Annotated in this window: 106 protein-coding genes (2 of these 106 cut by a window edge); 33 read left to right on the top strand and 73 right to left on the bottom strand. The window is 71.6% G+C overall.

Annotated features, from left to right (window positions below):
* Positions 1 to 371 carry the 5' portion of a 2-phosphosulfolactate phosphatase gene (locus J0I43_RS10120; RefSeq protein ID WP_292862864.1) on the bottom strand. 322 nt of this gene lie to the left of the window's left edge, so 371 of the gene's 693 nt are visible here — the first part of the coding sequence; the start codon lies at positions 369 to 371; the stop codon falls past the left edge of the window.
* A gap of 42 nt (positions 372 to 413) precedes the next feature.
* Here J0I43_RS10120 and J0I43_RS10115 point away from each other — a divergent pair, with 42 nt between their 5' ends.
* Positions 414 to 965 (top strand): hypothetical protein, encoded by a 552-nt coding sequence (locus tag J0I43_RS10115; RefSeq protein ID WP_292862861.1) that lies wholly within the window; start codon positions 414 to 416, stop codon positions 963 to 965.
* 124 nt (positions 966 to 1,089) lie between these two features.
* On the opposite strand, the gene J0I43_RS10110 is transcribed toward J0I43_RS10115, so the two are convergent.
* From J0I43_RS10110 to J0I43_RS10090, 5 genes are all read right to left on the bottom strand, one after another.
* Positions 1,090 to 2,466: an ABC transporter permease gene (locus J0I43_RS10110; RefSeq protein WP_292863259.1), complete on the bottom strand. Its 1,377-nt coding sequence runs from the start codon at positions 2,464 to 2,466 to the stop codon at positions 1,090 to 1,092.
* 113 nt (positions 2,467 to 2,579) lie between these two features.
* Positions 2,580 to 3,341: an ABC transporter ATP-binding protein gene (locus tag J0I43_RS10105; protein ID WP_292862858.1), complete on the bottom strand. Its 762-nt coding sequence runs from the start codon at positions 3,339 to 3,341 to the stop codon at positions 2,580 to 2,582.
* Positions 3,342 to 3,467: 126 nt separating this feature from the next.
* Positions 3,468 to 4,127: a response regulator transcription factor gene (locus tag J0I43_RS10100; protein ID WP_292862855.1), complete on the bottom strand. Its 660-nt coding sequence runs from the start codon at positions 4,125 to 4,127 to the stop codon at positions 3,468 to 3,470.
* On the bottom strand, positions 4,124 to 5,383 hold the full coding sequence (locus tag J0I43_RS10095) for a histidine kinase (RefSeq protein ID WP_292862853.1): 1,260 nt from the start codon (positions 5,381 to 5,383) through the stop codon (positions 4,124 to 4,126). Before J0I43_RS10095 ends, J0I43_RS10100 begins: the two co-directional genes overlap by 4 nt.
* A 73-nt stretch (positions 5,384 to 5,456) precedes the next feature.
* Positions 5,457 to 5,912 (bottom strand): Lrp/AsnC family transcriptional regulator, encoded by a 456-nt coding sequence (locus J0I43_RS10090; protein WP_292862850.1) that lies wholly within the window; start codon positions 5,910 to 5,912, stop codon positions 5,457 to 5,459.
* A 70-nt stretch (positions 5,913 to 5,982) separates the two neighbouring features.
* Between J0I43_RS10090 and J0I43_RS10085 the strand changes: the two genes are divergently transcribed.
* Both J0I43_RS10085 and J0I43_RS10080 read left to right on the top strand, forming a co-directional pair.
* On the top strand, positions 5,983 to 7,428 hold the full coding sequence (locus tag J0I43_RS10085) for a DUF6421 family protein (protein WP_292862847.1): 1,446 nt from the start codon (positions 5,983 to 5,985) through the stop codon (positions 7,426 to 7,428).
* 132 nt (positions 7,429 to 7,560) lie between these two features.
* Positions 7,561 to 8,259 carry an SDR family oxidoreductase gene (locus tag J0I43_RS10080; protein ID WP_292862844.1) on the top strand — a complete coding sequence of 233 codons (699 nt, stop codon included), beginning with the start codon at positions 7,561 to 7,563 and terminating at the stop codon, positions 8,257 to 8,259.
* A gap of 6 nt (positions 8,260 to 8,265) precedes the next feature.
* Here J0I43_RS10080 and J0I43_RS10075 read toward each other — a convergent pair whose 3' ends face one another.
* Complete coding sequence (locus J0I43_RS10075) at positions 8,266 to 9,645, bottom strand: MFS transporter (protein ID WP_292863256.1); 1,380 nt, start codon at positions 9,643 to 9,645, stop codon at positions 8,266 to 8,268.
* Between the two features lie 166 nt (positions 9,646 to 9,811).
* Positions 9,812 to 10,666, bottom strand: coding sequence for a tryptophan-rich sensory protein (locus J0I43_RS10070; protein ID WP_292862841.1), 855 nt, complete (start codon positions 10,664 to 10,666; stop codon positions 9,812 to 9,814).
* Between the two features lie 40 nt (positions 10,667 to 10,706).
* Between J0I43_RS10070 and J0I43_RS10065 the strand changes: the two genes are divergently transcribed.
* A complete protein-coding gene (locus J0I43_RS10065) occupies positions 10,707 to 11,786 on the top strand; it encodes a low specificity L-threonine aldolase (protein ID WP_292862838.1) in 1,080 nt (359 codons plus the stop codon).
* 158 nt (positions 11,787 to 11,944) lie between these two features.
* Here J0I43_RS10065 and J0I43_RS10060 read toward each other — a convergent pair whose 3' ends face one another.
* The 4 genes from J0I43_RS10060 to J0I43_RS10045 all read right to left on the bottom strand — a co-directional run bounded on the left by J0I43_RS10060 (position 11,945) and on the right by J0I43_RS10045 (position 16,861).
* Positions 11,945 to 13,264 (bottom strand): DivIVA domain-containing protein, encoded by a 1,320-nt coding sequence (locus J0I43_RS10060; RefSeq protein ID WP_292862835.1) that lies wholly within the window; start codon positions 13,262 to 13,264, stop codon positions 11,945 to 11,947.
* 110 nt (positions 13,265 to 13,374) lie between these two features.
* Complete coding sequence (locus tag J0I43_RS10055; protein ID WP_292862832.1) at positions 13,375 to 15,324, bottom strand: M3 family metallopeptidase; 1,950 nt, start codon at positions 15,322 to 15,324, stop codon at positions 13,375 to 13,377.
* An 85-nt stretch (positions 15,325 to 15,409) separates the two neighbouring features.
* The gene (locus tag J0I43_RS10050) at positions 15,410 to 16,222 is read right to left on the bottom strand and encodes a helix-turn-helix domain-containing protein (RefSeq protein WP_292862829.1); all 813 of its coding nucleotides are present in this window, start codon (positions 16,220 to 16,222) and stop codon (positions 15,410 to 15,412) included.
* Positions 16,223 to 16,231: 9 nt separating this feature from the next.
* On the bottom strand, positions 16,232 to 16,861 hold the full coding sequence (locus J0I43_RS10045) for an NUDIX hydrolase family protein (protein WP_292862826.1): 630 nt from the start codon (positions 16,859 to 16,861) through the stop codon (positions 16,232 to 16,234).
* 152 nt (positions 16,862 to 17,013) lie between these two features.
* Between J0I43_RS10045 and J0I43_RS10040 the strand changes: the two genes are divergently transcribed.
* Both J0I43_RS10040 and J0I43_RS10035 read left to right on the top strand, forming a co-directional pair.
* Positions 17,014 to 17,694 (top strand): alpha/beta fold hydrolase, encoded by a 681-nt coding sequence (locus J0I43_RS10040; RefSeq protein ID WP_292862824.1) that lies wholly within the window; start codon positions 17,014 to 17,016, stop codon positions 17,692 to 17,694.
* A gap of 291 nt (positions 17,695 to 17,985) precedes the next feature.
* On the top strand, positions 17,986 to 19,734 hold the full coding sequence (locus J0I43_RS10035) for an ATP-binding cassette domain-containing protein (RefSeq protein WP_292862821.1): 1,749 nt from the start codon (positions 17,986 to 17,988) through the stop codon (positions 19,732 to 19,734).
* A 207-nt stretch (positions 19,735 to 19,941) separates the two neighbouring features.
* Here J0I43_RS10035 and J0I43_RS10030 read toward each other — a convergent pair whose 3' ends face one another.
* A complete protein-coding gene (locus J0I43_RS10030) occupies positions 19,942 to 21,156 on the bottom strand; it encodes a serine hydrolase (protein WP_292862818.1) in 1,215 nt (404 codons plus the stop codon).
* Positions 21,157 to 21,234: 78 nt separating this feature from the next.
* On the opposite strand from J0I43_RS10030, the gene J0I43_RS10025 reads away from it, so the two are divergent.
* The 3 genes from J0I43_RS10025 (at position 21,235) to J0I43_RS10015 (ending at position 28,012) form a co-directional block, all read left to right on the top strand.
* Positions 21,235 to 22,188 carry a hypothetical protein gene (locus J0I43_RS10025; RefSeq protein ID WP_292862815.1) on the top strand — a complete coding sequence of 318 codons (954 nt, stop codon included), beginning with the start codon at positions 21,235 to 21,237 and terminating at the stop codon, positions 22,186 to 22,188.
* A gap of 103 nt (positions 22,189 to 22,291) precedes the next feature.
* Positions 22,292 to 27,106, top strand: coding sequence for an ATP-dependent helicase (locus J0I43_RS10020; RefSeq protein WP_292862812.1), 4,815 nt, complete (start codon positions 22,292 to 22,294; stop codon positions 27,104 to 27,106).
* 123 nt (positions 27,107 to 27,229) lie between these two features.
* A complete protein-coding gene (locus J0I43_RS10015) occupies positions 27,230 to 28,012 on the top strand; it encodes a DNA-formamidopyrimidine glycosylase family protein (RefSeq protein ID WP_292862809.1) in 783 nt (260 codons plus the stop codon).
* A 5-nt stretch (positions 28,013 to 28,017) separates the two neighbouring features.
* Here J0I43_RS10015 and J0I43_RS10010 read toward each other — a convergent pair whose 3' ends face one another.
* Together J0I43_RS10010 and J0I43_RS10005 are read right to left on the bottom strand one after the other, a co-directional pair.
* Positions 28,018 to 29,157, bottom strand: a complete 1,140-nt coding sequence (locus tag J0I43_RS10010; RefSeq protein WP_292862806.1) for a glycerate kinase — start codon at positions 29,155 to 29,157, stop codon at positions 28,018 to 28,020.
* Positions 29,158 to 29,225: 68 nt separating this feature from the next.
* On the bottom strand, positions 29,226 to 29,891 hold the full coding sequence (locus tag J0I43_RS10005) for a YitT family protein (protein WP_292862803.1): 666 nt from the start codon (positions 29,889 to 29,891) through the stop codon (positions 29,226 to 29,228).
* Positions 29,892 to 29,992: 101 nt separating this feature from the next.
* On the opposite strand from J0I43_RS10005, the gene J0I43_RS10000 reads away from it, so the two are divergent.
* The 3 genes from J0I43_RS10000 to J0I43_RS09990 are packed head-to-tail and all read left to right on the top strand — an operon-like array spanning position 29,993 to position 31,997.
* On the top strand, positions 29,993 to 30,400 hold the full coding sequence (locus tag J0I43_RS10000) for a transferase (protein ID WP_292862800.1): 408 nt from the start codon (positions 29,993 to 29,995) through the stop codon (positions 30,398 to 30,400).
* A gap of 60 nt (positions 30,401 to 30,460) precedes the next feature.
* Positions 30,461 to 31,219, top strand: a complete 759-nt coding sequence (locus J0I43_RS09995) for a LysR family transcriptional regulator substrate-binding protein (protein WP_292862797.1) — start codon at positions 30,461 to 30,463, stop codon at positions 31,217 to 31,219.
* Positions 31,220 to 31,271: 52 nt separating this feature from the next.
* On the top strand, positions 31,272 to 31,997 hold the full coding sequence (locus J0I43_RS09990; RefSeq protein ID WP_292862794.1) for a GMP synthase: 726 nt from the start codon (positions 31,272 to 31,274) through the stop codon (positions 31,995 to 31,997).
* A 27-nt stretch (positions 31,998 to 32,024) separates the two neighbouring features.
* Here J0I43_RS09990 and treZ read toward each other — a convergent pair whose 3' ends face one another.
* The 14 genes from treZ to J0I43_RS09920 all read right to left on the bottom strand — a co-directional run bounded on the left by treZ (position 32,025) and on the right by J0I43_RS09920 (position 49,421).
* On the bottom strand, positions 32,025 to 33,785 hold the full coding sequence (treZ, locus tag J0I43_RS09985; protein WP_292862791.1) for a malto-oligosyltrehalose trehalohydrolase: 1,761 nt from the start codon (positions 33,783 to 33,785) through the stop codon (positions 32,025 to 32,027).
* 150 nt (positions 33,786 to 33,935) lie between these two features.
* Positions 33,936 to 35,156 (bottom strand): amidohydrolase, encoded by a 1,221-nt coding sequence (locus J0I43_RS09980; protein ID WP_292862789.1) that lies wholly within the window; start codon positions 35,154 to 35,156, stop codon positions 33,936 to 33,938.
* Entirely contained in the window at positions 35,153 to 35,800 is a 648-nt protein-coding gene (locus J0I43_RS09975) for a VOC family protein (RefSeq protein WP_292862787.1), read from the bottom strand. The genes J0I43_RS09980 and J0I43_RS09975 overlap by 4 nt, the downstream gene beginning before the upstream one ends.
* Complete coding sequence (locus J0I43_RS09970) at positions 35,800 to 36,420, bottom strand: alkylhydroperoxidase domain protein (protein ID WP_292862785.1); 621 nt, start codon at positions 36,418 to 36,420, stop codon at positions 35,800 to 35,802. Before J0I43_RS09970 ends, J0I43_RS09975 begins: the two co-directional genes overlap by 1 nt.
* Positions 36,417 to 37,088, bottom strand: a complete 672-nt coding sequence (locus J0I43_RS09965; protein ID WP_292862782.1) for a CMD domain protein — start codon at positions 37,086 to 37,088, stop codon at positions 36,417 to 36,419. Before J0I43_RS09965 ends, J0I43_RS09970 begins: the two co-directional genes overlap by 4 nt.
* Entirely contained in the window at positions 37,085 to 38,161 is a 1,077-nt protein-coding gene (locus J0I43_RS09960) for a putative FMN-dependent luciferase-like monooxygenase (protein ID WP_292862779.1), read from the bottom strand. Before J0I43_RS09960 ends, J0I43_RS09965 begins: the two co-directional genes overlap by 4 nt.
* Complete coding sequence (locus tag J0I43_RS09955; RefSeq protein WP_292862776.1) at positions 38,158 to 39,891, bottom strand: ABC transporter ATP-binding protein; 1,734 nt, start codon at positions 39,889 to 39,891, stop codon at positions 38,158 to 38,160. Before J0I43_RS09955 ends, J0I43_RS09960 begins: the two co-directional genes overlap by 4 nt.
* On the bottom strand, positions 39,888 to 40,763 hold the full coding sequence (locus tag J0I43_RS09950) for an ABC transporter permease (protein ID WP_292862773.1): 876 nt from the start codon (positions 40,761 to 40,763) through the stop codon (positions 39,888 to 39,890). Before J0I43_RS09950 ends, J0I43_RS09955 begins: the two co-directional genes overlap by 4 nt.
* A complete protein-coding gene (locus tag J0I43_RS09945) occupies positions 40,760 to 41,818 on the bottom strand; it encodes an ABC transporter permease (protein ID WP_292862771.1) in 1,059 nt (352 codons plus the stop codon). The genes J0I43_RS09950 and J0I43_RS09945 overlap by 4 nt, the downstream gene beginning before the upstream one ends.
* A gap of 3 nt (positions 41,819 to 41,821) precedes the next feature.
* A complete protein-coding gene (locus J0I43_RS09940) occupies positions 41,822 to 43,477 on the bottom strand; it encodes a TIGR04028 family ABC transporter substrate-binding protein (RefSeq protein ID WP_292862769.1) in 1,656 nt (551 codons plus the stop codon).
* Between the two features lie 251 nt (positions 43,478 to 43,728).
* Positions 43,729 to 46,260: a malto-oligosyltrehalose synthase gene (gene treY / locus J0I43_RS09935; protein ID WP_292862766.1), complete on the bottom strand. Its 2,532-nt coding sequence runs from the start codon at positions 46,258 to 46,260 to the stop codon at positions 43,729 to 43,731.
* Entirely contained in the window at positions 46,260 to 48,470 is a 2,211-nt protein-coding gene (gene glgX, locus J0I43_RS09930) for a glycogen debranching protein GlgX (RefSeq protein ID WP_292862763.1), read from the bottom strand. The genes treY and glgX overlap by 1 nt, the downstream gene beginning before the upstream one ends.
* Before the next feature lie 106 nt (positions 48,471 to 48,576).
* Positions 48,577 to 48,984 carry an ImmA/IrrE family metallo-endopeptidase gene (locus J0I43_RS09925; protein ID WP_292862760.1) on the bottom strand — a complete coding sequence of 136 codons (408 nt, stop codon included), beginning with the start codon at positions 48,982 to 48,984 and terminating at the stop codon, positions 48,577 to 48,579.
* A gap of 56 nt (positions 48,985 to 49,040) precedes the next feature.
* Entirely contained in the window at positions 49,041 to 49,421 is a 381-nt protein-coding gene (locus J0I43_RS09920) for a hypothetical protein (RefSeq protein WP_292862758.1), read from the bottom strand.
* Between the two features lie 77 nt (positions 49,422 to 49,498).
* Here J0I43_RS09920 and J0I43_RS09915 point away from each other — a divergent pair, with 77 nt between their 5' ends.
* From J0I43_RS09915 to J0I43_RS09905, 3 genes are all read left to right on the top strand, one after another.
* Positions 49,499 to 49,774: a helix-turn-helix domain-containing protein gene (locus J0I43_RS09915; RefSeq protein ID WP_292862756.1), complete on the top strand. Its 276-nt coding sequence runs from the start codon at positions 49,499 to 49,501 to the stop codon at positions 49,772 to 49,774.
* A gap of 126 nt (positions 49,775 to 49,900) precedes the next feature.
* On the top strand, positions 49,901 to 50,548 hold the full coding sequence (locus J0I43_RS09910) for a hypothetical protein (protein WP_292862753.1): 648 nt from the start codon (positions 49,901 to 49,903) through the stop codon (positions 50,546 to 50,548).
* 71 nt (positions 50,549 to 50,619) lie between these two features.
* A complete protein-coding gene (locus tag J0I43_RS09905) occupies positions 50,620 to 51,336 on the top strand; it encodes a hypothetical protein (RefSeq protein WP_292862751.1) in 717 nt (238 codons plus the stop codon).
* A 69-nt stretch (positions 51,337 to 51,405) separates the two neighbouring features.
* Here J0I43_RS09905 and xylB read toward each other — a convergent pair whose 3' ends face one another.
* A complete protein-coding gene (xylB, locus tag J0I43_RS09900) occupies positions 51,406 to 52,701 on the bottom strand; it encodes a xylulokinase (RefSeq protein WP_292862748.1) in 1,296 nt (431 codons plus the stop codon).
* 191 nt (positions 52,702 to 52,892) lie between these two features.
* The gene (gene xylA / locus J0I43_RS09895; protein WP_292862745.1) at positions 52,893 to 54,086 is read right to left on the bottom strand and encodes a xylose isomerase; all 1,194 of its coding nucleotides are present in this window, start codon (positions 54,084 to 54,086) and stop codon (positions 52,893 to 52,895) included.
* Between the two features lie 123 nt (positions 54,087 to 54,209).
* On the opposite strand from xylA, the gene J0I43_RS09890 reads away from it, so the two are divergent.
* Positions 54,210 to 55,415, top strand: a complete 1,206-nt coding sequence (locus J0I43_RS09890; RefSeq protein ID WP_292862742.1) for an ROK family transcriptional regulator — start codon at positions 54,210 to 54,212, stop codon at positions 55,413 to 55,415.
* On the opposite strand, the gene J0I43_RS09885 is transcribed toward J0I43_RS09890, so the two are convergent.
* On the bottom strand, positions 55,381 to 56,382 hold the full coding sequence (locus tag J0I43_RS09885; RefSeq protein WP_292862739.1) for a LacI family DNA-binding transcriptional regulator: 1,002 nt from the start codon (positions 56,380 to 56,382) through the stop codon (positions 55,381 to 55,383). The genes J0I43_RS09890 and J0I43_RS09885 overlap by 35 nt on opposite strands.
* A gap of 169 nt (positions 56,383 to 56,551) precedes the next feature.
* On the opposite strand from J0I43_RS09885, the gene J0I43_RS09880 reads away from it, so the two are divergent.
* The 5 genes from J0I43_RS09880 (at position 56,552) to J0I43_RS09860 (ending at position 63,063) form a co-directional block, all read left to right on the top strand.
* A complete protein-coding gene (locus tag J0I43_RS09880) occupies positions 56,552 to 57,841 on the top strand; it encodes an ABC transporter substrate-binding protein (protein WP_292862736.1) in 1,290 nt (429 codons plus the stop codon).
* 8 nt (positions 57,842 to 57,849) lie between these two features.
* Positions 57,850 to 58,893: a carbohydrate ABC transporter permease gene (locus J0I43_RS09875; RefSeq protein ID WP_292862734.1), complete on the top strand. Its 1,044-nt coding sequence runs from the start codon at positions 57,850 to 57,852 to the stop codon at positions 58,891 to 58,893.
* Positions 58,890 to 59,774: a carbohydrate ABC transporter permease gene (locus J0I43_RS09870; protein WP_292862731.1), complete on the top strand. Its 885-nt coding sequence runs from the start codon at positions 58,890 to 58,892 to the stop codon at positions 59,772 to 59,774. The genes J0I43_RS09875 and J0I43_RS09870 overlap by 4 nt, the downstream gene beginning before the upstream one ends.
* An 86-nt stretch (positions 59,775 to 59,860) precedes the next feature.
* A complete protein-coding gene (locus J0I43_RS09865) occupies positions 59,861 to 62,089 on the top strand; it encodes a glycoside hydrolase family 3 N-terminal domain-containing protein (RefSeq protein WP_292863254.1) in 2,229 nt (742 codons plus the stop codon).
* An 8-nt stretch (positions 62,090 to 62,097) separates the two neighbouring features.
* On the top strand, positions 62,098 to 63,063 hold the full coding sequence (locus J0I43_RS09860) for an acetylxylan esterase (protein WP_292863251.1): 966 nt from the start codon (positions 62,098 to 62,100) through the stop codon (positions 63,061 to 63,063).
* 10 nt (positions 63,064 to 63,073) lie between these two features.
* Here J0I43_RS09860 and J0I43_RS09855 read toward each other — a convergent pair whose 3' ends face one another.
* Positions 63,074 to 63,565 carry a glutaminase gene (locus J0I43_RS09855; protein ID WP_292862728.1) on the bottom strand — a complete coding sequence of 164 codons (492 nt, stop codon included), beginning with the start codon at positions 63,563 to 63,565 and terminating at the stop codon, positions 63,074 to 63,076.
* Positions 63,566 to 63,615: 50 nt separating this feature from the next.
* Here J0I43_RS09855 and J0I43_RS09850 point away from each other — a divergent pair, with 50 nt between their 5' ends.
* Positions 63,616 to 64,221: a sugar O-acetyltransferase gene (locus J0I43_RS09850; RefSeq protein WP_292862725.1), complete on the top strand. Its 606-nt coding sequence runs from the start codon at positions 63,616 to 63,618 to the stop codon at positions 64,219 to 64,221.
* 12 nt (positions 64,222 to 64,233) lie between these two features.
* Here the strand turns inward: J0I43_RS09850 and J0I43_RS09845 are convergent, their stop codons facing one another.
* From J0I43_RS09845 to J0I43_RS09790, 12 genes are all read right to left on the bottom strand, one after another.
* Complete coding sequence (locus J0I43_RS09845; RefSeq protein WP_292862722.1) at positions 64,234 to 64,941, bottom strand: SDR family oxidoreductase; 708 nt, start codon at positions 64,939 to 64,941, stop codon at positions 64,234 to 64,236.
* Between the two features lie 85 nt (positions 64,942 to 65,026).
* A complete protein-coding gene (locus J0I43_RS09840) occupies positions 65,027 to 66,577 on the bottom strand; it encodes an APC family permease (RefSeq protein WP_292862719.1) in 1,551 nt (516 codons plus the stop codon).
* A gap of 134 nt (positions 66,578 to 66,711) precedes the next feature.
* Positions 66,712 to 67,314 carry a hypothetical protein gene (locus J0I43_RS09835; protein WP_292862716.1) on the bottom strand — a complete coding sequence of 201 codons (603 nt, stop codon included), beginning with the start codon at positions 67,312 to 67,314 and terminating at the stop codon, positions 66,712 to 66,714.
* A gap of 572 nt (positions 67,315 to 67,886) precedes the next feature.
* A complete protein-coding gene (locus J0I43_RS09830; protein WP_292862713.1) occupies positions 67,887 to 68,237 on the bottom strand; it encodes a hypothetical protein in 351 nt (116 codons plus the stop codon).
* A gap of 98 nt (positions 68,238 to 68,335) precedes the next feature.
* A complete protein-coding gene (locus J0I43_RS09825) occupies positions 68,336 to 68,998 on the bottom strand; it encodes a hypothetical protein (protein ID WP_292862710.1) in 663 nt (220 codons plus the stop codon).
* A gap of 74 nt (positions 68,999 to 69,072) precedes the next feature.
* Positions 69,073 to 69,615, bottom strand: coding sequence for a hypothetical protein (locus J0I43_RS09820; RefSeq protein WP_292862707.1), 543 nt, complete (start codon positions 69,613 to 69,615; stop codon positions 69,073 to 69,075).
* Positions 69,616 to 69,662: 47 nt separating this feature from the next.
* Positions 69,663 to 70,358 (bottom strand): hypothetical protein, encoded by a 696-nt coding sequence (locus J0I43_RS09815; protein WP_292862704.1) that lies wholly within the window; start codon positions 70,356 to 70,358, stop codon positions 69,663 to 69,665.
* Positions 70,359 to 70,381: 23 nt separating this feature from the next.
* Entirely contained in the window at positions 70,382 to 70,789 is a 408-nt protein-coding gene (locus tag J0I43_RS09810; protein ID WP_292862701.1) for a hypothetical protein, read from the bottom strand.
* A 248-nt stretch (positions 70,790 to 71,037) separates the two neighbouring features.
* Entirely contained in the window at positions 71,038 to 71,349 is a 312-nt protein-coding gene (locus J0I43_RS09805) for a hypothetical protein (RefSeq protein ID WP_292862697.1), read from the bottom strand.
* A 1,212-nt stretch (positions 71,350 to 72,561) separates the two neighbouring features.
* Positions 72,562 to 73,086, bottom strand: coding sequence for a hypothetical protein (locus tag J0I43_RS09800; RefSeq protein WP_292862695.1), 525 nt, complete (start codon positions 73,084 to 73,086; stop codon positions 72,562 to 72,564).
* Positions 73,053 to 73,394 (bottom strand): hypothetical protein, encoded by a 342-nt coding sequence (locus tag J0I43_RS09795; protein ID WP_292862692.1) that lies wholly within the window; start codon positions 73,392 to 73,394, stop codon positions 73,053 to 73,055. The genes J0I43_RS09800 and J0I43_RS09795 overlap by 34 nt, the downstream gene beginning before the upstream one ends.
* A gap of 287 nt (positions 73,395 to 73,681) precedes the next feature.
* Positions 73,682 to 74,221: a YaeQ family protein gene (locus J0I43_RS09790; RefSeq protein WP_292862689.1), complete on the bottom strand. Its 540-nt coding sequence runs from the start codon at positions 74,219 to 74,221 to the stop codon at positions 73,682 to 73,684.
* A 43-nt stretch (positions 74,222 to 74,264) separates the two neighbouring features.
* On the opposite strand from J0I43_RS09790, the gene J0I43_RS09785 reads away from it, so the two are divergent.
* Positions 74,265 to 74,879: a TetR/AcrR family transcriptional regulator gene (locus tag J0I43_RS09785; RefSeq protein ID WP_292862686.1), complete on the top strand. Its 615-nt coding sequence runs from the start codon at positions 74,265 to 74,267 to the stop codon at positions 74,877 to 74,879.
* 9 nt (positions 74,880 to 74,888) lie between these two features.
* Here J0I43_RS09785 and J0I43_RS09780 read toward each other — a convergent pair whose 3' ends face one another.
* Complete coding sequence (locus J0I43_RS09780; RefSeq protein WP_292862684.1) at positions 74,889 to 75,824, bottom strand: DnaJ domain-containing protein; 936 nt, start codon at positions 75,822 to 75,824, stop codon at positions 74,889 to 74,891.
* 3 nt (positions 75,825 to 75,827) lie between these two features.
* Positions 75,828 to 76,937 carry an enoyl-CoA hydratase/isomerase family protein gene (locus J0I43_RS09775; RefSeq protein ID WP_292862682.1) on the bottom strand — a complete coding sequence of 370 codons (1,110 nt, stop codon included), beginning with the start codon at positions 76,935 to 76,937 and terminating at the stop codon, positions 75,828 to 75,830.
* Positions 76,938 to 77,037: 100 nt separating this feature from the next.
* On the opposite strand from J0I43_RS09775, the gene J0I43_RS09770 reads away from it, so the two are divergent.
* Positions 77,038 to 78,261 (top strand): ATP-binding cassette domain-containing protein, encoded by a 1,224-nt coding sequence (locus J0I43_RS09770; protein ID WP_292862680.1) that lies wholly within the window; start codon positions 77,038 to 77,040, stop codon positions 78,259 to 78,261.
* On the top strand, positions 78,258 to 79,085 hold the full coding sequence (locus J0I43_RS09765; protein WP_292862678.1) for an ABC transporter permease: 828 nt from the start codon (positions 78,258 to 78,260) through the stop codon (positions 79,083 to 79,085). The genes J0I43_RS09770 and J0I43_RS09765 overlap by 4 nt, the downstream gene beginning before the upstream one ends.
* On the opposite strand, the gene J0I43_RS09760 is transcribed toward J0I43_RS09765, so the two are convergent.
* A complete protein-coding gene (locus J0I43_RS09760; RefSeq protein ID WP_292862676.1) occupies positions 79,078 to 79,458 on the bottom strand; it encodes a hypothetical protein in 381 nt (126 codons plus the stop codon). The two genes, J0I43_RS09765 and J0I43_RS09760, sit on opposite strands and share 8 nt — an antisense overlap.
* A gap of 108 nt (positions 79,459 to 79,566) precedes the next feature.
* Between J0I43_RS09760 and J0I43_RS09755 the strand changes: the two genes are divergently transcribed.
* On the top strand, positions 79,567 to 79,959 hold the full coding sequence (locus J0I43_RS09755) for an HsmA family protein (RefSeq protein ID WP_292862674.1): 393 nt from the start codon (positions 79,567 to 79,569) through the stop codon (positions 79,957 to 79,959).
* A gap of 16 nt (positions 79,960 to 79,975) precedes the next feature.
* Here J0I43_RS09755 and J0I43_RS09750 read toward each other — a convergent pair whose 3' ends face one another.
* The 18 genes from J0I43_RS09750 to J0I43_RS09665 all read right to left on the bottom strand — a co-directional run bounded on the left by J0I43_RS09750 (position 79,976) and on the right by J0I43_RS09665 (position 97,172).
* Entirely contained in the window at positions 79,976 to 80,779 is an 804-nt protein-coding gene (locus J0I43_RS09750; RefSeq protein WP_292862672.1) for a uroporphyrinogen-III synthase, read from the bottom strand.
* A 224-nt stretch (positions 80,780 to 81,003) separates the two neighbouring features.
* The gene (locus J0I43_RS09745) at positions 81,004 to 81,276 is read right to left on the bottom strand and encodes a hypothetical protein (protein ID WP_292862670.1); all 273 of its coding nucleotides are present in this window, start codon (positions 81,274 to 81,276) and stop codon (positions 81,004 to 81,006) included.
* Positions 81,266 to 81,676, bottom strand: coding sequence for a phage holin family protein (locus tag J0I43_RS09740; protein WP_292862668.1), 411 nt, complete (start codon positions 81,674 to 81,676; stop codon positions 81,266 to 81,268). The genes J0I43_RS09745 and J0I43_RS09740 overlap by 11 nt, the downstream gene beginning before the upstream one ends.
* A 1-nt stretch (position 81,677) precedes the next feature.
* Positions 81,678 to 82,112, bottom strand: coding sequence for a hypothetical protein (locus J0I43_RS09735; RefSeq protein WP_292862666.1), 435 nt, complete (start codon positions 82,110 to 82,112; stop codon positions 81,678 to 81,680).
* Between the two features lie 121 nt (positions 82,113 to 82,233).
* Complete coding sequence (gene eccCa, locus J0I43_RS09730; protein WP_292862664.1) at positions 82,234 to 86,244, bottom strand: type VII secretion protein EccCa; 4,011 nt, start codon at positions 86,242 to 86,244, stop codon at positions 82,234 to 82,236.
* Positions 86,241 to 87,887, bottom strand: a complete 1,647-nt coding sequence (locus J0I43_RS09725) for an FHA domain-containing protein (RefSeq protein ID WP_292862662.1) — start codon at positions 87,885 to 87,887, stop codon at positions 86,241 to 86,243. Before J0I43_RS09725 ends, eccCa begins: the two co-directional genes overlap by 4 nt.
* Positions 87,884 to 89,293: a hypothetical protein gene (locus J0I43_RS09720; RefSeq protein ID WP_292862660.1), complete on the bottom strand. Its 1,410-nt coding sequence runs from the start codon at positions 89,291 to 89,293 to the stop codon at positions 87,884 to 87,886. The genes J0I43_RS09725 and J0I43_RS09720 overlap by 4 nt, the downstream gene beginning before the upstream one ends.
* Positions 89,294 to 89,376: 83 nt before the next feature.
* Entirely contained in the window at positions 89,377 to 89,886 is a 510-nt protein-coding gene (locus tag J0I43_RS09715; RefSeq protein ID WP_292862658.1) for a hypothetical protein, read from the bottom strand.
* Positions 89,883 to 90,203 (bottom strand): hypothetical protein, encoded by a 321-nt coding sequence (locus J0I43_RS09710; protein WP_292862655.1) that lies wholly within the window; start codon positions 90,201 to 90,203, stop codon positions 89,883 to 89,885. Before J0I43_RS09710 ends, J0I43_RS09715 begins: the two co-directional genes overlap by 4 nt.
* Before the next feature lie 445 nt (positions 90,204 to 90,648).
* The gene (locus tag J0I43_RS09705) at positions 90,649 to 91,035 is read right to left on the bottom strand and encodes a hypothetical protein (protein ID WP_292862652.1); all 387 of its coding nucleotides are present in this window, start codon (positions 91,033 to 91,035) and stop codon (positions 90,649 to 90,651) included.
* Between the two features lie 15 nt (positions 91,036 to 91,050).
* Positions 91,051 to 92,226 carry a glycohydrolase toxin TNT-related protein gene (locus J0I43_RS09700; protein WP_292862649.1) on the bottom strand — a complete coding sequence of 392 codons (1,176 nt, stop codon included), beginning with the start codon at positions 92,224 to 92,226 and terminating at the stop codon, positions 91,051 to 91,053.
* 143 nt (positions 92,227 to 92,369) lie between these two features.
* Positions 92,370 to 93,815, bottom strand: coding sequence for a hypothetical protein (locus J0I43_RS09695; protein WP_292862646.1), 1,446 nt, complete (start codon positions 93,813 to 93,815; stop codon positions 92,370 to 92,372).
* On the bottom strand, positions 93,812 to 95,077 hold the full coding sequence (locus J0I43_RS09690; protein ID WP_292862643.1) for a S8/S53 family peptidase: 1,266 nt from the start codon (positions 95,075 to 95,077) through the stop codon (positions 93,812 to 93,814). The genes J0I43_RS09695 and J0I43_RS09690 overlap by 4 nt, the downstream gene beginning before the upstream one ends.
* The gene (locus J0I43_RS09685) at positions 95,074 to 95,547 is read right to left on the bottom strand and encodes a hypothetical protein (protein WP_292862640.1); all 474 of its coding nucleotides are present in this window, start codon (positions 95,545 to 95,547) and stop codon (positions 95,074 to 95,076) included. The genes J0I43_RS09690 and J0I43_RS09685 overlap by 4 nt, the downstream gene beginning before the upstream one ends.
* Before the next feature lie 109 nt (positions 95,548 to 95,656).
* Entirely contained in the window at positions 95,657 to 95,947 is a 291-nt protein-coding gene (locus J0I43_RS09680) for a WXG100 family type VII secretion target (RefSeq protein WP_292862638.1), read from the bottom strand.
* Between the two features lie 25 nt (positions 95,948 to 95,972).
* Complete coding sequence (locus J0I43_RS09675) at positions 95,973 to 96,290, bottom strand: WXG100 family type VII secretion target (RefSeq protein WP_292862637.1); 318 nt, start codon at positions 96,288 to 96,290, stop codon at positions 95,973 to 95,975.
* A 130-nt stretch (positions 96,291 to 96,420) separates the two neighbouring features.
* Positions 96,421 to 96,738: a hypothetical protein gene (locus J0I43_RS09670; RefSeq protein WP_292862635.1), complete on the bottom strand. Its 318-nt coding sequence runs from the start codon at positions 96,736 to 96,738 to the stop codon at positions 96,421 to 96,423.
* The gene (locus J0I43_RS09665) at positions 96,738 to 97,172 is read right to left on the bottom strand and encodes a YbaB/EbfC family nucleoid-associated protein (protein WP_292862632.1); all 435 of its coding nucleotides are present in this window, start codon (positions 97,170 to 97,172) and stop codon (positions 96,738 to 96,740) included. Before J0I43_RS09665 ends, J0I43_RS09670 begins: the two co-directional genes overlap by 1 nt.
* A gap of 104 nt (positions 97,173 to 97,276) precedes the next feature.
* On the opposite strand from J0I43_RS09665, the gene eccD reads away from it, so the two are divergent.
* The 3 genes from eccD to J0I43_RS09650 are packed head-to-tail and all read left to right on the top strand — an operon-like array spanning position 97,277 to position 101,287.
* Entirely contained in the window at positions 97,277 to 98,617 is a 1,341-nt protein-coding gene (gene eccD, locus J0I43_RS09660; protein WP_292862629.1) for a type VII secretion integral membrane protein EccD, read from the top strand.
* Between the two features lie 4 nt (positions 98,618 to 98,621).
* Positions 98,622 to 99,947 (top strand): type VII secretion protein EccB, encoded by a 1,326-nt coding sequence (gene eccB / locus J0I43_RS09655; RefSeq protein ID WP_292862626.1) that lies wholly within the window; start codon positions 98,622 to 98,624, stop codon positions 99,945 to 99,947.
* Positions 99,944 to 101,287 (top strand): S8 family serine peptidase, encoded by a 1,344-nt coding sequence (locus tag J0I43_RS09650; protein WP_292862622.1) that lies wholly within the window; start codon positions 99,944 to 99,946, stop codon positions 101,285 to 101,287. Before eccB ends, J0I43_RS09650 begins: the two co-directional genes overlap by 4 nt.
* A gap of 5 nt (positions 101,288 to 101,292) precedes the next feature.
* On the opposite strand, the gene J0I43_RS09645 is transcribed toward J0I43_RS09650, so the two are convergent.
* Positions 101,293 to 102,915, bottom strand: coding sequence for an NAD(P)/FAD-dependent oxidoreductase (locus tag J0I43_RS09645; protein ID WP_367267550.1), 1,623 nt, complete (start codon positions 102,913 to 102,915; stop codon positions 101,293 to 101,295).
* On the opposite strand from J0I43_RS09645, the gene J0I43_RS09640 reads away from it, so the two are divergent.
* Complete coding sequence (locus J0I43_RS09640; protein WP_292862616.1) at positions 102,880 to 105,789, top strand: AAA family ATPase; 2,910 nt, start codon at positions 102,880 to 102,882, stop codon at positions 105,787 to 105,789. The genes J0I43_RS09645 and J0I43_RS09640 overlap by 36 nt on opposite strands.
* A gap of 52 nt (positions 105,790 to 105,841) precedes the next feature.
* Here J0I43_RS09640 and J0I43_RS09635 read toward each other — a convergent pair whose 3' ends face one another.
* Together J0I43_RS09635 and J0I43_RS09630 are read right to left on the bottom strand one after the other, a co-directional pair.
* Entirely contained in the window at positions 105,842 to 106,666 is an 825-nt protein-coding gene (locus J0I43_RS09635; protein ID WP_292863248.1) for an ABC transporter permease, read from the bottom strand.
* Positions 106,667 to 106,668: 2 nt separating this feature from the next.
* On the bottom strand, positions 106,669 to 107,670 hold the full coding sequence (locus J0I43_RS09630) for an ATP-binding cassette domain-containing protein (protein ID WP_292862614.1): 1,002 nt from the start codon (positions 107,668 to 107,670) through the stop codon (positions 106,669 to 106,671).
* 134 nt (positions 107,671 to 107,804) lie between these two features.
* Between J0I43_RS09630 and J0I43_RS09625 the strand changes: the two genes are divergently transcribed.
* Positions 107,805 to 108,389 (top strand): HhH-GPD-type base excision DNA repair protein, encoded by a 585-nt coding sequence (locus tag J0I43_RS09625; protein WP_292862611.1) that lies wholly within the window; start codon positions 107,805 to 107,807, stop codon positions 108,387 to 108,389.
* 217 nt (positions 108,390 to 108,606) lie between these two features.
* Here J0I43_RS09625 and J0I43_RS09620 read toward each other — a convergent pair whose 3' ends face one another.
* Positions 108,607 to 109,995, bottom strand: a complete 1,389-nt coding sequence (locus tag J0I43_RS09620) for a glycine--tRNA ligase (RefSeq protein WP_292862608.1) — start codon at positions 109,993 to 109,995, stop codon at positions 108,607 to 108,609.
* A 174-nt stretch (positions 109,996 to 110,169) separates the two neighbouring features.
* Here J0I43_RS09620 and J0I43_RS09615 point away from each other — a divergent pair, with 174 nt between their 5' ends.
* Positions 110,170 to 111,075, top strand: a complete 906-nt coding sequence (locus J0I43_RS09615; RefSeq protein ID WP_292862604.1) for a DUF5996 family protein — start codon at positions 110,170 to 110,172, stop codon at positions 111,073 to 111,075.
* On the opposite strand, the gene J0I43_RS09610 is transcribed toward J0I43_RS09615, so the two are convergent.
* Positions 111,068 to 111,439, bottom strand: coding sequence for a DUF4870 domain-containing protein (locus J0I43_RS09610; protein ID WP_292862601.1), 372 nt, complete (start codon positions 111,437 to 111,439; stop codon positions 111,068 to 111,070). The genes J0I43_RS09615 and J0I43_RS09610 overlap by 8 nt on opposite strands.
* 110 nt (positions 111,440 to 111,549) lie before the next feature.
* On the opposite strand from J0I43_RS09610, the gene J0I43_RS09605 reads away from it, so the two are divergent.
* Positions 111,550 to 112,953, top strand: a complete 1,404-nt coding sequence (locus J0I43_RS09605) for a flotillin family protein (protein ID WP_292862597.1) — start codon at positions 111,550 to 111,552, stop codon at positions 112,951 to 112,953.
* A gap of 3 nt (positions 112,954 to 112,956) precedes the next feature.
* Here the strand turns inward: J0I43_RS09605 and J0I43_RS09600 are convergent, their stop codons facing one another.
* Both J0I43_RS09600 and menC read right to left on the bottom strand, forming a co-directional pair.
* A complete protein-coding gene (locus J0I43_RS09600) occupies positions 112,957 to 113,820 on the bottom strand; it encodes a hypothetical protein (RefSeq protein ID WP_292862594.1) in 864 nt (287 codons plus the stop codon).
* Positions 113,821 to 113,935: 115 nt separating this feature from the next.
* Positions 113,936 to 114,031, bottom strand: partial view of an o-succinylbenzoate synthase gene (menC, locus tag J0I43_RS09595; protein WP_292862591.1) — the 3' portion only. Its footprint extends 1,038 nt past the window's final position; only the last 96 of its 1,134 coding nucleotides appear in the window; its start codon lies beyond the right edge, outside the window — the gene reads right to left on this strand; it ends in the stop codon at positions 113,936 to 113,938.

Below are 114,031 nucleotides of genomic sequence, written 5' to 3'. Positions count from 1 at the left end.
GGCACGGCCGGCTCCGCGGGGGCGAGCTCGCCCGCGGCGACCACCGCGATGCTCGTGCGTGCACCACGCCGGGTCTGCTCGGCGAGCGCGGCGCGGGCGACGGCCCCCGCGTTGCGGAGCGATCCGAGGAGGACGAGCGGTGCGGGCTCGAGCCGCGCGGCGTGCGCCGCGACGGCGGCACCGTTCCGCGAGAGCGCGTGCGCCGCGGCATCCAGCGGCACCTCCTCGCCCGCCTCGACGCGGTCGGTGACGCGTGATGAGAAGCGCAGCACGTCCACGACGATCACGACATCGGAGGGCGCGAGCATGCCCAGACCCGCGACGCCCCACTCGACGCGCACCTGATAGCGGGACTGGTCGAACGGCGTCATCACCCCTCCAGGCTAGAGCGCGTGCGGTGCCAGACTGGGCGCATGCGGATCCTGCTGAAGCTCGTCCTCGACTGCGACGCGGATGCCGCGTGGCGCGCCCTGCACTCCCCGCGCGCGATCGCGGACCTCTACGGCCCGCTCGTCGAGCTCTCGCCGATGGACGCGGCCGGCCTGCCGACCCGGCTCGATCCGGGCGCCGATGTGCCGGTGCGCCTGCGCCTGGCGGGCGCTCCACTCGGAGACCAGCTGATCCACGTGAGCGAGCGCTTCACCCACGACACGGGCGGCCCCGTGCGGATCCTGCGCGACAGCGGCATCCCGCTCACGGGGCCCCTCGCGAGCCTCGATGTCTGGGACCACCAGATGGCGGTCTCGCCCGCCCCCGGGGATGCCGCCCGCACCCTCTGGCGCGACCGCCTCGTGATCGGCGGAGGCGCTGCGCCGGCCCTCTGGCCCGTGCTCTGGGCGACGTGGCAGTGGCGCGCGGCGCGTCTGCGGGCCCTCGCCCCGACGTGGGCGCACGACCCGGAGACGGCGGACGGCGCGGCTCTCATCGACGACGCGCGCGCCGACACGACTCCCGCCGAAACCTGAGAGGGATGCCGCGGCCGAAGCCTGACCGCGGCATCCCTCGTGCGAAGCGCGCCCGACGCGCCTCGCCGTCTCGCCCGGACGCCCACCCGAGGGCGTCGGAGCGAGAACTCTCATCGGTCGGGGCTCACTCGGCGAGCGCCTCGACCGCCGTCACACGCGTCGCGAGCCGTGTCGGGACGACCGCTGCGACGAGGGTGAGAACCGCCGTCGCCCCGACGACGACCGCCACCGGGCCCCACGGGATCGCGGGCGCGACGACCGTCGGCGACAGCCACGCGGGCGGCATCGTGACCGAGCCGAGCAGCGACTGCGCCGCGACCCAGCCGTACGCGACGCCGAGGACGAGCCCGAATGCCAGGGCCGTGATCGTGACGTGGACGGCTTCGAGCAGGACCACGCGACGCACCTGAGCGGACGTGAGGCCGAGGGCGCGCAGCAGGCCCAGCTCGCGGCGGCGCTGCACGACGCCGATCGACAGGAGGTTGACGAGTCCGACCGCGGCGATGACGGCCGAGACGGCGACGAGACCCATCATGATCGCGGCGAAGGTGTCCATGATCTGGTTCATCTGGACGAGCACCTCGCCCCCCGCGGATGCCGTCAGCACCGCCTTGACCGACTCGTTCGCGACCGCGAACATGACGACCAGCGTGACGCCCATGACGACCCCGATCGCCATGCGACTCGTCCGCTCGGGGTAGCGCAGCGCGTTCTCGGCCGCGAGACGCGACGTCGCCGAGCGTCCGAAGAGGCGACCGGTCAGGCGCAGCAGCGGCGGCATGATGACGACCGCTCCCAGTGAGAGGCCGGTGAACGACAGGATGCCGCCGAAGAACGCGATCACGACGCCGAGCGGCGTGACGAGTCCGACCGCGACGCCGCCCGCGAGGAGCGCCGCGCCGACGACCGACAGCGCGAGCGCCGTGACGTTGCGACCGCGCGAGCGCGACGCCTCATCGTGGGTACGGGGCGCGGCGCCGGCGATCGCCTCGAGCGGTGTGACGGACAGGACCCGACGCGACCCGTTCCACGCGCCGGCCCACGTCGTGAGGCAGACGACGGCCGCCGGGAGGAGGAGCACCGGCTGGAGCACGGCGTACCCGGTCGAGATGTCGAGAGCGGCGTCCGCCCAGCGCAGCAGCAGCGCGGCGGCGATGGTGCCCGCGATCAGGCCCACGACCGCGCCGATCCCTCCGACGGCCGCCCCCTGGGCGGCGACGTCACGACGTTGCGACCGGGCCGACGCACCGATGAGGCGCAGGAGCGCGATCTGCCGGGTGCGGCCGGCGACGATCGTCGCGAACGTGTTCGCCGTCACGATCGCCGCGACGTAGACCGCGACCCCGATGAGGAGCACGCTCACGACGCCGATGACGAGCGTCGCGGTCGCGCCCCCGAGCGCCGGCTCGCTGCGCGCCCACGCGCCAATGTAGCCGGTCGCGCTCAGAAGGAGCACGCCGAACGCGGTCGAGATCGCGGCGACGAGGATCGTCGCGCCCATCCCGCGTTCGCGCAGGCGCGCGAGTGCGCCGGCCCCGGTCCGCGCCGTCCGCGGCGTCCGCGGGATCCGTCCGCTGTTCGGAACGGGGCCGCTGTCGACGACGGCCGCGGCGCTCACGCCGCCACCTCGGCGGCGAGCATGAAGGCGGAGATCTGCTCGGCGCTCTGACGCGGCTTGTCGGCGATGATGTGACCGTCGCCGAGGAACAGCACGCGGTCGGCATGTGCCGCGGCGACCGGGTCGTGCGTGACCATCGCGATCGACTGGCCGTGCTCGCGGCTGGCTGCTCCCAGCAGGCTCAGCACTTCGCGACCCGCGCGCGAGTCGAGGTTGCCCGTCGGCTCGTCGGCGAAGACGAGATCGGGAGCGGTCGCCAGTGCACGAGCGATCGCGACGCGCTGCTGCTGTCCGCCGGAGAGCTGGTGCGGGCGGTGTCCGATCCGTGCGCCGAGGCCGAGGGTGTCGACGAGTCCGTCGATGCGGGCGCGTTCGAGCGCGCTCGGGCGCCGGCCGTCGAGGTCGAACGGCAGCAGGATGTTGCCGAGTGCATCGAGAGTCGGAACGAGGTTGAACGCCTGGAAGACGAAACCGACGCGACGGCGGCGCAGCAGGGTCAGCTCGAGGTCGCCGAGCCCGGTGATCTCGGTGTCTCCGATCCAGGCGCGGCCGCCGGTGGGGGCATCGAGGCCGGCCATGATGTGCATGAGGGTGGACTTGCCCGAGCCCGACGGCCCCATGATGGCGGTGAACTCGCCGCGGCGGATGCCGACCGTGACGTCGTCGAGCGCGCGCACGCCCGACTCGCCGGCGCCGTAGGTCTTCGTGAGGTTCTGCACGCGGGCGGCGAGGCCCAGCTGCGTCGTCGTGATCTCCATGCCTTCGACGCTACGGAGGGCTGCCCGGCCCCCGCGTCGGCCGCGGGTCGCGACCCGCGTACATCGCAAGGATGACCCTCGCCGCCCGCAGCGTGACGCGGAACGGCGCGCCGTCCGCGCGCCGGGTCAGGCGAGGCCGTGCTCGAACGCGAAGACGACGAGCTGGACGCGGTCGCGGAGGCTCAGCTTGGCCAGGATGCGGCTGATGTGGGTCTTGACCGTCGCCTCCGAGAGGAACTCGCGCTCCGCGATCTCCGCGTTCGACAGCCCGCGCGCGGCGAGCGCGAAGATCTCGCGCTCGCGCTCGGTCAGCTCGTCGTACGAGGCCGGGACGGGCTCCGTCGCGGGCGCCGCGAAGTGCGCGAACAGGTCCCGCGTCGCGGATGCCGCGATGACGGCCGACCCGGCGTGGACCGACCGGATCGCAGCGAGGAGGAACTCGGGGTCGGCATCTTTCAGCAGGAACCCGCTCGCGCCCTGCCGGATCGCGCGTGCCGCCGCCTCGTCGAGATCGAAGGTCGTCAGCATGACGACGCGCGGCGGCGGGTCGCCGAGGGTCGGATCGGAGAGCAGCTCCGCCGTCGCGGTGAGCCCGTCCACGACGGGCATGCGGATGTCCATCAGCACGACGTCGGGTCGGGTCGCACGGACGACGCGCACGCCCTCCGCCCCATCGCCGGCCTCTCCGACGACCTCGAGGTCGGGCTGCGAATCGATCACCATGCGGATGCCGGCACGGAAGAGCGCCTGGTCATCCACCAGGGCCACGCGGATCGGATTGGTCATGCGGCACCGTCCCGCGGGAGTACGGCCCGCACGACGAAGCGGCCCGGCTCGTCCGACCCGCTCTCGAGCGTGCCCCCGACGAGCTGTGCGCGCTCGCGCATGCCGATGAGGCCGTGTCCGCGCACCGCGTCGGCGGCGGGCTGGCCAGCGGTCGGCGCGACGGCGTTCGTGACCTCGAGCTGCACCCGATCATCGTGCCACGCCAGGCGCACGGCAACCTCGCCCCCCGCGCCGTGAACCCCAGCGCCGTGACCCCCAGCGCCGTGAACCCCAGCGCCGTGACGGAGCGCATTGGTGAGCGCCTCCTGCAGGATCCGAAAGACGGCCAGCTGCAAGGATGCCGCGATGTCGCCCCGCGGCGCGGGGTCGACGTCGACCGTGAGATCCACGCCCGCCGCGCGGACGTGGGCGTAGAGCTGCTCGAGATCGGCGAGCGTCGGCTGCGGGCCATCCGCCTGCGTGTGCCGCAGCTGGGTCAGCAGCATGCGGACGTCGGCGAGGGCCGCGCGCGCCGTCGACGAGATCGTGGCGAGGGCGGTCGCCGCCGCCTGCGGATCGGATGCCGCCGCGTAGCGCGCGCCGTCGGCCTGGGCGATCACGACCGCGAGGGAGTGCGCGACGACGTCGTGCATGTCGCGCGCGACGCGTGTGCGCTGCGCCTCCGCGACGGCTTCCGCCTCCGCGAGCTGCTGCGCGTGCCGGTTCTCTCGAGCACGGATGCCGGTGCGCACGAGGGCACCGATCGTCCAGGCGAGAAGGAGCGCGAGCACGGACGCCACGAAGGTCATCACGAGGGCGAAGACGTACGAGGCGATCGACGACGTATCGCCGCGCCCCGCGAAGTGCATGAGGCTCGGCACGATGAGATAGAGGCTGATCGCCGCCGCGCCGACGAGCGCCGAGGCGAACCCCGCCCAGAACAGCCGGCGCGTGCCGTACGCCGCCGTCGTGTAGAGCACGGCGAAGATCGCGAGGTTCGCGGGGAGCGGCGGGAGTCCCGCCGCCATCTGGGCGATCGCGGCGGCCCACGAGATGCCGAGCGCGAGGGCGGGCGTGCGGCGGCGTAGCGCGAGCGCGACCGAGAACGCCGCGGTGACGACGATCGCGACGACCCACGCGACACGTTCGCCGACGACGCCCGAGCCGATCGACGAGGCCGCCCAGGGGATGAGCGTCGCGACGAAGGCGAACGCCGCGAACAGCGACGCGGCGACGATGTCGAACGTCAGCTGGGGGCGGGTCACCGTGCGGGGCACACGTCGACGCTACGCGAGCGGGCGGCGCGCGGCATCCGCCGGGGGATGTATTCGCGACGCCACGCGCTCCGGGTCAGCGACCGACGAGGGGAACGACCGGGCGGTGCTCATAGAACGTCTGCAGCACGACCGTCGTACGTGTGCGGACGTTCGCCGCGACGCGGATGTCGCGGACGAGGTCCTCGAGCGCGCGCGGGGAGGCGACGCGCACGAACAGCATGTACGCCGCGTCGCCCGCGATCGAATGACATGCCTCGATCGCGTCCAGGTGCTCGAGGAGCTCCGGCGCGTTGTCGGGCTGCGCAGGGTCGAGCGGCGTGATCTCGATGAACGCGGCGAGCGGGCGCCCCGCGGCTTCGGCATCGATCGTCGCCCGATAGCCGGTGATCACGCCCCGCGCCTCGAGCCGCTTGAGCCGCGCCTGCACGGCGGAGACCGAGAGGCCGGTCGCGGTGGACAGATCGGCCAGGGTCGCGCGCCCGTCGCGGGAGACCCCGGCCACGATCGCGAGGTCGACAGCGTCATCCATGCGTGAAACAATATCGGAGTCAAGGCGCGATTGCCGGAAATATTCCTGAATCGAACGATCGGAGGTTCGCATGTCCCTTCTCACCCCCACCGTGAAGACCGTCGTCGGAGAACCCGAGGTCGTCGAAGACGACCGAGCGAACCAGAAGGTCGTCGAAGACGACCGAGCGAACCAGAAGCTCGTCGAAGACGGACGGCCCGTCGAGCAGCAGCCCGCATGGATCGCCCTGAAGGATGCCGCGACCGCGCTGCAGCTCCTGCAGGCACAGGACGGCTCCGTCCCCGACCCGGCCGACCACGCCGAGGCGGGTGCCCTCGCCGGCGTGATCGCCGCGGCGATCGGCACGCTCGCACCGCTGTTCCCGCACGATGCGGCCTATCTCGCGGCATCCGTCGTCGACATCGAACGCTGGGTGGCCGGCGGCTTCGCCGTGCCCGACTTCCTCGACTCGCTCGTCGCCTTCCACCCGCAGGAGCACCGCGTCGACGGCCTGCAGCACCTCGTCGTGTTCCCGATGTACACGCAGAACGGGTCGCGCAACCGCTTCGTCGAGGCGCTCCTGTGCGAGGTCATCTGGCCGGAGTTCGTCGCCGAGCTCGAGGAGACCTACACCAATCGCCTCTTCGTGAGCCTGCGTCTCATCGATTTCACGCCCGGGTACGACACGAACTCCGCCGTGCTCTTCCCCGAGACCGTCGCGATGCGCGAGATCCCGACGTTCACGTGGGGCGCGATCTTCCAGGACCGCGAGGCGGCGCGCTTCCGCCGTGTGGTGGCCGCGGCATCCGAGGTCACGAAGCTCGACGTGCCCGAGGGGACGGCGCGGATGCTCGCCGACCAGCGGCTCACGGAGGAGGTCTTCGTGACGTGGGACCTGATCCACGACCGATCGCACATGCGCGGCGACCTGCCCTTCGACCCGTTCATGATCAAGCAGCGGATGCCGTTCTTCCTGTACTCCCTCGAAGAGCTGCGCTGCGATCTGACGGCGTTCCGCGAGTGCGTCGCGCTCGGCGCGGGAGAGGGCGAGATCGCCGACCATGCCCGCCTCGTGCAGCAGGCGGTGATCTTCGACCGGATCTTCCGCTTCGCGATCACGGGCTCGCGCGTGCGCAACTACGACGGCCTCGGCGGGCAGCTGCTGTTCGCCTGGCTGCACCAGCACGGCGTGCTGCATTGGACGGACACCCAGCTCGCGTTCGACTGGGACGGCGTGCCCGCCATCGTGATCGCGCTGTCGGACGCCATCGACCGGCTCTACTGGGAGTCGATCGACCGCCCGAAGGTCGCGCACTGGCTCGCGGCGTACGACCTCGTGCGCGCGGTGGTCACTCCGCACCCCGCCTCGCAATGGGCGCGCGGGCTGCCGCAGGACGTGCTCGCCGGGGCGCCGAAGGGCTACACCGACGCCGTGCTGGACGACGAGTTCCCGCTGTCGATGTTCTTCGAAGCGCTCGAAAAGAAGCTGCGGGACGTCATCGCCTCCACGTCGGGCATCACGGGGCGCGATGCCTGACGGGGCCGGGGGCGCGCGCCGAGGGCGCCGCGTGTTGACGAGTGCGCCGGTCGTCGACCGTGAACACGCGGCGGTCTCGGCGGCAACGGGCCCTCTCGGCGCCGAGACGGCGGGGAACGCCGGGCGCGCGCGATGAGCGGGGGCGCGCGCGGGCGCACCGTGCTCATCGCGGGCGCGACGAGCGCGAGCGGGCTGGCAGCGGCGCGCGCGCTGGTGGATGCCGGCGCACGCGTCGTCGCGGTGGGGCGGGATGCGGCCAAGCTCGACGCGCTCGCGAGGGCGGTTGTGGCGGAGCCAGGAGCGGGGCCCGCGATCCGCACCGCGGAATGCGATCTCGGCGTCGAGGGCGACGTCCGCGCCCTGGCCGAGGCCCTGCGCGCGGACCGCGTGCGCGTCGACGGCATCCTGCACCTCGTCGGAGGGTGGCGGGGCGGCGGCGGACTCGCCGGCCAGAGCGACGCGGACTATCGCGCGCTCGAGGTCGGGCTCACCGCGCTCCGGCACGTGACGCGGGCGTTCTGGGAGGATCTCGCCGCCTCGGATGCCGCGCGCTGCGCGATCGTCTCCTCGACGGCGGTCGCGCGACCGCTCGCGGGGGGCGCCAACTACGCCGCGGTCAAAGCCGCGGAGGAGGCCTGGGCGCGCGCGATGGCGCAGGGGTTCGCGAAGGACGCGCGCGACGGCGCACGCGAGCTGCGCGCGGCATCCGTCGTCTTCCGCGTGCGCGCTCTGGCGGGGCTCGAAGACACGCTCGCGGCGCGATTCGCCGGGTTGTGGGATGCCGAGGCCTCCGCGATCAACGACGCCGTCGTCGAACTCGACGCCGGCTGATCGCCGTCACCCCCGCCCCGCGTCGCCTCCTCGGGCCTGCGCGGCCGAGGCGGGGCCGGCAACGGGATCGTCGGCCGCGGACAGGCCCTCCGCCGCGGGAACCTCCGCGTACTCGCGCGAGAGGATGCGGTACGAGCGCGTCGTGAACGCGAGGGCCGCCAGCACCACCATGACGAGGCCCGACACCAGGAACACGAGCGCGATCCCGCGCGCCTGCCCGTCGCCCAAGAGCCACCCCCACGCGTCACGCCCCGCGTCGGTCTCCAGGTACGGGATGATCCAGAACTGGGCGATCGGCGCGATGAGGAACGCCGTGATCGGCGCGGCCCCCGCCTCGAAGGTCGCCGCCGCGCCGAAGACGCGCCCCTGCGTCTGGAACGGCACGACCTTCTGGATCACGGTCTGCTCGGCCGATTCGATGATCGGCACGAGCGCCATGTAGAGCCAGATGCCGAGGACGTACAGCCACCACCAGTCACGGATCGTGAAGACCGCGCCGAGCACGCCCATCACGATGACGGCGAGGAGCATCGTGCGGATGGGGTTCCGCCCGAGCCCCCGCTTCGCGACGATCGCGCCGCCGATGATGAACCCCGTCGAGGTGACGCCGAGGACGATCCCCCACACCGTCACGTCGAAGAGCGTGAGGCCGTACGGGTCCATGAGGGCCATGTAGACCCCGCCGACGAGGTTGTTGAAGGTCGAGAAGAGGATGAGGGCGAACAGCCCCGGGACGGCGCGGATCGCGGACGCGGCGCCCCGGATATCGATCGCCTTCGCTCCGGGGGTGCGCTCGGGTGGGCTCTCGGGAATGCGCAGCGTCACGAGGTGTGCGAGCGCGACCGCCGTGAACACGAGGGCGATGACGAGCGTCCAGCCCATGCCGACGAGACCGATCGCGAGCCCCGAGAAAACGCTCGTCACGAGGAAGGCGAGCCCCTGCACCGTGCCGACGAGACCGTTCGCGTTCGCGTGCCGCTCGGTCGGCACGAGCAGCGTGACGGTCGTCGACAGGGCGATGTTCCGGAGGTTCTCGACGACGGCGCCCGCGAGGATGATGCCGGAGAAGAGCCAGAACCACGGCCCGCCCAGGTCGAGGATGGCGCGCTGCGGCAGCAGCAGGAAGATGACGCCGGCGACGCCGAACAGGACCAGCGTGAAGAGGGCGGAGACGACCATCACGCGATGCTTGCGATGCCGATCGACGAACGTGCCGAACACCATGCCGAACAGCGCCAGCAGCAGCATGTAGGCACCGCCGATGATGCCCGTCGCGAGCACGGACCGCGTCTCGAGGTAGACCCAGAAGGTCAGCGCGAACCACAGGAAGCTCGTCGTGACGTTCGCGACCGCCGTGTTGACGAGCACCCCGAGGAACGTGCGCATGCCCCCCGCTGGAGCGCCGGGTGGAGCGCCGGGTGGAGCGCCGGATGGAGCACCGGGCGGGCCGCCGGGCGCGGCATCCGCGGCGTCCGCGGCATCCGTCGAGGTCATGCCGCGAGAGTAGCCGTCCCCTCCGACACGCAGAAGGCCACCGTCTCCGCCGCCCCGTTCAGTCGACGGGACGGAACTGCCGCAGCACGCGGATGCCGACCGGCACCACGACGACGATCACGGCGGCGACGATCGCGGAGACCCCGATCGGCGTGCTGTGGAGGTCGCCGCCCAGGCGGGCCGCGGCGAGCCACACGAGCCCCCACGCGATCGCGAGGCCGGGCGCGACGCTCCACCGCGACCAGGCGGCGAGGGCCAGCGCGATCACGACCACGACGGCGATCACGACGACGCCCACCGGGTCTGCCGCCGCGGCCCACGACTCGACGCCCGTCGAGGTGAGCGCCGCGGCGACGTTCGCGACGGTCGCGAGCGTGGCCCACCCCAGGTGCAGCCCGGTCGCACCGTCGAGCAGAGCCGTCGCGACCACTCCGTCGTGCGGCTGGCGCGTGCGGACGATCATCGCGTACGCGACGCAGAGCGACGCGAGGAGGAGCGCGAGCACGACGACCGTCGCCCACACGGCGCCCGACCCGTCACCGGCGAACTGCACCGTGACGAGCCACGCGCCGTTGAGGACCATCGTCAGAGCGACCCACCACCCCACGACGCGCTGGCGCTCGCTCGTCCGCTGCGACGGCAGCGCCTGCCACACGGTGTAGCCGAGGAGTCCGAGATAGATGACGCTCCAGATGCTGAACGCGGTCGTCGCGGGAGTGAGGTACGAGGCATCGGGATCGAAGGCGCCGCCGATGGCATCCTGGATCGGCGTGCCGCCGAACGCGCCGATCCCCACCATGTCGCCGACGATCATGAAGCAGAACGCGCTGATGACGACGATCTGCCGCACGAGGTCGCCGGACCGCGAGGATGCAGATGAGGATGCAGATGTGGATGCCGCTGCGGAGGCCATGCCGCGAGCATAGGCGCCCGCGGGAATCTAGGCTGGAGCGGTGACAACGCTCCACGATCGTGATATCCGCGGCTTCGCCAGCGACAACTACTCCGGGGTGCACCCCGAGATCCTCCAGGCGATCGCCGCCGCCAACGACGGCCACCAGGTCGCCTACGGCGAGGACGCCTACACCGCGCGCCTGCAGGAGGTCTTCGCTCTGCACTTCGGTGAGGGCGTGCAAGCGTTCCCCGTCTTCAACGGGACGGGCGCCAACGTGACGGGGCTGCAGTCGATGCTGCCGCGCTGGGGCGCCGTCATCGCGGCATCCACCGCCCACATCAACGTCGACGAGGGCGGCGCGCCCGAGCGCGTCGCGGGCATCAAGATCCTGAACGTGCCGTCGGAGGACGGCAAGCTGACCCCTGAGCTCGTCGACCGCGAGGCGTGGGGCTGGGGCGACGAGCACCGCGCGCAGCCGCTCGTCGTGTCGATCACGCAGTCGACCGAGCTCGGCACCCTGTACACGCCCGGCGAGATCCGCGCTCTCGCCGACCACGCGCACGAGCGCGGCATGCGCCTGCACCTCGACGGCGCGCGCCTCTCGAACGCCGCCGCCGCCCTCGATCTGCCGCTGCGGGCCTTCACGACGGATGCCGGGGTGGACGTCCTGAGCTTCGGCGGCACGAAGAACGGCGCCCTCGGCGGGGAGGCGGTCGTCGTGCTCGACCCCGCGGCATCCGACGGGCTCCTCTTCCTCCGGAAGCTCAACATGCAGCTCGCGTCGAAGATGCGGTTCATCTCGGCGCAGCTGATCGCGCTGCTGGAGCCTTCAGCCCATCCGGAGGGCGACCTGTACCTGCGGAACGCGCGGCACGCCAACGCGATGGCGGCGCGGCTGCGAGCGGGCGTCGAAGCCGGCCTTCGGGACGGCTCGATCACGGGAGTCGGGTTCACCCAGCCGACGCAGTCGAACGGGGTCTTCGCGACCCTGCCGGACGGGGTCGCCGACCAGCTGCGCGCGGCGTTCCGCTTCTACGACTGGGACGCGGCGAAGAACGAGGTGCGCTGGATGTGCTCGTTCGACACCACCGAGGACGACGTCGACGCGTTCGTCGCCGAGCTCGCCCGCCTGACCTGACCCACGCCGCACTCGTTCCGCGCGAGGGTGCACTCGTTCCGCGCGAGGGTGCACTCGTTCCGCGCGAGGAGTGCACCCCCGGGGCGAACGAATGCACCCCCGGGGGCGAACGAATGCACCCCCGGGGGCGAACGAACGCACCCCGGGGTAGGAGGGGTTCAGCCCTCGGCGGTCTCGTCGAAGCCCGAATCGAGGACGACAGGGGCGGACAGCTCAGGGGATGCCGCGGCATCCGTCGCCCCACCGTTCGTCGCCCCGGCACCCTCGGTGCGCATGAGCTCCTTGACCTCGGACATGAAGCTCGTGAGCTGTTGCTGCTGCCAGCGCAGCGCCCGCGTGCGGTCCTCGGCGTCGCGCAGGACCGACTGCGAGTGCTGCGTGACCGTGTCGATGATCTTCTGCGCCTTGACGCTCGCGCGGTCCATCGTCTCCCGCGCGCGGAGCTTGGCGTCGGCGTCGATCTGCTGCGCCTGCGCCCGCATGAGCTTGTCGAAGTCCTCGGCCTTCGCGCTGATGCGCTGCGCGTGCTCGATCGAGGCCGTGACCTGATCGTTGGCATCCTGGGTGATGCGCTCGGCGTGGGCGACCGCCTGGTTGTGCAGCATCAGGAACTCCTGCTGCGCGTCGTCCTGGCGGCGCGTCAGCGACTCCTCGAACTCGAGGGCGCGCATGCGCTGCTCGCGCACGGCCTCCTCGGCCTCGGCACGCGCCTGCTCGCTCTCCCGGGCGACGAGCGCGCGCAGGGCTGCCGCGCCCTTCTCCGCCTCGGTGCGGATCGCCGCGGCCTCCTGGTCGGCCTGTGCGACCTTCTCGGCGGCGTGCGCGGCCTCGCGCTCGAGCTGCGCGCCGTGCGCGGTCAGCTCGGTGTCGATGCGCAGGCGCGCCTGCGCGGCATCCGTGTCGGCCTGCTGACGCACGGCGTCGGCGTCGGCGTGCGCCGCGACGCGCTGCGCGGCGATCTCGTCGCGCGCGGCCTCCATCAGCCGGTCGGCCTGCACGCTCGCGTTCTTGATGATGACGGATGCCTGCTCCTCGGCCACCCGGAGGACCTCTTCGAACCGTTCACGCCCCTTGGACGACTCGTCGGCGGCGTTCACCAGCTCGTCGGAGAGCGTCTGCACCTTGTCCTCGGCGTTCGCGGCGCGCGCCTGCTCGACGGCGAGATCGGCTTCGAGGCCCGTGATGCGGCGCTCGAGGTCCCGGATCGTCGCGGTGTGCTCGGCGATCGTCGCCTGCGCGCGGTGCGCGTCGTCCTTCGCCTGCGCGAGCTGCTCGGAGTGCGCACCCCGCTGCGCCGTGAGGGCGGCGATCGCGGCGTCGACCTCGGCTTTGTCGTACCCGCGGAACGTCGTGGTGAACTCGCCGGATGCCGCAGACGGGGCCGAGCCCGGGCCGGATGCGGAGGCCGACGCTCCGGCCATCAGTTCGTCGAAGGGCGAGGTGAGATCGTCGTCGTGGCGCTCGGGCTGGTCGGACACGGGGGACTCCGCTTCGAAGCGGGCGACGGGGGCATCGCCGGGTGGGGGTGCGACCTCGGGCGGGCCGACACGAGCATCGTACCTCCCGCGCGCCCCGCGGCCACCCCCGATCAGGAGCCGGAGAGCCACTCCCGATACGCGTCGAAACCGTACGGACGGCCGAGGAAGGACTCGACGAGATCGGCGGCGTCGCGGCTGCCGCCGGGCTCGAGGATGTCGCGCCGATAGCGCGTCGCGACCTCGGCATCCATGGGGTCACCGCCGAAGGCGGAGAGCAGGTCGCGGGCGATCACGAGGCTCCACTGGTACGTGTAGTAGCACGAGCCGTACCCGGTCAGGTGACCGAACCCCGCGTACGAGTGGAGCCCGCGCAGCGGCGCGACGGGGCTCGTCACGGCGTACCAGTGCTCGCTCGCGGCCTGCAGGTCCGCCGGCCGGTCGACGTGCAGGTGGTACGACACGTTCGCGTGTCCGAGCTGGCGGCGCACCTCGAGCGCGCGGCCGAAGCCGTCCGCGACGGCCATCTTCGCGACGAGGTCCGCGGGGATCGGCTCTCCGTCCGGGCCGTGCGTGAAGGATGCCAGGACCTCGGCATCCCACGCCCACTCCTCCAGCAGCTGGCTCGGCGCCTCGACGAAGTCCCACTCGGTCGCGACGCCGGTGAACCGCGCGAAGCGCTGCGCGCCGCCGAGGATGTCGTGCACCAGATGGCCGAACTCGTGGAAGAAGGTCACGACCTCGTCGTGCGTCAGGTAGCCCCGGGCGAAGTTGCACAGGAGTACGGCCTCCGGCAGCACCCGATCCGTGATGCCCGGCGCGAGCCCGAAGCACGCGGCATGCGTGTACTTGCCCTCGCGCGGGTGCAGGTCGAGGTGGATGCGGCCGAGCCGCTCGGCGCCGTCACCCGAGGTGCGCACGACGTCGTAGGAGTGGACGTCCGGATGCCACGTCGCCACCTCGACCGGGACGTACTCGACATCGAGCAGTCGGCCGGTGGTCTCGAGCAGCCCCGGCAGCACGCGGTCGAACGTGAAGTACGACCGGACGAGCTGCGCGTCGACATCGTGGCGCTCCTTGCGGAGGGTGCTGAGGACGTGGAAGAAGTCCGCGATCGTGACCTCGGTGGCGGTCGGGTCGTCCTGTTGCAGCCGTTCGAGCAGGAGCGGGTACTCCGCCTCGGCGGCGGCGAGCGAGGCCTCGTCGACACGGGTGAGGAAATCGGCGATCGCCGACCCCGAGCCGATCATGCGGGTCTCGGTCTCGTAATCGGCCCAGTCGCCGTAGCCGAGCAGTGCCGCACGCTCGGCGCGGACGGCGAGGAGCTCGGCGAGCACCGCGTCGTTCTCGGGCCAGGCGAGGTCGTTGGAGGCGGCGACGAGCGCCGTGCGCGTCGCACGATCGGTCGCGTACTCGCGCACCGGCATGAGGTCGGGGTAGTCCGTCGTGAGGACGACGAGCCCGTCGTCCTGGGGCGGGTGCTCGTCGATGAAGTCCTGGGGAAGGCCCGCGAGAGCCTCCGGAGCGACGCGGATCTCGCGACGTCCGTCGCGGATGTTGCGCGAGAACTCGAGGCTCAGCTCGGTGTCGCGGTCGGTGAGCTCCCGCACGCGCTCCCGCTCGGCATCCGGCAGATCGACGCCCCCGCGCCGGAAATCGCGGAGCACGTGGCTCAGCAGACGTCGGGCGTCGTCGTCGAGACCCGCGGATGCCGCGGCCGCATCCGCCGCGCGGACGGCCGCGAACAGCTCCGGCCGCTGCAGGCGCTCCGCGCCGAGGGCTTCGAGGCGCTGCACTTCGGCCTCGGCGGCGGCGCGGACGGCCTCGTCCGGGTGCGACTCACTGAGGAGGTACACCTCGCTCGTCGCCCGGTGCAGCGCGATGTCGGCGTCGTTCCAGAGGTCCACGACCTCCGCGGCATCCACCGTCTGCGCCTCACCCGCGGCGTGCAGCCGCGCATCGACCTCCGCGATGAGGGCGACGGCGGCGGACGGCCGCTCGGTGACGAACGCGAGCCACCCCTCGTGGTCGGTCGGGAAGACGAGGGCGTCGGGAGAACTCATGATCCGAGCCTACGGGGCGGCTCCGACACGCACACCGTGCGCGGCGCGCAGGCGCGCGGGGGCGCGGCGCGCGGGGGCTCGGCGCTCAGCGCCGACCGAGCACGACGTCGGCGAACGACGGGCTGAACCGCCGCGCGACGTAGGTCACGGCCTCGTCGACGCCGAGCGCGCGCGTCGAGTTGCCCACGCGCACCCACAGATCCGTCGATCCGCCCTGAGTGAGGAAGACGGGCTCAGCGGAGCGCGGGCACCGGACGGCGCACACCGTGGCGCCGTCGAGCTCGGCGAAGCGGATCTTGGGGAGCGCCGCGGCGTTCTTGCCGAACGAGGTCGCGAGGAGGTCCCGCAGCCACAGCTCGAAGCGGTCCGCGTCGGGTGTGCGGAGCGTCGAGAAATCGCGATCGAGCCCGATCGGGCGCCCTGCATCGTCGACGCCGACGACGAGTGTGCCGCCGCCGCTGTTGAGGAACGCGGCGACGGTCTTCGCGACGACCTGCTCCATGCGCGCGTCCTTCTTCTCCTCACGCACGTTCCAGCGCGCCGTCTCCTTGAACTCGACGCGATCGCTCTCCCCCGCGGCGACGAGGGCCGCGACGTCGATCGCCGCATCGCGCCGAACGAGGGCGTAGACGGATGCCACGAGGAACGACAGCGCGATGCTGGTGCCCGCCGCGATCAGGAGCGACACCGGCATCCACAGCCGCAGGCCGAAGATGAACCAGCCCGCGACGAAGAGCCCGACGCTGATCCCGAGCATCGAGACGATCGTCATGACGGCGAAGGGCAGAGACAGCCGCGCGCCGAAGATGCGCCGCACGATCCAGGCGATCGCGGCCGCCACGAGGAGGGCGAGGGGAAGGGCGAGGGCGAGGTCGACGAGGACCGTGCTGCGCGGCATCCGCGCGCCTCAGCGCAGGGCGCCGACGGAGGCGAGCGCCTGGCGCACGAGCGTCGAGCGGCCGCCCTCCATCTCCGCGGCGAGGGAGTCGGAGGCCGCCTCCTCGGGGCTCATCCAGGTGACCTCGAGCGCGTCCTGGCGCGGTTCGCACGTGCCCGTCACGGGGACGACGAACGCGAGGGAGACGGCGTGCTGGCGGTCGTCGTGGAAGGCGCTCACGCCCGGCAGCGGGAAGTACTCGGCGACCGTGAAGGGCACCGGCTGCGGCGGGAGCAGCGGGAACGCCATCGGACCCAGGTCATTCTCGAGGTGGCGGAAGAGCGCGTCGCGGACGGTCTCGCCGTATCGAACCCGACCCGACACGATCGACCGGGTGATCTCGCCGAGCGGCGTCGCGCGCAGGAGCACGCCGATCTGCGTCACCTGTCCCATGCCGTCGGTGCGGACGGGGATCGCCTCGACGTAGAGGATCGGCAGGCGGCGGCGCGCCTCGGCGAGCTCGACGTCGGTGAGCCATCCGGGATTCGCGGCGTTCCCGGGCGCGGGCGACCCGAACGAGCCGTCGCCGAGCGGGTGCCCGCGTCGCGCGCCGTCGTCGTCGCGGTCGGCGGGATCGGGGTCGGGGGTGCGGACGGCCATGCCTCATGTATACCCCGTCGATTGCACGCGCGCCGATGGCGGTCGGCGGCGGCGAAGATGTCGGCGGCGTCACGCCGGGGGGTGGATGCCGGTACCGGGGGTGCCGGTGTCGGGGGGTGCCGGTGTCGGGGGTGGATGCCAGGATGAAGCGCATGAGCGAGATCCCCGCCCTCGACGACGACGCCGTGCTCTGGTCGGTGCCGCCCGACGAGCGCACCGCCGCGCTGCGCGACCGGCCGCTGCTCGTGCTGCTGCACGGGTACGGGTCGCACGAGGGCGATCTCTTCGGCCTCGTGCCGTACCTGCCGCCGGAGTTCGTCGTCGCCGCGGTGCGCGCACCGCTCTCGCCGCCGTTCCCGGCGCCCGGCTGGTCGTGGTTCCCGATCGAGGGGCTGCACGCGGCGGATCGGAATGCCGCAGCCGCCGTCACCGCGGCATCCGAACGCGTTCTGGAGTGGCTGGGGCGGGTCGCCCCCGACGCCGCGCCGGTCGGGCTCCTGGGGTTCTCGCAGGGCGGCGTGATCGCGCTGCAGACGCTGCGGCTCGCGCCGGAGCGCATCGCGTTCGCGGTCGTGCTCGCCGGGTTCGTCGCGGACGGCGAGCTGCCGAGGGATGCCGCACTCGCCGCTGCACGACCGCCCGTGTTCTGGGGCCGCGGCGCGCGCGACGAGGTCATCCCGGCCGATCGCATCGCGCGTACGACCGAGTGGCTGCCCGGGTTCGTCGAGCTGAGCGGGCGGGTGTATCCGGGGCTCACGCACAGCGTGTCGGAGGAGGAGCTCGCCGACGTCCGCACGTTCCTGCAGAAGCGGCTCGACGCGCCAGCGCAATGAGGACCACGGGGATGAGCGGACCGGCTCCCTGGCATCCCTCAGCCCGCACGGCTACAGTGGGGTCGTCCCCGTCCCGAGTGTGAGGAAGAGCCGTTGAAGCGTATCGACGCCGCGCAGTGACCCCGCGCTGATCGTCGAACCTCCGCTCTTCCGGGCCGGATCACCGACGCGTCCGCGCATCCCTTCCGCGCCGACCGTCGACCTTCCGCCTCCTCCGCGGCCGTGCTCCGGCACGCCGCCGCCGATGAACCGGTGTCCGCCGCGTCTGCGCATCCGCGACCCGGAGGACCCATGCCCACCACCCATTCCCCCACCCCCGCGGTCATCCTCGACCGCGTCACCTTCACCTGGCCCGACGGCACGACGGCACTGCACGACGTGTCGGGTGCCTTCGGTGCGGGCCGCACCGGCCTCGTCGGGCGCAACGGCACCGGCAAGTCGACGCTGCTCGCGCTCATCGCGAGCGCTCTCGAGCCGGCATCCGGAACGATCTCGACGACCGGAGCCGTCGACCTCCTGCCCCAGCGGCTGACGCTCACGACGGGCCGCCGTGTCGCGGACGTCCTCGGCGTGGCCGCACCGCTCGACGCGGTGCGCGCGATCGCCGCGGGCGACCCCTCGCCCGCCCACTTCGACGCCGTCGGCGACGACTGGGACGTCGAGGCGCGCGCCGGCGCGGCGCTCGCGGAGGCGGGGCTGCCCCTGGACGCGCTCGATCGCCGCATCGGCCAGCTCTCCGGCGGCGAGGCCGTGCTCGCCGCGCTCGTCGGCGTGCGTCTGCGCGGTGCGCCGATCGCGCTGCTCGACGAACCGACCAACAACCTCGACCGCGACGCGCGCGCCCGCGTCTACGAGCTCGTGCGGCGCTGGCGCGGCGCCCTCATCGTGGTCAGCCACGACACCGCTCTGCTCGAGCTCATGGACGACACGGCAGAGCTGTACGGCAGCGCGCTGTCGATCTTCGGCGGCCCGTACTCGCTGTGGCGCGAGGCGCTGGATGCCGAGCAGGCCGCCGCCCGTCACGCGGAGGCGGCGGCACGGCAGGTCGTGCGACGCGAGAGGCGCGACCGCATCCATCAGGAGCAGGTGCTGTCGACGCGTGCGGCGAACGGCCGACGGGCGTTCGTGGAGAAGCGGGTACCCGGCATCGTCGCGGGCGTGCGCAAGCGCGCGGCGCAGGAATCGGCCGGGCGCCTGCGGGTCGAGGCTGCCGGGAAGGAGTCGCAGGCGCGGACGGCGCTGGATGCGGCAGAGCGCCGGGTTCGTGACGACGACAGCGTGCGCATCGACCTCCCCGACCCCGGCGTCGGAGCCGGGCGGCGACTCGCGACCCTCAGATCGGTCACCGACGGCGCGGGCGGCGACGGCCGGTCGTGGGTGATCCAGGGGCCTGAGCGGGTGGCGCTGGTCGGACCGAACGGCGCCGGGAAGACGACGGTGCTGCAGCGGCTTGCCGGTGCCGCGGCGGGGGGCGAGGGGCAGGCGCGGGCCGAGGTCTCCGGCGTTCCACAAGCAGGCTGGATCGACGGCTTCGAGCCTGAAGACAGTCGGAAGAGCCGGTTCAGCCTGCGTTCGGTACAGGCGAGCGCGCACACCGACCGCGTGGGATACCTCTCGCAGCGCGTCGACGGACTCGACGACGTCGCCTCGCCGCTCGAGAACCTGCGCCGCGCGGCACCGGGCGTGGGAGATGTCGAGCTGCGGAACCGGCTCGCCCGCTTCCTGCTGCGCGGCGACACCGTGTTGCGCCCCGTCGCGGCGCTGTCGGGGGGTGAGCGGTTCCGTCTGGCGCTCGCGTGCGTCCTGATGGCCGATCCGCCGCCGCAGCTGCTGGTGCTCGACGAGCCGACGAACAACCTCGACCTTGACACGGTGGATCAGCTCGTCGAGGCCCTCGCCGCCTACCGCGGGGGCGTCCTGGTGGTGAGCCACGACGACGCGTTCCTCGCGCGCCTCGGCCTGGGCCTCGTGCTCGAGCTGCGCGATGGCCGGCTGACCGAGGCTCACATCGCCGCCCGGGCCGACCCCCCGGCGGGGTGAGGCCGCCCCCGCACGTTCCGTATTCAGTCCGCCCGCACCCCGCCCGCCGCGCGACCCGCGGGATTCCGCGCGGCGGCCTCGTGCGGCTTGGTGTCCAGACTGAATACGGAACGCGGGACGGGATGAAGACGGAACGCCGGGCGGACTGAACACGGCGCACCGGAGAGCCGAAGACGGGATGCCGGAGAGGCTGAGCCGGTACGGCCGTCACTCGCCGCGGGCGCCCACGGCCCACAGGGCGCCACCCGTCAGGGGCGTGAGGCCGGGGTAGCCGGGGGTGAGCCCCGCGGGCTCGATGGCGTTCAGGATCACGATCGCGAGCTGGGTGTCGGGGCAGTACGCCGCGATGCCGTTCGACCCGGGAATGGCTCCCGCGTGACCGTGGCAGGTGCCGACCCCGGGCACCATCCAGGTCGCAAGGCCCGCCCCCTCCCCCAGTTGCACGTGCGGCACTCCGGAGGCGTCGTACGCGGCCGAATAGTACTCCGACGACAGCGGCGTGATCGTCAGCATCTCGTCGAGGTGCGCCGCGTCGACGACGTCGCCGCCGACGAGCGCGCGGATCCAGATCGCCTGATCGGCGGCCGAGCTCACCATGCTGCCGGCCGACCACGCACCCGGCCACTGCGGCGAAGGCTGCTGTGGCTCGACGGCGCCGTTCTTCCCGGCGCAGTCGGCGCCTTCACCCCCCGCGCACGTGAGCACGAAGCCGTTCACCGCGTCCGGGCCGGACCCCTCCCCGTCGAGGTAGGTGTGCGTCAGGCCGAGCGGCTCGATGAAACGGGTGCGGACGAGCTCCTCGTAGGGAGTGCCGGCGGCCAGCTCGGCGATGCGGCCGAGCATGATGTAGCCGGCGTTCAGATAGGCGTACTCGGTGCCGGGTGCGAAGACAGGCGGCCGGGTGAAGACGTCGTCGATGAGTTCTTGCGGGCTCACATGGCCGACGAGATCGAAGTCGAGCTCGCTGAGTCCGCTCTCGTGCTGCAGCAGCAGTCGCACCGTGATCTGCCCGCCGCCCGGGGCGTCCGGGAACCAGCGGTCGATCGTGTCGTCCAGCGCCAGGACGCCCTCCTGGTCGAGCTGCATGACGAGCGCCGCCGTGAAGAGCTTCGTCATGCTCCCGATGTGGAACGTGGATGCCGCCTCCAGCGGCACACCCGGAGCGCCGTCGCCGCTCGCGGTCGCCACGACGTCGCCGTCACCGATCGCGGCGGCGAGCGCCGTGCCCGGGATCGTATAGGCGAACGGTCCCGTAGACGGCGACACGCGCCACTGCAGCAGCGCCGCCGACATCCGGTCGGCGAAAGCGGCGTCGGCATCCGGAGCCTGCGCCGCCGGCGCACAGCCGGCGAGCACGCCGGCGAGGGCGACGACGAGAGCGCTCGCAACGGCGATCCGCCGACTCCGTCCACGCAGGTTCATGACCTCAGTGTCCTGAACCGTCCACGCTGGTGACAAGAACCTCTTGCGGACGCGTCCGCAAGAGGACACTCTGGGTCGATGGACGACGCCTCCTTCCTGGCCCTGGCCTACCGCGGCCGCCCCGCGACGATCACGGAGCTGGCGGCCCTGGCGCAGCTCCCGATCGACGACGTGCACGCGGCGGTGACGCGCCTGCGCGCACGCGGCCGGGTCGGCGGGGTCGACGGACAGGGTGAGGACATCCGCTACCCGAACCCCGCGGACTGGGCGGCGGAGTCGGTCGCGGCGCACGCGGCGGAGCTCCGCACGACCGCGCGGGACCTCCTCGGCGAGATCGAGCGGGTCGTGACGGAGCTCCCCGGCATGATCGGGCACTGGTCGATCGGCCAGACCTCGGCCGAGCCGATGCCGGTCGTCACGCGCCACGGACCGCGCGCCTCGGAAGACGTGTGGTTCGAGTTCGGCCGACGCGACACCGGGACGCTGGATGCCGTGCTCCCCGACATCCAGCGATTCCTGACGAGCCCCGACGAGCGCGTGGTCCGCTTCTCCGAGGCGTTCCGCAGTAAGGACGCCGTCCGCGTGATCCTCCCGACGGCGGTCGCCGACGACCCGGCGATGGCCGAGTTGCTCGGCGCCTTCACCGCCGCGGGCATGGACTACCGGTTCCTCGACGACCCTCCGAGCTGGTTCTGGGTCGACGGCGACCAGATCGCCATTCCGTACGAATGGGGCGAGCATCGGCCGACGAGCGTCGTGAGTGTGCGCAGCGGCGCGCTGGCGGGGCTGCTCTCCGCGTACTTCGCCTCGCTCTGGCGGATCGCAACCCCGATGACGACACCCGCGGAGCCGTGGACGGGGCTCCTCCTGCTCATGCGGAGGGGGCTGACGCTCGACGCGGCATCCCGTCGGATCGGCGTCCACCCGCGAACGGGGCGTCGGCGCATCGCCGCGGCCATGAGCCACTACGGGGTGTCGACCCTCTTCGCGCTGGGAGCGGCGTGGGCCGCGGATGCCGCTCCGCCGCGATGACCGGCCTGACCGGGCCGATCGGCCCGGCGCGGGCCGAACCCGCGCCCGGGCGCTGTCGGCGAACACCCGCACCGATGTCGGGGGTGCGCGCGAAGATGGACGGATGAGCGACGTGCTCGAGCGATTCGGTCCTGCGACCCAGGACTGGTTCCGCGGCGCCTTCGCGAAGCCGACACCGGCGCAGATCGGCGCGTGGGAGGCGATCTCGCACGGCAAGCACGCGCTGGTCGTCGCGCCGACCGGCTCTGGCAAGACGCTGTCGGCGTTCCTGTGGGCGATCGACCGGGTCTTCCGCGAGCGCCCGGCACCTCCCGTCGCGTCCGACGCGGAATCGGCGCGTACGGCGACTGCGAAGAGGAAGAAACCGAAGACGGATGCCGCGACGACCCGCATCCTCTACGTGTCGCCCCTCAAGGCCCTCGGCGTCGACGTCGAGCGCAATCTCCGCTCGCCACTCGTGGGCATCGGGCAGTCGGCGCGCCGCCTCGGCATCCCGGTACCGGACGTCACCGTCGGGGTGCGCTCGGGCGACACGACCTCCGCGGACCGGCGCAAGCTCGTCGCCGAACCGCCCGACATCCTCATCACGACCCCTGAGTCGCTGTATCTCATGCTCACGTCGCAGGCATCCGAGACGCTCCGCGGCGTGCACACGGTCATCGTCGACGAGGTGCACGCGGTCGCGGCGACCAAGCGCGGCGCGCACCTCGCGGTGAGTCTCGAGCGCCTCGACGCTCTGCTCGAGACACCCGCGCAGCGCATCGGGCTGTCGGCGACGGTGCGTCCGATCGACGAGGTGGCGCGCTTCCTCGGCGGCTCGGCTCCCGTCGAGGTCGTCGCGCCCCGCGCGTCGAAGACCTTCGAGCTGCGCGTCGTCGTGCCGATGGACGACATGCTGAACCCGCCCCCGCCGCCCGGGTCCGCCCCCGCCGAGCGCGCGGATGCCGCCGACGCCGCGGAGAACGCGCAGGATGCCGGCGACGGCGACTGGTTCGCGACCCCCTCGCAGCCTTCCGAGGTCACCGGGTCGGTGTGGCCGCATGTCGAAGAGGCGATCGTCGACCGTGTGCTCGCGCATCGCTCCACGATCGTCTTCGCCAACTCGCGGCGGCTCGCCGAGCGGCTGACCGGGCGGCTGAACGAGATCTACGCCGAGCGGCTGGATGGTCTCGATACGCCGGCTGCGCCGGCTACTCGGCCACCGGATAAGGCTGCGACGAAGCCGCCGGCCGAGATGATGGCGCAGGCGGGCAGTTCGGCGGGCGTGGAGCCGATCCTGGCGAAGGCGCACCACGGCTCCGTGTCCAAGGAGCAGCGCGCCCAGGTGGAGGACGAGCTGAAGAGCGGCGTGCTGCGCTGCGTCGTCGCGACGAGCTCGCTCGAGCTCGGCATCGACATGGGCGCCGTCGACCTCGTCATCCAGGTCGAGGCGCCGCCGTCCGCGGCATCCGGCCTGCAGCGCGTCGGCCGCGCCGGGCATCAGGTCGGCGAGATCAGCCGCGCCGCGCTCTTCCCGAAGCACCGCGGCGACGTGCTGCACACGGCGGTCGTGACCGAGCGCATGCTCGCGGGGCAGATCGAGGCGATCTCGGTGCCGGCGAATCCACTCGACATCCTCGCGCAGCAGACGATCGCCGCCTGCGCGACGGGCTCGATCGAGGTGGAGGACTGGTTCGAGACGGTCAAGCGGTCCGCGCCGTTCCGCACCCTCCCGCGTTCGGCGTACGAGGCGACACTCGACCTCCTCGCGGGCAAGTACCCCTCCGACGAGTTCGCCGGACTGCGCCCGCGTGTCGTCTGGGATCGCGATCACGGCACGCTCACGGGCCGCCCCGGCGCGCAGCGCGTCGCCGTCACGAGCGGCGGCACGATCCCCGACCGGGGGCTGTTCGGCGTCTTCGTCGCGGGCGAGACGCGCAATGCCCGGGTCGGCGAGCTCGACGAAGAGATGGTCTACGAGTCGCGCGTGAACGACGTGTTCACGCTCGGCACGACGAGCTGGCGCATCGTCGAGATCACGCACGATCGCGTGAACGTCCTCCCCGCCTTCGGTCAGCCGGGCAAGCTGCCGTTCTGGCACGGCGACGGCCTGGGCCGGCCGGCGGAGCTGGGCGAGGCGCTCGGCGCGTTCTCGCGCGAAGTCGCGGCATCCCCCGTGGAGAAGGTGACCGAGCGCCTGCGCGAGTCGGGACTCGACGACAACGCGATCGGCAATCTGCTCGCCTACCTCGCCGAGCAGAAGGAGGCGACGGGAACGCTGCCGACCGACCGCACGCTGACGGTCGAGCGGTCGCGTGACGAGGTCGGCGACTGGCGCATCATCCTGCATTCCCCGTACGGCATGCATGTGCACGGGCCGTGGGCGCTCGCGGTGAACGCCCGCATCCGCGAGCGGCTCGGCGTCGACGGGTCGGCGGTCGCGAGCGACGACGGCATCATCGTGCGGGTGCCGGATGCCGAGAGCGAACCGCCCGGCGCCGAGCTTTTCGTCTTCGACGCCGACGAGCTCGAACAGATCGTCACGGACGAGGTCGGCGGCTCCGCCCTGTTCGCCTCCCGCTTCCGCGAATGCGCCGCTCGCGCGCTGCTGCTGCCGCGCCTGAACCCCCACAAGCGGTCGCCGCTGTGGCAGCAGCGCCAGAAGTCCGCGCAGCTACTGGAGGTCGCGAAGAACCACCCGACGTTCCCGATCATCCTCGAGACACTGCGCGAAGTCCTGCAGGACGTCTACGACGTGCCCGCGCTGCTGCGCATCGCGCGGTCGATCGCCGATCGGCGCATCCGCCTCGTCGAGACGACGACGAGCCAGCCGTCGCCGTTCGCCCGCGACCTGCTGTTCGGATATGTCGGCGCGTTCATGTACGAGGGCGACTCGCCGCTGGCCGAGCGGCGGGCCGCCGCGCTGTCGGTCGACCCGGCGCTGCTGTCCGAGCTCCTCGGCAAGGTCGAGATGCGCGAGCTCCTCGATCCCGCCGTCATCGCGCAGTTCGCAGCCGAGGCGCAGCGCCTGGCACCGGATCGGCGCGTCCACGGGGTCGAGGGCGTCGCGGACCTCCTCCGGCTGCTGGGGCCGCTGAGCGCCGACGAGGTCGCGCTGCGCCTCGCAGACGGACCCGAGGCACCCGCCGACCGCGCCACGGCGGCAGCACTCCTTGACGAGCTCGTGACGGCGCGGCGCGCGATCGCTGTGACGATCGCGGGCGAGGCCCGCGTCGCGCAGATCGAGGATGCCGGGCGTCTGCGCGACGCCCTCGGGGTGGCGCTGCCCGTCGGCATCCCGGTCGCCTTCCTCGAGCCGGTCGCCGATCCGCTCGCCGACCTCGTCGCCCGCCACGCCCGCACGCACGGGCCGTTCCGCACATCGGAGGTCGCGACGCGGCTCGGGATCGGCGCCGCGGTCGCGCGCCAGACGCTGCAGCGCTTGGAGTCGCAGGGGCGCATCGCGAGCGGGTTCTTCCTCCCCGCCGAGACCTCGCGGGGTGCGAGGCCCGGCGCCTCACCCGATGGCATGGGCGGTTCCGACGCCGGCGATCTGGAGTGGTGCGACAGCGAGGTGCTCCGGCGCCTGCGGCTGCGCTCGCTCGCGGCGATCCGCGGGACGGTCGAGCCGGTCGCCCCCGAGGCCTTCGCCCGGTTCCTGCCGTCCTGGCAGCACGTCGCGGGGTCGGTCGGCGGGCGGCCGCTCGAAGGCATCGATGGTGTGCTGGCGACGATCGAGCAGCTCGCCGGGGTGCCGCTGCCGGCGAGCGCGTGGGAATCCCTCATCCTGCCGTCGCGCGTCTCCGACTACGCACCGACGATGCTCGACGAGCTCACCGCGACCGGTGAGGTGGTCTGGTCGGGGCATGGATCGCTGCCCGGCCGGGACGGGTGGATCGCCCTGCATCCCGCCGATGCCGCCGCGCTGACTCTCGCCCCTCACGACGACGGCGCGGAACCCGACGCCGCCCGAGACGCTCTCGAACAGCAGCTCCTCACGGCGCTGGGTTCGGGCGGGGCGTATTTCGCCGCGCAGCTCGTCGCGATGACGGGGGCCCCGAGCGAGCAGGCGGTCATCGACGCGCTCTGGAACCTCACTTGGACGGGACGCGTCACGAACGACACGTTCGCGCCCGTGCGCGCGCTCCTGGGCGGAGGATCGCAGGCGCACCGCGCGGTGCGGCGCACACCGCGGGCGCGGATGTTCCGCGGCGTCCCGCTCGCGGCGGTGCGCGGGGCGACGGCGGGAGCCCCGGCGCCCGCACGACCTCCGCTGGTGGGTGGGCGCTGGTCCCTGCTGCCCGAGCCGAGCACCGACGACGCGCTCCGCGCGACGGCCGCGGCGAGCATGCTGCTCGAGCGCTACGGGGTCGTGACGCGCGGCAGCGTGCAGTCCGAAGGGCTGCCGGGCGGCTTCGCCCAGGCCTATCGGATCCTGGCCGGGTTCGAGGACGCCGGGCACACCCGTCGCGGGTACTTCATCGAGCGCCTCGGCGCGGCGCAGTTCGCGGCATCCGCCACCGTCGACCGACTGCGGACTTTCGCCGCACTCCCCGATCCGGCGCCGCTGCACGCGCTCACCCTCGCCGCGACCGATCCCGCCAACCCGTACGGCGCTGCTCTCGGCTGGCCCGCGCTCGAGGGCGTCGCCCACCGCCCGGGCCGCAAGGCGGGGGGTCTCGTCGTGCTCGTCGACGGCGCGCTCGTGCTGTACCTCGAGCGCGGCGGCCGTTCGGCGCTCGCGTTCTCGGATGACGACGCGGTGCTCGCCGCAGCGGCGCGGAGCCTCGTCGACGCCGCGCGCGCGCGGCGACTCGACACCCTCACGGTCGAGCAGGTGTCGGGAGCGTTCGTCTACGGCACGCCGGTCGGGCGCGCCCTTCTCGCCGCGGGCTTCGTCGAGTCGAGCCGCGGCCTGACGCTCCGGCGGCAGCGGTGAGGCTGTCGCCGGCTCCGACGGTGATCGAGTGCCGCGGCGCATGCGCGGCGACTCCGACGGTGATCGAGTGCCGCGGTGCAGCCGCGGTGTATCGAGATCACCGCACCACGGCCGGGCCCTCCCATGCCTGAAGGCGACACCGTCTTCCGCACCGCGCGGCGTCTCCACGACGCGCTCGCCGGCCAGGAGGTGACGCGCTTCGACCTGCGCGTTCCTCGCTATGCGACCGCCGATCTCACCGGTGAGGTCGTCCGCGACGTGACGCCCCGGGGCAAGCACCTCCTCATGCGCATCGGCGAGCTGACCCTCCATTCCCATCTGAAGATGGAGGGGCGCTGGCTCGTCTTCCGCCCCGGCGAGCGCTGGCGTGCCCCCGAGTACCAGGCGCGCGCGATCGTCGGCACCGCGCGGGCGACCGCCGTCGGCTTCGAGATCGCGATGGTCGACCTCGTGCCCACCGCCGACGAGGACGACCTCGTCGGGCACCTCGGACCCGACCTGCTCGGGCCGGACTGGGACCCGGATACCGCGGCCCGGAACCTCGCGGCCGACGCGCGCGCGGTCCACGTGGCGCTGCTCGATCAGCGCAATCTCGCCGGGCTCGGCAACGAGTACGCGAACGAGCTGCTCTTCGTCCGCGGCATCCTGCCCACCCGCCCCTCGTCTGCGCTCGATGCCCCGGCCGTCACGGGACTCGTCGACACGGCTGCGCGGATGATCCGCGCGAACCGCGACCGGTCCGGCCGCACCTTCACGGGCGACACCCGCCCCGGTCAGCAGGACTGGGTCTATCGCCGCGGCGGCAAGCCGTGCCGGCGGTGCGGCACACTCATCCGCCGCGCCGATCTCGGTGCCACCACGACGAGCGAGCGGATCGTCTTCTGGTGCCCGGTCTGCCAGACGTGACCGGCTCAGCCGTCGACCAGCCCGTCGGTCAGCCTCGCGAGCTGTGATCCGGCCGCCTTCAACCAGCGCTCCGGATCCGCCACGGCCGCGGCCGCGGAACCCGCGACGTCCGTGAGCGCGACCACCGCCCGGAACGGAGCGAGATCGGCGTCGTCGGCGATCCTGCCCGCGACGAGCGCAACGGGGACACCCGCGGCATCCGCCGCATCTGCGACGAAAGCCGGCACCTTGCCCGCGCGGGACTGGGCATCGTAGGAGCCTTCGCCCGTCACCACGAGCACGGTGTCCGGGGCCGAGACGGCCTCCGCGAGGCCACTGCGACGAGCGATCTCCGCCGCCCCCGGCACGAGTCGGGCACCCCACGCGAGGAGCGCGTAGCCGGTGCCCCCGGCGGCTCCGGCGCCGGGGGTCTCCGCGTGCGCGAGCCCGCCGAGGAGCTCGGCGAACCGCGTGAGCCGATCGTCGGCGAATCGGATGCCATCGGCATCCAGCCCCTTCTGCGGACCGAACACCGCCGCCGCGCCGCGCGGGCCGGTGAGCGGGCTCGTCACGTCGCACAGCACGGTCACACCGCCCTCGGGCAGCCGCCGGATCCCCGAGAGGTCGACGTCGGCGAGCTGGCCGAGGCCGCGAAGCCCCGGCGCGATCGGCGCGCCGGTCGCGTCGGTGAGTCGCGCGCCGAGCGCCGTCAGCACACCCGCGCCGCCGTCGGTCGACGCACTGGAGCCGATGCCCAGGATCAGTCGGCGAGCGCCGCTGTCGAGCGCGTCCGCGATGGCCTGGCCGAATCCGGACGTGTCGGCATCCCACGGGCTGGGCTGGTCGAGCAGCTCGAAACCGCTCGTGGAGGCGAGCTCGACGACGGCCGTGACGCCGACATCGCCCGCTGCCGCAGGGAGCATCAACCACGACGCGGCGACGTCCGCGCCGTGGGGTCCGCGGACCACCACGGGCACCCGGCGCGCCGAGGGCACGGCGGCGGCGAAGGCCTCGAGAGTGCCTTCGCCGCCGTCCGCCATCGGTCGTGGAATCAGCTCGTCGCCCGGCCTCGCCGCACGCCAGCCGGCGGCGAAGGCGTGGACGGCGACGGATGCCGCGATCGAGCCCTTGAAGCTGTCGAACGCGATGACGACGCGAGCGGTCATGATCTCAGTATCGCCCGCTGATGCGGCGCGCGTCCGGCGCTCACCGCGCCGCCCCAGCGGAGCTCCCCTCAGTGGCCGAGGTACCGACCGGGTCGGTGATTGAGCGCGAGCACGAGGTTCAGCAGCACCGCGCCGACCGCGCTCATGAGCACGTTCGTCCAGGGGACGACGAGGAGCGCCGAGAGGACGATCAGGACGTCGAAGATCATCATCGTCCAGCCGGCGCGGAAGCCCGTGCGGTCCTGGATCTCGAGCCCGATGATGTTGATGCCGCCGACGCTCGCCCGATGGCGGAACAGGATCAGCACGCCCACCCCCGCGAGGAGGTTGCCCGCAAGCGTGCCGTACCAGGGCTCGATCCATCCCACGGGGAACAGCGCGTCGTGCACGAGGGCCCACCCGGACACCGCGCCGATGCAGATGAGCGTGCGCACCGTGAAGTCCCAGCCGCGTCGCCACACCGCGAGGAGGGCGAACGGCGCGTTGATGACGAGGAACAGCAGCCAGAACGGCCAGGCCGTCGCGTAGCCGAGGAGGAGCGACAGACCTGCCGTGCCGCCCGTGACCGCGTGCGCCGCGTGCAGCAGATGCAGTCCGAGGGAGACCAGGAACGTCCCGGTCGCCAGCCCCAGCAGATCCTCGGCGACTCCGTGCTCGTTGTTCTTCTCGTCGAAGACGAGAGAGGGCCCGGTCGTCGGGTCGGGCTCGGGGGCGGGCGCGGTCACGGCATCCATTCTCGCAACCCGATGCGCCTCGGCTGACCCCGGCATCCGTCCGGCCCCATCCGCGGGAATGAATCCCCGCGCCCTCCGGTTGCATTCCGCGAGGAGGACTCGTGGGCAAGAACTACGTCGACATCGAAGACGATCAGGGGAAGACGCTGCGCTACCGCAAGCACGTCAACGGTCGCGGCCTCATCGCGAACGGCGCCAAGGTGCACGCGAGCGCGCTCGTCGAGGCGGGCGCGTACGTCGAACCGGGCGTGCAGATCGCGGAGGGCGCGCACATCGGCCGGGGAGCGTGGATCGAACCGGATGCCGTCATCGGCCGCGGCGCCGAGATCGCACCGCACGCCCACATCGGCTCCGGTGCGGCGATCGGCTCGAAGGCCAAGATCGGCGTGCGCACCGTCGTCGGGGCGCACGCGCGCGTCGCGGGTGGATCGCTCATCGGCGACGATGAGCAGATCGCCGACGGCGAGACCGTCGCGACCGACCGCCGCGGGCTGCGTCTGGCGGCCTGAGCCCTCGAGGAGCGAAGATCGGCGCGCAGCGCGCCCGATGGCCCGCGCTACGCTGGCGGGATGGCAGGGCGGAGTGCGGCGGGGCGGCCCGGTCCCGGGCGCCCGCGACGGCAGAGCGGAGCGGGCGCGGCATCGCGCGCGCGGACGTCGAAGCCCGCGCCGTCCGCGAAGAAGCCCGCACCCCCGCGATCACAACAACAACCCGCCCCGCAATCCGCCCTCCCGCCCGGACCGTTCCGGCTCGGCGCCATCGAGGGCGCGACGCCGGGAAAGTGGATCGACGTCTGGAAGACGCGGTACAGCGGCGTCCCGCTGGAGCTCGTCCCGCTCGGAATGGACGATCAGCGCGCGGCGGTGGCCTCGGCATCCGTCGACGCCGCGCTCGTACGGCTGCCGATCGACCGTGCGGGGCTGCACGCGATCACCCTCTACGACGAGGTCCCGGTCGTCGTGTGCGGCGCCGATTCGCACCTCACCGCGGCTGACGAGCTGACGCTCGCCGATCTCGCGGGCGAGGTCGTGATCACGCCCGCGCATCCGCCGCTCACGGTCGACGTGCCCGGCGCGGTCGCCCCGCGGTTCGCGCCGCCCGCGACCGTCGAAGAGGCCGTCGCGACGGCGGCGACGGGGGTCGGCGTCGTCATCGTGCCGATGTCGCTCGCGCGCCTGCACCATCGGAAGGATGCCGCGCACCGCCCGCTCACCGACGGGCCGCTGTCGACCGTCGCCCTCGTCTGGCCGGGCGACGGCCCGACGCCGCCGCTCGTAGACGCGTTCATCGGCATCGTGCGCGGACGCACGGCCAACTCATCGCGCTGACGGAACTCGTCGCACTGACGGAACGGGTCGCGCAGGCGCTTAGACTCGCCCCATGACGTCGCTCGTGTATCTGTGCGCGCGCCCACAGGAGGGTGCCGCGGCCGCCGAGTACGAGTCGTTCCGCAGCGCGATGCGCCTGAGCGAGGACGAGCTGGAGCGCTGGGATCTCGTGCGCGACCCCCTCCCCGCGGACGCGTCGTCGCGGTGGCGCGGCGCGGTCGTCGGCGGCAGCCCGTTCAACGTGACCGACCCCGAAGAGACCAAGACCGACGCGCAGCGCCGGCTCGAGGCGTCCCTCGCACGCCTCGCCGACGATGCGGCGGCCGGCCGCATCGCGGCACTGTTCACGTGCTACGGCATCGGCGTCGCGACCCGAGCGCTCGGCGGCGAGGTGACGCGCGCCTACCCCGAAGACACCGGCCCGACCCCCGTCGCACTGACGGCCGACGGCCGCGCAGACCCGCTCTTCGGCGCCCTCGCGCACCGCTTCACGGCGCTCACCGCTCACAAGGAGGGCACGGCGACGCTGCCTCCCGGCGCGGTGCTGCTCGCCGAGAACGATGGATGCCCCGTGCAGGCGTACCGCGTCGGCGACCGGCTGTACGCGACGCAGTTCCACCCCGAACCGACCGGTCACGCGTTCACGGAGCGCATGGCCGTCTACCGCGACGGCGGCTACTTCGCGGCGCCCGACTACGACCGCATCGCCGCGAAGGTCCTCGCCGCGTCGCTGTCCGAGCCCCCGCGGATCCTCCGCGCCTTCGCCACCGCGTTCTGACCCCGCCAGGGCTGCAGGGCGCGCAGGCTACGCGCGCGGGCCGACGACGACGGCCGCGTCCGGCGGCAGCACGAGGCCATCGGATGTCGCGGCATCCGCCGTCGCGAGCCACACCGCGTCGCCCGGTGCGAGATCCGGGCGCCACGGCTCCGGCGAGAGGTTGACCCAGACGGTCGCCGCGCCCCGGCGCAGGATCCACCGGCCGGGGCCCACCGCCTCGGCGCGCTGCCCCGCGCGGTCGGGATCGGTCAGCTCGGGATGCGTCCGCCGCAGCCGCGCGAGCGTGCGGTACAGCGCGAGCAGGCGCGCGTGGTCACCCTCGGCGGCCTCGGCCCAGTCGAGCTTCGACCGCGCGAAGGTCGCCGGGTCGTTCGGGTCGGGCACGAGCGACTCGTCCCAGCCCATCGCGGCGAACTCGGCCGTCCGCCCCGCGCGCACCGCCTCGGCGAGCTCGGGCTCGGGGTGCGACGTGAAGAACTGCCACGGCGTGGAGGCGCCCCACTCCTCCCCCATGAAGAGCATGGGAGTGCCGGGCGCGGTCATCGTGAGGACGGCGGCGACCGCGAGGCGGTCGTACGACAGCGACTGGCTGAGCCGATCACCGGCGGCGCGATTGCCGATCTGGTCGTGGTCCTGCGCGAACTCGACGAACCGCCACGACGGCACCTCCGGGGGGACGGGCGCCCCCCAGTCGCGCCCGCGGAACGACGAGTACGTGCCGTCGTGGAAGAACCCGCCCGCCCACGTCTTCGGCAGTGCCCCCGGGTCGGCGAAGTCGGCGTAGTACCCCGCCGTCTCGCCCGTGAGGGCGACGTGGATGGCGTGGTGCCAGTCGTCGACCCACTGCGCGTGGATGCCGTAGCCGCCGGCATCCCGCGCCGTGATCATGATCGGATCGTTGAGGTCGCTCTCCGCGATGAGGGTGAGCGGCCGCCCGAGGTCGGCGGAGAGCGCATCGACGCGGGCCGACAGCTCCGCGAGGACGTGCACGGGCTGCGCGCCCGACTCGTGCAGCGCGTGCACGGCATCGAGGCGCAGGCCGTCGACGTGGTACTCGCGCAGCCACATCACGGCGTTGTCCGTGATGTGGTCGCGGACGGCGCGCTCGTCGAGGTCGACGCTGTCTCCCCACGTGTTGGCGTGACCGTCCCGCAGGTACGGCCCGAACTCGGGCAGGTAGTTGCCGGCGGGTCCGAGGTGGTTGTACACGACGTCCTGGATCACCGCGAGACCGGCCGCGTGCGCGGCATCCACGAAGCGCCGGTAGGCCTCGGGCCCGCCGTAGTCCTCCTGCACGGTGTACCAGAGCACCCCGTCGTAGCCCCAGTTGTGCGTGCCGTTGAAGCCGTTGACCGGCAGCAGCTCGACGTGAGTGACGCCGAGATCGGCGAGGTAGGCGAGCTTCGCGGCGGCCGCATCGAGCGTGCCCTCGGGGGTGAACGTGCCGAGGTGCAGTTCGTAGATGAGACCTCCGGCGAGCGCGCGGCCCGGCCACGCGGCATCCGTCCAGGGGAAGGATGCCGCGTCGTCCCACGCCGACAGCTCGTGCACGCCGCGAGGCTGGCGTCGCGACCGCGGGTCGGGCCGGGCCGGCAGGTCGTCACCGTCGCCTTCGGCCCCGACCTCGCCTTCGGCCCCGCCGAGCACGAATCCGTACTCGTCACCCGCGGCGAGGCTGACGTCCGTGCGCCACCAGCCCGCATCCGCCGCATCGAGGTCGACGTCGCCCTGCCCCGGTCGCCGCAGCCGCACCCGCGCCGCGCGCGGCGCCCACACCTCGATCGTCATGGGACCATCCTGCCCGCCCGCACACGGTGCCCTGCTCCCCTTGACGTACTCCGCAGATCGTCGCGTACTCCGCACCCGGATGCCGTCATGCCTGCGGAGAACGCGACATCCTGCGGAGGACGTGCGGGCGCGGCGCGCGCCCGGGCGAGGTCAGCCCTCCCAGCGCGACGGGCCGCCGGATGCCGCGAACTCGGCCGCCGCGGCGGCGCGCAGCTCGGGGTCGGCGACGTACGCGACGGCCGTGGCCGCGAGGGCGACCGCGGCATCCACGAGTGCATCGAGAGCCGCCGGGAGCACCGTCAGGTCGGCGAACGCGGCGTTGTGCGGGAAGACGTCGTCCGGTCCCCCGAGCCCGAGGGAGGGGTGGATGGAGGGGACGAGCCGGCTGACGTTGCCCATGTCGGTCGAGGGTCCGCCCTGCGGGGGCTCGGCGGGCGGCGGGATCTCGTGGCCGCGGGCGGCGAACGCCTCCGTCCAGCGCGAGGTCAGGGCCGTGTTGGTCTGCAGCGGCAGATACGGCGGCACCGGGTCGACGTCGATCTCGGCGCGGGTCCCCGTGGCGAGAGCCGCGCCCTCGAGCACCGCGACGACGCGATCGGTCAGCTCCCGGAGGGCGCCGACCTCCGCCGAGCGCACATAGAACAGGGCCGACGCCCGCTCGGGCACGATGTTGGGCGCCGCGCCGCCATCGGTGATGATCCCGTGCAGCCGGTCGGTCGGGAGGATGTGCTGCCGTAGCTGCGCGACGCTCTGGTAGGCCGTGACGACGGCGTCGAGCGCGTTGCGGCCGAGCCACGGAGCGCCCGCCGCGTGCGCGGCGCGGCCGTGGAACGTCACGGCAACGCGCCGCACGCCCGTCGTGCGCTGGCCGAGCACCGAGCTGGTCCCCGATCCGCTCGAGGGATGCACCATGCCCGCGGCATCCACGTCGTCGAAGCCACCGGCACGGATGATGAGCTCCTTGCCGCCGCCGTTCTCCTCGGCCGGCGTGCCGATGAGCGAGAGGCGCCCGCCGAGCCGCGCGACGATCGGCGCCGCCGCGAGGAACGCGCCGACCGCGACCCCCGCGATGATGTTGTGCCCGCACGCGTGCCCGATGCCCGGCAGCGCGTCGTATTCCGCGATGATCGCGAAATGGGGGGCGGATGCCGCACCGGCACCGCCCCCGGCCGACGCGCGCAGCGCGGTGTCGAGACCGAAGGCCCCGACCTCGGCATCCACGCCGTGCGCGGCGAGGAGCGCCGCGATGCGCGCGGCCGACGCGTGCTCCTCGAAGCCGATCTCGGGCTCGTCGTACAGCTCGCGGGCGAGCCGGGCGAGGTCGGGGCGCAGGCCCTCGACGGCCGCGGCGATCTCGTCGGCGGCGGTCACAGCTCGACGATCTCCCCGGCGGCCGTGCGCAGCGTCAGCCGGAAGCCCGGCGCGTCGCCCGCGACGACCTCGGCGAGTCCATCGCCGAGCCCGAATGCACCGAGGACCTCGCGCAGCGGCGCCGGGTCGGGCTCGGTGCGCACGAGCGAGACGAGCTCGATCGCGGGGATGTCGCTGAGCCCCGGCTGCGGCGTCGTGCCCCAGTCGATCAGGAACGGCACGTCGATGCGACGGTCCTCGCCGCGGGTGAGGCGCCATTCGAGCAGCGTGCCGTCGGGGGTGCGACGCGACAGATCGCTGACGTCGCCCGGGTCGTAGCCGCCCGCGCGTGCCGCGGCGACCGTCGCCTCGATGTCGGCCGGGTGCACGGCGTAGGCCTGCACCGCGGGGGCGGCGAGCGACGAGATCCCGAAGGTCGCGGGGAGCTCGGGCTCGGCGCGATCGGGGTTCGGGCCGATGAGCTCGATGTACTGCGGTCCGCGCGCACCGTCGACCGTGAGGGCGACGAGCGCGTTCGCGGTGCCGGTCGGGTGCGCGCCGCCGGGGGCCGCGACGACGCCGGTGCGCTCGGCGAACCAGTCGATGAGGGCGCCGAGGTCGGGGCCGGCGATGACGACGTGGTCGAGAAGGGTGGGGATGCTCATCAGTTGCCTCGCTGTCGGGTGGGAACTTCGGGTTCGCCGAGCGACAGCATGAGCCGGTTCGCCCAGTTGAAGAAGGCGGCGCCGCCGATGACGTCGACGATCTCGGCGTCGTCGAGGCCCGCGGCGCGCAGGCGCGCGATGTCGGCTTCGCCGAACGCGAGCGGCGTCTCGGCGAGGGCGACGGATGCCGCGACGACCGCGTTCCACGTCTCGTCGCCGAGATCGGCGTCCACGCCCTCGTCGAGCAGGCGCTGCACGTCGGCTTCACGGCCCGACTCGCGCGTCGCTGCGGCGGCGTGCACCGACGCGCAGAAGACGCATCCGTTCCGGCGCGAGGTGGCCGCGGCGGCGAGCTCCCGCTCGGCTCGGCCGATGCCGCCCGAGACGTTGAAGAAGATGTCGAGATCGGTGAGGGTGCGCGCGTGCAGGGCGGCGGGGTCGCGGGCGAGCAGCCGGAAGTACGGCATCTTCGCGCGCGCGGGCTCGATGAGGGCCTCGCGCTGGACGTCGGTGAGGGCGTCCTCGGCGACGGGCTCGAGCCACGGCACCCAGCCGAGACCCTGCTGGGTGAACGCCTCGGGCCGGGCGAGGTCGGGGTAGTCGGTCACGAGCGCGGTCATCGGAGGGCTCCTTCGGTCGAGGCGGCGGAAGCGGTCGAGGCGGCCACGGCGCCGTCGGATGCGGCGGCGAGCACGCGCAGCCCCCATGCGAGCCGCAGCTGGAAGGAGAGGAACGCGACGAGCTGCGACAGCGAGACGATGTCGTCGGCGCTCCACGACGCGTCCGCGAGCGCGCGGAGCGCATCGGCACGCGCCTCGCGCGGGCGGAAGACGAGCAGGTGCGTGTGCGCGAAGGCCGCTGCGAGGCGCGCGCCGAGCGCTCCGGATGCCGCGGCATCCGCCGCCTCCGCCGACCACCGCAGGCCGGGCGTCGACTCGGCCGCGAGCTTCGGCTCCCGGTACTCGCCGTAGGGGCCGTCGCTCGCTGCGACTGCAGCGGCGGCCGCGACCGGCGCGACGAGCTCCGGCGCTTCATCGCCGAGCAGGTCTCCGTAGAACGCCGTCGCCGCGCCGAAGCCGTGCAGCTGCGCGACGAAGGCGGCGACGGCGTAGCGCTCGGCGAGCGGGAACGTGCCGGGCTCGGCGGGTTCGAGCAGCGCCGCGAAGCTGCGCTGGGCGTTCTCGCGCGCCTGCGCGCGCTGATCCCGCACGGCGGCGAGCGGGGCGCCGGGGGCGATGCCGGCGAGCAGATCGATGATGTCGGCCGCGGTCGCGGTGGGGGTGGTCATCGGGTTCCTTCCTGAGCGGGGGCGGCGGCCACGAGGGCACGGTGTGCGGCGTGGAGATCGGCGGCGGCATCCGGCCCGGTCGCGAACCCGAGGCGGGGGGCGACCTCGTCGGCGAGGAGCTCGAGCGAGCGCAGGGTCAACTCGTGGGTCGCGGCGACCGAGTGCACCTGGAACGACACGTCGGTCACCTCCGCGAGCGACGCGTCGGCCTGGAGCGAGGCGACGACCTCGTCGACGGTGCCGATGTGCGTGTCGGTGAGGCGCGCGAGGTCGTCGATGGAGAGGCCGGCCGGGTCGAAGCCCAGGAGGGACGTCGCGAGCTGACGGAGCCCGACCTCGGCGAGCTCGAAAGCGCGGGTGCGGTTCTCCGGGTCGACGACGACGGCCGTCCGCGACGCGAGGATGCGCACGGGCGCCCCTTCGGGGAGCGCGTCGCGGTACGCCGCAATGATCGGCAGCTGCAGCGTGTGCAGCGGCGCATCCGGACCCGCCTCGCCGCGCGGCTGCGTGCGCGAGAGCAGCAGCCCGTCGCCGCGTTCGCCGGCGCGGCGTCCGCCGTCCACCGAGAACGTCGCCTGCCAGATGCGTTCGCCGAGGTCGCCGGCGGCAGGATAGATGTGCGAATCGGTGCCGCGGATGCCGCGACCGCCGAGCGCGTCGAGCAGCACCTCGAAGTGCTCCGCGAAGATCTCGCGCCGACGGTCGGACTCGCGTCCGAACGCCGCGAACGACGACGGTGTGCCTCCCGTCGCGAGCCCCAGCTGGACGCGTCCGCCGCTCAGCTGATCGAGGACGACGGCATCCTCCGCGACGCGGAGCGGGTCGTCGATCGGGAGCGTGATGACGCCCGTCGCGAGCGCGATGCGCGACGTTCGCGCGGCCGCGGCCGCCAGCAGCACGAAGGGCGACGGCAGGCCGCCCTCGTCCGCGCCGAAGTGGTGCTGCGCGATCCACGCCGAGGCGAAGCCGCTCCGCTCGGCCTGATCGATCTGCTCGAGCGCGAACCGGTAGCGGTCCGCAGCGGGTGCGTCCTCGAGCAGGCGGGTGAAGAACCCGAGTCTGGGGCCGGTCATACGGACACCTCTTCTTTGTAGGGATCGGCCTTATGGGGATCGGCCTCGTGGGGGTCGGGCGCGCGCAGGGACGCGCCGGGGATCGCCGCGAGCAGCTCCTTCGTGTACGGATGCTGCGGGTCGTCGAAGACCGACTGCGCCGAGCCGTATTCGACCTGACGACCGCGCTGCAGCACCGACACCGTGTCGGAGATCTGCCGCACGACGGCGAGGTCGTGCGAGATGAACACGTAGGTGAGGCCCAGCTCCTCCTGCAGCCGCGCGAGCAGCCGCAGGATCTGCGCCTGCACCGTGACGTCGAGCGCTGACACGGCCTCATCGAGCACGACGAGCTCGGGCTCGACGATCAGCGCGCGGGCGATCGCGACGCGCTGGCGCTGACCGCCGGAGAGCTCACGAGGATGCCGCGCCGCGATCTCGGGCGCGAGCGACACGAGCTCGAGATGATGCGCGACGCGATCGGCGCGTTCCGCACGCGTGCCGATGTCGAAGTTGCGCAGCGGCTCGGTCAGGATGTCGGCGATGCTCTGCCGCGGGTCGAGCGACGCGTACGGGTTCTGGTAGACGAGCTGGGTGCTCCGGTGGAACGCACGTCGCGCCCGCCCGGACCCCAGCGCGGTCACGTCGGTGTCGCCGACCCGGACGAGACCCGTCGTCGGCGCGCGGAAGCCCGCGACCGCGCGCCCCGTCGTCGTCTTGCCCGATCCCGACTCACCGACGAGCGCGTGCGTCGTCCCGCGCGCCACCGAGAAGGACACGTCGTCCACGGCGAGGAAGGGCGCGCGCCCCGGGCGGCGGAACTCCTGCGTCAGGTGGGCGACCTCGACCAGGGCGCGGGGCTCGGCGGCACCGGCGCCATCCGCGGCATCCGCACCTGTGTCGACCGCCCGCGCGGCGACCGGCGCCGTGCGTTCGACGACGCGGGCGAGCGAGGGGGCGTCGGCGAGGAGCGTCCGCGTGTACGGAGACGCGGGCGCCGTCAGGACCGCCGCGGTCTCCCCCGCCTCCTGCACGGTGCCGCCGCGCATGACGACGATCCGGTCGGAGCGGTCGGCGGCGACGGCGAGGTCGTGCGTGATGAAGAGGATGCCGGTGCCCGTCTCCGCGCGAAGCTCGTCGAGAAGGTCCAGCACCGTCCGCTGCACCGTGACATCGAGCGCGCTCGTCGGCTCGTCGGCGATGATCAGCTCGGGCTCGAGGGCGAGCGCGGCGGCGATCAGGACGCGCTGACGCATGCCGCCCGAGAGCTCATGCGGGTACTGGCGCGCACGGGCTTCGGGATCGTCGAGTCCGACGCGCTCGAGGAGGTCCAGGACGCGTGCGCGGATCTTCGCGGCATCCTTCCAGCCGTGGATGCGGAGGGCCTCGCCGACCGACCAGCCGATCGTCGCGACCGGGTTGAGCGAGTTGCCCGGGTCCTGCGGGATGAGGGCGATGCAGCGCCCGCGCAGGTGCCGCCAGCGGCGCTCGGACAGGCCGACGAGGTCGGTGAGCCCGTCGGTGCGCTCCGCGAGGCGGATGCTGCCGGCGGTGACCGCGCCGTTCGAGGCGAGCAGGCCGATGACAGTCTGGGCGACCGTCGTCTTCCCCGATCCCGACTCGCCGACGAGCGCCGTGACCGACCCCGCCTCGACGTCGAAGGAGACCCCGCGGACGGCATCGACCGGTCCTCGCCTCGTGCGGTACTGCACGGCAAGGTCGCGGATGGACAGCAGCGGCTGCACGCTCATGCGGCATCCCCTCCTCGGAGTGCCTGGCTGAGGCGATTGGTCGCGAGGACGACGAGGACGACGACGACACCCGGGAGGACCGTCAGCCACCACGCCGTCGCGACGTAGTTGCGGCCCTCCGCGATGAGCAGGCCCCATTCGGGCGTCGGCGGCGGAGCCCCGTAGCCCAGGAACCCGAGCGTCGAGATCTGCAGGATCGCGGACCCGAACTGAAGGGCGGCGAGCGCGATGACGGGCGTGAGCGAGTTCGGCAGCACGTGCCGCCACAGCACGCCGAAGAAGGTGCCGCCCGAGCCGTAGGCGGCCTCGACGTAGTCGGTGACCCGCACGCTCACGACGCGCGAGCGCGCCAGTCGCGCGAAGACCGCGATGGAAGTGACTCCGACCGCGACGGCGGCGCTCGCCGTGCCGAACCCGAGCAGGATCACGACGCTGAGCGACAGGAGGAGCCCGGGGATCGCGAGGAGGACGTCGACGACGCGCATGAGCACCTCATCGACCGCTCCGCCGACCGCTCCGCCCGTGACACCGATCGCGGTGCCCACGAGGAGACCGACGAGGACGGCGACGAGCGCGCCGAGGATCGAGTTGGATGCCCCGTAGACGACCCGCGCGTAGAGGTCGCGGCCCGTGGCATCCGTGCCGAACCAGTGCTCCGCGGTCGGCGCCTGCAGCGCCGGGGCGACGGTCTCCGTCGGGCTCTGCGACGTGAACAGCGCGGGGAACAGCGCCCACAGGAGAGCGAGGAGGATGACGAGCGCCGGGACGACGAAGCCGGCGCGGGAGAGGAGGCTCCGCCACGCGATGCGGCGGTCGGGGGATGTCCCGATCGGGTCCTCGGTGAGGCCGGCGGTCGTGGCGAGAGCGGTCATCGGGCTCCTCCTGCCGAGACGGGGATGCGCTCCGGCTCCGTGCCCGAGGGCGCAGTGCCGGAGGGGGTGCGCGAGCGGCCGCGGGGGCGCGCACCGGCCGCCGTGCCGCCGGTCGACCTGGTGCCGGTCGAGGCTGTGCGCAGGCGCGCATCGAGAACGGGGTAGAGCAGGTCGACGATGAGGTTGATGACGACGAAGGCGACGGTCGAGATCACGACGACGGCGAGGAGGACGGGAGTGTCGCGGTTCGCGACCGCCTGCGCGGTGAGCTGGCCGATGCCGGCGCGGGCGAAGACGGTCTCGGTGACGACGGCGCCGCCGACGAGCTCACCGAAGAGGAGCCCGGCCATCGTGAGGGTCGGGAGGAGGGCGTTCCGGGCGACGTTGCGCCACAGCAGCCACGAGGTGGAGGCGCCGCGCGCGCGGACGACCGTGACGAACGGCTGTTCGCGTACTTCGTCGATCGAGCGGATGAGCACCTGCGCGAGGGGCGCCGCGATGGGGATCGCGAGGGTCGCCACGGGGAGGATGAGCGCCTGCACGGGGTCCGCGCCGATGACGGGCACGAGCCCCAGTCGGAACGAGAAGATCTGGATGAGGATGATGCCGATCCAGAACACCGGAAGCGACACGAAGAACGGCGGGAGGCTGCGGAACACCCGGCGGAGCGCCCCGCCCGCGCCGTACGTCGCGGTGAACGCGATCGTCACGGCGAGGAAGACCGCGACGACGAGGCCGAGCACGGCGAGCACGAGCGTCTGCGGCAGGGCCGTCGCGATGAGGTCGGAGACCGCCGCGCCGCTCGCCACCGAGTACCCGAAATCGCCCGTGAGGAACCCGGCGATCGACTTCACGTACTGGACGATGAGCGGCTGATCGGCGCCGTAGGCCTCGCGGATCGCCTGGATCTGGTCCGGAGTGAGCCCCAGTTCCGGCGCCGCGTACCGGGCGATGATGGCATCGCCCGGCAGCGCCGCGAGGAGAAGATAGGCCGCCGTGTAGGCCAGGGCGAGGACGATGACCGCCTGGCCTACACGACGAAGGACATACGACATGGATCAGCCGGCGAGCCAGGTGGAGTAGAACGACGGGCGGCCGACCGACTCGGTGTCGAAGCCGTGGACCTTGGCGGTGAGGCCGAAGACCTGGGGCTCCTCGAAGATCGGCAGGATGTAGGCGTTCTCGGCCAGGTACTTCTGCGCGGCCTCCGACGCGGCCTGACGCTCGGGGGTCGTCGGCTCGGAGGCGATCGCGAGCAGCAGCGTGTCGAGCTCGGGGTCGCCGACCGTCTGATCGGCCGGGTTGAGGTTCAGCAGCGTGTTGCGGTTCTTCGAGAAGTACTGCGACTTCAGGACGTCGAAGTCGGCGCGTCCGACCATCGAGTGGTACACCTGGATCGTCGACTGGTCGGTCGACGCCTTGGTCTGCGCGGCCATGTCGCCGGCGAACAGCGACACCTCGATGCCGATCTCCTTCAGCTGCTCCTGGATGAGGGTAACGACGTCCTTCGAGCGCGGCTGCGGCAGCGCCTCGTTGAAGGTGAGCGAGAGCTTCTCGCCGTCCTTCTCACGGATGCCGTCGGCGCCGAGCGTCCACCCGGCCTCGTCGAGCAGCTTCGCCGCCTTGTCCGGGTCGTACGTGTAGTAGCTCGACGTGTCGACGTAGCCGAGCGCCGTCTTCGCGAGTGCGCCGGTCGCGAGCGGGTAGTTCGCAGTGAAGAGCGTGTCGACGATCTTCTGCCGGTCGATGCCCGCGATGATCGCCTGGCGCACGCGCACGTCTTCGAGCCGCGGCTCGCGGAAGCGGAAGCTCAGGCCGTTGTTGACGCCGTTCGTGGCGGCCGCGTGCAGCGAGAGCCCGCCAGCGGCGAACTGCGCCTCATCGGGAGCGGGGATGTTGCGGGCGATGTCGGCCTGCCCCGCGACGACGGTGCCGACGCGCACGCTGTTCTCGGCGGCCACGATGTAGTCGATGCCGTCGAGGTACGCGGCACCCTGGTGCTCGAGCGAGGGCGGCGCCCAGTTGTAGTCCGCACGCGCCGTGACGCTCGTCTTGGTGCCGATTTCCTCGCCGGAGACGACGAACGGGCCGCTGCCGATGATGTCCTTCGCCTTGCCGGGACCGAAGCCTTCGCTCGCGAGATCGAGAGTGGCATCCGACAGCAGACCGGAGTTGATCGTGGACACCGCCTGGGCGAAGCCCGGGGAGGGCGCGGTGAAGTGGAAGACGACCGTGTCGTCGTCGACGACCTCGCCGTGGTCGTAGTTGTTGATCGCCTCGGAGACGGGGAGCGCACGGGCCGTGTCGCCCTTGCCGTAGAGGTCGATGTTCTTCACCACGTTCGCGGCGGTGAGCTTCGAGCCGTCGGAGTAGGTGACATCGGTGCGGAGGTCGAACGTGTACTCGGTGGCATCGTCGTTGACCGTGTAGTCGGTCGCGATCCAGGGCTCGAGCTCGAGCGTGTCGGGGTTCTGGTACAGCAGGCGGTCGGTGATGTTGTTCACGATGCCGCCGTTCGGGTAGAAGCCGGCCGACGGCGGGTACAGCGTCGACCACGCCTGCGGCTCGAGGTAGCTGAGCGTGCCGCCGGACTGCGGCGCGGCGGCGGTGTCGGACGCGGCGGGCGCCCCCGCACCGGACGCGCAGCCGGCGATGAGGGCCGCCACCGCGACGGCGGATGCCGCGACGAGGGTCGAGCGGGTGAAGCGGGACATGGGAGTCTCCTGGAAATCTGGTGAGGCTGTGAACGGGATGCCTCAGCCCACCACCCGCCCCCGGTGCGCCACCAATCCGCGGTCACGGAACGTAAGGGTCTGTCATGAAACGTAAGAAAGCGTGCGCTCGGGGAATAGGGGGCGCGAAGGCTGCCCTCGCCGCCCCGGAGGTGGGACTTCGGGCCACCTCTTTCGCGGCGCGCGCCGCTCGCGAGCTCAGACCGGCTCGCGGAGCGCGGACCGGCATCCCCTCAGCTGCGCGTGAGGAGCGCCACGGGGTAGTCCCCGAGCAGGTCGACGAGCGGCGCGGCCCCACCCGCGACCACGCGGCCGGTGAGCTCGTCGCGCCAACGCGCGGCCGCCCCACCGGGGAGCATGACCGCGGCATCCCCCCACCCGCCGCGCGCGGCGAGTCCGACGGGCAGGCGCGTCGCGACGGCGATCGCCCCGCCGCGGTCGAACGCGAGCGCGTGGGCGGCCGCGGCGCCGACGATCTCGAGCGGGGTGTAGCGCGTGAAGAGCTCGGGCCGGTCGCGGCGCAGCCGCAGCGCGCGGGAGACGAGGAGAAGTTTGGCGGCGCCCGCGTCGGCTCCGGTGGCCTCGACCTGCGGCATCCAGCCGTCGTCGATGCGGCGTAGGAGCGCGCGGCGCGCGTCGTAATCGACCGGGCGGCGGTTGTCGGGGTCGACGAGCGAAAGATCCCACAGCTCTGTGCCCTGATAGACGTCCGGAACGCCCGGGCCCGCGAGCTGCAGCAGCTTCGCGGAGAGGGCGTTCACCCGGCCAGGGGCGCCGATCTCCGCGACGACGCGTTCGACGACCTCGCGCGCGGGGCCGAATGCAGCGTCGACGAGGGTGCGCACGCGCGCCTCGAAGGCGGGCTCGGGCTCCTCCCAGCTCGTGCCGACCGCACTCTCGCGCGCCGCCTTCTCGGCGTACGCGTGCAGGCGCTCGGAGAGGGCCGGGTCATCCGACCAGGCGCCCACGACGGCCTGCCAGAGCACGTTGTCGAGCGCGCCGTCGCCCGTCGCCGCGATCGCGCGGAGCTCGCGGAGCGCATGCCACCAGAGATCACCGGTCTCGGCGAGCACGGCGAGGCGGGCGCGCACGTCTTCGGAGCGTTTCGTGTCATGCGTCGTGAGCGTGGTCATGGCGTGCGGCCACGACGCCTGCCGACGCACGAAAGACTCGTGGAACTCTCGCGGCGCGAGCGAGAACTGCGACGGATCGCCGCCGACCTCGGTCAGCGAGGTGAGCCGACCGAAGCGATAGAACGCGCGGTCCTCGACGCCTTTCGCCATGATCGGCCCGGTCGTCTGCATGAAGCGCCGCGCGAAATCGCCCGACGGTTCGCTGCGGATGAGACGCGCGGCCGCTGCGAGGGGTCCCTCCAGGTCGGGGCGGCGGGCGGATGCCTCGGCGACGGCGACCCGCACGTGCTCGGCCCCCGTGGGGAGGTACGCCCGGTACACGCCGAACGCGGCGAGGAGCTCCGCGATCGCCTCGCGCGCCTCCTCGTCGTCGTCGAAGGCGCTGCCCTGGCCGTCCGGGATCTCGCGGATGATCCGGCCGACTTCCGCCGCCTGCGACGTGTCGGCGACCGTGCGCTTCGTGTCGGCGATGAGCGCGTGCCAGTCGACGGCGGCGCCGCGGGCGAAGGCGTCGGCGACGGTCAGCGGTCGCTCACCGCCCGGGTCGGTGAGCACCCGATCGATCTCGCCGAGCGCGTCGTAGCCCGTCGTGCCGTCGGTGCGCCACCACCCCGGCAGCTCCTCGCCCGGCTCCAGAATCTTCTCGACGACGACGTACCCCGTCCCGACTGCCGAGGGTGCATTCATTCCACCCGAGGGTGCACTCGTTTCCGCCGAGGGTGCATCGAAAAGGCTGCGCAGCCGGTCCAGATAGCTGCCGGGGTCAGCGAGACCGTCGGGATGGTCGATGCGCAGTCCGTCGACGAGCCCTTCGCGAATCCAGCGCGTCACTTCGACGTGCGATGCATCGAAAACGGCGGGATCCTCCACCCGCACGCCGGCGAGGGACGTCACCGTGAAGAAGCGCCGATAGTTCAGCAGCTGCGCCTCGCGCCGCCAGAAACCGAGCTCCCAGTGCTGCCGAGCGAGCACGTCGCGCACGATGGCGGCATCCGTCGTCGCCTGCTGTGGAGCCGTGCCCGGTGCGAGCGGCAGCGTGAGATCGAAGTACGTGGCGGTCCCGAACGGGGCGAGTGCACCCTCGGGCGAAACGAATACACCCTCGGGCGAGACGAATACACCCTCGGGCGAGACGAATGCACCCCCGGCGGGAGGAGCGACCGTGATCTCGCCGCGCGTGATCACGTCGTCGAGCTCTCCGCCGAGCACCGGCAGCCGCACCCGTCCGCCGCCGTACAGCCAGTCGATGTCGAACGCACGCGCGTGGCGCGACGCCTCGCCGTACGTCAGCACGTCCCACCACCACGGGTTCTCGGCGGGGGTGGCGACGCCCTGGTGGTTGGGGACGATGTCGACCAGGATGCCGAGGCCGGCCGTCCGCGCCGCCGCCGAGAACCGCGCGAGTCCGTCCGCGCCGCCGCGCGCCTCGTCGACGCGGGTGGGGTCGACGACGTCGTACCCGTGCGGCGAACCCTCCGCCGCCTGGAGGATCGGCGACAGGTACGCCCAGCCGACCCCGAGGTCTCGCAGGTAGGGGACCACCGCCGCCGCGGCATCCAGGTCGAACTCCGCGCGCACCTGCAGGCGGTAGGTCGACGTCGGCGCGTCTCCTGCGTGGTGGCGCACGGACATCAGTGCGGGAGTTCGGTCTGCGGCGCGGGCGCCGGGACGATGTCGATCGGGGTCGTCAGCGCCGCGAGCGACGCGGCGACGGAGTGATCCACTTCGGGCACATCGGTCTCGTGCTGGCACAGCACCATGAGCGATCGAGCCGGGACGTCGACGGTGTCGCCGCCGCGCAGCGACACCTCATCGGCGCGCTGCCCGGCAGTGTCGACGAGCACCTCCCACTCCGGGCTGAACTCCGCCCGGGGGATCGTGAACTGCACGTCGTCGTCGCCGGCATTGAACAGCACGAAGAAGTGCTGATCGTGGATCTCCTGACCGCGCCGGTCCCGCTCACGGATGCCGTCGCCGTTGAGGAACACGCCGATCGCGCGCCCGAAGCCGGAATCCCAGTCGTCCGGCTGCATCTCGGTGCCGTCCGGTCGCAGCCACGCGATGTCGGGAACGGGGGCACCCTCCTCGCGGCGCACCGGGCGACCGTTGAAGAACCGGCTGCGGCGGAAGGTCGGATGCTCGCGCCGCAGGCGGGTGAGCGCGGCGGTGAACTCGACGAGCGGCTGATCGACGTGCTCCCAGTCGACCCACGTGATGTCGTTGTCCTGCGCGTAGCCGTTGTTGTTGCCGCCCTGCGTACGGCCGAGCTCGTCGCCGTGCAGGATCATCGGCACGCCCTGACTCAGCAGCAGCGTCGCGAGGAAGTTGCGCTGCTGCCGCGCCCGCAGTGTCAGCACCACCGGGTCGTCGGTGGGGCCCTCGACACCGCAGTTCCACGAGCGGTTGTGCGACTCGCCGTCGTTGCCGTCTTCGCCGTTGGCGTCGTTGTGCTTCTCGTTGTAGGAGACGAGGTCGCGGAGCGTGAAACCGTCATGGGCCGTGACGAAGTTGATGGATGCCACGGGGCGTCGCCCGTCGTGCTCGTAGAGATCGGCCGATCCGGTCAGTCGCGAGGCGAACTCGCCGAGGGTCGACGGCTCGCCGCGCCAGAAGTCGCGGACCGTGTCGCGGTACTTGCCGTTCCACTCCGTCCACTGCGGCGGGAAGTTGCCGACCTGGTAGCCGCCGGGGCCGATGTCCCAGGGCTCGGCGATGAGCTTGACCTGGCTGATCACCGGGTCCTGCTGCACGATCTCGAAGAAGGCGGCGAGCTTGTCGACCTCGTAGAACTCGCGCGCGAGGGTCGCCGCGAGATCGAATCGGAAGCCGTCGACGTGCATCTCGAGCACCCAGTACCGCAGTGAGTCCATGATGAGCTGCAGCGTGTGCGGGTTGCCGACGTTCATGCTGTTGCCGGTGCCGGTGTAGTCGGTGTAATATCGTTTGTCCGCCTCCTCGAGGCGGTAATACGCCTCGTTGTCGATGCCGCGCATCGACAGGGTCGGGCCCAGATGGTTGCCCTCGGCGGTGTGGTTGTAGACGACGTCGAGGATGACCTCGATGCCCGCCGCGTGGAGGGCACGCACCATCCCCTTGAACTCCTGGACCTGCTGACCGCGCTGGCCGGCGGAGGAGTAGGTGTTCTGCGGCGCGAGGAAGGCGATCGTGTTGTAGCCCCAGTAGTTCGACAGCCCCTTCTCCTCGAGGGTCGAGTCGTTGACGAACTGGTGCACGGGCATGAGCTCGATCGCGGTCACACCGATGCGCTTGAGGTGCTCGATGATCACCGGGTGCCCGATCGCGCTGTACGTGCCGCGGATCTCGTCGGGGATGTCGGGATGCCGCTCCGTCAGCCCCTTCACGTGAGCCTCGTAGATGACCGTCTCGGCGTAGGGGGTCTTCGGCTGCCGGTCGCCCGCCCAGTCGAAGTACGGGTTGATGACGACACCCTTCATCATGGAGCTCGAAGAGTCGTCATCGTTGCGCGAATCGGGGTCGCCGAAGGTGTACCCGAAGACCGACTGGTTCCAGTCGATCTGCCCCTCGACGGCCTTCGCGTAGGGGTCGAGCAGAAGCTTGTTCGGGTTGAAGCGCAGCCCCTGAGCGGGGTCGTTGGGGCCGTAGACGCGGTAGCCGTAGCGCGTGCCGGGCTGGACCGTCGGCAGGTACGCGTGCCAGACGTGCGCGTCGACGTCGCGCAGTTCGACGCGCGTCTCCTTGCCGCGGTCGCCGAACAGGCACAGCTCGACCTTTTCGGCGCCCTCGCTGAAGAGAGCGAAGTTCGTGCCGCTGCCGTCGAAGGTCGCCCCCAGCGGGTACGCGGATCCGGGCCATACCTGCATATGCAACTCCCCCTGCTCGGTGAGATCAGCCTACGGGGCCCGACGTTTCCGGCAGGTGTCGGTTCGGGGCCCTGGACGCCCGCGCGCACACTTGCTATGCGGGCGGTCATGTCGACGCGCGGATTCGCGCCGCCGCTCGTGCCACCGCGCTGTCGCGGCGCAGCTGGGCCACGAAAGCCGCGAGGATCGGCATCGTCACGCCGAGTTCCTCGGCGATGTCGTGGGCGCACAGCTCCATGCGCTCCAGCCGCTCATACGCGATCGGATCGATCAGGACCATCGCCGCGAAGGCATCGGCATCCGCCTCCAGCACCGGGTCGTCGAGAGCACGATGGCCCAGGACGACGTGGCCGATCTCGTGCGCGAGCGTCTCGACCTCTTCTTCGGGGGTCAGCCGCCGGTCGATGAGGATCCTTCTGCTGGCGGCGTAATAGGCGCCCAGGGTGCCCTCCGGGAGCGTCGCGGACGAGACGGACACCCCCAGCCGTTCCGCGGCGGCGAACAGTGGATGCACGCTGCACCTCCCTTCGCCCCAGCTCGCTCGGACGAGACGGAGGGGCCGCTCAGACTTCAGGGGCGGAGCCCTTGACCGCCTCCCCGCCGCGCTGCCGTCGGCAGGTCCTCTCCATGATGCGCAGGGGCACCGACATCCGTGGCACCGCTGCGCGCCGAGAGGTCGCGGATCGCCACCTCGTGCGCACGCGCCGCGAGCTCGGCCGCGGACACGCTCATCGCCTGCGACATGGCGGCGAGGTCCCACACGGAGAGCACGACGCGTCTCCCCGTCTTCGAGCTGCCGCCGTCCAGGCGATCGGACATGTACTGCGAGGACTTGCCGATGCGCCGTCCGAGCCCGCGAGAGGAGAGGTCGCGGCGGCCCATCTCGCCCTTGATCTCGAGGACCAGGGCGTCCCAGAAGAAGTCGGCGTAGCCCCGGATCATGTCGCTCATTCTGTCAGTTGCATGGAATCGGAGCCATCTGGGTGGCCGAATTGACAGTGTATCGATATCCATGCGATATTGCGTGCATGGAATCGCGGGCACCCAGCGCAGTGAGCGCGGCGCTCGCGGACGAGATCCGCGCCGAGATGGCGCGTCAGCGCTGCACACGACGTGACGTCGCGGCGGCGTTGGAGGCCACCCCGCACACGACCGAGCGGCGGCTGTCGGGGGACGTGCCGTTCGACGTCGTCCAGCTCGCTCGCATCGGACAGCTGCTCGGCGTCGATCCGGCGACCTTCCTCCGGCGCGCGGACGAACGCGCGCTCAGCCACGGCGACACCTCGACGCAGCCCGCCGCTTGACTGCTTCCGCCCGAGGCATCCCCTCGGGCGGAGGGGCGCCGCGACAGCGGGGCCGCATCCCAGACCACCGCACCACACCGCATCACACCGCATCACACCGCATCACACCGCACAGAAGGAGAAGTCATGACGATCAGGACCCGGACCCGGAGGCTCGCCGCCTTCTCGATCTCGGCCGCTCTCGCCGCCGGCCTCGTCGCCATCGCGACACCGGCTCTGGCGGCGCCGCCCGAGGGCTGGGAAGGCACCGTCGAGCCCTGGATCGGTGAGCCGTACTGCACCGACGACGGAGCGATGGTCGACGTGGGCATCCAGGCGACGCCGGCCGTGGCGGGCGTCGAGGCCAGCCTGACGGCGAGCTACCTTCAAGGGCGCAACTACTTCGAGGATGCGCAGACCGGCGATGACGGCCGCTTCACCCAGACGGTGGCGCTCCAGAACGGGGAGACCGAGGACGGCGCGCCCAACACTCTCACGAGCGTGGAGGTGTTCTGGGTGCTCGCCGGCGGCAACGCCGGCGATTCCGCGACCTTCACTCCCGCGATCATCGACTGCTCGACGACGACGCCCACGCTGCCCCCCAGCGAGCCCGGCGTTCCGTCCGTTCCGACGACCAACACCGTGAAGGCCGGCGCGACCGGGGACGTCGCCGACCCGTTCGGCGGCGCGGTGCTGCCGGGCCTGCTCGTTCTGACCGCAGCGGCGGGCGCGGGCGCGCTGGCGATGCGGCACCGCGCCGCTCGGGCGCGGATGGAGCAGCGGTCCGGCCGTTGACCTCGCGCGCGCGGGCGCGTCGACTCCGGCGGTGGCACCGCACGGAGCGACGCGCCCGCGTCGGTTTCTGGGTGCTCGCGTCGGCCATGGTGCTCTTCGCGGGCATCGCGGCGGTCACGCTCACCTCGACCACCGGGGGAGGCCCGGCCTCCCCCGCGCCGAGCACGACGTCCGCGGCGGCGGCTCTCGGAGCCACGCCGACCCCGCAGCCCTCACCGACCTCCCGCGCGACCCCGCCCGCCTGGGTCGACTGGCAGTTCGCCGGCGCGACCCTGACCGCGCCGGAGGCCGGCATCGATCATGCCGAGATCCACGAGCTGCGCCCGAACGAGATCGTCACGAAGACGTCGACGGATGCCTCCGGAACGACCGTGACCTACTCGGCGATCGAGCCCGACGACAAGCACACGATCGCTTGGGACAGCCAGGTCGTCGACGGCGTCCGCCAGCCGGTGGGGAGCGTGCTCTCGGCATCCGCCGCGAACACCGTCTACCTGTACTGCCACGACTATCGCGACGGAACGGCCCTGTGCTCGACCATCTCGGACGTCACCGCGCCGGGCGATGAGATCACACTCGAGACGCCCACCGAAGTGCTCACGTACGCGGCCGTCGAGACGTTCGAGGAGCGCAAGAACGAGATCTCCAGCGACCCTCGCGTCACCATGGCGGCCCCCGGCCGGCTGCTCATCATCACCTGCAACAGCGCCGGAGAGCGCGATACCGCCGGCGAGCCGACCGTGAACACGGTGCTCGTCTTCCAATTGGTCGCGTCGCGCGCGCCGTGACGTGCGGCGTCGCGTGCGGCGTCGGCATTCCTCCGGCATCCGTCGCGACGAGCGGAGCGGCCCCGCGGGTCAGGCGATACGGGCCGCCTGCCGGGCGGCGCCGAGCGCGACGTACTCGCCCGCGGCGGGCACCTCCACCGGAACCCCGAGCACCTCGGGCGCGATCCGGCGGACGGCCTCGGACTGCGCCCCGCCCCCGACGAGGAGGGCGCGGTCGATCGGCACGCCGAGCCCGCGAATGGCGTCCAGTCCCGCAGCGAGCCCCCGCAGCATCCCTTCGACGGCGGCGCGCGCGAGGTTCTCGCGAGTCGTGGATGCCAGGGTCATGCCCGTCAGCTCCGCCGTCGCGTCGGGCAGGTTCGGAGTGCGCTCGCCCTCGAAGTAGGGCAGCAGCCTGAGCCCACCCGCCCCCGGCTCCGCGGCGAGTGCGAGCGCGCTCAGCGCCGAGTGGTCGACCCCGAGAAGACGCCCGACCACGTCCAGCACGCGCGCCGCGTTGAGCGTCGCGACGAGCGGGAGGAAGTGCCCGTCGGCATCCGCGAAGCCCGCGACGGTGCCCGTGGGGTCGACCGTCCGCTCCGCGCTGACCGCGAAGACCGTACCGCTCGTGCCGATCGACACCACCACGTCGCCGACCTCGGCGCCGACTCCGAGCGCCGCCGCGGCGTTGTCGCCCGCGCCCGCGCCGACGCGACGCCCGGCGGCATCCGTCACCCACTCGTCGGGGCCGAGCACACGCGGCAGGGCCACGTCATGACCGAGCGCGGCCACGAGCAGCGCACGGTCGTAGTCGCCGCCGGCGGGGTTCCAGTAGCCCGTGCCGGAGGCGTCCGAGCGGTCGGTGACGAGCTCGTCGAACGCGGGCTTCGCGTCGCCGACGGCCGCACCGAATCCGCGCAGCCGCCACGTGAGCCAGTCGTGTGGCAGGGCGACGGCGGCGACCCGAGCGGCGTTGTCGGGCTCGGAGTCGCGGAGCCAGCGGAGCTTCGTGATCGTGAAGGATGCCACGGGCACGAGGCCCGTGCGGCGGGCGAGCTCGGCGGCGCCGAACTCGCCGGTCAGATCCGCCGCAGCCTGCGCGGAGCGCGTGTCGTTCCACAGCAGGGCGTCACGCACGACGTCACCGCGTTCGTCCAGGGCGACCATGCCGTGCTGCTGGCCGCCGATCGCCCACGCGGCGACGTCGTCCATGCCACCGGCATCCGCGATCGCCTCCTGCAGCGCCGACCACCACGCGCCCGGGTCGACGCTCGTGCCGTCGGGGTGGCTCGCGCGCCCCTGCCGCACGACGGCCCCCGTCGCGGCATCCACGATGACGACCTTGCACGACTGCGTCGACGAGTCGACCCCCATCACCAGCGCCATTCCGGCATCCTTTCCGCGTTCCTGTTCACACCGTGTCCCACTTTGGGTCGTTTTTCCGCCTGCGAAACAGCCAGAAGTGGGACATGCTGCGCCGCAAGTGGGACGACGCCCGCCCAGAGTGGGACAACGGCGACAACCGCGGCGGGGCGGGGCGCGCCACTGCAGTCTCGCGGTCAGCGGGGGGGGTGGCGTCAGCGCGCGCCGAGCAGGTGCTCGGTCGCGAACTGCTGCAGGCGCACGAAGCCGAAGCCCTTGCCGCCGAGGTACGCGCCGGCGTCGAAGTCCTCGTAGGCCGAGCGGTCGGCGACGAAGTCTTCGTACGACTCGCCGTCGGCGAACGTCGGCTCGGCCAGCTCGGTGACACGAGCCGCGGTGAGCGCCTCCTGCACCTCGGGGTCGGCGCGGAAGGCCGCAGCGCGCTCCTTCAGCAGCAGGTAGGTGCGCATGTTGGCGGCCGCGGAGTCCCAGACGCCCGTCTCGTCCTCGGTGCGCGAGGGCTTGTAGTCGAAGTGACGCGGGCCCGTGTACGCCTGGCCGCCCCCCACACCGCCGTTCTCGAGCAGGTCGACGAGCGCGAACGCGTTGTGCAGGTCGCCATGACCGAACACGAGGTCCTGGTCGTACTTGATGCCGCGCTGGCCGTTGAGGTCGATGTGGAAGAGCTTGCCGTGGTACAGCGCCTGGGCGATGCCGGCGGCGAAGTTCAGGCCCGCCATCTGCTCGTGGCCGACCTCCGGGTTGAGGCCCACGAGCTCGGGACGCTCGAGCGAGTCGATGAAGGCGAGCGCGTGCCCGACGGTCGGCAGCAGGATGTCGCCGCGCGGCTCGTTCGGCTTCGGCTCGATCGCGAAGCGCAGGTCGTAGCCCTTCGAGACGACATAGTCGCCGAGGAAGTTGACGGCCTCGCGGTAGCGCTCGAGCGCCTGGCGGACGTCCTTCGCGGAGTCGTACTCGGCGCCCTCACGGCCGCCCCACATGACGAAGGTCTCGGCGCCGAGCTCGGCGCCGAGGTCGATCTGGCGCAGCACCTTGCGGATCGCGAAACGGCGCACGTCGCGGTCGTTCGACGTGAAGCCGCCGTCCTTGAAGACGGGGGCCGAGAACAGGTTGGTGGTCACCATCGGGATCTTCAGGCCCGTGGCATCCAGCGCGCCCTTCAGACGATCGATCTGGTTCTGCCGCTCCGCGTCGCTCGAGCCGAACGCGAACAGATCGTCGTCGTGGAAGGTGAGGCCGTACGCGCCGAGCTCGGCGAGCTTCTCGACCGCGTGCACGACATCGAGCGGATGCCGCGTGGGGCCGCCGAACGGGTCGGTGCCGTTGTACCCCACCGTCCAGAGGCCGAACGTGAACTTGTCTGCAGGGGTGGGAGTCGGGGTGGTCATGGCGCTCCTTCGCGAGAACTCCGGATCGAAGATTTGTTGTTGTCAACAACCTATATCACGATCCGCCCGTCGTCCACTCCCCTCCTCCCCGGCCAGGCAGCGCGGATCTCATATGGTGGACGGATGGCAGGCGCGGACGGAACCGTTGAAGGAGTACGGCGTGCGAACCTGTCGCGCGTCCTGCGGCTGGTGCACGAGAACGGCCCGCTCTCGCGCGCTCAGCTGACCGACGCCACCGGCCTCAACCGCTCGACGGTCGGCGCGCTGGTCGGCGACCTCGCCTCGTCCGGGCTCGTGGCCGAGACCGCACCCGACGTGCACCACCGGGTGGGACGACCGTCGCCCAACGTCGCGGCGGCGCCCGAGATCGTCGCGATCGCAGTGAACCCCGAGGTCGACGCGCTCACCATCGCCGCCATCGGCCTCGACCGGCGCATCGTGCGTCGAGACCGCACCGAGCTGCCGAATCTGACGACGGCGGAGCAGGTCGTGTCGATGACGGCCGAGCGGATCGCGCGCTGGCGCGACGACGAGCTGGCGGGATGCCGGATCATCGGCGTCGGCATCGCCGTGCCCGGCCTGGTGCGCAGCGCCGACGGACTCGTCCGGCGGGCGCCGCATCTGGACTGGACCGACGAGCCGCTGCGCGATCGCATGATGGCGGCCACGCAGCTCCCCACCGCGATCGACAACGATGCGACCCTCGGCGCCCTCGCCGAGCATCTCTACGGCGCCGCCCGGGGTGTCGACGACGTGATCTACCTCAACGGCGGTGCGAGCGGCATCGGCGGCGGTCTCGTCATCGATGGACGGCTCGTCCGCGGCTCGGGCGGTTACGCGGGTGAGATCGGCCAGAACCGTCCCGGCATCGCCCTGCCCGCCGATCGTCGGTCCGGCGCGCAGGGCACGGTCGAGGACGAGGTCAGCCGAGCGCGCCTGCTCGCGGCGATCGGCCTCCACGGCGCCGACGAGCCCGCGCTCGCGGGGGCGATCGCCGCATCCCTCGGCACCGACAGCGCGGCCGACGTCGCGGCCGAAGTCGAGCGGCAGCGCCGCATCCTCGCGACGACCCTCGCGAATGCCGTCAACGTGCTCAACCCCTCGGTCGTCGTGCTCGGCGGCTTCCTGGCGACGCTCTTCGAACAGGATGCCGAGGGCCTCCTGACGGCCGTCGCCGCGCAGACGATGCCGGCGAACGCCGAGGACCTCGTGCTGCGCTCGGCCGCCCTCGGCGAGGACCGGCTTCTCGTGGGCGCCGCCGAGATCGCGTTCGCGCAGCTGCTCGACGATCCGGTCAGCGGCGCGGCGGTGCCGTCGTCGATCGCGTGATCAGCCGGGTCGGCAGGATGAGCTGCGTCACCTCGGGGGTCGTCCCGCCCAGCAACGCCACCACCAGTCGGGCCGCCTCGGCTCCGAGGCGCATCATCGGCTGTCGCACGGTGCTCAACGGTCGGGCGCTCAGAAACGCCTCGGGGATGTCGTCGAAGCCCACGACGGACAGGTCTCCCGGCACGTCGAGGCCGAGGTCCGTCGCGACCTCGATGAGCCCGAGCGCCGAGCGGTCGTTGGCGGCGAACACCGCGGTGGGCCGATCGGCCTGTTGCAGGAGGGGGCGGGAGACCGACCGCACCGTGTCGGGATCGTACATGCCCACCGCGACGAGCCGCGGGTCGAACGCGATGCCGGCCTGGCTGAGCGCACGGCGATAGCCCGCCTCGCGCAGCTCGGACGAGCGCAGCTCGGGGCGCCCGGCGAGAAAGCCGATGCGGCGATGGCCGAGCTCGATGAGGTAGGACGTCGCCTCGAACGCGCCCGCGAGGCTGTCGGACTCCACGGACGGGATGCCGACGCGTCCCGCGTGCGGGTCGACCGCGACGATCGGGATGTCTGTCGGCACGCCCACGATCGTGGGCGTGACCATGATGGCCGCGTCGATGAGCGTGCCGCTCAGCCTGCTCAGGGAGCGACGCTCCCACCCGGCGGGGTCGCGATCGCGCGACCCGCTGTAGGCGAGCAGGTCGTACCGGTGATCGCGCAGCGCCGCGCCCACGCCCTTGAGGACCTCGGCGGAGAAGGGCTCGAAGTCGGACACGAGCACCCCGATGACGCCGGTCCGCCGCGAGCGCATGCTGCTGGCGACGAGACTCGACTCGTAGCCGAGCTCGGCGACGGCATCCAGCACCCGCGTCACGGTGGTGCTCGCGACGCCGTATCTTCCGTTGACGGCCTTCGAGACCGTCGCAACGGACACGCCGGCGGCCGCCGCGACGTCGTGGATGGTGGCTCGCCGACTCATGGTGTGCCGATCGTACTGCCGTGCTAAACGTTTTGGAAAAGGTTTTTGAAAACGTTTGACGCGATTGACAACAAATGGCGACACTGGGCGCATTCCGGATCCCGAAGGCCCGGAATGCTCCGTGCCTCGGATGATCGAGGTGAGGCTCAATGAGGAGGACAGGAATCACATGAAGACGAACAAGATCCTGACCGGGGCAGCGCTCCTGGTCGCGGGCGCTCTCGGTCTGAGCGCCTGCAGCGGCGGCGGGTCCGGCGACAGCACCGGCGGCGCCGTCGAGATGACGCTCTGGCAGAACTCCACGACCGGTCCGGGCCAGCAGTTCTGGAAGGACGCCGTCGCGGCGTTCGAGAAGGAGAACCCGAACGTCACCATCAAGATGCAGTCGATCCAGAACGAAGACCTGGACGGCAAGCTGCAGACCGCCCTGAACGCCGGCGACGCGCCCGACATCTTCCTGCAGCGCGGCGGCGGCAAGATGACGGCCATGGTCCAGGCCGGGCAGCTGATGGACCTGACCGACAAGATCAGCGACAGCGTGAAGTCGGAGATCTCGGAGGGGTCGTTCAAGGCCGAGACGTACCAGGACAAGGTGTGGGCCATGCCGCTGGCGGTGCTGCCGAGCGGCTTCTGGTACAGCTCCGACCTGTTCACCCAGGCCGGCGTGACGGCGACCCCCACGACGATCGACGACCTCGAGACGGTCGTCGGCGAGCTCAAGGGCGCCGGCATCGCGCCCATCGCGCTCGGCGCGAAGGACGCGTGGCCCGCGGCGCACTGGTACTACAACTTCGCGCTCCGCGAGTGCTCGCCGAAGACGATCGAGGCGACCGGCGACTCGAAGGACTTCAGCGACGACTGCTGGCTCAAGGCAGCCGAGGACCTCGAGGACTTCGCCGCGCTGAAGCCGTTCAACGAGGGCTTCCTCACCACCGCCGCCCAGCAGGGCGCGGGCAGCTCGGCCGGCCTCGTCGCCAACCACCAGGCGGCGATGGAGCTCATGGGCGCCTGGGACCCGGGCGTGATCGCGTCGCTGACCCCGGACGAGAAGCCCCTCCCCGACCTCGCCTGGTTCCCCTTCCCGGAGATCTCCGGCGGTCAGGGCGAGCCCGGCTCGATGATGGGCGGCGTCGACGGCTACTCGTGCTCGGCGAAGGCCCCGAAGGAGTGCGCCGACTTCCTCAACTTCATCGCGTCGGCCGACCAGCAGAAGGCGTACTACGCCGCCTTCAGCGCTCCGCCGGTCAACACCGTCGCGCAGGAGGCCGTCCAGGAGGACTACCTGAAGGCCGTCCTCGCCGCGTACAACAAGGCGCCGTTCGTGTCGCAGTGGCTCGACACGGTGCTCGGCCAGAACGTCGGCAACGCGCTGAACGTGGCCGTGGTCGACCTGCTGGCGGGCAAGAGCACGCCGCAGCAGATGATCGAGTCCGTCGCGACCGCTGCGAAGAAGGGCTGATCACTCTCATGTCCCTTCGCGAGACCCCCGTGGCGGTCAGCTCTCCCGACGCGGATCTCGCGCAGCACGGCGGGGGCGGCGTCACGTCGCCCCCGCCCTCGCGGCGCCGACGTCCCCGCGGTTCCGGATGGGCCGACCGACTCGAGATCGCGGTCCTGGTGGGCCCCGCGCTCATCATGTTCCTCGGCTTCGTCATCTTCCCCGTCGTCATGGCGGCGTACTACGGCTTCTTCCGCTGGCAGGGATACGGCCCGCCGACCGAGTTCGTCGGGCTCCAGAACTACCTGACGATCCTCACGGACCCCACCTTCCTCGAAGCCCTCGGCCACAACGGCTTCATCGTCATCGCGTCGATCGTCCTGCAGGGCCCGGTCGCGGTCCTGCTGGCCCTGCTGCTGAACCGCCGCATGCGCGGACAGTCGCTCATCCGGGTCCTGATCTTCGTTCCCTACGTCATCGCCGAGGTCGTCGTCGGCACCGGCTTCGGTCTCATGCTGCAGACGCAGGGCGCCCTCAACGGCCTGCTCCAGAGCCTCGGGCTCGGCGCCCTCGCCAACGACTGGATCGCCAACCCCGACATCGCCATCTGGACCCTGATGGCGATCCTCACCTGGAAGTACGTGGGCTTCGCCGTCATCCTCTTCCTGGCGGGCCTGCAGGGCATCCCGGAAGAGCTCTACGAGGCGGCCGCCCTCGACGGCGCCGGCTACTGGCAGATGCACTGGCGGATCACCCTGCCGCTGCTCGCGCCCACGCTGCGCATCTGGGCCTTCCTGTCGATCATCGGCGCACTGCAGCTGTTCGACCTCGTCTACATCATCTGGGGCCAGTATGTGGCCTCCACCGCAGGCACCTCCACGATGGCGACCTACATGGTCGTCAACGGTCGGAACGCCGGCAACTACGGGTACGGGAACGCCGTGGCCGTCGTCATCTTCGTGATCTCGCTCGCCGTGGCTCTCGTCTATCAGCGGTTCGTGCTGAGGCGAGACACGGCCGGCGCGATCACCACTGCGAAGACCGCAAAGCACGAAGGGAAGAAGGCACGATGAGCGCCCTCACCGCCACCTCCGGGTTCTCTGCCGCACGGCAGCGCCGCCGCCGCGCGAAGGAGCCGCTGCCCTGGGGCCACCCGTTCGTGTACTTCATCGCGCTCGTGGTCATCGCGCTCATGCTCGCGCCGGTGCTGTACATCATCATCGGCGGCTTCCGGAGCAACTCGCAGATCACCGTCGACCCCGCCGGGTGGCCCGACCCGTGGAACGTGCAGAACTACCTCGCCGTCCTCACCGGTCCGCAGTTCTGGCAGCAGGTGCTCAACTCGGTCATCGCGGCGACCGGCACGACGGCCGGCGTCGTCGCGCTCGGCCTGATGGCCAGCTACGTCATCGCGCGGTACACCTTCCGCGGTCGCGGAGCGCTGTACGCCCTGTTCGCCGCGGGATTGATGTTCCCGATCACGGTGGCCATCACACCGCTGTACATCGTGATCCGCGACCTGGGGCTCATGAACTCGCTGGCCGGCATCATCCTGCCGCAGATCGCGTTCGCCCTGCCGACGACGATCATCATCCTGGTGCCGTTCCTGCGGGCCATCCCCGATGAGATCCAGGAGGCGGCCTTCATCGACGGGTGCTCGCGCCTGGGCTTTTTCTGGCGCATGGTGCTGCCGCTGTCCGGACCGGGCGTCATCACCGTCGGCATCCTCGCGTTCATCGGCAGCTGGAACAGCTACCTGCTGCCGCTGTTCATCCTCAACAACGAGGCGACGTTCACTCTGCCGCTGGGGGTGCAGGCGTTCTCGTCGCAGTACTCCGTCGACACCGCCAAGGTGCTCGCGTTCACGTCTCTGTCCATGCTTCCCGCACTGGTGTTCTTCAGCCTGTTCGAGCGGCGCATCGTGGGCGGCCTGACCGGCGCGGTGAAGGGCTGATGCACGTGACCATCTCAGAGAACCCCGTCCACCCCCCGACCCTCCTCCCTGCCGCCTCGCCGCGCGTGTACGCGCTCGTGAACGCGATGACGCTCGAGCAGAAGGTCGCGCAGCTCGTCGGGTTCTGGGTCGACCAGGGCGACGACGTCGTCGCGCCCCTCGCCGGAGAGATGGCGACGTCGGCGAGGTACGAGGAGGCGACCGTCGACGGGCTCGGCCATCTCACCCGCGTCTATGGCACGCGACCCGTCGACGCGGTCGAGCGCGCCGCGTGGCTGTGGGCCGAGCAGCGGCGCCTGCGCGCGGCATCCGGTCACGGCATCGGCGCGATCGTGCATGAGGAGGCGCTGACGGGCCTCGCCGCCTGGCGGGCGGCGACGTTCCCGACGCCGCTCGCGTGGGGCGCGACGTTCGACCCCGACCTCGTCGAGCGCATGGGCCGCGCGATCGGCGCGTCGATGCGCTCTCTCGGCATCCATCAGGCGCTCGCACCCGTCCTCGACGTCGTGCGCGACCCGCGCTGGGGTCGGGTCGACGAGTGCATCGCCGAAGACCCGTACGTCGTCGCCACGATCGCCACGGCCTACGTGAGAGGCCTGCAGGATGCCGGGGTGCATGCGACGCTGAAGCACTTCGTCGGCTATTCCGCGTCGCAGGCGGGGCGCAACCACGCCCCGGTGCACGCGGGGCTGCGCGAGCTCTCCGACGTGTTCCTCCCGCCGTTCGAGATGGCCGTGCGCGACGGTGGCGTGAGGTGTGTCATGAACTCGTACACCGACATCGACGGTGTGCCTGTGGCATCCGACGAGCACCTGCTGACGGACCTCCTGCGCGGCGAGTGGGGCTTCGACGGCGTCGTCGTGTCGGACTACTTCGCCGTCGCGTTCCTCGAGACGATGCACGCCGTCGCCGCCGATCGCATCGAGGCGGCCCGCCTCGCGTTGACCGCCGGGATCGATGTCGAGCTGCCGAGCGGCGACGCGTACGCGCAGCCGCTGCGCGACGGCATCCGCTCCGGTCGCATCGATGAGACGCTCGTCGACCGGGCCCTTCTGCGCGTGCTCGCGCAGAAGGAGGAGCTCGGCCTGCTCGACCCGGACGACAGCGAGCCGCCCACCGAGGTGGATCTCGACACGGCCGAGCACCGCGCCCTCGCCCGAGAGCTGGCCGAGCGCTCCCTCGTCCTGCTGTCCAACGACGGCACTCTTCCCCTGGCCGCGCCCCGGCGCATCGCCGTCATCGGCCCGAACGGCGATGACGCTTCGGCGCTCATGGGCTGCTACTCGTTCGCCAACCATGTGCTCGCGCACCACCCGGGCACACCGCTCGGCTTCGCGATCCCCACCGTGGTCGAGGCCCTGCGGGCGGAGCTGCCGGATGCCGAGATCACCGCCGTCTCCGGGTGCACCGTGGAAGGCGACGACCGCTCCGGCTTCCGCGCAGCGGTGGATGCCGCGGTGGACGCCGATGTCGCCGTCGTCGTGGTCGGCGACCGCGCCGGCCTCTTCGGGCGCGGCACGGTCGGCGAGGGCAACGATACCGAGAGCCTCGAGCTGCCCGGGGTGCAGCGGCAGCTCGTCGAGGCGGTCGTGGCGACCGGGACGCCCGTCGTCGTCGTGCTGCTCACCGGCCGTCCGTACGCACTGTCGTGGGCGCTCGACGGCGCCGGCGCCCCCGCCGCCGTCGTGCAGGCGTTCTTCCCCGGGGAGGAGGGCGGCACGGCGATCGCGCGCCTGCTGGCCGGGGCCGCCTCACCGTCGGGACGCCTTCCGGTGTCGCTTCCGCGATCGGCCGGCGCTCAGCCGTACTCCTATCTGCAGCCGCCGCTGGGCGGCCCGAGCGAGGTGACGAGCGCCGACAGCACTCCGGTGCGACCGTTCGGCTTCGGCCTCGGCTACACGACGTTCCGCCGCACGGATCTGTGGGCACCGGCCAGCACGGCGACGTCCGGCTCGTTCCCCGTCGAGGTGACCGTCGCCAACACCGGCGCACGATCGGGCGTGGAGATCGTGCAGCTCTATGCGCACGACGTGCACGCGAGCGTCGTGCGTCCCGTCGCACAGCTGCTCGGCTATGCCCGCGTGGAGCTCGCTCCGGGCGAGAGCGCGCGCGTGCGGTTCGAGGTGCCGACGGCTCGGCTCGCCTTCACCGACCGGGCCGGACGGCGCGTCGTGGAACCGGGGCGGGTGGACCTGTGGGTCGGCGCGTCGGTGGCCGACCGCGAGACTCAGGGTGCCATCGAGCTGACCGGCGAGATCCACCCGGTCTCGGCCGCCGACGCCCGCAGTGTCGGTGTCATCGTCGGCAAGGGCTGACCGTGGCCCTGCAGTACACCGATCTGCCGTTGGAGGAGCTGCGCGCATACGCCCCGGCACTTGTCGAACCGGACGACCTGGACGACTTCTGGGCCGCGACGATCGACCGGGCGCGGGCTGCGTCGACCTCCGAGGCTGCCCGCGTGCCGGTCGAAGGACCTGTCCGCACCGTCATCGTGGAGGACCTGACCTTCCCCGGCTTCGGCGGCGAACCGGTGCGCGGCTGGGTGCTGCGGCCCCGTGACGGGCTCCCCGCACCCGCCGTCGTCGAGTTCGTCGGCTACGGCGGCGGGCGCGGGCTCCCCGGTGAGCGGCTCGGCTGGGCGTCGGCGGGTTACGTCCATGTCGTCATGGACACGCGCGGGCAGGGCAGCGGCTGGAGCCTCGGCGACACTCCCGACCCGCACGGGTCGGGGCCCGCGATCCCGGGCGTGATGACCCGCGGCATCCGCGACCCGCACGAGTACTACTACCGGCGCGTGTTCACCGATGCCGTGCGCCTCGTGGATGCCGTGGCGGCGATGCCGTTCGTCGACCCCGATCGCATCGCCGTCACGGGCGGCAGCCAGGGGGGTGGCATCGCGCTCGCCGCCGCAGCGCTGTCGGGCCGCGTCGGGGCCGTCATGCCCGATGTGCCCTTCCTCTGCGACTTCCCGCGAGCGATCACCCGCAGCCTGCACGATCCGTTCACCGAGATCACCCGCTACCTCGCCATGCATCGCGAGGCCGCGGATGCCACGCGCCGCACCCTCTCGTACTTCGACGGCGCCGTGCTCGCGCGTCGCATCACCGCCCCCGCACTCGTCTCGGTCGCCCTCATGGACGAGATCGTGCTGCCGTCGACGGTGTTCGCCGCGTTCCACGCCCTCGCCTCGACCGACAAGACCCTCGCGGTCTACGAGTTCAACGGACACGAAGGCGGCGGCATCCACCACTGGATGCGGCAGACCGCCTGGCTCGCCGCTCTCTGGTGATGCGCCCCGTTCAGCGCCCCAGCAGCTCGAGCTGCTCGTCGAGGTAGTCCGCCAGGGGGCGTGTGGCGCCACCGGTGCTCCACCGCACCAGGACGACCCCGTCGCTGCACGACAGGCGGCCGGATGCCTCGCCGCGTGCCACGGCGTCGAGATCGATCGGGACCGCCCCCAGGTGCACGATCTCACCGTCGGCGAAGCCGCCGCGGGCGGCGGCGGCGGCGCGCTCCGACCGCTCTCGCTGAGCCTGTGCCGTGAAGCCGCGGGGCGCCTCGGTGCGGGCGCGGAGCACGTCGCCGGTCGCGTAGACCTCGGCGTCCGCGATGAGGAGCACGCCGACGTGCCACGCCTCGCCGACCGGCACGATCCGCGGCGCGCGCCCGAAGCCCAGGAGCTTGCGCGCGTGCGCCCAGTCGCCCAGCCGCTCGCGCGGAGACCCCGCCAGGCGCCGCCGGGCGTCGGTGAGAACATCGTCGAGTTCGACGCCGTTGTCGCTGCCGTCCACACAGCCAGCCTACCGACGCGCGGTGGGGCGGCTCCGCTAATATGTTTTCTATGCCAACAAACTCACGGGATCTGGATGCCGCGCTCGAGAACGACGAGGACGTCCGCGCCCTGTTCGCGGGCGAGTGGATCCGCTACCGCACCTCCGACACCCTGCCCGGCCTCACCTGGAAGGCCCAGTCGACGTGCGCGCGCATCAACCGGATCTTCTTCGACGACCCCGAGGAGGCGCAGCTCCTGTTCGCCGAGCTCGTCCCGGGCGCCGGGACCGGGGTCGACTTCCGCCCCCCGATCAACCTCGACTACGGCATCGGGCTGACGATCGGCGACCGGACGTTCCTCAACAAGGACTTCCTCGTGGTGGGCGGCGGCTACGTCACGATCGGTGCCGACTGCCTCATCGGTCCCCGGTGCAGCATCTACACCCCCAACCACGCCGAAGAGCCCGGCCGTCGCCGCGAGGGATGGGAGCGCGCCTCCGCCGTCACGATCGGCGACAACGTGTGGCTCGGCGGATCGGTGACGATCCTCCCCGGAGTGACGATCGGGGACGACAGCGTCATCGGCGCCGGGTCGGTCGTCACCCACGACATCCCCTCCGGCGTGGTCGCCGCGGGCAACCCGTGCCGCGTGATCCGACCGCTGCGCACCGCCTGACCGGAGTGTCGGTCAGCGCGGTCCCGGCCGCACCGTGAGGTCGCTGATCACGGCATCCCGCGGCAGATCGATCGCCGTCAGCACCGCCGTCGCGACGGACGCGGGGTCGATCCACCGGTCGGCGTCGTAGGCGGCACCCTCCTGCGCGTGCACCTTCTCCTGCATCGGCGTCGCCGTGCGGCCGGGGTACACCGTCGTGACGCGGACGCCGTGCTCCGCCTCCTCGCCGCGCAGGGCGTCGGCGAGCGCTTTGAGGCCGTGCTTGGATGCCGCGTACGCCGCCCAGTCCGGATGCGCGGTCAGCCCCGCACCCGAGTTGACGAACACCACCTGCCCGCGCGCGGCGCGCAGCCGCGGCAGCAGAAGGCGCGTGAGCTCGGCGGGCGCGACCAGGTTGACCGCGAGCTGCTCGGTCCACGCGGCGACGGGGAGATCGGCGACATGGCCGAGATCGACGATGCCGGCGGCATGGATGAGGGTGTCGATCGCGTCCGGGAGGTCAGCGACGTCCGCGGCATCCTGCACCGCCGCCGCAAGCGCGTCGGGCCGAGCGAGGTCGGCGACGATCGAGGTACTCCCGGGGAGGACGCTCGCGAGGTCGTCGGCGCGCGCCTCGTCGCGCACGACGAGGACGAGCCGGTCGCCGCGTGCGGCGAGACGTTCGGCGATGAGGCGCCCGATGCCGGATCCGGCGCCCGTGATCACGTGGGTGGCGGTCATCCGTCCATCCTCGCACCGTGGCACCCGGACGGGGGCTCGCCCGCCCGCGCCGCCGCCTATGCCGACGGAGACCGGCGACCCCGAGTCAGACGCCGCCGTCGATCGACCGGATGAACTCCCCCGGTTCGTCCGGCACCATGACCGGGGTGTCGCGGTTGAGGCTCTTGCCGCCGAAGAAGGGCTTCGACCGCGGGAAGAGGTACCAGACCAGCATCAGCACCACACCGACCAGCAGCGCGCCGATGCCGACGACGAACGTGCCGCCGATGCCCAGGAGCACGGTGTTGCCGTAGTCGACGTCCCACATGTCGATCGCCGACTGCACGAACGCGAAGGTGAGCATGAGCGCGCCGAGGAGGGGGAAGATCCCCTTCACCCACAACTCGCGCGCCGAGTTCTTGAGGTCGCGACGGTAGTACCAGACGCACGCGTAGCCGGTGATGCCGTAGTAGAAGGCGATCGCGAGGCCGAGCGAGGCGATCGAATCCTGCAGGATGTTGTCGCTGATCAGGGTCATGCCCACGTAGTAGCAGATCGCGACGACGCCGCCCACGATGGTGGAGAACGACGGCGTCTTGTAGACCGGGTGCACGTCCTTGAACTTCGCCGGCAGCGCCCGGTACACGCCCATCGCGAGCGTCCCACGCGCGGTCGGCAGGATCGTCGTCTGGGTCGAGGAGACCGCCGAGATGAGCACGGCGACGACGAGCAGCCAGCCGAACGGTCCGAGCAGGCCGTCTTTGATCGCGAGGAAGAAGTCGTCGGCATTCGCCTCGTTGCCGAGGCCGGTGCCGTCTTCGCCGAGACCCGCGTACATCATCGCCGCGATCGTGACCGAGACGTACGTGAACAGCAGGATGATCGTGGTCAGCAGCGCGGCGCGACCCGGGATGCGCTTCGGGTCCTTGGTCTCCTCATTGAGGGCGAGGCACGTGTCCCAGCCCCAGTAGATGAACAGGGCGAGCAGGATCGCCTCGGTGAAGCCGTGGAAGTCGGTGAACGCGAGCGGGTTGAGCCAGTTCCAATCGAACGCGGTGGCTCCCGGGGCCGAGCCGTCGAAGAACTGCCACAGCGCCGCGACCACGAAGATGCCGAGGGCCAGGTACTGCACGCCGAGCAGGATGTTCTGGATGCGCTCGCCGATCTCGACTCCGCGCCAGCTCACCCACGTCATCGCGGCGATGAAGGCGACCGCGACGAGGATGATGCGCCAGTCGTTGTTCTCGAGGTCGAGGCCGAACAGGTCCCAGAAGTAGACCGACGCGATCTGGGCGAGGTTCGCGAGCACGACCATGCCCGCGACCGCGACCCCCCAGCCGCCCATCCAGCCGACCCACGGGCCGAACGCCTTCGTGCCCCACGTGAAGGTCGTGCCGCAGTCGGGCATCTCGTTGTTGAGCTCGCGGTAGGCGAACGCGATGAAGAGCATCGGCACGAACGCGATGATGAAAGCGATCGGGGCCTGCGCCCCCACGGCGAGCACGACGAAGCCGAGCGTCGCGACGAGGGAGTAGACGGGCGCCGTGGATGCCAGGCCGATGACGGTCGAGCCCCACAGGCCGAGCGTGCCCGCCGCGAGGCCCTTGCCGTCGCTGCGCTCCAGGTGGATCGGGGTGGTGCTGCCGAAATCGCTCATCCGCTGCCCTCCAGGCGTCTTCGTCGGGTTGCCGAGAAGAGTAGCGGGGATGCCGGGTCACCAGAAGCTGGCCGCGCGGGCGATTCTCCCGCTGAGGCTGGACATCGCGTACATCCCTCGACGACGTGCGACCGTCACAGCTCCTCGGAGGCACGGAGCCTGTCGACGATCACGGCGAGCTCGTCCGCGTCGAGGAGCTTCGGAACGATCCGCCGGCTGACGTCATTCAACGTCAGTGGAACGACTGTGCGAACGCCGCCCTTCCTCATATCGACGACCAGAGCGGGGTACGACCTGCCAAACGTCGTGTACTCCCCCACAGAGAAAAGTGCAGAGTCCACGTCGACTCGGACCAGAACACGTGATCCTCGCGCGTTCCACACCTCGATGAACGTCGGCGCGAGCGCAACCGCCGCCCCGCGCGGGGTTGAGAATGGTCGGTCGATCGAAGCGATCGAGCGGAGTGCCGCTGCTTGTTCAGACCCGATCCCGGCAGCAACGACGACGTTGTGCGGATAGCGCTTCAGGAGGCGCGCTGTCCCGCGTCGACCGTCAATTCCGGACATCGCAAAAGCGCCAACCACGGCAATCGGCAATAAGACGACGCCCACGGCGATGCCGGCCAGGACTACATCAGCGCGGGAAGATTCTGAATCAGACGACACCGCGATCACGCGCCTCAGCGTGCTGACGCAGAGGATGCCCAGCGCCACGACGACCGAGAGCCAGCGGATCACACGGCGCCGCGCTCTTCTGCGTTCTACTCCCATATAGCGACGGCAAACTTCCTACGGAGCTTGGCCCGGTTTTCCGGACGGTTGGTGTGCGTTGATCATGCCGCGATCTCGGTGTCGGTGTCGGTGTGAAGTGTTTCGTCTTCGGCGGGACTGAGGTAATCGAGAGCGGACGAGCACCGATCTGGCGCGCGACAAGCTACGCGAACTGCAGAACTGCAGAACTGCAGAACTGCAGCTCCAATCGTCATCGCTAGCCCCATCAGCATCCCGCCGACCCCGACCATCCCAATCCAGAACGGACTGGACAGTCTCTCGACCGCACGCGCCTGACGTTTCCCGACTATGCGCTGTGCACGAACGGCAGACCTGAACAGTGATCGTCGGTAGACAACGATCAACCCGCCACGGGGATTAGTATCACGCCCACGACAAAGTTGATCAGCGACATCGATGCTGACATCTCATGACCACCCCCAGCCCGCCGTCGCGCTTGCAACCAGCACCAAACGCCAGCCCTCCGCCCCGCGCCCATCTGGAAGCGTCAGCACCGGGAAGCCGGTCAGGCGTCTCATTCAGGGTTCCGTGCACGGCTCCGAGGAAGCCGCAGCTTTGGAATGCACCCACGGGCGGGCTTCGGTGGCGTCAGCGAAGTCGAACCACGCTCTTTCTGACTGTTCATTGTCAACGTAGGCGAATACCAGGATGACGCTGCGCTCGTCGACCACATTCTGGTCGATTCGCTCATACGTCACACCCAGTCCCGATTGGCCCAGTGTGAGTGAGTCTCCTGTTCTTGCCTGGATGTCGCCCGTCGCTTTCCAGAACTCTCGCCAGCGCGGTCCTGAGGTCTGTTCGACATCCGCGCCGAGCTCGTCGGCGGCAAAGGGCTCGCAAAAGGAGAGTTCGATGGCACCATCAACCACACGCGCAGCCCAATTCGGAGGTTCCACCGCTGGATCGCATGCTGAGAGACCGAGCATGGCAAGCGTCGCAGCGGAAGCAACGAGTGCGCGCCGACCCCTCAAGGCTCCGCCAAGCGTTTGAGGGGATTCGAACACTGAGCACCGCCGCCTAGTAGACCGTGACGTTTCCATGCATTGAGCCCCGCTACCAGGGAATCCACCTCCAGCTCCGTAATCGACCCAAGAGATACTCCCGACTGCGAGGGGAGGGCGAGATCAATACTCCCGCTCTCCCACTCGACCGAGAGAGTGGGCACCGCCGCACGGAGCGCGCGATCGATTCGACGAATCTGCACGAGCGATGCCTTGGGAATGGGACGTATCAGCTGGTTGGTACCGGTGCCGTCCAGAAGGAGAAGCTCCTGGGGCGTGAGCGCAATAATTCCTGCACGGTGCTTGGAAGCTGTGGCGCCCGACGTGATCAAGACCTCAGTGAACAGGATCGTCGATAGGTATCCTTCCCGCACCTGTACCCGGTCCGCCCTTCTGCGCAGACCACGCCACCGCAGCACCGTTGCGCGCACGAAAACTGCGATGGCAAACGTTCCGAAGACAGCAAATAGCAGAGCAGGAAGCTCCAATCGTCCCATCGGCAGGAGCATTCCGAGCACGAACGCCATACCCGTCAATGCCACGACGGAAGTGATCGAGGCCACCACCGACACACCACGAAACTCGATCGCCAGGAATGGAACACGAGGATCATTCTTCGTCGCCGTCATGGCAGTATTGCCCTTCCCGACGAGGTTGCAAGTAGCCAAACTCCGCCCGCCAGTGCACCAAAGATACCGCCGCCTCATGCCGGTAGCGCGCGCCGCATTGCCTCCGCGATGGCCTCGACATCACGGTCGCTGGGTGGGGTGATCCACAGCGGTCTCTTGCCCAGCAGGTAGACGTCGATCATCCCTCGCTCCGGCGTCACTATCCTCACGACCTTGCTGAACCCGGGAAAGGGAACAGCTCGAGTCACCTTTATCGTCATCGCGTCTTCGACCGCAAGCATCTCACCGACCGCGGGGAGCGGAGGCTCGAAGCGGACTCCTCGCGCCCCCACGTACAGAAGCAGCGGACCCTCCACTTCCGTCGGCGCAGCCACGGCCTCTGGAGGCGCATACGCCAAGCCCTCTGCAGCTACGGGGAGTTCGCCTGAGTGAGGCCTCTGGCGCAAGTGGGAGACGACCGCGAGATGCGCGCGAATCCAGAGGAGGTAGACAAGTAACCCGATTACCACAGCCAGCCCGAGCGACAAACCCAGCAATGTGATCGAACCGGTCGTGATTCCGAGAACCACCCCCGTCACCCACACCAGAGCCAACACGAAACCCAGCACGACAGTCATCCCCGCCGCCGGGCGCAAGGTAGACCGAATCAGGACAGACGGGACCTTCATTTCAACTCCCGAGCCGGCGTCGGTGAATCTGGCTTCTGCGCGGATGCCCCGGAGAGGGTTTCCGTGGCAGTAGCGCAGAGGTCGCGCAGCTCCTGACCGCGCATCCGTCGGGGGAAGAGGATTCCGCGCTCGTCCACGGGGAACATCGCGATCGGCGGAAGCGGCCGGTCATGGTGAGCCATGGCCAGGTGTTCGAAGTCGCCGTAGATGGTCGTGGTGGAGCCGATCTCGAAGAAGATTCCCTCCCCTGCGCACCGGATCACCAGCCGTGGACGCCGGCCGCAATAGAGCGCGGCCATCTTCTCGGTCACGACGAGCTGTGCGACCAAACCGCTCCCTGCCGGAATCCTTGCGTGAGGACTAACGCCCCATGCCCGCACGGTGTCGAGCTGATCGGCCCGTACGGTCACGGGCTGCACGAGCGCCGCCGGAAACTCCCTGCGCAGTGGCCCGAGGCCACGCTTCACCTTCGCCGTCGAGAGGAGCAGCACAAGAAGCACCACAACGAAGGCGAAGAGCAGCGCAACGATGAAAAGCCACAGGGTGGCATCCGTGCCCAGTGAGCCACTCAGGTCTCCGGCTGACGAAAGCAGTGCGACAAGCCTCAGGTAGGCGGCGATGAATAACGCTATCCCGCCACCGACAACCGCGACCGATGCCTTCACCTTCGACGGTCGCTTCTTCGGGTTCATGCGCTGCCTCGTTCCCATGGGTCTCACAGGCCGCCAATGAGAGTCGCTCGTCCGGTGGGAAGCCGACCGACGGTGACCGTGTTCTGTGATCCGATCGCTGAGCAGCGCACGATATCGACGATCAGCGCCGGGTATGACCTGCCAAGGGTGGTGTACTCCCCGACCTCGTATCGCGCGCGATCGGTTTCGATATGGATCAGGAGACGCGTTCCTCGCGAGTTCCACACGTCGATGCACGTTGAAGCAAGCACGACGAGAAGTCCTTGCGGGGTCCGGAAGAGCTTGCGTTTCGCAGCGACGGCTCGGAGCGCGTTCGCTTGCTCGGTTCCCACGCTGGCGAACACGATGACATCGTGCGGGTACGTGATTCGTAGACGTGTCGACCCCCTGCGGCTGAAGATCCCCGGCAAGGCGAAGGCGACAAGAATCATGATCGGGAGCACGACTGTACCCAGTGCGACTCCGGTCAGGATGATGTCTCCGCGGGTATGCCCTGAACCAGGCGACAGAGCTATCACCAATCGCACCGAACTCAAGAGCAGCACTCCCAGAATCACGACGGCGAGGACCCAACGGCGCGCTCGCGGACGTGACCACTTACGTTCTCCTGCCATCTGCACCTCTCGCGTATCTGAACACGATCGTTCTTTGCGCGGCTGCAGAAGAACGTGCTCCTGGCCTACAGCGATGCTGGCGAACGGAAGGCTCGCACCATGAAGCTCACCAGGACCCACAGTATTGCCACGAACAGGAGAAAGATGCCGACGAAGAAGTAGATCACGAGAGGTAAGGGCGTGCTGTTGAGCGAGCAGTTTCGCGAGTTCTCCGATATCGCGAACCCCAGGAAGCCAGCCGGCATCACCACCGCAGCAGCGCCGCATCCGGCGGCGAGCGTGCCGACGATCACACGCCACCACCCCTTGCCCTTGAGACGGCCCAACACGTGGACGACCAAAGCCGTTACGCCGAACGAGACCGTGAGCACGACCACCCAACTGAGGATGGTCGCCGGTCGAGCACTGGATGACGCGAGTTCAGCAGATAGGGCGCAGCCCGGTAGCGCGGCGAAGGTCCACGCGACCCCAGCGGCGGCACCGCCGACCCATGCCCACCATCGTGTGCCGCCCTGTGCCTCTCTTGCGCCATGATCTCCGGTTGCAGACACCGCCCACACCTCCGTTCGAGGGGAGGGGCTGCTGCACTGGCGGCGTGTTTGGAAGCTGTCGCCTATCTGTGCAGCAGTCCGTCTCGTTTCGGGTCGCTTTACTCCGCACGTACTCGATGCGCCCATGAAACAGCAACCACGACGACGGACGCAAGACAGAGGACCGCGCCCGCGATGAAGTGAACCGCGAGCCACGCTGGCGCCTGCCCGATATCGCATGATGGGGCGTTCTGATGCACGGCCTCACCGAGGAGGACAGCCGGAACCATCGTCGAGGCAGCGGCGCAGCCGACCGATAGAAGGTAGACCAAGAGCCGAACAGGAGCGCGACCGCGAACTAGGGCGACCATTCCCCACGTAAGCAGCAACGGTGGTCCAACAGAGAGCACGATCACCACAGCCCACGAGAAGACGTTCGCGGGGCGCGAAATAGTCTCCACGAGAGACGGGGACCATCCACAGACAGGGACAACGAGCAGGACCCCCGCCCCAGTGATGGACAAGCCAAGCAGCCAGGCGACAACCACACCGCCTATAGCCGGGGACCGACTACTCATGGTGGGGCCGGTTGCATGCGTTTCTACCAGTTGCATACGCCTCCGATTCCACCATTTCGCCCGATATTGGAGATCGCTTCGTGTGGACTACCCCAACCTGGATTAGAGGACCTCCCAGCCTCCAGATCCCAGGTTTCATTGCCCACCAACCCGTTAAGTTAGGGGCGCCGAGGCATGACAGTCATACTGCTGGGTCATCGCAGGGGTGTCGAACTCTGCACCGACGATGGGGACTATTTGTGGGTACGGAGGCAGTACCTGGAGTCGACGCCGAGGAATCGGCCGAGGGACCCGATGTAGACGCGGGCTCCCATTTCGGTGGCCGCGGGGCCTCCGGCGGTGTCGACGAGTTTCAGGGCGGCTTGGTACCAACCGCCGCGTTCCCCGTTGAGACCTCCGTTGTCGGATGTGGACGTGCCGATTCTCCCCGTGGCGGGGTCGGTGGGTTGTCCGAACGGGTCCTACGGGAGTGCTGCGATCTCTACATGAGGACAAACGCCACCACCGCGAATCCGCCCGCCACCACAGAAGTGACGGCGTACTCAATGACGACGGACCCGCGCGCCCGCCATTGCGCGCGATGGTCCTGTCGGACCGTTTCGGCCGGGTCCTCCCACTTGGGCGATGGAGGATACTTTTGGTCTGTCCGACGACGGCCAGCGATCAGGCGGCCGATCGAGACGAGAAACACGGCGCCGCCTATGGCCACGAGAAGGATCGACCAGACTCCGGGCGAAACTGCTGCAGCGCACCGGTCGAACCACCTTGCAAAGATGTATGCCGCCGCAATGGGTGAGGTGATCGCCAGCGCGGTCCCAGACCAGTACGGCACCATCCGTGCGTAGGTAGCTCTCCAGCCTCCTTGCTCAGCATTGGCCTTCTTGACGTAGTCGATACTCCATCGCGCAACAACCATCGCGGAACCGGCGAGAATGATCGCGACCCAGACGGAGGCGAGCTGCCCTACGCAACTCACCGCTCGAGCGTCGTCGACGTCGGCTCCCACTTCCCCTCGACCTCCACGTTCACCGGTTCCGTGAACGTCTGCCGGATCCGGGAACCATCCGCGCGACCGAATGTGTTCGAGTACTCATCCCGGTCCACCACCGGGAGATCAGCGACCTCCGCCGCCAGATCCTCGCTTCCCTGCCCCAACGGCATCGGCGCGAGCGTCACCGGCTGCGGAGCTGACGCCACCGCCTCCGCCTGAGCCGAGAAATCCCCCACCGGATACTCCACACCCTTCACGGGCGCGAGATCGATATCCGGAGCGACCCGCTCCACATGCTCCGCCGTGAGCTCACCCGGCGGCACCGGCGAAGGCTCCCTCGCCGCCGCGGGCTCAGGGCCTCGCACGGAAGCGATCGCCCCATCAACGGGCAGCGCAGCCAGGACGCAGGCCATGGCCAGAGCAGCAAAAGACACACGAAAACGACGCAACACCGCTGATCCTCCGAGGTGACGAGGAGACAAACGAAGACACATCCACGCCGCTCATGACAGCGTTTCTTTATAGCTTGCTGTGAATCTACAAGGAAGCAGCTATCCCAGCGCAAGTATCAATTCCCACGCGGCTGATAGGTGACGCCACGAACCAGCGATCAGACGATGCCGTGGCGATGGACGCCGGATGCCAGGGAGCGCCCGTTGACGTCGAGGTACAGCTGGCTCTCGGTCACCGAGATGGTCAGCGTGTTGCGGCGCTCCACGGCATCCGCGACGTCGTCGACGAAACCGGGGTCGAAGGTCGTGAGCACGATGTCCTCCGCGCGGTGGACCTTCTTGCCCGCCCAGAGCGGCAGCACCTTCGCGGGGTCACGATGCGTGTAGACCCGCACGCGGCCGGTCAGCTTGCTGCCGTGGTGCAGCCGTTCGGCATCCGGTGCGCCGACCTCGATCCATGCGGTCTGGCGGCCCGTGGCATCCCGCACGAGCACCGCCGGCTCGTTCGTCGCCGACACCCCTTCGCTGAACACGATGCCGTCCTCGTATTCGAGGCAGTACGCGAGCAGGCGCGTGACGAGGAAGGCCGTCGTCTCCGACGGGTGCTGCCCGAGTCGCAGCGTCAGATCCTCGTAGACCCCGCGGTCGAGGTCCGCCACCTGCACGTCGAAGGTATGCATCACCACGCCGATCGCCATGCTCCGAGCCTAGGCGAGCGGATGCCGCGGTTAGGATCGGCGCATGCCCGACGACGACGCCCGCCCCCGCGGCAGCTACGCGAAGGGCGTCGCGCGCCGGCAGGAGATCCTCGATCGGGCGATCGAGGTGTTCGCGCAGCGCGGCGGCAGCCGCACGAGCCTCCGCGCGATCGCGCAGGAGGTCGGCGTCACGCACGCGGCCCTCACGCACTACTTCGGTTCGCTCGACGAGCTGCTCGTCGCGGTCTACCGCGAGGCGGCGGCACGTGGCGATGAGGCGGCGGCGCGCGGCGACGAGACGGACGAGCGGGATGCCACGCCGGCCGAGTCGATGCGCCGTGCCGCCGCTGAGAACCGCGAGATCCCGGGGATGGTCGAGCTCTACTCGACGCTCGTCGCCTCGGCGCTCGGCGCGGCGCATCCGGCGGCGCACGCATACGTGACCGAGCGCTTCAGCGCCCTGCGCACCGGTCTCACCGCCGAGGTGACCGAGCTGCAGGCATCCGGCCGGATCCGTGACGACGTCGACCCGAAGCTCGCGGCGGCGCTCATCATCGCGGCATCCGACGGTCTGCAGACCCAGTGGCTGCTCGACCCGTCGGTCGACCACGAAGCCGCTCTCGCGCTCCTCGATCGCCTCCTCGCGCCGCCGTCCTGAGCGGCCCGGTCAGACGAAGCGCACGACCTGCTGCAGACGCGTGCGGATGTCGAACAGCTCGTTGCCGCCGATGTCGCGCGCGCCCGTCAGGCCGCGGCGCAGCACGGTCTGCAGCGCCGAGCGCGCGACGACCGCGACGGGCGTGCCGCGTACTTTGCCGATCTCATCGATCGCCTGCGCGACGTCGTCGTCGGGCAGCACGACGATCACGCCGCTGAAGCGCACGCGGGCTGCGCGTGCGATCGCGCGGGCCCCTGCGACGGTGTCCGCGATCGGCGCGCCGTCGACGCCGTCGCCGATCAGCTCGCCGCGACGCAGCCGCACGGGCGCGCCGAAGTCCTCGCTGAGGATCGCGTAGAGCCCGCTCGGCCCGAGCACGATGTGGTCGAGCTTGCGCCCGCTCTCGTGCGCGTCGACGGCGACGTCGTGCCAGACGGTGTACCCCATTCCGAGCTCCCCCACGGCACGCGCGGTCGCCTCCTCGGCGAGCGCATCGGCCAGGAGGCGCTTGAGCTCGCGCGGAGCCGTCCGCACGAGCGCCGGGTCGTAGGGATCCGGCAGCTCCGCCCCGCGCCCGACCCATTCCCGCATGAGCGTGAGGTAGCGCTCTCGTCGCCAGCCGCCGGGCTGGCCGAACGAGCGCGCTCGAGGCCGCGTGTCGTGCGCCGCGCGCGGTGGGCGCCAGCCACCCCCCTCGTCGGCGGGACCGTACGCGGGGGCGGAGGCGCCGAAGCCGTGGCCGCGGTCATACGCCGCGCGGGCGGATTCCGTCCCGACGAGCTCCCACGCGCGCTGCACCTGCACGAACTGCGCCGCATCGCCGCCGGTGTCGGGGTGGGTCTGACGCAGACGCAGCCGGTAGGCCTTTCGGAGGTCGTCGTCGGGGGCATCGGGCGCGACACCGAGGACCTCGTACGCCGACGCGGACAGCGGCGAGTCGAACACGGTTCAGCCCCAGAGCGGTGTCGGGGGAACGAACGCGAGGGCGTCCGCGCCGATGTCGCCGCCCTCGCCCTGCGCGACGCGGAGCGCCTCGCGAGTGGCCGGACGCCAGGCCGGCGTGCGGTCTTTGTCGACGACCTGCGCGCGGATGCCCTCGGGCAGATCGGGCTGCGTCTGGGCGAACCACAGCACGAGGCCGTACTCCTGGGCGAGCGCGGCGCGCAGATCCGGCAGCGCCCGTGCCGAGCGGACGGCCGCGAGGGTCACCGCGAGCGCTGTCGGCGAGAGCTCATCGAGCGTGTCGGCGGCGGTGGATGCCTCCGGCTCGCTGCGCGCGCGCAGACGCCCGACGATCTCCTCCACGGTGTCGGCGGCGAACGCGTCATCGATCCAGACGCGTGCCGCGGCGAGCCCTGCGGGCGCGGGCGTCTCGTCGAAGAGGAGGACGAGCTCGGCCGGCGTCGCGGGGTCGGCGCGCGTGCGCAGCGCCTCGACGAGGTCGCCGATCCGCTCGCTCGGGACGAGGGCGTCGGCGAAGCCGGCGTAGATCGCGTCCGCGGCATCCATCGTGGCGCCGGTCAGCGCGAGGTACTCGCCGAGCCGACCGGGCGCACGGGCGAGGAGCCACGAACCGCCGACGTCGGGCGTGAACCCGATGCGTGTCTCGGGCATCGCGAGGCGCGAGCGCTCCGTCACGATCCGGACGGCCGCGTGCCCGGCGAGCCCGATCCCGCCGCCCATCGTGACGCCGTCGGCGAGGGCGACGATCGGCTTCGGGTACTCCGCGATGCGGGCGTTCAGGGCGTACTCGGCGCGGAAGAAGTCGGCGGTGAGATCGACGCGCCCCGCGAGGATCTGATCGCGGAGTCCCCGCACATCACCGCCCGCGCACAAACCCCGCTCGCCGGCGCCGTCGAGAAGCACGACGGAGACCTCGGTGTCGCGCTCCCAAGCGTCCAGCGCGTCGGCGAGGAGACCGATCATCGGCGCGTCGAGCGCGTTGATCGCTCGGGGCCGATTCAGCGTCAGGTGCCCGACCCCGTCACCCGTGCGCGCGAGGACGGTCGGTTCGGAGTCGCTTCCCGCGGGGGCGGCAGGGGCGGATGCAGTGCTCACCCGGGCAACGTTACCCGCGCTTTTCCCGGGCGCGGGACGCGCGCACGGCGACGGTTTCCGCCAGGATGGGGAGAACGTTACCGCCGACGAGAGGTCCCCCATGCCCGACGGACACGTCCTCGAATTCACCGACGTGACGAAGCGCTTCGGAGCGGTGCCGGCGGTCGACGCTCTCACCGCACGCGTCGAGCCGGGCACGGTGACGGGATTCCTCGGCCCGAACGGCGCCGGCAAGACGACGAGCCTGCGCATTCTGCTGGGGCTCGTGCGCGCCACATCGGGCGCCGCGACGATCGGCGGCAAGCGCTACGCCGACCTCGCCCATCCCCTGCAGACCGTGGGCGCCGCGCTCGAGGCGTCGAGCTTCCATCCGGGGCGCTCCGCCGTGAACCACCTTCGGGTGTACGCGCGCGCCGCGGGCATCGGGGATCGGCGCGTCGACGACGTGCTCGGTCTCGTCGGCCTCGCCGACGTCGCGGGACGGAAGGTCGGGGGCTTCTCCCTCGGCATGCGCCAGCGGCTCGGGCTCGCGTACACGCTGCTCGGCGACCCGGGCGTGCTGGTCCTGGACGAACCGGCGAACGGGCTGGACCCCGAAGGCATCCGCTGGCTGCGCGGGTTCCTGCGCTCTCTCGCGCAGGAGGGACGGACGGTCCTCGTCTCGTCGCACATGCTCGCCGAGGTGCAGCAGACCGTGTCGGCGCTGCTCATCATCTCCCGCGGCCGCCTCGTCTACCAGGGCGATATGTCGGGACTCACGCAGCCCGGCGACTACACGACCGTGATCGACTCCCCCGACCGGAGCGCGCTCGCGGCAGCGCTCGACGCGGAGGGCGTCGACTACGAACGGGTGCGCACCGGTTTCACGGTCCGCAGCGCCGAGCCCGCACGCCTCGGCGCGATCGCGGCGGACGCCGGCGTCGCGCTGTCGAACCTGCAGCGCAAGGGCCCCGCGCTCGAGGAGGTCTTCCTCGACCTCGTCAACGGCACGCGCGTGCACGCGTCGGTGGCGGAACCCGCACCCGTACCCGAGCCCGCGCCCGCGACCGCGGGCGCGCCCGTATCCGAGCCCACGCCCGAACCCGAGACCGCGCCGGACCCGGCCGCTCCTTCCCCACCCGGGAACGCCACCGCGAGCGATCCGGACGCCGACCTCGACGAGCCGGTGATCGCCCCCGCCGAGGACACCGTCCGCTGGGATGCCGGGCACCCGCGCACCGAGTCCGACGATCACGCCGACGCCTTCTTCGCCCGCTACGACCACACTGCCGACGACACGGCATCCGCCGACACGGCCACCGACGATGCGGAGGAGGGCCGATGAGCCTCGCGCGCGCCACCCGCTCCGAGCTGACGAAGCAGTTCACCACCTCGATCTGGTGGATCCTCGCGCTCATCCTCTTCCTCTACGTCGGCGTGACCGCGGGTGGTCTCGCCGCGACCTTCGGCGCGGTGGCCTCCGGTGTCATCGGCCCCGAGGCGACGAACGGACCGACGCCCACGGGCGACATGCTCGCTCCGATCATCTACAGCCTCGCGACGTCGGTCGGGTACGTCTTTCCGCTCCTCATCGGCACGCTGCTGGTCACAGGAGAGTTCCGGCACAAGACGCTCACGCCCACCTTCCTCGCGACGCCCCGCCGCGGCGTCGCGCTCGGCGGCAAGGTCGTCGCGGGCGTCGTCATGGGGGCGCTCTACGCCGTGCTCGCGATCGTCGCGGCCGTCGCTCCGGGGGCGGGCCTGCTCGCCGCCTTCGGCCTCGGCACACGGCTCGGCGAGGCCGACACGTGGTCGCTCATCGGTCGCATGGTGATCGCACTCGTCCTGTGGGTGCTGATCGGCATCGGCGCGGGGACGCTCATCCGCAACCAGGTCGCCGCGATCGTCGGCGTGCTCGCGTTCACGCAGTTCATCGAACCGATCCTGCGCACCGTCGCGAGCTTCGTCGACGGCCTCGGAGACGTCACGGCCTACCTGCCGGGCGCCGCATCGGACGCGCTCGTCGGGGCGAGCATCTTCACCACCCTGGGTGGGGCGGGCAGCGGCCCGACCCTCGCATGGTGGGGCGGCGGTCTCCTGCTCCTCGCCTACGCGGTCGTCTTCCTCGCGCTCGGCTGGATCTTCAGCTGGCGTCGCGACGTCAGCTGATCGCGGTCGGGCCGTCGCCCGGCACGTCCAGCCGCAGCGCATGCACGAGCGCGAGACCGTGCCTGGTCGTGAGGACCAGGCGGGAGAACGCGGCGTCGTCTTCCAGATCGACGACGACGGCGGGATGCCGACGGCGCACCACGACGAAGTCATCGCCACTCGCCGAGGTCCACGTGCCCATCGCGACGGTGCCGCGCACGAGCGTGCCGGGGCTCGGCACTCCGCGCAGCCACGTCCACGCATCGTCGGTCAGCTGCACCTTGCGGATGTGGGTGCGCTCGACGCGCACGGCGTCGCGGCGGCGGGCGAGCGCACGCTCCACGGGCGAGAGCGCGACTTCCAGCTGGGTCGAATCCAGAAGCAGCGTCACCATCACCTCAGTCTGCCAGCGCCCGCATGCCGCGAAGAGGATGGACCGGCAACGATCCGGTCTCGAGATCTTCCTTCAGCAATACTGAAGGTTTTCCGCTAGAGTGACGACATGCTCCCCGCCGCCATCGTGATCATCACCGCCGCACTCGTCTTCTACAGCATCGGCGTGTGGGCCGAGCGCATCCAGCGCACCCTGCGCTGGTGGCACGCGGGGATGTTCGCGCTCGGGCTCGCGGCCGACACGACCGGCACACTCCTCATGACGCAGATCGCCGCAGACCGGCGAGCAGAGGGCATCGCGGAGAACGCCGCCGGCACGCTCATGGCCTGGAGCGGCACGGCCGCGATCGCCCTGATGGCGGTGCACCTCATCTGGGCGGTGGTGGTCCTGGTCAGGAACCGCGAGAGCGAGAAGCGCGTCTTCCATCGCTTCAGCATCGCCGTGTGGGCGATCTGGCTGATCCCCTACGTCGCGGGCGCCGTCAGCGCGATGGCGAAGTAGCGGACCACGCCGCGGATCAGACCGCGAACTCGTCCGTCGCGTGCGGCAGCGGGAACGTCTGCACGGCCGCGATGAGGCCGTCGACGGTCTGCTCGCGGGCGACGGCGTTGACGCCGAGGCCCGCCCTGCGGGCATCCTTCGCGGTCCGCGGTCCGATGGCCGCGACGATCGTGGATGTCGGGATGTCGGGGAACTGCAGGCGCACCTGCTCGGCGACCGAACCGCTCGTCACGAGGATCGCGTTGATCCGGCCGGTCTCCACATCGTGCGCGATGCGCTCGGTGACGGGCACGCCGACGGTGCGGTACGCGACGACGCTGCGCACGTCGTGCCCCGCATCGGTGAGCCGACGGGTGAGGACGGGCTTCGCGATCTCGCTGCGGAGGGTCAGGATGCGGCGCGGAGCGGGCTCGAGCGCGATGAGCTGGGCGGCCATGCCCGCGGCGGAGTTGTCCTCGTCGGGCACGAGATCGACGCGGTAGCCGACGGCGCTCAGCGCCGCCGCGGTCGTCTCGCCCACGGCGGCGACGCGCGTCCCAGAGGGGATCTGCGCCCGGTAGGCGTACAGCACGTCGACCGTCGTGGCGCTCGTGAGGGTCACCCAGTCGAAGGCGCCGGCGGCGAGGTCGGCGAGCGCGGTCTCGAGCGTCGCCTGGTCGGTCGACGGCGCGAAGTTGATGAGCGGTGCGATCACCGGCACCGCGCCCTGTGCACGCAGGGTCGCCGCCACCGAGTCGCCCCACGGGCCGCCGCGCGGCACGAGCACGCGCCACCCCTTGAGGGGCTTCGCGGCCGCAGCGGCCTGGTGGTGGTGATTCATGCTCGACTTTCGTGGTGCATGGTCGGGCGTACGGAAACGCACGTCCGACCGTGTCGGGCCCGGGACATCGGCGGCTGCGCTGTTCGGGACGGCAGGGTCGGCAGCCTCTGCATCATCGCCACTGCCTGGTACACGAGCATACCCCGCGCACGTCCGCGGCGTCCGGCGTGCACGATGCACGCCAAATGCTCTCGGCGCGACAGCCTGCGATCACCTCGTGCCGATCACCTCGTATAGAGGCGCACGAGCCCCCACACGGCCACCCCGACCGCCACCGCGACACCGGCAACGGCGAGAGCCCCTTCGACGGGCTTGCTCTGCACGAACCCGCGCGCGGTCGACACGGCGCGATCGGTCGCCCGAGTGACGCGCTTGGGAACGTTCGACTTCTCCTCGATCGCGGCGAGCGCCGCCTTGAGCTCCGCGCGCGCCTTCTCGACCGGATCGGTGATCCCGAGGGCGACGGCCGTGCGGGGGACCGGAACCTCAATACTCATCTGCCACGTCCTTCACGATGCGCGCGTCCACGGTGATCGCCTGGACCGGGTTCTCTTTCTTACCGAGCTTCTTGAACCGCTGGATGCCGAGGAGCGCGGTGACCACGATGACCAGGAGGAACACCCCCACCACGATGAGCGCAGCGGCCCAGGCCGGCATCCACGAGGAGAGACCGATGATCGCGAAGGCGCCGAGCGCCGGGATCAGCCAGAACAGGAAGAACAGCGCGACGATGAACCAGACGCCGCCGAGGCCCGCCTGCTTGCCCGCGCTCTTGGCCCACGCCTTCGCCGAGTCGATCTCGGCCATGACGAGGTTCTTGACGAGCTCCGGGATCTCGCCGAGCAGCGTGAACAGACTGTCGTCGGCCCGATCGCGGAATCCGCGGGGCGTGCTCATCTCAGGAGCCCGTCGTCTTGCGCGTCGTCGTCGTCTTCTTCGCCGCCGTCGTGGCCTTCCCCGCACTCGACTTCGCGTCGGCGACGGCCTTGTCAGCGGCCTTCTCCACCGCCGCAGCGGTCTCCTCCGCGCCGCGGACGACACCCGGCTGCGCGTCTTTGCCTGCCTTGATCGCGGCATCCAGCTTCTGCCCCGGCGTGCCGTTCTTGGTGGCGGCCTTCGTGATCTTCACGGCGCCGTCCCACAGTGCGCTCGGGAGGGCGAGAGCCGCGGTCTTGCCTGCCTCGGTGACCTTCCCGACCTGCTTCTGCACGGGTGCCGTGTTCCAGACCTTGAGGAACCCCGATTTGATCTGTTCGTAGCGCTCCCGGCCGGCGCGGGTGCCCAGCACATATCCCGCAGCGAGCCCGACGACGATGCCGATCTTGCCTCTCATGGTGCTCCTCACGGTGGAAATACAGTGGCGTCCGTCCCAGGGTAACGCTGTATGCCGATTCCGGCATCCACGGTTGCCCCCCGCGACGACGTCTGGTAGCCGACCACCGCGACGGACGGCGTCAGTCGTGCTCGGGCGGCGCCGACACGAGCTGGGCGGTGACGAGTCCGCGCTCGCGACTGACGATCTGCGCGCGCCCCGGCACCGAAGGGACGGGCTTGAGGCGGCCGATCAGTGCACCCTCCTCGGGATTGCCGCCGAGCAGGATGCCGGTGGCGCCCAGGTCGGTGAACCGCTGGATGATCGGGTCGTACGCCGCACGACTCGCGCCGCCGGTGCGGCGGGTGAGGATCACGTGCAGGCCGAGGTCAGCGGCTTGCGCGAGCAGGGGCTGCAGCGGCACCAGGGGGTTTCCCTGGCTCGTCGCGACGAGGTCGTAGTCGTCGACGAGGATGAAGCCCTCCGCGCCCTTCCACCAACTGCGGTCGCGCAGCTGCGCCGGGGTGACGTCGGGCCCCGGGATGCGGCCCGCGAAGAATCCGGCGAGGTCGTTCATGCCGCCCGTCGCGAGCTCGTGCGAGGTGAGGTAGGCGCCGAGGTACTCCTGGGGGATGTCTCCGAGGAGAGACCGCCGATAGTCCACGACGAAGATCTTGGCCTCGTTGGGCGCGTAGAGACGGGTGATCTCTCGCACGATCCCGCGGAGGAACGACGATTTGCCCATGCCCGCGTCGCCGTAGAGGTAGAGGTGCGACTCCTGGCGGGGATCGATGCCGAACGGCGCGAGGGCCGCCTCGTCGACGCCCAGCAGGATCCGCCCACGGAGCTCTCCGTCCCCCGCGTCGGCGACGGTGCGCACCTCGTCCAGGCTGATGAGCTCCGGCAGGAGGCGCAGCTTGGGGCCGGTCGGGCCCGTCCAGGCCTCCGCGACGCGCGCGACCATGTCGTCGATGCCGTCGACCAGGTGCGCGGCATCCCGCGTCCCGTCGATGCGCGGCACGGCCGCCAGCATGTGGAGCTTGCTGCTCGACAGACCGCGCCCGGGCGCACCGGCCGGCACGTTCGCCGCCTGCTTGCGGTCGATCTCGGAGTCGCTCGGATCTCCCAGGCGCAGCTCGATGCGGGTCTGGATGAGGTCCTTGAGACCCGCGCGGATCTCGAGCCACCGGTTCGCGGTGACGACGACGTGGATGCCGAAGCTCAGGCCCCGCGCGGCGAGCGTCTGCACGCGCGGCTCGAGCGCGTCGTACTCCGTGCGCAGCGTCGCCATGCCGTCCACGATGAGGAAGACGTCGCCGTACCCGTCGTCGACGAGTCCCTGCGCACGGCGCGTGCGGTACGTGTCGATCGAGTCGATGCCGTGGGCACGGAAGTACTGCTCGCGCGCATCGAGCACGGCCTCGACCTGGGCGACGGTGCGGCGGACGGCCTCGGCCTCGGTGCGCATCGCGACACCGGCGATGTGCGGGTGGCTCTGCATGCCGGCGAAGCTGCCGCCGCCGAAGTCGAGCACGAAGAACTGCACCTCGAGCGGGGTCGCGGTGAGCGCGAGCGCCGACACGAGCGTCCGCGCGAGCGTGGACTTGCCGCTGAGCGGCCCCCCGACGATGGCGACGTGGCCCGCCGCGCCTCCGAGGGAGACGGTCAGCCGCTCGCGACGCTGCTCGAGCGGCACGTCGACGATCCCGAGCGGCACGGTGAGCGCGCCCGCCGCCCGCCACGCCTCGGAGACGAGCCCGAGTTCGGGCACGACGGCGAGGTCGGGCATGAGGGCGTCGAGCGACGCCGGGTCGGAGAGCGGCGGCAGCCAGACCTGGTGCGCGGCGGGACCGTGGCCCGACATCCGGTCGACGGCGATCTGGAACGTGGTCGCGTCGTCGGGCTCGGCCGCAGGCACCGTCTCAGCCGGTGCGGAGTCGGCCAGTGGCGCGGCATCCCCCTCGTCGAGGGGCTGGAAGCGGGCCGTGAACAGCTCGACGTCGGAGGCCCGCCCGGCACCGCCCTGCCCGGCGGAGGCGCCGATAGCGCGCCGCCGCGTCTTCGGCGCGCCCGAGACGTACGCTGCGCGGAACTGGACCAGGTTGTCGGTGTCGGCCTTGAGGAAGCCGACACCGGGCTCCTGCGGCAGGGTGTACGCGTCGGGCACGCCGAGCACCGTCCGCGATTCGGCCGCCGAGAACGTGCGCAGGCCGATCCGGTAGGAGAGGTACGTGTCGAGGCCGCGGAGCTTCCCCTCCTCGAGACGCTGGGATGCCAGCAGCAGGTGCACCTGGAGCGAGCGCCCCACGCGGCCGATGTTGATGAAGCTGTCGACGAACTCGGGCTTGGCGGCGAGGAGCTCGGAGAACTCGTCCGCGACGATCAGGAGCGCGGGCAGCGGCTCGAGGTCGGTGCGGCCGCCCTTGCGCGCCTTCTCGTAGTCGGAGACGCTGGCGAAGTTGCCCGCGGAGCGCAGCAGCTCCTGACGGCGCACGACCTCGCCCTGCAGCGCGTCCTGGAACCGGTCGACGAGCGCGAGCTCGCTGCCGAGGTTCGTGATGATCGCCGACACGTGCGGCATCCCGGCCATGCCGGCGAACGTCGCGCCGCCCTTGAAGTCGACGAGCACGAAGTTGAGCTGCTCGGGCGAGTGGGTGAGGGCGAGCGCGAGGACGAGGGTGCGCAGCACCTCTGACTTGCCCGAGCCGGTCGCGCCGATGAGCACGCCGTGGGGGCCCATGCCCTGCTGCGCCGACTCCTTGAGGTCGAGGACGAGGGGGGCGCCCGCGGTGTCCTGCCCGATCGGCACGCGCAGGCGATCGCGTTCGAGGCGACCGGCCCACGAGCGCGCGAAGTCGATCTCGCGGATGTCCGGCAGCCCGAGCAGATCGACGAGCTCGCGTTGGGTCTGGGCGCCGGATGCCGCGCCCGTGTCGGCCACGGCGGGGCCCGAGCGCAGCGGCAGCAGACGGCGGGCGGTCGCCTCCGCTTCGGCGATCGACATCGTGTCGGGGGTGAAGATCTGCACCTGCTCGGCGAGGTCGATGATCTCCGCCTTCGCGGCATCCGCCCCTGCCGCACCTGCGCTCGGCAGCGCGATGCGCAGCGTGCCGTAGTCGCTGAGCTCGCCCCAGCGATCGGGGAGGTCGATGAGGGTGACGCCGAGCATGCCGTCGGCTCCGACGAGCGGATGGCCGGCCGGCAGCGTCACGCCGTCGGCGACGATCACGATGTGCGGGGTCGGCGCCGTGCCGCGTCCGAACCGGGGGCGCTCGCGCAGCTCGGCCGGCAGGAGGTCTTCGAGGCGGTCGAGCGACGAGCCGATCATCCGCACCGCGCCGAGGCGATCGTCCGCTCGCGGGGACTGGGTGTGCGGCAGCCACTTCGCCCACTCCCAGTACGCGAGCCGATCCTCCGCGGCGAGCACCGCGATCTGCACGCTGTCGGGGTCGTGCAGGGTCGCGACACCGGCGAGGATCGCGCGAGCGAGGGCGCGCACCGACTCCTCCTCGCCGCCCGTGATCTCGATGCGCCCGTAGTCGTCGAGACGCACCGACGCCGGCAGCGCGGGTTGGATCTCGTGCGTCAGCATGAACCGGTGCGCGGCGGACGCCGCGACGGGGTCGAGCTGGGCGAGGGGCGGCAGCTCGGGTGCCTCGAGCGTGACGCACAGCGGCTGGTCGGAGACGCCGACGCGCGCGAGGAGGTAGGTGTCCTCCCCCGGCGCGCGCTCCCACACTCGGGTGCGCTCCTCGGCGAGGAAGGCCAGCGTGCTAGGCGAGGGGCTCACCCAGTTGCCGTGGCGGCGCTGTTGCCGAGCCGCCGTACGCACGGTCTTGCGCAGGTCGGAGAGGTACGCGAGGTACTCGCGGCGGTTGCCGAGCACCTGGGCGTTGCGCTGCGAGCGCTGCCGCCAGCCGTTGACCGCCACGAAGCCGAGCGAGGAGAGCAGGAACATGCCGCCGGTGATGTAGCCGGCGGGCCCGGTGTTGGTCAACGAGATCATGACGATCGAGCCCACCGAGCCGATCATCGGCAGCAGGGAGGTGAGGATGCCGCCGGCGCCGTCGTTCGGCACGAGCTCGGGCGGCGGCTGCACCATCAGCTTTCCGCTCGGCACGCGCGGCGGCGCCAGCCGGGGTCCCTTCGTCACGACGTCCCTCCCACGAGCCTGCTGATGCTGAAGACGCGGTCTCCGATGCGCACGCGACTGCCGTCCTCCACCTCGGTGCGCACGCCCGCCGCGAGCGGCGTCGCGCGCCCGGCCTCGTCGAGCAGGTCGGTGCCGTTGGTCGAGCCGTTGTCGGTCACCCAGACACCGCTCTCGAGGTGCTCGAGCCGCGCGTGTGTGCGGGACAGGCTCAGATCCTTCCCGCGCACGCGCACGAGGATGTCGCCGGGCTCGAAGGCCTCGGGGTTGCGGCCGAGGTTGACCGCGGCCGCAAGCGGCACGGTCTCCTGCTGGCCCGTGTCGAACGTCAGCACGAGGATCGCCGCGCCGTCCTCCGCGGGACGGGGTGCCGCGCGCCGGATCGCGCCTCGGCTCTCGGGCGCGGCGCTCGGCCCGCCCGGCGCGTCGCCGGCGGCGAGCCCGCGCCGGCGGGGGCCGGGGGCGTCGAGAGGCGCAGCGTCGGCGGAGGCATCCGTCGACGGAGTCGAGCGGCGGCGCAGACGCGGTGGCTCTGCAGCGTCGCCGTCGATCGGGAGGACGGCGGGAGCGGGCGGGAGCACGGGCGCTGCCGGGTTGACGGCGCCGGCGGCGGCCGGTGACGAACCCGGCTCGTCGGGCTCCGTCGCGTCCGGGGACGTCTGCGGCGCCGTGATCTCCGACGGAGAGGTGATCTCGGTCGGGATCGCGGTGTCGGCGACGGCGATGTCGGCGTCCACCGTCGACGTGTGCGCAGGCGGCGCGTCCTCGCTGACGCGCTCGACGCGGCGGCGCCCTCCGGCGGCGGCGCCCGATGTCGGGCCGGCCGAGGCCGCCGGTGCGACGGGCGGCGCGGCGGGCGCGGTCTCCTCTCCGACGACGACCGGTGCGGCGAGGAGTGCGGGGGCCGGGGCGGCGGTCTTCTCGCGCCTGTCGCGCGGCACCGAGACGACGACGGTGCCGGCGGCACGGTCCGCGATGGATTGCCGTCCCGCCGTGTCCCACGCGGACGATGCCGCGACGGCCCAGGCGCCTGCGCCGACGACGAGGCCGCCCGCAGCGGTCACGGCGCCGCGGATCAGCGCGGGGACGGCTCCCGGCGAGAATGGCGCCTCCACGCGTGACACGCGGAGGCTCATCAGCCATGCTCCGAGGCTCGTGCCCGCACGCGCCTGCAGGATCCACAGGATGCCGAGCACCTGCACCGCAGCGACGATGCCGAGGAGCAGCGAGTGCGCGAGCAGCCCGGTGGCCGCGGCGACGACGGCCACGACCGCCATGTCGATCGAGAAGGAGGCGACGCGGCGACCCGCGGGAGCGAGCGTGCCCACGAACTCGGGGCCGAGGCCCGGTGCGGACCGTTCGGGCGCGATCCCGGTGAGGGGGGATGCCTCGGCATCCGCCGTTCGAGTCCCACCGGGCGCAGGCAGGGCATCGACGAGGGCAGCTGTGGCGAGCGGCCGATCGCGGCGCAGACCCTCGGGCACCTCGGCGATGACGCTGCCGGCGCTCGCGACGCCGCGCGGGTTGAACCTGCCCATCTGCGGGTTCTGCGCGAGTCCGCAATAGAGGCACGTCGACGCCCCGGCCACGAGGGCCTGGCCGCAGTTCCAGCAGCGCACCGCACCGCCTGTCGCCTGCACCGTCATCCGCCCATCATCCCTCGCAGCACACCGATCGTATCGGCGGCGAGAAGGCCTGCTGGGAGCGCCAGCACGACGGCGAGCCACTCGAACACGTCGCCGACCCTCGACCAGACGAGGGATCGCGCTCCCCGGCCCACCGGCACAATGGCTGCGGCGATCGCGATCCCGAGCAGCAGGGCGGCGCCCGCGAGCATCGTGAGGAAGAAGGGGCCGGCCGCGCGCAGGGCCGCGGCGAGGGCGACGGCCACGACGACGAGGGCCGCGGCGCGCGGCATCCAGTGCAGCGCCGGCGCCGACGAACGGCGGGCGCCCAGGAGGAGCGCGAGCACGACGCAGACGGCGAGCGCGATCCGCCCGGCGAAGACGAGCGGCGACGACGGGTCCAAGCTCGGCAGTGCGAACGCAGCCGTCACGGCGGCGACGATGCTGAGCAGTGCGGTGCCGCCGCGCAGGCGCGCTGACGCGCGGCCGACGAGCTCGTGGGCGGCAGCGCTCTCGATCGGCCCGACCTCGGCGGGGAGCTGCTGGCGCACCGCCCAGCGCGACGTCTGGAACCGGCGGTACTCGATGAACGTCCCCGGCGCGACATCGATCAGCGTCGTCGGGAGAGCGCGCAGCGCGACCGGGACGGCGCCGAGGGCGAGGGATGCCGGGGCGGCGGACGGCAGATCGAGGGCCAAGGCGAGCCCCCACACCGCGGCGAGCGCCAGAAGGATGAGTGTGATCGTGCCGAGCTCGGCGCGCACGACCCCGACGCGGGCGACGACGGCGAGGAGGCCCGCCAGCACCGCGGCCGTGCAGAGGCCCGTGAAGACGGCGAGCAGTCCCGTCGCGGCGGGCAGAGGAGGAACGGCGACGGCGCCGGCGCCGAAGGCGAGTGCGAGGGGGCCGGATGCCGCGGCGGCGCCGAGGTTCCTGTGCGCGCCGGTCCGCCCGGGTGAACCTGCGGGAGTGCCCGCTCGGCGCGACCACACGGTGGCGCTCGCGACGGCGCCGCCCGCCGCGATGAGAGTCAGCACGAGCCGCAGCGCCGCGTCGATGGCCGTCGGGGCGAGGAGGGCGATCGTCGCGAGGAGGCCGCCCGCGCCCGCGAGGATCCACCAGACGGATGCCGCGGGCGCGGCATCCCCGCGTGTCGGCTCCGCGCCGTCGGGGACCGTGCGCTCGAGGCGCTCCGTCAGGTCGACGAGGGCGAGCACCGCCCCGTCGGTGAGCTCAGCGGCGCGCCGATCGGCCGGGACCTCGATACCTCCGGGCCCGACGAGGAGCCGACGACCCGGCTCCAGTTCCACGCCGATCGCGCGGAGCGCGTCGGCGAGCGTGGTGCCGGGCGCGAGCGCCAATTCGTGCCGCCCGTCACCGTCGAGCACGGCGACGCGCCGACGCGTCGTCACCTCGCTCGTAGCCACCCGTCGATCCTCGCATGCGCACACGCCGAACGCCGAGTGCTCCCGCCTCGGCATCCGTTGCACGCCAGCCCTCGTCGCTCCGATCAGAGGAAGAAGAGCGCGTCGGTGAACTTGCCTGGCGTCGTGACCTCGACAGCCGGCTCGGCCATGGCCGCGGCGATCCGATCACGCACCAGCTCCACGAGTCCGTCGATCGTCGACGGTATCCACGGTTCACGCGGAGACTCGGCGAGTTGCTCGATCACCACGAGCGGCGTCACGCCGTCCGGAGCAGTCGACACGCTCAGCGTCCGCACCAAGATCTGCGGAGGCAACACCACCTCACGCTCCCCCGGGTGCGCAGAGAACGCAGCGATGTCCCGCCCCGTCTTGCTCAAGAACGCGGCGATCACCGGCGCCGAGAAGTTCTCGGTCGCGACGCGGGGGTCGACGCTCGTCGCGATGACGCCGTTCGTCATGCGCGCACGACTGATCTCGGGCACCTCGGCAAGCCCGTGAAACACGACCCCGCTGAACGCGGGCAACTTCTCCAACGCACGGAGAAAGCCTGCCGCCGCCTCCGCTGGGTCACGCATGGAATCGGATGCCGTCATCGCCCCTCATTCTCCCTACTGCCCGCTCGACGCGCCTCGAACTCCCGCCACCAGAGGACCTGACCCCAGATCCACGCGCACGCAGCCTCCTCGGACGGAAACGCCAGTGGCGTCTTGCCGTCATCCGCCTTCGCGATCGACACCCCACCGCGCTCATCTCCCTGGTACACCTCGAACGCTCCGGTGCCGCGGCGGACCAGGCTGTAGCTGGTCGGCAGCGGCCTCCCGTCATCCGGGTGGGAGAGCGTGTACGCGAGCCAATCGGCGGTGGCCCCCGGGAGACCGAGCAGACACTCCTGCAGCTGTGAGTAGTTCATGACGATCGCGGCCCATCCGCCGGCGTCTCACCCTCTGGGCCTCCCGAGGGTCGGAGCTGCCACTGGCGAACGCGTTCCTCCCACCGTGCCGTGACATCAGCAGAAGCCAGACGATCACGCTCGGCCTGCTCAGCACTGACCTCGGGCGCCGGAGTTCGGGCAGCGCGGATGATCTGCCACGCCCACTCGCACGCCGCAGACTCGTCGGCGAAGACACGCCGATGTCCCGGCGCATCCTCCACCGGGACGATCCGGTCACGCATATCACCCTCTGTCGCCGTGAACGTGCCATCGGGGCCCGGAATCAGGCTCACCATCGCCGCGGAGGGCTCACCCCACGAAAGGTAATACCCGACCCCGACCCCATCGGGCGGGATGACGGAGCGGATTCGTTCAACAAGCTCCGCGCGATTCAACATCCACCTCCCCGTCACGACCATCGCGACTAAGTCCCGTTAGCTTCGCCCTGCCGACCGGTCAGGTACTCCTCGAGTCGACGCCGTTGATCCTCAGCGCTGCGCAGAGCCCGCCCATCGTACGCTTCGGTACGCGGCGACGTCGGCGCGCGCGCGTCGAGAATGACGGACCATGCCCAGTCGCATGCGGCAGCTTCGTCCGCGAACACCAGCAGGCGCCCGCCAGGGCCGGGGAAGGGCTCGATCTTCTCCCGATTGTCGCCGCGCGTCGCCGTCACGGTGCCGTCCCGGCGCGGGACGAGGGTGAGAAACGCCGTCGTCGGCACGCCATCGGCAGCCCACTGAAAGAGGTACTGCCACGAGTTCGCGAGGCCCGGAAGCGCCGCCACCCGAGTGGTCAATTCGTTGTGATCCACGTTCCCGCTTTCCCGTTAGGTGGCCTTGATGTATCCGTCGGAGATCCACCGGTTGATTCCTCCGGGGAAGTAATACTGCACGCCACCGCCAGACTGCTGGAAATCAGGGGCGATCCATCCCGCCTGGACCTCGGGCGGGAGCGGCTTGACGATCTCGAGCTGGTGGTGGCCAAAGGCCGGCGACAGCCGGTCGGGCGGCAGACTCTGGGTCGGAAATGCAGTGCCGATCGGGGAGGTGAACTCACCTGGGTCGAGGTGCGGCGGCACAGGGGATAGTCGATCGATGACATCGCCAGGTTGGAGTACGACGTCGGCAGGAATGATCGGCCGCGTGGTGTCAAACCCGTTGGCGCCAGGCCAGTGCCATTCCGCGTAGCCGGTGGGAGAAAACTGCTTCAAATGCGTGTCGATGAACTCCGTCCCCGACAGATCGCCGAACGGCTTGTAGCCGGGGATCGCGGCGTCGTCCGCCCATTGCTGCATGTCGCGGATCAGTTGGTTCCTCCGCGGGTCCAGGCGGCGAACGCCCGGCAGCCCGGCAACCGTCTCGATGTGCGGATGCGCCGCGGACCGCGCGCCCTTCAGCGTCTTCTCCAGCAGGTCGCTCAGCTTCGAGAAGAGTGCCTTGAGCGAGTCGAGGTGCTTCGCGAGGTTGCGGATCGCGTCGATGACCTTCGTCACGTATTTGCCGACGCGCGCCGACAACGAAGCGACGCGAGTGGTCACCTGCCCGACGATCACGGGTGTCGCAAGACCGAGGGTGAACACAGCCTCCGCGGCCCAGGAGATCACCGAACCGACCAGCTGGGCGATCGTGTCCCGCACCAGATCGTGGATGATCTGCACGATCGTCGACGCGATCTGCAGGCCCACGCCCATCGCCTCGGCCCACTGGCCCGCCGCGTGCAGGTGCGCCGCGGCATCCGTCTGGAACCGGCGATACGCGTCCATCGCCTCGCCGGCGAGCTCGTCCACATCACCCAGGATGCGGACGAGCTCGTCACCCGTGCCGTGCATCTGGACCGCGATGTTGCTCCAGGTCTGCGCGAAGCCCGCCACCTCGCCTGCGTCCCCGGCGAAATCGTTCAACCAGCCCTTGAGCGGATCGAAGTGGTCCATCAACCATCCCAGGCCCGCCCCGATCAGCGACCCCAGGGGATCCACGACGGCTGCCGCCGTGTCGAGGGCCACCGAGACCCCGGCGATGCCACCCTCGATCCAGTTGCCCGAGCTGATGGCATCCGCCAGCTGCGCGCCCGAATCCAACAGACCGGCACCCGAGAACGGGGTCGCCGTGTCGACGGGACCCGCGACGAGGGGATTGCCCACCGGCGTCAGTCCGCGTCGGAGGCGAGCGGCACGATCTCGTCGACGGTCTGATCGCGCTCGCCGGCGAGCGCCGCCTCCGAGCGAGGACCGTACTCGATCTCATCCTCGATCGACGGCGCGATCGCACCGGCAAGTCCACGCCCGCGGCGTCGCTTCTCGGCACTCCCGCGACCGGATGCCGCGCCGCCGGCACGCACACCCGCGGCACCCTGCGCGCCCGCCCGGCCCGCCGACTCCGCACCGACACCACCCGGACGACCGGCGCCGCGGCCCGCAGAACCGGCGGCGTCCGCCGGCCCGCGCGTGACGCCGTCGGCGTCGACGAGCCCGGCCTTCCCGCCCGCGACGCGACCCGTGCCCCGCCCGCGGCCGCCGGCACGCGTGCCCGACCGCTCCGACGCGGCACCCGCACCGGCGCGACCGCCTCCGCCGAGAAGGCCTCCCGAGCCGGCGCGCGGCCCCGAGGCCGCCGCACCGCGGCCCGCGCCCGCAGCCGCGTTCGCTCCCGGCGTGCCGGTCAGGCCTCCCGCAGCGACACCCTTGCCGGCGCCGCCGCTAAGGGCTCCGAACGACCCCAGCGCACCCTTCGCACCGAGCCCGAGAACGGCAGCGGCCCCCGCGCCCGCAGCGAGCGTGTTCGACCCACCCAGCAGGCCGCCCGAGCCGCCGAGACCGCCCACCGACGCACCGCCCGCACCCACCAGGCCCGACGAGCCGTGATCCGTCGGGCCCTGCGGCCACGGTCCGGGCTCAGTCGGGATGATCGTGCTCCCTGGAGGCGGCACCGTGCCGGGCGTCACGATCGACACTCCGGGACGCTGACCGGCGGACGAGATCGGGTCGACGTCGTAGTCGGGGTAGCTCGAGAATCCGCCGTCGGGGGATCCCTGCCGCGGGCCACCTCCGCCAGAGTCACGGTTGAACACGGTCGATGAACCGTCGACCTCGACCTCGGTGGGGAGGTCGATCTGTGCGAGGTCGGCGCTGGCCTCGCGCACGGCTTTCTTCGCGGCCGCTTCGCGCATGGCCGCCTTCGCGGCATCCCCGTTGTTCATAGCCGCAACACCGGCGACGAGCGAGAAGGGGCCCAGGAAGATGGTCGACCCCGCCGCCGCGGCACCGATGAGGGCGCGCTCGCCCCAGCTCAGCTCACCGTCGGGCAGCTCCGCGAGGGCGCCCTGGGCTCGCGTGCGGACGACATTCGCCTTCTCCGTCGCTTTGTGCACGGCATCGGCAGTGGCGATGATCGCATCGGCGCGCTTCGCGGCCTCGTCGAGGCTCGCCGTGGCGGCCGTGCCGGAGTCTCCCACGAGGCCGGGGTCAGAAGCGGCGCGCGACAACGATCCGCGCAACGCGTCCAGATTCGAGGTGAGCTCCTCATGCGAAGGCAGGGCCCAATCGCGCCCCCCGTGGGCCAGATTGTCCAGCCGACTCTCCCATGCACCGCTCATCGCGCGCCCCCCTTCGTTTCTGCACCGCTCGCCTGTGCACCCTGCTTGCGGCGGGTCACGGCGATGACGGTGATGATCGCGCCGGCGAGCACCACCGCGCCCACGCCGCCGAGGATCCAACCCAACGGGGATGCCGCGCCCGCCTGATCCGGTGCCGAGGCTTCGCCGCCCGGAGCGGGTGCCGGTGAAGAGGCACCCGCAGACGGGGTCGGCGTCGAGACCTGCGCGACCGTGGGCTGACCGTAGGTCTTGTCCATCAGCGGATTCTCGTCCGGGTACTGCGTCGGATCGACCGCGAGGATGTGCCGCAGGGATGCCGGGCCGTACCCGTAGCCGCCCGTGGTGTCACGCTCGAGAGGATGGTCCTCCGTGCGCGTGTTGTGGATCAGCGACTGGATGAGCTGGTTCGCCGTGGCATCCGGGTACTTCTGTTTGGCGGCCGCGAGGATGCCGGCGACCATCGGAGTCGCGGACGAGGACCCCCACGCGATCCGCCACTCGTCCCACGCGACGATCGAGATCTCGGCGCCGGGCGCGACGACGGTCACTTCGGGTTGGACGTTGGTGTTCCCGGCATTGGTGGTGAGGAGATCGCCGTTCCTATCGAACCCGTTGACGGAAACTACCCCGTTCATGCCCGCGGGAAAATCGCCCTGGCCGGGCTCATTAGGCACGCCGGCGACGAAGATGACTCCGGCCTTGAGGGCGCGCGCCACCGCCGCGGCGTCGTCGTCGGTGGCACTCTTATTGACCACCGACATCGTGACGATGTCTGCGCCGGCCGCGACCGCGGCATCCAGAGCGAGCGCCCAGCCCGAGCGGTCATCCTCGAGGTTGCGGCAGAGCGCGTAGTCGTCGCCGAGCGCGTAGAACGTCACATCGGCCGCGGGAACGATCCCCTTCACGGCGCCGTTGCCTTCGCCGTTGCCCACGAGGAGCGCCGTCACGCTGCTCCCATGGACCGACGCATCGGTGACCTCCGTCGTGGTGGCCTCCTGGTCGCACACGGGAGGTGCGACAGTCACCGACGCGCTGGAGAACACCGGCAGCTGATCGTTGATCTTCTGATCGATCACCGCGATCTTCACGCCAGCGCCGTTCCAGCCCTCCGCCTGTACCTCGGCGACGCCGTACTTCTGATACCACCAGTTGCCGTCGACCTCCGCGGTCGCGGCGACAGCAGCGGGCGCCAGCGCGATCGAGGCGACGAGGGAGAGAGCGAGCGCGGGAACACCGCGACGCAACGAGCGCGGAAGCGTCACAGGGCGTCCCCGCCCGAGGCCTTCCGCCCGGCCCCGCCGTCACTCACCGAGGTCGGCGACGGCTGCTGGCTCTCCGCGGCCGCCGGCTGCGCGTCGGCCTGGGCGGAGAGGAAGGTCTGGCTGGCCTGCACGTCCTGATGCGTCGTGTCGGCGGCGGTGTTGTCGATCACCGCGGTCACGGAGGAGAGCACCGAGGCGGAGGCGTCATCCGCCTCGCGGAGATCCTGCGCGGCCTGGCGCAGGGCGTCGGCGTTCTGCTTCACGACGGCGCGCACCGCATCCGTGTGCTGCCCGATCATCGTCGCGGCATCCTTCAGGCGCTGCAGGAACTCGTTCGACGCGGGCTCGGCGCCGTCGCCGTGGACGAGCGCGATCACGTCGCCGGCCGGCACGAGGTCGCCGCCCTCGGTCAGGCGGGCGTGGTGGCTCTCGGCGACGTCCTCTTCGATCGCGATGCGGTACGCGGGCATGGTCGTTCTCCTGAGGGGAATGCGGGTGAGCCGGGGATGACCCCGATCCGAATGATGGTGGGCCGGCCGGCGGGACACCCCGCGCGCCGGCCCACTATCGAGTCGATCGTCAGGCGAAGCGTCCGGCGGAGGCCTTGTCGCGGTCGACGTAGCCGTTCGAGAGCTCGACGGTCGTCGTCGCGATCTTCGCGAGCAGCGTGTTCATGTCGTTCAGCTGCTTCGTCCACTTCAGCTGCGCCTGGTCGTAGGCCTCCTGCGCGGCACCGTCCCACGACGCCCGCAGCGTGTTCACCTTCGCGTCGAGGTCGTCCAGCTTCTGCTGGATGCCCTTCGCGCCGTTCGAGATCTGCTCGGCCAGGGCGACCACCTGAGCGGGAGTGATTGATGTCGTTGCATCCATGATCTGTATTCCTCGTCTCGGTCGGTCAGGAGTTCATCATCGAGCCGAGGCCCGTGATCGTGGACACGGTCGACTCTTCGAGCGCGCTCTTGTCGGCCTGCGTGCCGCGCAGCGCGTCCTCGAGGTCGATGAGCACCTTGTTGAGCTTCGTGGTCTCGTCGTCCCAGCGCCGCATGAGCCCGTCGAACGCGCTCCCCGCCGGGCCCGTCCAGAACTGACGCGCCTGCTCGAGCTCGCCCCGCACGAAGGAGATCCGGCCGTCGATGCCGGCCTTCGCCTCGTTCACCGCATCCGCGCCCTTGAGCAGGGCTCCCTCGAGTGCGCCGATCTTCTGAGTCGTCACAACATCCTCCAACGTGTCCAGAGACGTGGTCGTGGGATGCAGCAGACGCCGCTCCCCGACATCCCACGCTAAAGGACGAGAATCCCCAGATCAACCGGAGAGCCCGCCCCGGCCGCAGATGAGAGATCTCTCACGAAAGGTTCGCGTCGAGGGCCTTGATCGCCGCGAGCGCCGCGTCCTCGAACGCCGCCATGTCGGTGGCGACGCCGCGCACCTCGGTGGCGCTCCGGCGCACCATCCCCTCCGCGGACGAGATCGCATTCCCCGCCATCGCGGCGGCCACGGTCGCGGGAGCGACGAGGAACGAACACAGCACGCCGAACGCACCGCCGCCCATGTTCGTCGACGAGGCGGCATCGCGTGCGACCTTGATGTCGGATGCCACCTGCTCCACGCGCGCGGCATGCGAGACGATCAGGTCGCGGTCGATGGCGATGCGGTCGGCCATCAGCGCGGCCCTCCCCGATCGCCGAAGCGGTCGCCGGAGCGCTCATCGGTGTCGCTGGGGGGCACGCGGTCGACCTCGGCACGCAGGTGCGCCACGACGGAGGATTCCTCACCGAACGCGTCGGCGGCGATCTGGAGGGCCTGCTCTCCCGCTCGCCGCTGCGCGGCGTTCGCCGTCGCCACGATCAGCGCGCCGAGCTCACGCGGCTCGAGGTCGTAGGCCGCGTCGGCGATCTCGACGGCGGCCAGACGCCCCGCGGCATCCACCGTGACCGAGAGTTCACGCCGCGGCGCCGTCGCGGTGCCGCGGATGGCCTGGATGTCCGCCTGCATCGACTGGGCCTTCGCGGCCGCCGCCTGCGCGTCCGCGATCTGCTGCTGCACGCGGGCGATCGCGAGGTCGGCATCCATGTCGGCGGAGAAGAAGTCGGTCACGGCCCGTAGCGTAGCAAGGGCGACCGCGGATGCCCACGGCTACACTGAGACGGTCCTGCGAGGACGCCGGCCGATCGACGAGCCACGAGGGGAATGCGCACACCGTGAGCCAGACCGTCAGCGCCTCCCGCGCCCTCCTGCGGGTCTCGGTGCAGTCCGAAGGCAGACGCCTGGACATCGGCATCCCCGGGCAGCTCCCCCTCGTGGAGCTCATGCCGGGCTTCGCGCGCAGCCTCGGCGTGCTCGACGCGACCATGACGCACGCGGGCTACACGCTCGAACGCGCCGACGGCACCGCCCTCGACGCGTCGCGCGGAGCGATCGAGCAGGGCGTCCGCGAAGGCGACCTGCTGACGCTCGCCCGCGGAGGCCTGCTCGCGCAGCCGCGCGTGTACGACGACATCGTCGAAGCCGTGCTGGATGCCACGGCAGAGCAGCATCGCCCGTGGACCCCGCAGGACAACGCCCGCACGGCGCTCGCCGCGAGCCTCACCCTGCTCGGGATCTGCGCCGTCCTCCTCCTCGCCGCAGGCCCCTCGCTCGGCGTCGGCGCGTTCGTCGCGGGAGGCGGAGCGATCGTGCTCCTCGCCGTCGCGGCTGCGGTCGGTCGCCTCGGCCAGTCGGAGGCGGGGCAGGGCCTGGCCCTCGCCGCCGCCGTGTTCGGCGGAGTCGCGGGGTATCTGGCCGTGCCCGCCGGACCCGCCGTCTGGGGGTGGCCGCTCGCCGCTGCCGGACTCGGCGCCGCCGTCGTGGGCGCCGTCGCCCTCGCGCTCACGCCCCAGCGGCCCGAGTACCAGCTGATCCCGATCGCCGCGGGCGCGGCCGTCGCGGTCATGGCCCTGTTCGCCGCGCTCTTCCCCGGCGCCGCCGTCGCCTCCTATGCGCTCGGCATCGCGATCGTCGTGACGGTCGGCAACGGCCTCCCCTGGCTCGCGATGAGCTCGACCCGGATCCGGGTGATCTCGCCGCAGAGCGACGCGGATGTGTTCGCCGCCCCGACGCCGATCGATGCGGGCGACGTCCGCGCGCGCGCGGCGGCGGGCCACCGCATCCTGCTGTCGGTACGCATCGCGACCGGCCTCACCGCGCTCGCGGCGACCCCGCTCGTGGCAGGAGCGAACGCGGCGGGAGCGGCTCTCTGCGCACTCGCGTTCGTCGGGATGATGTTCCCGTCGCGCCAGAGCTTCGCCCGGAGCAACGTGCTGGCCCTCCTCTCCCTCGGCACCCTCGGACTCGCGGCGACCGGCGTGACCGTCTCCCTCGCGCAGCCGGGGCTGCGGGTGCCGCTGCTGATCGTCCTCATCGCCGTCACCGCGATCGTGGTCACCGTGACGCTGCTCGCCCCGAAGGCACGGGCCCGCCTCGGGCGCCTCGCCGATACGGCGGAGGTCGTGATCATCGCGCTGCTGCTGCCCCTGGGCGTCATCGCGGCCGGCTGGGCCTGAATCCATGGCGACCAAGAACGACCTCATCGAGGCGCAGAGCTTCTCGCGCCGTCGCCTGCTGACCGCGTTCGTCAGCGGCGCCCCGGGCGGCAAGGAGCTCGAGCCCGCCGCTCCCCTGCGCGCGGTGTTCACGGCGATCGCGCTCGCGGCCGCGGTGATCCTCGTCGGAGTGTTCTGGGGCATCATCAGCCCCGGGCTGCCGAAGGGGTGGGACAACGGGCGCCTCGTGCTGGTGTCGGACACCGGCGCCCGCTATGTCACGATCGACGGCAAGCTGCACCCCGTCATCAACACCGCGAGCGCACGCCTGCTGATCCCGTCGAGCGACTTCACCATCATCACGACCGACCAGCAGACGCTGTCGGGCATCTCGCTCGCCTCCCCGCTCGGCATCGTCGGTGCTCCCGATGCGCTGCCGGCGCCGAGTGCGCTCATCGACGACGGCTGGACCGCGTGCGTCGCGGGCTCCGGCGTCGACGTGCGGATCGGCCCGGATGCCGCGGCCACGGCATCCACCGGTGCCGCCGTCGTCTCGTCGGAGGGACGCCTCTTCGTCGTCGCGGACGGCTGGCGCTTCGAGGTGACCGCGACGCAGAGCGACGCCGTGCTGCGGGCCGTCGGCCTCGGTGCCGTCGATCCCGTCGCGGTCTCGGCGCCGTGGCTGAACCTGTTCACACCCGGCACGACGCTCGCGCCGCTCTCGATCCCCGGCACGGGCACGCCCCTGGACGGCACCGACCTCACGGCGGGGCAGGTCGTGCACATCGACGGCAACGCCGCCGATGAGCTGTTCGTCGTGCGTGAGGGTCGGACCCTGTCGCCCCTCACGCCGCTCGCGTGGCAGCTCTACCAGCTCGGCAGCGGGCTCGGCGCCGACGCGGTCCTCGACGTCACCGCGGCGCAGGTCGCGGGCCTGCCAACCGGAGACCCCGTCGGCAGCGCGGACTGGCCGAAGGACGCGTTCGCCCCGCAGAGCGACGGCACCCGCCCGTGCGCGCTCCTCGTGCGCGACGGGGACGGCGCCCGCACGACGCTCGCCGAGCAGCCGGCGGATGCCGAGGCATCCGCCGGTGTGCGCGTCGAGGCGGGGCACGGCGCGCTCGTCCGCGCCGGCGGCCGCGGGACGCAGGCCGCATCGCTGCTGACCCTCATCGACGCCACCGGCACCGCGTACGCCCTGCCGGGCGCGACCGCCGAGACCGTCAAGCGTCTCGGTTACTCGACCGATGACGTCGGCACGGCGGATCAGGCCTGGATCGCGCTGCTGCGCACCGGGCCCGCGCTCACCGAGGAGGCCGCGGGGCAGACCCCGTCCGGCGGCGGCGGATGATCCGCACGGGCGTCGCGGCGCTCGTCCTGTCCGCCGCACTGTCCGTCTCCCCGGGAGCGGCGGCGGCGCTCGTACCGAGTGGAGCCACGACCGGTGCAGGGTCCGCCTCGGCCGCCCTCTCCTCCGACGAATGCACCGCATCGACCTGGATCTCCGACGTGCCGACGGCGTTGAGCCTGCTGCAGAGCGAGGACGCGTGGACCCGCTCGCACGGATCGGGCGTCGTCGTCGCGGTCGTGGACTCGGGGGTCGCGGCATCCAATCCGCACTTCGTGGATGCCCTCGTCGGTGGAGCGGATCTCGTCGGAGACGGCGTCGGCGCGACGGCCGACCTCGACGGTCACGGCACGGCGCTCGCCGGCCAGATCGCGGCGCGCAGCGTGCCCAAGTCGGGCGTCGTGGGCCTCGCGCCACGCGCGCAGATCATGCCGGTGCGGGTGTACGCCGGTACCTCCGAGGCGCAGGTGCAGGCGGGCATCGGGCCACGCACGGATCGCGTCGCGCAGGGCATCCGCTACGCCGCCGAGCACGGCGCCCGGGTCATCCTCGTCGGCGTCACGACCGACGCGGCGGATGCCGGACTGGCGGATGCCGTGGCGGCGGCGACCGCTCAGGGAAGCCTCGTCGTCGCGAGCGCGGGCAGCCGCAGCCACGAGCTGTCGATCGATCAGAACGAGGACGACGGCGTGCGCTACCCCGCCGGCGTCCCCGGAGCGCTCGGCGTCGCGGCGACCGACGCCGAGGGCGTCGTCGCGGCCACCAGCATCCACGGACCCCACGTGAGCCTCAGCGCACCCGGGACCGACGTCCTGACGACCTCCGCCGCCGGCGCCGACTGCCGGTTCGCGAGCGAGCCGAGCCCCGCGTTCGCCGCCGCGTACGTCGCGGGCGCCGCCGCCCTGGTGGCCGCCGCGCACCCCGACGAGTCGCCCGCCCAGTGGGCGTACCGGCTCGAGGCGACCGGGGTGCGCGCCGACCCCGACGCGCGGGACGACGCCGCCGGGTGGGGGATCGTGCAGCCCTACGACGCGATGATCCTCGTGCCGGGAGCCGGTGTGCGGGGCCCGGAGAGCCCGTTCCCGTCCGAGGCATCCCCCGCGCCCGCGCGCCCGTCGGCATCGGCCGCGGTCGTCGAGCATCGTGACCCGGCGAACGGAACGGCGCTCGTGCTGGGTGTGCTCGGAGGCGTCGCGGCCGCGGTCGTGCTGGGCGTCGCGGGGACGATCGGAGTGCTCCGTCGGCGCCGGGCGGAGCCGGACGAGCCCGCGGCGGTGCGTGCCGGCGGACTCTTCCGCGACGAACGGGCCGGCGACAGCGACAGCGCCGCGTCGGAGGACTGACGGAGTCAGTTCTCGCCGTCGCTCCACAGGACGGCGCGGCGCTGCCGATCGATCTCCGCGATCGCGTCGCCCACGACCTGCCCGATGCCGCCGCCGGCGACCCACGATCCCACGACGGCGAGGCCCGGAGCGCCCGCGACCGACGCGCGGACCCGCGCCGTGCGCTCGGCGTGACCGATCGACGAGGCCGGGAGCGGCGCGGCGACGCGGGCGACCGCGGCGGCGCGCGGCGCCGGCAGCGGCGCACCGAGCAGGTCTCCCGCGACGCGCGTCGCGAGCGCGACGGCGGCCTCGTCGGACGCGGGCGGCGGACCGTCGAGCGTCACGCGCAGCACGTGACGCCCGGGCCCCGCCGCTGCGGCGAGCCACGGCCAGTCGGCCGTCGCGTGCACGACGGCGGATGCCACGGCGCCTGTCTCGCTCCCGTCGCCCGCCGCGCGGGCGACGGGATAGACGGCGCGGCCGCGCGGCGCGGCATCCAGCACGGGCGCCTCGACAACGAGCGTCACCACCTCGCGTGATCGCGCTGCCGGAGCGCTGCCGGCCGCGATCGTGATGCCCGCCGAGGTGAGCAGGGTGCTCGCGGCCGCGCCGCCGGTCGCGAGCACGACGACGTCGGCGACCCGCGATGCGCCCGGCTCGTCGGGGTGGTCCGGACGGTCCGCCTCATCCACGGCAGGCGAATCCGATGCGACGGCGAGGTGCCAGACGCCGTCGCGGCGAGTGATCTCCGTGACGGTCGCGCCGGTGACGACGTTCGCGTCGAGTTCGGAGAGCCTCCGGGTCAGCGCCGCGACGAGCAGGACGAGGCCGCCGCGCAGCGTGCCCCGGGAGGCGCCGCGCGAGGCCGCCTCGACCCCGGGTTCACCCGTCGGCACCGCATCGGGGAGCTGGGCCGCGACCGCTCCGGCGAGCGAGCCGACGCGGGTGAGCGCCGCGCTCAGGCCCGGCGCCGCGGCATCCACGTCGATGTCGTCGGGTTCCACGCCGTAGAGCCCTCGCGTCACGGGTGCGACGAGGCGGTCGACGACGCGCGCGCCCATGCGAGTGCGCACCAGCCGTCCGAGGCTGCGCTCGTGACCGATCGTCAGCGGCGGGCGCAGGCGGTCCAGGTAGGCGCGCCATGCGCCGCTCCAGCCGATCACGCGACGGACGTCGTCGGCCCACGGGTTCGCCGGGACGCCGACGATCGCGCCGGAGGGGAGCGGTGCGGCACCGGGGGTTCCGGGCAGGCCCGCCACCCAGACGGGATGCGCGGCGGATGCCTCGATGGCGTCGCGGAGCCCCAGCTCGTCGAGCAGCGCGGCCACGCCGGCGTCGCCGAGCGGCAGGGTGTCGGCGACGAGATCGACCGGCAGGCCGTCGAGCTCACGCGTCTCGATCGCCCCGCCGAGCCGGGCGCGCTGCTCGATGACGGTGACCGACGCGCCGATCCGCGCCCATTCGAGAGCGGCCACGAGCCCCGCGATGCCGCCGCCGATCACGGCGACCTGCGTACGCCGGACCCGCCCGATCGCCTCCGGCTCGGGCGAGGCGGCGGCGGTGTGGGACATGGCATCCATCCTCGCACCGCGGCGTCCTAGAGTTGACGCGTGCGGCTGACCTACTTCGGCGGGCCGGCGTGGGATGCCGGGGCGCTTCCCGCGCGCGGGCGCGGCCAGGAGGCGCTCCTGCTGCGGCTCGCGCTCGACGCTGGGACGGTCGTCTCGTACCGCGCGCTGGCGGAGGACATCTGGGCAGGCGACGCCCCCGAGGATCCGCGCGCGGCGCTGCAGTCGCTCGCGTCGCGCCTGCGCAAAGCGCTGCCCGGTGCGATCGAGGCGGCCTCGGGCGGGTACCGGCTGGCGCTGACCCGCGCAGATGTCGACCTGACCGCGTTCCAGGACCTCGCCGCTCACGCGCGACGGGCCGGCGACGTGGATGCCGCCCGGGCGGCCCTCGCGCTCTGGCGTGGCGACCCGTGGCTCGCGGAGGGCTTCGACTGGGTGCTGAGGGACCTCCTCGAGGATCGGGCGCACGTGCAGCGCGTCGCGGATGCAGCATCCGTGCTCGACGCCGCGCAACGAGACAGCCCGGTCCCGCCGAGTGCGCCGGATCCGCGCGGTGCACGACCGGTGCTCTCGGCAACGACCAGCCACCTCGACGATCCGACCGCCGCCTCCGCCGTGCCCGCGGCACTCACGTCGCTCGTCGGCCGCGCGACCGAGCTCGACCAGATCACGGCGCAGCTGCGTGCGAGCCGCCTCGTCACGATCCTCGGCCCCGGCGGCGCGGGCAAGACGACCCTCGCCCTCGAGACGGCACGCCGCGCGCCCGACGTCCTCTTCGTCGAACTCGCCCCCGCCGCCCCTGGCGAGATCTGGCCGGCGCTCGCGAGTGCCGTCGGCCGGGGCATCCGCCGCTCCGATACGCCCGCGCGCGCCATTGAGACCGATCGCGACCGCGTGATCGAGGGGCTCAGCGGGCGCGCCGTCCTCATCGTCCTCGACAACTGCGAGCACGTGAGCGCCGCGGCTGCCGCCGTCGCGCGCGACCTGCTCGCCGCGCTGCCGCTGGCACGCCTGCTGGCGACGAGCCGGGAGCCGCTGGGTCTCCCCGCGGAGGCGTTCGTCGCGCTCGGCCCGCTCCCCGAGCTCGCCGCCCGCGAGCTCTTCACCCGCCGCGTGGAGGCCGCCCGCGGGGCGTCGCCGCAGCCGGACGAGCTCGAGGCGGCCGCCCGCATCGTGCGTCGCCTGGACGGGCTGCCGCTCGCGCTCGAGCTCGCGGCGGCCCGCGCCCGCAGCCTCACGATCGCCGAGATCGACGCGGGACTCGACGACCGCTTCGCCCTCCTCGCCCACGGCCCCCGCGCCGCCGACCCCCGTCACCAGACCCTCCGCGCGCTCATCGACTGGAGCTGGGAGACGCTGACCAATCCGGAGCGCGCCGCGCTGCTCGCGGCATCCGTCTTCCCCGACGGCATCGGCGCGAAGGATGCCGCGGACGTCGCACGCACCTTCGCGACGGATGCCGCGACCTTCGACCTGCTCGTCGACCGTTCGCTGCTGCGGCGGGCGGACGGCAGGTTCCGGATGCTCGAGACGGTGCGCGAGTACGGGCTCGACCGGTTGCGCGCCGATGGCGGCGAATACGAGGCGCGGACGCGGGCCGCGGAAGTCCTCGCGACGCTCGCCGCCGCGCAGGACGCCCGCCTGCGCGGCCCCGAGGTCCGCGAAGCGCTCGCATGGTTCGACGCGAACGACGAGTCCCTCGGCGCCGCCGCGCGCCTGGCGCAGAGTGATCCCGAGCTGCGGGACCTCGCCCTGCGCCTGCTGCGCGCGAACCTCTGGGCGTGGGGCATGCGGGAGCGGTTCGCCGAGCTGCGCGACGGCATCGGCGCGATCGGGCGCGACGACGCCGCGCTCGACAGCGAAGCCGCCGTCGTCGTGCAGGGTCTCGCCCTCATGTTCGGCGCGTTCGCGACCGTCACGGCCGGCGTCGAGCCGAGCGCGGCCGATGCCGCGCGCTTCTCCGCGCGGGCGGCCGAGATCGCTGAGGCGGCGAGCGCACATCCCTCCGAGCTGTCGCTCGCCGTCGCGCCGCTCATCACGTCCGCCGCGCGCGCCTATGGCACGCCGGGGCCGCGCGGAGCGGCGAGCTGGCTCATCGACGAACCGGCACCGTCTGCCGCGCCGCCGTGGACGATCGCGATCCTCGCCGTGCTGCGGGCCGCCTCCGCGCAGAATGCCGGCGACATCGAGACGCTCGGCACCGAGAGCGAGCGCGCCCTCGCGCTCTTCCGTGACATCGGCGACGTCTGGGGCCTCGCCCTCGCGAGCCAGATGCGATCGGAGTGGCTGCAGCTGCAGGGCCGCCTGGACGAGGCGCTCGATGTCGCCGACTTCTCCTCCGAGCGTCTCGTCGGGCTGACGTCCGTGTGGGACGTGATCCAGCAGCGCGCTCTCGCGATCGGCATCCTCGCCCGTCTCGGTCGCTTCGACGAAGCCCATGCCCGCGTCGACGAGATCCGTCGTACTGCGGAAGCGGAGGGTTCGGACCGGGCGGTCTTCCAGTACCGCTTCACGGCGGCCTCGGTGGCCCTCATCGCCGGCGACGGTGCAGAGACCCTCCGGCATCTGGACGCACTGCCTCCCGGGGTCGGGCTGAACGGGCCACAGGATCAGCTCGTCGCCTCCAGCGCCGCCAAGCGCGCACAGGCGCTCCTGCTCCTCGATCGTCCGTCCGCGGCACGTGTGTCGCTGCGGGGCACCCTGCCGATCGCCGTACGCACCGGCGATCAGCCGATCATCGCGGAGTTCGTGCAGGCGATCGCCGCGCTTCTGGCCCGCGACGGCCACACGGATGCCGCGCGGCGGGCGTTCGCGGCATCCGTGCGCATCCGCGGGCGAGCGGACGAGACCGACCCCGCCTACGTCCGTCTGCGGGGCGCGCTCGGCGCCCCCGAGGCCGGCGAGCAGGGCGACGAGGACCCGATGGTCTTCGCCGCCCTGCTGGAGGACTGATCGGGGGACGTGCCCCCTCCCTGGGCCTTCCGCGCCCTGGACCGTCCGTGCCCTAGGCCTTCCGCATGTACGCCCGGACGGTGAGGGGGGCGAACACCGCGACGATGACGACGGCGCCGAGGATCGATGTCCAGGCATCCACCCCGAACACTCCGTTGTTGGCGAGCTCTCGCACCGCGGTGACGAGGTGCGAGATCGGGTTGACGTTCGCGAACCACGCCAGCCAGTCCGGCAGCGAGTCGACCGGGACGTAGGCGTTCGAGAGGAAGGTCAGCGGGAACAGCACGAGCATCGAGATGCCCTGCACGCTCGAGGCGGTGCGGGCGATCACGCCGAAGAACGCGAAGATCCAGCTGATCGCCCACGCCGAGGCGATGACGAGGAGCCCGGCCACGATGACGTGTCCGATGCCGCCCGCGGGACGGTACCCCATGAGGAAGCCCATCACGAACGTCAGGGTCGTGGCGATCGCGTACCGGAGGGTGTCGGCCAGGAGCGCCCCGGACAGCGGCGCGATGCGCGCGATCGGGAGCGAGCGGAACCGGTCGAACACCCCTTTGTCCATGTCCTCGCGCAGTTGCGTGCCGGTCACGACCGAGGTCGTGATGACGGTCTGGACGAGGATGCCGGGGATGAGCGCCGGCAGGTAGCTCTGCACGTCACCGGCGATCGCGCCGCCGAAGATGTACGCGAACATCAGGGTGAAGATGATGGGCTGCACCGTGACGTCGACGAGCTGCTCTGGCGTCCGCCGGATCTTCACGAGACCCCGGTAGGCCATCGTGAAGGTGTTCTGGATCGTCTGGCTCACGCTCGTGCGACGCGTCAGCTGACGCTCGGACGGCGGGGTGATGCGCGTGGGTGTGGCGGTGATCATGGTCATGCCGGAACCTCCTCGGAGGCGGGTGCCGCGTCGGCCTGGTCGGTCGCGTCGTGGCCGGTGATGGTGAGGAACACCTCGTCGAGCGTCGGCTTCTGCACGCTCATCTCGGTGAGGTGGATGCCCTCCTCGCGGAGGGTGATCAGCAGGTCGGCGACACGGTCGGCGTCGGCCATGGGCGCCGTGACGCGGGTCGCCTCGGGCGAGACGGTGCCGCGGACGCCGAGCACCCGCTCGATCGCGAGCAGCGTGCCGGTGGTGTCGCCGGCGTCGGCGAGACGCAGGATCAGCGACGAGGTGCCGACGGATGCCTTGAGGTCGTCCGCCGTGCCTTCCGCGACGACGCGACCGCGGTCGATGACCGCGATGCGGTCGGCGAGCTGGTCGGCCTCGTCGAGGTACTGCGTCGTCAGCAGGACGGTCGACCCGTTCGCGACGAGCGCGCGGATCGTGTCCCACATCTGGCCGCGCGTACGCGGATCGAGGCCCGTCGTGGGCTCGTCGAGGAAGATGAGCGGAGGCTGGGCGATGAGGGATGCCGCGAGGTCGAGCCGCCGCCGCATCCCGCCGGAGAACTTCTTCAGCGGCCGGCGCGCCGCCTCGATGAGGCCGAACTGCTCGAGCAGCAGGGCCGCCTTCGCCTTGGCATCCTGCCGGGAGAGCCCGAGGAGGCGGCCGAAGATGACGAGGTTCTCGGTCGCCGACAGCGTCTCGTCGACCGACGCGAACTGGCCGGTGACGCCGATGAGCTGGCGGACGATGTTCGGTTCGCGGACGACGTCGTGGCCGAAGACCTCGGCACGGCCGCCGTCGGGGCGCAGGAGCGTCGCGAGCATGTTGATGGTCGTGGTCTTGCCGGCGCCGTTGGGGCCCAGCACGCCGTAGACGGTGCCGGCCTGGACCCGCAGGTCGACGCCGTCCACCGCTCGGTTGTCGCCGAAGGTCTTCACGAGACCCTCGGCACGCACCGCGAGGGTGCGATCGGAGAAGGAGGTGGTCATGGCGTCCACTGTGCGCCGCGGGTGCTGTCACACCGCTGCCGCCGACCGGCGGGTGCTGTCACACCGCTGCCGCCGACCGGCGGGCGCTGTCAGCGCACTGTCACCGCATCGTCCCGGATGGCACGATGGATGCCATGGCCCTCCACATCACCGACGACGACGCCGCCGACGCGCTGCTCACCGAGAACCCGCTGGCGCTGCTGATCGGCATGCTCCTCGATCAGCAGGTCGCGATGGAGACAGCCTTCTCGGGGCCGCTCAAGATCGAGCAGCGCACGGGATCGATGGATGCCGCGTCGCTCGCGGCGTACGGGCCGGACGACCTGGCATCCGTCTTCAAGGAGACGCCCGCCGTGCACCGCTATCCGGGGTCGATGGCCGGGCGCGTGCAGTCGCTGTGCCAGGCGCTCGTCGACGACTGGGGCGGCGACGCCTCGGCGCTGTGGACTCGGGGTGCTCCGGGGACTCAGGGTTCGCCGGACGGCGCCACCGTGCTCAAGCGGCTCAAGGCGCTGCCCGGCTTCGGCGATCAGAAGGCGAAGATCTTCCTCGCGCTGCTGGGCAAGCAGTACGGGTTCACGGGCGCGGGCTGGCGCGAGGCATCCGCCCCGTACGGTGAGGAGGGGTCGTTCCGCTCGGTCGCCGACATCGTCTCGCCGGAATCGCTCGCCAAGGTGCGCGAGTTCAAGCGCGCCGCGAAGGCCGCCGCCAAGGCCTGAATCCCGGCGCGCGGCTGGGCCCACGGCGCGCTGCCGCGTCTGCCGCGCGCGGCCGGACCCACGGCGCAGGCTGAGCCCGCGGCATCCTCACCCTTGTCCCACATATGGCTGTTTCTGAGCTCTCAGGACAGCCACTTCTGGGACATGCTCCACCCCAAGTGGGACTTGCTCCACCCCAAGTGGGACACGCCCCGCCCCAAGTGGGACGCGGCGGGGGTCAGGCGCCGCGCAGCCGCTCGCCGAGGTAGGCGACGAGCCCGTCCAGCGCGATCCGCTCCTGGCCCATCGTGTCGCGGTCACGGACGGTGACGGCGGCATCCTCGAGCGAGTCGAAGTCGACCGTGACGCAGAACGGCGTGCCGATCTCGTCCTGGCGGCGGTAGCGGCGGCCGATCGCGCCGGCGTCGTCGAAGTCGACGTTCCAGCCCTGCGCGCGCAGGTCGTCGGCCACCTGACGCGCGAGCGGCGACAGGTTCTCGTTGCGCGACAGGGGCAGCACGGCGACCTTGACCGGCGCGAGGCGCGGGTCAAGGCGAAGCACGGTGCGCGTGTCGGTGCCGCCCTTCGCGTTCGGCACCTCCTCCTCGCGGTACGCGTCGACGAGGAACGCCATCATCGAGCGGGTGAGGCCGAAGGACGGTTCGATGACGTACGGCACATACGTCGTTCCGGATGCCTGGTCGAAGTACTGCAGCTTCTGACCGGATGCCTCGATGTGCGAGTTCAGGTCGTAGTCGGTGCGGTTGGCGACGCCCATGAGCTCGCCCCACTCCTTGCCGGGGAAGCCGAAGCGGTACTCGACGTCGATCGTGCCGGCCGAATAGTGCGCGCGGTCCTCCTTCGGCACGTCGAACTGGCGCATGTTCTCGGGGTCGATGCCGAGGTCGATGAACCACTCCCAGCAGGCCGACACCCAGTGCTCGAACCACTCCTGCGCCTCGGCCGGTGGCGTGAAGAACTCGATCTCCATCTGCTCGAACTCGCGCGTGCGGAAGATGAAGTTGCCGGGCGTGATCTCGTTGCGGAACGCCTTGCCGACCTGACCGATGCCGAACGGCGGCTTCTTGCGCGACGCCGTGAGGACGTTCGCGAAGTTCACGAAGATGCCCTGCGCCGTCTCGGGACGGAGGAAGTACAGGCCGGACTCGTCGTCCACAACGCCGAGATAGGTCTTGACGAGACCGGAGAACGCCTTCGGCTCGGTGTACTGCCCCTTCGTGCCGCAGTTCGGGCACGGGATGTCGGCCAGGCCGTTCTCGGCCTTCCGGCCCTTGCGCGCCTCGAAGTCCTCGATGAGGTTGTCGGCACGGAAGCGCTTGTGGCAGCTCAAGCACTCCACGAGGGGGTCGGTGAACGTCGCAACGTGACCGGATGCCTCCCACACGCGCTTAGGCAGGATGATCGACGAGTCGAGGCCCACCATGTCGGCGCGGCCGCGCACGAACGTCTGCCACCACTGCCGGCGGATGTTCTCCTTGAGCTCCGTGCCGAGGGGGCCGTAGTCCCACGCCGACCGCGATCCGCCGTAGATCTCACCCGCTTGGAACACGAACCCGCGGTGACGGGCGAGTGCGATGACTTTGTCGAGACGGGACTGCTCGGCCACAGGTGGCTCCAAATGGTCGGTTTCGCGAGAGCGATGAAGAACGGATGCCGCGGTCACGGGCGTGCGCCCGGCATCCGCCAAGTCTAGCCGCCGCGCCGCGGGCGCCCGCCGGCGCGGCCCCGGCCGCCGGCGCGACCCCTGCCGTCGGAGCGCCGACCCTGGCAGGGTGAGGAGATGGACGAGACGAGATGGCCGGCGCTGCCGGTCGCCGATTGGCAGGACACCCGCGACACGCTGCACCTGTGGACGCAGATGGTCGGCAAGCTCCGTCTCGAGCTGACCCCGCGGGTCAACCACTGGTGGAACGTGCCGCTGTACGTGGATGCCCGGGGCCTCACGACATCTCTCATGCCGTGCGGCGCGCACGGCCTGGAGGTGCGGTTCGACTTCTTCGCGCACGACCTCGTCTTCGAGCGCACCGACGGGGCGCGCAGGACGATCGCCCTGCGGCCCCGATCCGTCGCCGACTTCTTCCGCGAGTTCGTGAGCGTGCTCGCCGACCTCGACGTGCCGGCGCGCATCCACCCGATGCCGGTCGAGATCGCGGACGCGATCCCCTTCCCCGACGACGAGACGCACGCGTCGTACGACGCCGACGCCGTCCACCGGTTCTGGCTGTCGCTCGTGGCCGCCGTGCGCGTCCTGTCGGTGTTCCGCGGCGAATGGGACGGCAAAGCGAGCCCCGTGCACTTCTTCTGGGGCGCGTTCGATCTCGCCACCTCCCGCTTCAGCGGGCGACCGGCCCCGCAGCACCCCGGCGGCGTGCCGAACTGCCCCGACTGGGTCATGTACGAGGCGTACGACGCCGAGGTCTCGAGCGCCGGCTACTGGCCCGGCGGCGCCGCGGAGGGCGCGTTCTACTCGTACACCTATCCCGAGCCGCCGGGGTTCCGCGAACGCGACCTCGGCGTCCCCGGGGCGTCCTTCGACACCTCGCTCGGCGAGTTCGTCCTGCCGTACCGCGCGGTGCGCGAATCCGCCGACCCGGACGCGCTGCTGCTGGCCTTCCTGCGGGCCACCGCCCGCGCCGGCGCGGAGACGGGCGGGTGGCCGCAGGCGACGGATGCCGGGGTCAGCTGACGAAGCGGATGCTCAGCGGGTAGCTGTACCACTCCCCCTTGTTCGCCGCGATCGCGGCGAGGATCGAGAAGACGATCCGCGCGACGTAGACGACGCCGATGATCACGAAGCCGATGAGGATGATCGAGAGGACCCATCCGACGATCTCGGCGATCAGGAGGGTCAGCTGGAAGTTCAGCGCCGTCGCGGTGTGCGCACGGACGAACGGGCCGCGGTCCTTGAGGACGAGGTAGCCGATCAGCGCCGACCAGAATCCGATGAAGATCCCGCCGATGTGGACGAGCGTCGCCCACAGCTTCTCGTCCGACGGGTTCATCGGCTGGACCGGCTGCGGGAACGGCGGCTGCTGCGGAGGGGTCGTCATGATCCCAGCCTAGGGGTCCGACGCGATCTCCCCCGAAGGACGGAGGCGCACTCCGGGCGCGACCCGATACGGTCGAAGGACCACCGACGAACCCTCGAACAAGGAGTGCCGTGGACATCCTCGCCACCGGAGGTGCCCTGGTGATCGTCTCGATCGCCGTGGTCGCCGCCATCATCCTCATCGTCTTCCTGCTCATCATGGTGCGGGCCTGGTACAAGGTCGCGAAGGCCGACCAGGCACTCGTCGTGGTCGGCAAGAGCCAGAAGAACGCGTCCGGCGAGTCCTCGCGCATCTCGGTCATCACCGGCGGCGGGGCGCTCGTCAACCCGCTCACGCAGCGCGCCGAGATGATCTCGCTGCGCGCGCGGCAGATCAAGATGGAGCCGACGGCCCAGGCATCCAACGGCGTCACCGTGAACGTGTCGGGCGTCGCGCTCGTGAAGATCGGCTCCGATCCCGAGTTCGTGCGTCGCGCCGCCGAGCGCTTCCTCAGCCAGGACGGCGCGATCGAGCAGTTCACGACCGAGCAGCTCGAGGGCGCGCTGCGCGGCGTCGTCGCGACGCTGACGGTCGAGCAGCTCATGAAGGATCGGCAGAAGCTCAGCGACCAGATCGCCGAGGGCATCAAGAGCGATCTGCTCGCGCAGGGACTCATCCTCGACTCGTTCCAGATCCAGGGCGTGACCGACAAGAACGGCTACATCGACGCCCTCGGCGCGACCGAGGTCGAGCGGGTGCGCCGGGAGGCCGAGGTCGCCCGCATCAACGCCGCGCGCGAGGTGCGTGCGCGCCAGATCGCGACCGACGAGGCGAACCTCGTCGAGCAGACCGCGTTCGACAAGAACTCCGCCGCCGCGGCCGCCGAGGTCGGCCGGGCGCGCGCGGAGGCCGAGCAGGCCGAGGCCCTCGCCCGCGCCGAGCGCGAGCAGGCGGTGCTCCTGCAGGGTGCCGAGAACAAGCAGGCCCAGCTCGACGCCGACATCAAGAAGGTCGCCGACGCCTCGCTGTACGAGCGTCAGCGCTCGGCGGATGCCGCGGCCTACGGCGAGGTCAAGGCGGCCGAGGCGCGCGCCCAGATCGCCGCCCAGGAGGCCGAGGCGACGCGCCTGCGCGCACAGGCCGAGGCCGACGCGGTGCGACTCGTGGGTGAGGCGCGCGCCGCGGCGATCGAGGCCGAGGCCGAGGCGCTGTCGAAGAACCAGGAGGCGCTCCTCGCGCAGCGCGCTCTCGAGGCCCTCGTGCCGATGATGACCGAGTTCGCCCGCGGGTTCGACAAGGTCGGCTCGATCACGGTCCTCGGCGGGGAGGGCGCGTCGTCGCACATCGCCACCGAGTCGGCATCCAGCATGCGCGCCTCGTTCGACGCGATCGAGGCGGCGACGGGCATCGACCTGCGCCAGGTGATCCAGGGCCAGGCGACCGGCCGCGGCGTGGCGCAGGGCCTGCAGCAGCAGGCCGGCGACGGGGTGACGGCCGGGGCTGGGCCTGCAGCAGGGTCTGAGCCGACCGCCTGAGCATCACCCGCCGCACCACTGCGTGACCCACGTGAGCAGCCGCCCGCGCAGGTCGGGTGGGGCGGCGAGGAGGAACTGACCGGGCTCGCCGTCGACGGTGACGTCGACGGCGAAGACCGTCCCGCGCTTGTCCTCCTGGACGGCATGCGGATCGCAGCGCGACGGCAGGAGCGGCAGCGGGATCGCCTTGGTCGCGTCGTCGCCGCTCGCGATCTCGAGGGCGAGCGGGAGCGCGCCGTCCTCGAGCCCCGCGAACGTCAGCAGGTTCGTCTCGCGGATGCCGATGAGTACGACGTCCATGTCGGCGCCCGGCGTCGGGACGATCGCGAGATCGAGTGTCGCCGGCGACCCGGCCGCCGCGGGGGTGAAGTCGCCGAACGTCACGGATGCCGCGGCATCCACCGCCTGCGCGACGCAGTCACGGCGGTGGAGTTCCGCGAGGAACGGGAAGAGCTCGCCGGCGGCCGCCGTGGCGGAGCCCGACCGCCCGTCACTCCCGTCGTTCTCGTCGTTCTCGTAGGCGAACGTCACGGTCGACGCCGCGTCGTCGCCGGCACCGCAGGCCGCCTCGGGCAGCTGGACACGGATGTTGACCGTCGCGTCGGGCGCGAGCGTCGACGTCCGGTCGACGACGCGAGTCGCCGGGTGCGCGAAGCGCGGGTCGATCAGCTGCACGTCGCCGATGCGCAGCGGCGAGCCGGTGCCGTTGTGGATCTGCACCTCGGCCTGCCGCGCCGCGACGTCGGACCGCTGCTGCGTGAGCGCGACCGTGACCCCCGGCGGGAGGTCCCCGGCGTCCGATGTCGGTGCGGGAGCGGGCGCCCCGGCTGCGCATCCGGTGAGGGAGGGGGCGAGGATCAGCGCCACCGTGAGCGCGGCGGCGCGTACCGTATTCAGTCTCCCGCGCGGTGGATGGCCCGATATCCGGGCCTTTCCGCCGGCGCGACACCGCGGAGACTGAATACCGAACGCCACGGCGCGCTCACCGCCGCAGTTCGACCCGGTCGACGGTGACATCCTCGAGGGCGACAGGATCGATCTCGACACCGAGACCCGGGCCCGTCGGCACCCGGACATG

The organism is Microbacterium sp., assembly GCF_017305435.1.
In the GTDB taxonomy this organism is placed as follows: Bacteria; Actinomycetota; Actinomycetes; order Actinomycetales; family Microbacteriaceae; genus Microbacterium.
This window is presented reverse-complemented; position numbering and strand designations above follow the sequence as displayed.

Bases quoted from the DNA above. Each gene is read 5' to 3' on its own strand.
- J0I43_RS10070 (WP_292862841.1), bottom strand. From the start codon at position 10,666: ATGGCCTCCGCAGCGGCATCCACATCTGCATCCTCATCTGCATCCTCG.
- xylA (WP_292862745.1), bottom strand. From the start codon at position 54,086: ATGACCACCCCGACTCCCACCCCTGCAGACAAGTTCACGTTCGGCCTC.
- J0I43_RS09990 (WP_292862794.1), top strand. From the start codon at position 31,272: ATGACGTCGCTCGTGTATCTGTGCGCGCGCCCACAGGAGGGTGCCGCG.
- J0I43_RS09815 (WP_292862704.1), bottom strand. From the start codon at position 70,358: ATGAACCCGAAGAAGCGACCGTCGAAGGTGAAGGCATCGGTCGCGGTT.
- J0I43_RS09745 (WP_292862670.1), bottom strand. From the start codon at position 81,276: ATGAGTATTGAGGTTCCGGTCCCCCGCACGGCCGTCGCCCTCGGGATC.
- J0I43_RS09885 (WP_292862739.1), bottom strand. From the start codon at position 56,382: ATGAGTCGGCGAGCCACCATCCACGACGTCGCGGCGGCCGCCGGCGTG.
- J0I43_RS10045 (WP_292862826.1), bottom strand. From the start codon at position 16,861: ATGGCCGTCCGCACCCCCGACCCCGATCCCGCCGACCGCGACGACGAC.
- J0I43_RS09825 (WP_292862710.1), bottom strand. From the start codon at position 68,998: ATGACGGCGACGAAGAATGATCCTCGTGTTCCATTCCTGGCGATCGAG.
- J0I43_RS10035 (WP_292862821.1), top strand. From the start codon at position 17,986: ATGCCCACCACCCATTCCCCCACCCCCGCGGTCATCCTCGACCGCGTC.
- J0I43_RS10110 (WP_292863259.1), bottom strand. From the start codon at position 2,466: ATGGGCGCGACGATCCTCGTCGCCGCGATCTCGACCGCGTTCGGCGTG.
- J0I43_RS10050 (WP_292862829.1), bottom strand. From the start codon at position 16,222: ATGCCGCGCAGCACGGTCCTCGTCGACCTCGCCCTCGCCCTTCCCCTC.
- J0I43_RS09950 (WP_292862773.1), bottom strand. From the start codon at position 40,763: ATGACCGCTCTCGCCACGACCGCCGGCCTCACCGAGGACCCGATCGGG.
- J0I43_RS09670 (WP_292862635.1), bottom strand. From the start codon at position 96,738: ATGGCCGACCGCATCGCCATCGACCGCGACCTGATCGTCTCGCATGCC.
- J0I43_RS09725 (WP_292862662.1), bottom strand. From the start codon at position 87,887: ATGACGGTGCAGGCGACAGGCGGTGCGGTGCGCTGCTGGAACTGCGGC.
- J0I43_RS10100 (WP_292862855.1), bottom strand. From the start codon at position 4,127: ATGACCAATCCGATCCGCGTGGCCCTGGTGGATGACCAGGCGCTCTTC.
- treZ (WP_292862791.1), bottom strand. From the start codon at position 33,785: ATGACGATCGAGGTGTGGGCGCCGCGCGCGGCGCGGGTGCGGCTGCGG.
- J0I43_RS09945 (WP_292862771.1), bottom strand. From the start codon at position 41,818: ATGTCGTATGTCCTTCGTCGTGTAGGCCAGGCGGTCATCGTCCTCGCC.
- J0I43_RS10020 (WP_292862812.1), top strand. From the start codon at position 22,292: ATGAGCGACGTGCTCGAGCGATTCGGTCCTGCGACCCAGGACTGGTTC.
- J0I43_RS09635 (WP_292863248.1), bottom strand. From the start codon at position 106,666: ATGATCACCGCCACACCCACGCGCATCACCCCGCCGTCCGAGCGTCAG.
- J0I43_RS10040 (WP_292862824.1), top strand. From the start codon at position 17,014: ATGAGCGAGATCCCCGCCCTCGACGACGACGCCGTGCTCTGGTCGGTG.
- J0I43_RS10015 (WP_292862809.1), top strand. From the start codon at position 27,230: ATGCCTGAAGGCGACACCGTCTTCCGCACCGCGCGGCGTCTCCACGAC.
- J0I43_RS09840 (WP_292862719.1), bottom strand. From the start codon at position 66,577: ATGAGCGATTTCGGCAGCACCACCCCGATCCACCTGGAGCGCAGCGAC.
- J0I43_RS09845 (WP_292862722.1), bottom strand. From the start codon at position 64,941: ATGACCGCCACCCACGTGATCACGGGCGCCGGATCCGGCATCGGGCGC.
- J0I43_RS09810 (WP_292862701.1), bottom strand. From the start codon at position 70,789: ATGATTCTTGTCGCCTTCGCCTTGCCGGGGATCTTCAGCCGCAGGGGG.
- J0I43_RS09760 (WP_292862676.1), bottom strand. From the start codon at position 79,458: ATGGTGACGCTGCTTCTGGATTCGACCCAGCTGGAAGTCGCGCTCTCG.
- J0I43_RS09995 (WP_292862797.1), top strand. From the start codon at position 30,461: ATGGCAGGGCGGAGTGCGGCGGGGCGGCCCGGTCCCGGGCGCCCGCGA.
- J0I43_RS10030 (WP_292862818.1), bottom strand. From the start codon at position 21,156: ATGAACCTGCGTGGACGGAGTCGGCGGATCGCCGTTGCGAGCGCTCTC.
- eccB (WP_292862626.1), top strand. From the start codon at position 98,622: ATGGCGACCAAGAACGACCTCATCGAGGCGCAGAGCTTCTCGCGCCGT.
- J0I43_RS09650 (WP_292862622.1), top strand. From the start codon at position 99,944: ATGATCCGCACGGGCGTCGCGGCGCTCGTCCTGTCCGCCGCACTGTCC.
- J0I43_RS09970 (WP_292862785.1), bottom strand. From the start codon at position 36,420: ATGACCGCGCTCGTGACCGACTACCCCGACCTCGCCCGGCCCGAGGCG.
- J0I43_RS09820 (WP_292862707.1), bottom strand. From the start codon at position 69,615: ATGACTGTCGTGCTGGGTTTCGTGTTGGCTCTGGTGTGGGTGACGGGG.
- J0I43_RS09615 (WP_292862604.1), top strand. From the start codon at position 110,170: ATGGACGAGACGAGATGGCCGGCGCTGCCGGTCGCCGATTGGCAGGAC.
- J0I43_RS09940 (WP_292862769.1), bottom strand. From the start codon at position 43,477: ATGTCCCGCTTCACCCGCTCGACCCTCGTCGCGGCATCCGCCGTCGCG.
- J0I43_RS09880 (WP_292862736.1), top strand. From the start codon at position 56,552: ATGAAGACGAACAAGATCCTGACCGGGGCAGCGCTCCTGGTCGCGGGC.
- J0I43_RS09915 (WP_292862756.1), top strand. From the start codon at position 49,499: ATGGAATCGCGGGCACCCAGCGCAGTGAGCGCGGCGCTCGCGGACGAG.
- J0I43_RS10055 (WP_292862832.1), bottom strand. From the start codon at position 15,324: ATGAGTTCTCCCGACGCCCTCGTCTTCCCGACCGACCACGAGGGGTGG.
- J0I43_RS09715 (WP_292862658.1), bottom strand. From the start codon at position 89,886: ATGACGGCATCCGATTCCATGCGTGACCCAGCGGAGGCGGCGGCAGGC.
- J0I43_RS09755 (WP_292862674.1), top strand. From the start codon at position 79,567: ATGCTCCCCGCCGCCATCGTGATCATCACCGCCGCACTCGTCTTCTAC.
- J0I43_RS09910 (WP_292862753.1), top strand. From the start codon at position 49,901: ATGACGATCAGGACCCGGACCCGGAGGCTCGCCGCCTTCTCGATCTCG.
- J0I43_RS09870 (WP_292862731.1), top strand. From the start codon at position 58,890: ATGAGCGCCCTCACCGCCACCTCCGGGTTCTCTGCCGCACGGCAGCGC.
- glgX (WP_292862763.1), bottom strand. From the start codon at position 48,470: ATGCAGGTATGGCCCGGATCCGCGTACCCGCTGGGGGCGACCTTCGAC.
- J0I43_RS09785 (WP_292862686.1), top strand. From the start codon at position 74,265: ATGCCCGACGACGACGCCCGCCCCCGCGGCAGCTACGCGAAGGGCGTC.
- J0I43_RS09750 (WP_292862672.1), bottom strand. From the start codon at position 80,779: ATGAATCACCACCACCAGGCCGCTGCGGCCGCGAAGCCCCTCAAGGGG.
- J0I43_RS09765 (WP_292862678.1), top strand. From the start codon at position 78,258: ATGAGCCTCGCGCGCGCCACCCGCTCCGAGCTGACGAAGCAGTTCACC.
- J0I43_RS09850 (WP_292862725.1), top strand. From the start codon at position 63,616: ATGCCAACAAACTCACGGGATCTGGATGCCGCGCTCGAGAACGACGAG.
- J0I43_RS09610 (WP_292862601.1), bottom strand. From the start codon at position 111,439: ATGACGACCCCTCCGCAGCAGCCGCCGTTCCCGCAGCCGGTCCAGCCG.
- J0I43_RS10010 (WP_292862806.1), bottom strand. From the start codon at position 29,157: ATGACCGCTCGCGTCGTCATCGCGTTCGACAGCTTCAAGGGCTCGATC.
- J0I43_RS10025 (WP_292862815.1), top strand. From the start codon at position 21,235: ATGGACGACGCCTCCTTCCTGGCCCTGGCCTACCGCGGCCGCCCCGCG.
- J0I43_RS10115 (WP_292862861.1), top strand. From the start codon at position 414: ATGCGGATCCTGCTGAAGCTCGTCCTCGACTGCGACGCGGATGCCGCG.
- J0I43_RS10085 (WP_292862847.1), top strand. From the start codon at position 5,983: ATGTCCCTTCTCACCCCCACCGTGAAGACCGTCGTCGGAGAACCCGAG.
- J0I43_RS09960 (WP_292862779.1), bottom strand. From the start codon at position 38,161: ATGACCGGCCCCAGACTCGGGTTCTTCACCCGCCTGCTCGAGGACGCA.
- J0I43_RS09680 (WP_292862638.1), bottom strand. From the start codon at position 95,947: ATGGATGCAACGACATCAATCACTCCCGCTCAGGTGGTCGCCCTGGCC.
- J0I43_RS09955 (WP_292862776.1), bottom strand. From the start codon at position 39,891: ATGAGCGTGCAGCCGCTGCTGTCCATCCGCGACCTTGCCGTGCAGTAC.
- J0I43_RS09965 (WP_292862782.1), bottom strand. From the start codon at position 37,088: ATGACCACCCCCACCGCGACCGCGGCCGACATCATCGATCTGCTCGCC.
- J0I43_RS09740 (WP_292862668.1), bottom strand. From the start codon at position 81,676: ATGAGCACGCCCCGCGGATTCCGCGATCGGGCCGACGACAGTCTGTTC.
- J0I43_RS09695 (WP_292862646.1), bottom strand. From the start codon at position 93,815: ATGAGCGGTGCATGGGAGAGTCGGCTGGACAATCTGGCCCACGGGGGG.
- J0I43_RS09625 (WP_292862611.1), top strand. From the start codon at position 107,805: ATGGCCCTCCACATCACCGACGACGACGCCGCCGACGCGCTGCTCACC.
- J0I43_RS09685 (WP_292862640.1), bottom strand. From the start codon at position 95,547: ATGCCCGCGTACCGCATCGCGATCGAAGAGGACGTCGCCGAGAGCCAC.
- J0I43_RS10090 (WP_292862850.1), bottom strand. From the start codon at position 5,912: ATGGATGACGCTGTCGACCTCGCGATCGTGGCCGGGGTCTCCCGCGAC.
- J0I43_RS09790 (WP_292862689.1), bottom strand. From the start codon at position 74,221: ATGGCGATCGGCGTGGTGATGCATACCTTCGACGTGCAGGTGGCGGAC.
- J0I43_RS09865 (WP_292863254.1), top strand. From the start codon at position 59,861: ATGACGCTCGAGCAGAAGGTCGCGCAGCTCGTCGGGTTCTGGGTCGAC.
- J0I43_RS09770 (WP_292862680.1), top strand. From the start codon at position 77,038: ATGCCCGACGGACACGTCCTCGAATTCACCGACGTGACGAAGCGCTTC.
- J0I43_RS10005 (WP_292862803.1), bottom strand. From the start codon at position 29,891: ATGGATGCCGTGACCGCGCCCGCCCCCGAGCCCGACCCGACGACCGGG.
- J0I43_RS09710 (WP_292862655.1), bottom strand. From the start codon at position 90,203: ATGAACTACTCACAGCTGCAGGAGTGTCTGCTCGGTCTCCCGGGGGCC.
- J0I43_RS09735 (WP_292862666.1), bottom strand. From the start codon at position 82,112: ATGAGAGGCAAGATCGGCATCGTCGTCGGGCTCGCTGCGGGATATGTG.
- J0I43_RS09630 (WP_292862614.1), bottom strand. From the start codon at position 107,670: ATGACCACCTCCTTCTCCGATCGCACCCTCGCGGTGCGTGCCGAGGGT.
- J0I43_RS09975 (WP_292862787.1), bottom strand. From the start codon at position 35,800: ATGAGCATCCCCACCCTTCTCGACCACGTCGTCATCGCCGGCCCCGAC.
- J0I43_RS09890 (WP_292862742.1), top strand. From the start codon at position 54,210: ATGGCAGGCGCGGACGGAACCGTTGAAGGAGTACGGCGTGCGAACCTG.
- J0I43_RS10075 (WP_292863256.1), bottom strand. From the start codon at position 9,645: ATGCGCACGTTCCTCGGGGTGCTCGTCAACACGGCGGTCGCGAACGTC.
- treY (WP_292862766.1), bottom strand. From the start codon at position 46,260: ATGTCCGTGCGCCACCACGCAGGAGACGCGCCGACGTCGACCTACCGC.
- J0I43_RS09920 (WP_292862758.1), bottom strand. From the start codon at position 49,421: ATGAGCGACATGATCCGGGGCTACGCCGACTTCTTCTGGGACGCCCTG.
- J0I43_RS09875 (WP_292862734.1), top strand. From the start codon at position 57,850: ATGTCCCTTCGCGAGACCCCCGTGGCGGTCAGCTCTCCCGACGCGGAT.
- J0I43_RS10080 (WP_292862844.1), top strand. From the start codon at position 7,561: ATGAGCGGGGGCGCGCGCGGGCGCACCGTGCTCATCGCGGGCGCGACG.
- xylB (WP_292862748.1), bottom strand. From the start codon at position 52,701: ATGGCGCTGGTGATGGGGGTCGACTCGTCGACGCAGTCGTGCAAGGTC.
- J0I43_RS10105 (WP_292862858.1), bottom strand. From the start codon at position 3,341: ATGGAGATCACGACGACGCAGCTGGGCCTCGCCGCCCGCGTGCAGAAC.